This window comes from Flavobacteriales bacterium, assembly GCA_016716605.1.
In the GTDB taxonomy this organism is placed as follows: domain Bacteria; phylum Bacteroidota; class Bacteroidia; order Flavobacteriales_F; family PHOS-HE28; genus PHOS-HE28.
This window is the reverse complement of the sequence record JADJWA010000001.1, coordinates 2,732,385-2,847,727: the sequence shown is the minus strand read 5'-3', so window position 1 is coordinate 2,847,727 and position 115,343 is coordinate 2,732,385. Positions and strand designations below refer to the sequence as shown.

The window sequence follows — 115,343 nt, the reverse complement described above, 5'->3', positions numbered from 1 at the left end:
AGCGCCCTGTGCGGCTCAGCATCGAGCCCAAGGAATTGAAGAACCGCGTGGTGGTGCTGGTGGATGATGTGCTCATGAGCGGCCGCACGCTCATTCACGCGGCAGGCTACCTGGTGCAGGCCGCGCCCAAGCGATTGACCACCGTGGTGCTCGTTGACCGGCGGCACCGGCTCTTCCCGATACGCGCCGATATCGTCGGGCTCACCTTGAGCACCACCTTGCAGGAGCACATCAGCGTGGAATTCGGCAAGCAGGACGGGGTTCACCTGCGCTGATCAGCAAGCGCGGCAACGATGCTCCCGGCCACCTCCTCGGGCGTCCTTCCCGCATCCACGCGCAAATGACCGCGCGCGTAGTCCGGTGCGCGCTCCTGCATCAGGCTGGCGACACGGGCACGAAGGGCATCGCCTTTCAGCCCGAAGAGCAAGGGCCGGTCGCCCCCGGCGCGCTCGATCCGCGGCATCAGCGCTGCCAAGGGCGCATCGAGCCAGACCACCGTACCGGCGCTGAGCATGCGTTGCATGTTCGCTGCAACAGTGGACGTTCCGCCGCCCATGGCGATCACGGCATCCTCACCAAGCAGCAGCCCTTCCAGAACCGATGATTCCAAGTCGCGGAAGGCCTGCTCCCCTTCGCGCTGCACGAATGGCAGCAGCGGGCCGATCCGTGATTCGATCGCGCGATCGAGATCGACGAAAGGCAGGCCGAGCCTCACGGCCAGCAATCGACCAACGGTGCTCTTGCCGCTGCACATCATGCCGATCAGCTGCACATGGCCGTTCATGCTCAAAGGCGCGGCGTGGGAGGTGGACCAGCCGTCGCGGCCACGAAAGAAAGAACTTCGCCGCCCATGAAGCTCATTGAAGCGAACGACCCGAAGACCCTGCGCGACTGGATGCGCCTGCCCTGGCATATCTACAAGCACGACCCGAACTGGATCCCGCACCTGAGGCAGGACATCGAAAAGGTCTTCGACCCGGAGCGCAACAAGGTCTTCCAGCCCGACAAGGACAATGGAGAGCGCGCCACCGCGAAGCGCTGGGTGCTTTATGATGACCAGAGCGGGGCCATCGGCCGCATCGCGGCTTTCATCAATCCGCGCACGGCCTATACCGAGAAGCAGCCCACAGGCGGCATCGGCTTCTTCGAGTGCATCAACGATGAGCCTGCTGCCAGCACGCTGCTCGACGCCTCCAGGGAATGGCTCCAGAGCCTCGGCATGCAGGCCATGGACGGCCCGATCAACCTCGGCGACCGCAACCAGTTCTGGGGCCTGCTCACCGAGAACTTCACCGATCCGCCGATCTACCTCACCAACTATAATCCGCAGTACTACAAGGACCTGTTCGAGGCATACGGCTTCCAGGAGTACTTCAAACAGCTCTTCTTCAAGCGCTCGGTGGAGGTCGGCGCGCAACCGATCTTCCACCGGAAGTACAACCAGCTGATGAATGACCCGGATTTCCGCATCCACGAGTGCACCGGGCGAAGCGTGCAGCAGATCGCCGAGGATTTCTGCACGGTGTACAACGACGCCTGGGTCGATCACGACAACCACAAGGCCATGGAACACGCAACCGCCCTGAAGATCGTGAAGGCCATGAAACCGGTGATGGACCCGAGGCTGCTCATGTTCATCCGGCACAAGGACCGTCCCGTGGCCATGTACATCAGCCTTCCAGAGCTGAACGAGATCTTCCGGCACGTGAACGGCAACCTCAATTGGCTGGGCAAGCTGAAGTTCCTCTGGCACAAATGGCGCGGCACGGTGAAGACCATGACGGGCATCGTATTCGGCGTGGCCAAGCCCTGGCAGGGCAAGGGTCTCGAAGGCGCGCTGATCGTGTTCGCCGAGAAGACCATCGTGGAGAAAAAGCTCTACCGGGACACGGTGCTCACCTGGATCGGCGACTTCAACCCGCGCATGATCAAGGTGTGCCAGAACCTCGATGCGGTGAATTACCGCACGCTGGCCACCTACCGCTACCTCTTCGACCGGAGCGCGCCGTTCGAGCGGCATCCGGTGATCGAGAAGAAGGATAAATGAGCCCGTTTGGAGCAGCGGCCGAGATCTCTACATTTGCCGCCCCTTGGCGCAGGGACCCTTCGGGGGAAGCGCGCCGGAGGACTCGGTAGCTCAGTTGGTAGAGCACAACACTTTTAATGTTGGGGTCCTGGGTTCGAGCCCCAGCCGAGTCACTGGATTTCGGGTGAATGAGCGGAGAGCAACGCTCATGAGCCTCATGTTCTTTCGAGACTGCCCAGGTGGCGAAATTGGTAGACGCACTACTTTGAGGTGGTAGCGCCCGAAAGGGTGTGCTGGTTCGAGTCCAGTCCTGGGCACTTGATGATCAAAGCCTCGCCGCGCAGCGGCGGGGCTTTTTCATGTTCCCACGGATCGCGCATGGCCGCCGCAATGAGCAGGCTGATTCAGGCAGTGCCAAGCGGATCAAGGGCAGTACGATGAAAGGGCTCGTCGTGAGCGGCCCGCGAGAGAGGGCCATGGCACCAAGAAGGTGTCGCCAGACATCACCGGGCAGCCGTGGTCGGAATGCACGTCCCATCTTTGGTCGGCCGAGCCCGTAGCTGCCATCGAGAATTCTGAAGTGCCACCTTGATCCTCAAAGCCCCGAATCGATGGCAGGACAGCTGAAGGACCTTCTGGTGCTCGAGGCGGCCACTGTGCTCGCAGGCCCTTCCGTGGGATTTTTCTTCGCGGAGCTGGGCGCTCGCGTGGTGAAGGTGGAGCCGCCTCACGGTGATGCCACACGCGCTTGGAAACTGCCGGTGGAGCCCGCCGGAAATCCCTTGAGCGCCTATTTCAGCAGCGTGAATTGGGGCAAGGAGCACATGCGCCTTGATCTGAAGGATGCCTCGGACCGCGATCGGTTCGATGCGCTTGTGCGCGTTGCGGATATCCTGATCACCAACCATATGGCCGACGACGCGGTGAAGCTCGGCCTCGATCGCGAGCGCTTGCTCGCCTTGAATCCGCGCCTGATACATGGCCACATCAAGGGCTTTGCAGAACAGCCGGACCGCCCCGCATACGATGTGGTGCTGCAGGCGGAGTGCGGTTACATCAGCATGACCGGCAGCGGACCTGGCCAGTTCGCGAAAATGCCCATCGCGCTCATCGATTTGCTGGCCGCGCATCAGCTCAAGGAGGGGCTCCTGATCGCGCTGCTGCGCCGTGAGCGCAGCGGAAAAGGGGCATTCGTGGATGTCTCCCTCGAAGAGGCCGCCTTGGCCGGGCTCATCAATCAGGCGAGCAATTTCATGATGGCTGGCGCCGTGGCCAGGCCCTTGGGCACCCTGCACCCCAATATCGCTCCGTACGGCGAAGTGCTCCGCTGCGCGGATGAAGGCCGCATCATCCTGGCCGTGGGCAGCGATGCGCAGTTCATGGCGCTCTGCGCCGTGATCGGCGCCCCAGCGCTGGCGACCGATGCGCGATTCAGCTCTAGTTCCTTGCGCGTGCAGAATCGCACGGCTCTCGCCGATCTGCTCGAGCCCGTCTTCGCCTCCCACATGCGTGACGCGCTGCTCGGCCGTTTGCTTTCGGCCGGCGTGCCCTGCGGGGCTGTTCGTTCCATCGACGAGGTGCTGGCCTCACCGGCCGCGCGGCGCATGACGCTGGCCAGTGCGATCGACGGCCAACCCACCCTGCGCCTGAGCGGCAACGCCTTCCGCGTCGAGGGCTGAATCAACCCTGCGGGTCGCGGGACTTCCTCAGCGCTTGCTTCAGCAAGGGCACCAGGCGCTTCGCCTCCTCTTCGGTCAGGCCTTTGCCGAAGGCGACCTTCTTCCCGAGATGCTCGAACCCGAGCCGTTCTCCTCCGATCATCCAGACGCTATCGCTCCACTGCCATTTCCATGAGCGGCGGTCGATGTTGAGCATCCCGACGCCCGTGATGTTCTCCGCGAAATAGGCGTGCGCCCTCCCGAACCCGAAGAGGCTGTCCTTGATGGTGAGCCTGCCATCCTTCACGCGCCAGATCTCATAGCCCTTGAATCGCCAGAGCGTGGCCCGGCCTGTTTGCAGCATGAAGTAGGCCCAGAAGGCGAGCAAGGCGAGCAGGTATTGGCGCAAGGGTTCGCCCACAGGCAACTTGCTCCGCTCATAGAGGATCAGGGCCCCGCAAACGAGCCATGCCGTTGCCCAGGCCAGCAGCATGAATCGCTTGCCAGCGCTGGGCCTGGCGCTGATCACCGCGCTCCATCGGCCATCGGCCTGCTCCACGCTCACGCGATCGCTGATGAACTCCATCACGCGCTCACTTGCGCCAGCACCTGGCCATAGAGGGCTTCATAACGCGGCAGCACTTCCTTCAGGTCGAAGCGCGCTGCACCGCGCAGCGCCCCTCCGCGGTATGCTGCGTGCGTGGCCGGATCGCTGAGGATGGCGGCCGCTGCATCGGCCATGGCGCGCGCATCGCCCACCGGGCAGAGCAAGCCGCTCTCCCCGTGCGAGACCACCTCGGGCAGGCCACCTGAATCGCTGCAGACCACGGGCACGCCGCAAGCCATCGCCTCAAGCGCCGCGAGACCGAAGCTCTCGGTCTCACTGGGCAGCACGAAGAGGTCGCAACTGGCCACCACCTCTTCCGGACGCGTCATCTTGCCGAGGAAGTGAATGCTATCGCAGCTCCCGTCCTGGCGGCATTGCGTCTCGATGCGCTGGCGCTCGGGCCCATCGCCGATCAACAGCAGCCTGGCAGGTACCCTTTGGCGGAGCAGTTTGAACATGGCCACCACATCGTCCACGCGCTTCACCGGCCGGAAGTTGGAGACGTGCACCAGCAGGCGCTCATCCTTGGGCGCATATCGGGCGCGCAGGGCGGCGTCGGGCTCGTGCCGGTACTGATCGAGGCACACGAAGTTGGGGATCACCTGCACCTCGCGCTTGAGCGGGAAGTGCGAGAAGGTATCGCGGCGTAGGCTCTCGCTCACCGCCGTGACCGCATTGCTGCGCTCCATGCTGAAGGTGATCACCGGCTCGAAGCTGGGGTCGCGACCCACGATGGTGATATCGGTGCCGTGCAGGGTGGTTATGAAGGGCACATGCATGCCTTGCGCATCAAGGATGCGCTGAGCCATCCAGGCTGCGCTGGCGTGCGGGATGGCGTAGTGCACATGCATGAGGTCGAGGCCCTCGTACTTGGCCACATCAACTAGCTTGCTGGTGAGCACCAGCTCGTAAGGCTGGTAATCGAAGAGCGGATAATCGCTTACGCGAACCTCGTGGTAGAACACGTTGGGGTGATCGCGCAGCCGCACGGGCCGATCATAGGTGATGAAGTGGATGACGTGGCCTTTCTCCGCCAGGGCCATGCCCAGCTCGGTGGCCACTACGCCGCTTCCGCCGAAAGTGGGATAACAGACAATGCCGATGCGCATGAGAATGCCGGGCGCGAAGATCGCACGCGCGCGTGGCTGGCCGATGCGATCTTCGCGGCCATCTTGGGCGCCGTGAGACGAATCTGGGAAGGGCCTCCCGCCCATGCGGTGCGCTGGCTCACCGCCATCGCGCTGCTGCCACGGCTGATTGCGGCGCTCTTCAGCCCCGGCTATATGGCGCACGACGATCATTTCCTGGTGATCGAGGCCGCGGCGAGCTGGGTGGCCGGCTTCGACTACAACGATTGGCTGCCCTGGAATCAAGGTGCCGATGCCTCACCTAGCGGGCACAGCTTCTTCTATGTGGGCCTGCACTACATCCTATTCAGCGCGCTGGATGCCATCGGCATCGGGGATCCGCGCTCCTGGATGCTCGTGGTGCGGCTGCTTCACGCTGCATGGAGCCTGATCGCGGTCCGGGCCGGCTACCGGATAGCGATGCGGCTGGCGGGTCCGGCCACAGCTTGGCAGGCCGGCCTCTTCCTCGCGCTGTTCTGCTTCATGCCCTTCCTCAGCGTGCGCAATCTGGTGGAAGTGGCGTGCATCCCTTTGCTGATGGTGGGGAGCCTGCGGCTGCTCGATGCCGACGCGGATCGGGCATGGCGACCGGCGCTCATCGCCGGACTATGGATCGGCGTGGCCATGAATGTGCGGTTCCAGACCATCTTCTTCGCGGCGGGCCCGGGCATCGCGTTCATGCTCATGCGCCGGTGGAATTCGATGCTCGCCTATGGGGCCGGCGTGCTGCTGCCGATCCTGCTGATCCAGGGCGCGATCGATTCGATCCTCTGGGGAAGGCCCTGGGCCGAGATCACGGAGTACGTGCGCTACAACCTGAGCAACACCACCACCTACGGCGTGCTGCCGTGGTACAATTACCTCCTGCTGCTCGCCGGCCTGCTGATCCCGCCGCTGAGCCTCGCCGTGATCTTCGGATTCTTCCGCCGAGCGAAGCCCTTGGTGCTCTCGCTGCCCGTGCTGCTCTTCATCGCCATCCACTCCTACTTCCCGAACAAGCAGGAACGCTTCCTGCTGCCGATCGTGCCGCTCTTCTTCGTGCTGGGCCATGCCTCATGGGAGCAATGGCGATCCGCATCGGCCTGGTGGAAACGCCGCGAAAGCCTGTGGCGCGGCGCCCTCGTGTTCGTCTGGGCGCTGAACCTGCTGCTGCTGCCCCTGATCAGCACCACCTACAGCAAACGCAGCCGGATCGAGGCCATGCTGATGCTGCGCGAGCATCGGCCGTTGGGCGGACTGATCGTGCAGGACAGCGACGAGGAGCCCGCCATGCCGCCGCGCTTCTACCTGGGCCAATGGGACATGGGCATCTTCCTCTTCGGCCCGAGCCGCGCGGAGCTCGACCTGCGCGAGCATTTGGCCAAGGACCATGTGGACGGCCGTGATCATCATGTGCTCTTCATCGGCGAGGACAAGCTCGAAGAACGCATCGCGCGTTTCGAGTCGAGCTACGGTCCGGTTGAAGTCCTTGGCCGTGCGGAGCCCGGCCTGATCGACCGCATCGTTCATTGGCTCAACCCGGTCAACCGGAATGAGGTGATCGTGATCGCGCGCATCAGTGACCGCACCGCGCATTAATTCGCGGCCATGCTCGAACTCAGCCACCTCGACCCCGCCGTGCTCCTGACCGGGCATGGCCTCGTCGCCCTGCTCACCCTCACGGCACTGGAGATCGTGCTGGGCATCGACAACATCATCTTCATCTCCATCATCAGCAACAGCCTTTCCGGCAAGCAGGATCAGCGCAAGGCCAGGCAACTGGGCCTGGCCTTGGCCATGGTCACCCGCATCGTGTTGCTGCTCTCCTTGAGCTGGGTGATGGGCCTGGACAAGCCCTTCTTCACGGTGCTGGATCATGCATTCAGCGGAAGGGATATTGTGCTGCTGCTCGGCGGCCTCTTCCTGATCTACAAGGCCACCGCGGAGATCCATGAGAAGGTCACCGGCGCAGGGCACCTAGAAGGCGCCGTGAAGAAGGCGAAGGGCCTCGCCTCCGTGATCGGCCAGATCATCCTCATCGACATGGTCTTCTCCATCGATTCAGTGATCACGGCTGTGGGCATGAGCAACGAGATCATCATCATGGTGCTGGCCGTGATCATCGCTGTGGTGGTGATGATGCTCGCCGCCGGTGCGATCAGTTCCTTCGTGGAGAAGCACGCAACCGTGAAGGTGCTGGCGCTGGCCTTCCTGGTGATGATCGGTGTGGCGCTGCTCATTGAAGGCATGGGCGAGCACATCAACAAGAATTACATCTACTTCGCCATGGCCTTCAGCGTAGCGGTGGAGATGCTGAACCTGCGCATGGCGCGCACGGGACTGATCAAGCGCTGACCACCGGCATCAAGGGAGCTGGGCGGCGCGCAGTGCCGTGGGCACCGTGCCGCCGATGTTCACCAGGATGGCATCGCGGTCGTTGCCCGTACCGGTGTAGCGCACCACGCCATCGAGGTTCACATCTTCCGGGAAATAGCCGTTGGCCGTGGCCGTGGGCACCGTGCCCCCAATACGGATGAGGATCGGATCACGGTCGTTGCCGGTACCTGTGTACTTGAGCACGCCATCGTGCAGCGCATCACCGGCATACATCACGTTGCGGCCTCCGACAGGCTTGGTGGCCTCGGCTCCGCCGAAGAGGCTGATGGAGCCATTGCTCATGTCGATCGTTGCTGCGGCGGAGGTCAAGGCTACGGCCGAAGCGGTCATCACGCCCAGGTGGTTCCGGTGGCGGATCGCCACGAAATAGCTGCCCGACGGCACGTTCAACGCTACCGCCGAGCTCCCATCGGTCGCCGAGACGATATCGCCATCGGCCTGCAGCAATGCGCTGCGCGTAGCCAGCACCTGCGCATTGTTCAGCGCGGAACGGAGTTCCACCACCACCCAATCGACCACGGCATTGTTGCCGGTCACATTCAGCACGGTGCTGGTGGTGGTCTCTCCACCTCCGCCGCCTACATGGCTGTATCCGGCTGAAGTGTAGGGCTCCGTGAGCGGCACCAGGCCATTGGCGCGCAGGGTGGCGTTCATCTGGGAGGTCCCGGTGTCGTACGGGCCTTCGAGGTAGACCCGCGGGCGTACCTGCACGGTCGGCGCCACCGCATAAGCTCCATCCATCACGGTCAGGTTGTTGGCAGGGTTCAGCCAATCACGCATGCGCTCAGCGGGCGAAGGGCCATCCCACATGGGACCGAACTTGGCGCAATCAGTGGGCACGGAGGTGGCGGTGGAGCACACTTGCGCACCATCGTACATGTGGCCAATGAAACGGCGGTTCTGGTCGAAGAGCGGTGAACCGCTGGAGATGGCCTGAACGAGCCCTTGGTCCCAATAGCCGCGCCAGGCCTGCACGCCGATGGCGTCGGTGTAGCTGGTGCTGGGGTCGTTGTTGAAGGCGATCTTCTTCACATCATACATGGGATGCTGGATCACCACGGTGGACTGGGGCGTGGCCCCGCTGCGGTCCCAGCCCGCGTAGTACACATTGTAGCTGGACGGCGGATCCGAGCTGAGCTCCACGAGCATCATATCCCGGTAATAATCAGCCGCGCGCACGGTGCATCCGGTCAAGGTCTGGTCGCTGGGCCCCACGCTGCCCACACAGGCCGGCGATTCGTAATTGAAGTAGAAGACCCAGCTCGGCGTTGTCGGCTGATAGCAGTGGAGGGCCAGCTGGAAGTAGGGCTTGCGCGGCGATTGCGTGTTGTTCATCAGGTTGCCGGAGCAGCCGCCGCCATCGGCGCGCAGGAAGAGCGCCACCGAGCGTTTCTCATCCTGCCAGTTGGCGGCCTCGGGGCAGATCACGTTGATCTGGCACGGCGAGCTCTGGAAGCCAGGATTGATGTCACGATCCTCATCAGCGCCGGACTCTGCGGTGAAACCGAACAGGTCCACCGTGCCGTGGGTGATGCTTGCCACGTGCAATTGCGACGGCCGGTGATGGCGGCTGCGCGCACGGTACTCGATCACCACCTCATCACCGGGCAGCACCGCCGTGGACATGCTTCCATCGGATTGGCGGTTGCTGGCATCAAAGCCGCCGATGAAGCGCGTCCTGGCTGCATCATAGAGGAAGACCAGGTCACCTTCGTTGAGCTCCCATCCCTCGAATTGCACGCTGAGCATGACGGCGCCGGGCGAGCGCAGCGCCAGCCGGCAGACGAGGCCACCGCCAGGGAGCACATCCCAACGGCCCAGGGAATCGAGCACATTGATCCGCTTGAAGCGCTGCACCCCATAGCGGAATTCGCCCTCAACCGGGGCGGCCTCCTCAGGTTCCAACGCACCGAAGTCAACGGTGGCCAGCATTCCGCGGTCAAGGTTCGGGTACAGCCATTCGGCCGGCTGCCCGCCATGGCTCACCTGGGCGTAGGCCGCAACCGCCATGCCCAAGGCGGTCGTCAGCATTGCTGCTCGCATGAAGATCGGAACTTGAGGCGAATCTAGCGCTGATTCAGCGCGCCACGATCACGAACTCGGTGCGGCGGTTGCGCGCGCGGCCTTCAGGGGTATCATTGGTGGCCACCGGCTTGGTAGGCCCGAGTCCCTTGAAGCTCAAGCGCGCCGCTGCGATGCCCTTCTCCTGCAAATAGCCCATCACCGTGAATGCGCGGTCGTTGCTCAAGGCCATGTTGTCGGCGAGCTGGCCCACGTTGTCCGTATGGCCTTCGATGCGGATCCTGATGCTGGGGTTCTCCTTGAGGAAGGTGATCAGCTCATCGAGGATGAACTCGCTGCTCTTGGTGATCTCCGCGCTGTTGGTGGCGAAGTTGATGTCATTCACCCGGTAGCTCCGGTTCACTGCGATCCGCTGCACGCTCATATCAACCTGGGCGACGCCTTTGCGCGCAGTGTCCTCGATGGCGAAGCTGCGCGAATCGAAGACATGCCCTTCCTTCTTCACCGTGACCACCACATCGCTGCCGGCCTTAAGGCGAAGCACCGTGGCGTACCGGCCATCGACGCTGTCGGCTTTGATCACCTCGGTCTTGCGGCTATCCATGTACTTGACCTCCACGGTGGCTCCGCGAACGGCCTGCCCCTTCTCGTCCTTCACCTCGCCTTTCACGATGAGCACTTCGTCCGGGCGCACATCGCTGGGCAGCGGGAAGCTCATGATATCGAGCCCGCCCACGCCTTTGTACCGTGCGCTGGCGAAGAAGGCGGTGCGGCCATCGGCGCTCACGATGAGGCCGTGCTCATCCTGATCGGTATTGACCGGATGACCGATGTTGCGCGGCCTGGTCCATGTGCCATCGTCGTTGAGCTTGCTGAAGAAGATGTCGTAGCCACCGATGCCTTTGTGGCCTTGGCCGTTGGCCGCAGGCTTGGCGGCGAAGTACAACGTGCGGCTGTCGGCGTGCATGAATGGGGCCTTCTCATCGCCTTCGGTATTGATGCCGGGCACGGGCTGCGCAGGCGACCATTTCCCCTTGCCTTCGCGGGTTGAGCAGTAGATGTCGATGCCCATGCTGCCCTCGCGCGCCGTGGCGAAATACAAGGTGCGCCCATCGCCGCTGAGGCTGGGCTGGCTCTCCCAACTGCCAGGGCCGTTCACGGCATCGCCGATCTCGTCCAGCCCTTCCCACTCCCACTCCTGCCCGCCGGCGTCCAGATTGAACTTGCTGTTGAAGTGCGAGCGATGGATGTCGCAATTGCTGTAGCCCCGGCTATCCTTCGGCCCGCACACCGTGACGAACATCTCCTTGTTGTTGAGGCTGATGGTGACACCGCCGTAGCTGTCGCCGCTGTTGAAGGGATCCGGCAGCACGCGGCCGGTGTTGAATTCATCGGTGATCGACTTGCGGCGCGCCTCCATGAGCTCCTCGACCTCACGCGCCATGATATCGCCCTTGGCCTTCACCTGCCGCTTGCGCGTGAAGAAGAGCATCTCATTATCGGGCGAGAGCATGGGCAGGTACTCGTCGTTGGGCGTGCTCACGTTGGGCACGGGCACCGGATCGAGCCTGCCGGCGTTGCGGTAGAAGTCGGCGTAGAACTGCAGCTCAGGCATCAGCGCCTCCACCTCCGCATATTGCTTGTCGAAGTCCTTGCTCACGCGCGATGGATCATCCGTTGGGAACTTGCGGAAGGCCTCCAGGTCTCGCGCGGCACCGGCATGATCGCCTTCGGCGTAGCGCATCATGCCGAGCGTATAGGCCACCTCGCTATGGTAGTTGGGGCATAGGGCCTGCACGGCCTCGAGGTAGGCGATCGCCGGAGCGTATCCCCTTCCGGCCTCACGCGCGATCCGCGAGGCGGAGAGGCCCAGCCGGTACTTGCACTCAACGCACTCCGCATCGATCTCCAAGGTGCTCTTGAGCTTGGCGTGCCGCTCCTTCGGGTCCTTGGCCTTGGCGGCGTCGTCGAGCAGCTTCAGGATCTTCTTGTCGGTGGGCATGGCGCAGGGATCCTCTTCCTGGGCCATGGCGGCACCCATGCAAAAGGCCATCGCCAACGTGCAACCAGCAGCCCTCAACGTCGGCAAGCTCCAACCTTCAATCCTCATTTCACTGTCGTATCCGTGGCCTCCGCCTTCCTCACCAGTTCATCGCCCTGCTTCCGTGCTGCCTCCACGATCGCGTCGGCGCGCTTATCAGCTTCCGCGATGGCGCGCTGCTCAACCTTGTCGGCCTCCTGCTTGGCCTTGTCGGCCACGAGCCTAGCGGCAGCCTTGGCGAGCGGATTGGACACCTTGGCCAGCTCATCGTCGGCGGCTTTGTAGGCCTGTGCCTTGGCTGCCGCTGCTTCGCGCCGCGCATCGGCCTTGAGCTTATCGGCCTCGGCCTGCGCCTTGGCGATGAGCTTGTCACGCTCCTCCTTCGCGCGGGCGATCGCCTCTTCCTTGGCCTTGTTGATCTGGGTGTTGATCTCCTCCTTCACCTCAGTGACCACGGCATCCTTTACGCTGGTGGTTCCACCCGCGAAGACCGGCTTCACGATGGGCTTGGTCACCGTGCCCGTGAACTTGATCGTGGCATCGAGTTCCTTCGGCACCTGCAGGTTCGACCCGATGGCCGCATTGGCCTTGCCGAGCAGCCCGCCCACCGCGGTCGCCGCATTCGACCCGAAGATGTCCGTGGGGACCCTCGCCTTCATGTCGTAGTCGATGTCCTGCTGCGCGAAGCCCGTGCTCCCCTTCACTTCGCTCTGGATGCGATCGATCTTCACCTTGAATGGCTTCACCTCCATGCGGCCGTCCCTGAATTCGTAGCTGAAGCTGACATCCTGGAGCTTCGTGTTCTCGATCTCCTTCACCTTGAGCGCCTTCGCGAGGTCAACCAAGGGCTGGAATCCATCCACCTGCACATTGCGCGTCACCAGGGTGCCGTCGCCGGTGAGCGAATTGAGGTCGGCTTCCATGCGCTCGTTCAATCGGCCCTTCATGTCGAGCCTGGTGCTGAAGCTGCCCTTGCAGGTCTTGGCGATCGGGGCCACTTTCTGAACGAGGTCCACATAGGCCACGGTCTGCTGGATGTCGAGGTCCTTGATATCGTACCGGAAATCGATGCTGGGCTTCTGCACATCGCGCGCCTCATAGCCGCCGGACATGACCACTGACCCATTGAACAGGTTGAAGAATACATCCTTCAGGTCCACGCGCTGGTCGTGCACATGCATGCCGCCGCGGACATTGGTGAGCTTCATCTGGTCGTAGATCACCTCACCGGCCTTGAGCCCCATCCGGAAGTCGATGTTGCCGGGCACTTCGATCACGCTCATCGGCGTGCTGTCGGCCGGTGCGCTTTCGGCTTCGGGCGAATCACTCGGACCCATGAGTTCATTCAGGTCGAATTTGTCCGCCACGAGGTCGAAGCTGCCCATGAGGGTGCTGTCGCGCAGCCACCATTGGATGTAATTGTCCATGCGGCCGTTCGCCTGCAGGTTGCTGCTTCCCAGGCTTCCGGTGAAGCTGGTGAGCGCCAGGAAGCGCGGGCTGAAATCGAACTGCAGCGCCTTGATGCCGACGGCGTACGGCAGTGAGTCCGAGGCGTAGTTCATGCCCGCGAGCGTCACGCGCCCATCGGCCTGGAACTCCTCGTATCGCTGCGCCTCCACATCGCTCATGGCGCCTTTCATGCGCACATCGGCTGCGAGCTTGCCCTGCAGCTCGTCGCCTTCCATGGGCACCACTTTCTTCACGCTGGCGAGATCGAGGTCGGCCTTCAGCTCCGCATCCACATTCGGGTCGCTGATGGGATGCGTGAGGTGCATGCGCGCTTCCACCGGATTGCCGGCCATCTTCATCGCGAACCGCTTCAGGTCCACCACCATGCCGTCGAGGTCCTTTCCGCCGGGGCTGTTCACCTTCAGGTCAATGTAGATGTCCTCCACGGCCGCCGGAAGGTCCGGGTACTTGAAGCGCCCTTGATCAACGTCCATCGCCACGCCAAAGCCCGGCATGCTCTCGTCGCTCATGCTGCCCTTCACATGCCCGCTGAACCCGGCCTTTCCGCTCATCTGCACGCCGCTCAGATCCGTGGCGAACTCTGCGGGAACCAAAGAGAGCAGGGTGCCGAAGTCGGTCTTCTTGGCGTTCCAGGTGATGTCCATGTCGATGGGGTCGCCGGGCATGGCCAGCCAGCCATCGAAGCCCAGCACGAGTTGATTGATGGTGGCCTCGTTCTCGCGGAAGGTGAACTTCATGTTGGGCATGTCCATGTCGAGGTCAGCCGTGATATCCGCCTTCACATGGCGCAGGTACTTCACGCCGTCGAACGAGACGTTAGCCGTATCGGCGTGCAGCACGGTCTTGAGGGTGTACAGGCTTTCGGTCATGTCACCGCTGCCAGTGAGGTCGAGGCCGAAGAGGTCCATCGAGAAAGTGAGGGATGCGTCGTCGTAGATCAATCGACCGTCCGTGATCGAGAATTCCGAGAGCCCAAGGTGGAATGCGCTCGCGGTGTCCGCCGGCTCCACTTCAGCTGCCTGCGCTGTGTCCGGCTTGGCGATGTCCCAGTTCGCGCGGCCGTCCTCGAGCACCTTCACATGGATGTTCGGCTTCACCAGCTGGATGCGCTTCACTTCGATCTTGTCACCGAAGAGGCTCTTGACGTCCACCGTGGCGATAAGGCCAGCGATGCGGGCCAATTCCACGCCTTCGAATGGTGCGGCGTTCAGCACGCTCACATCGGCTATTTCCACCGTGAGGTTCGGGAAGCTCCTGAGGATGGTGATGTCCCATGCGCCCCAATTCACCGTGGCATTGAGGCTCTTGTTCACCTCCGCCTTTACGGCTGCTTCAATCTTATCCTTGAACAGGATGGGGATGAGCACCGCCGCTGCGAGCAGCAGGATGAATATTGTCCCGAGCGTGAGGAGTATGCGCTTGACCCACTTTTTCATGGTTCCTGGATTTAGCCGTCTTAGGAGTGCGCGAAGATCGCGCGCGGCCTACCCGATCCCGTGCCGGGGCCGAAGCCTTGTCAACGCGAACCTGTCGGTCAGGCCGTCGGTGCGCCGAACAGCGGCCCGCGAGAACCCTATTCCCTGCACCGCGCAGCGCTATACCAAAAGCTACACTTGCACCAGCCACCATGACAGCGAAGAAGAGTCCTCCGGTCTTCCAGTTCACGGCCCCGCTGGAGCGCATGACGGGCCGGTTCGCGTGGAGCTACGTGGAGTTCCCGCACGATGTGAAGGAGCTTTTCGGCAAGCGCGGCGAGGTACGTGTAAACTGCCTGGTCAATGGTGTGGCCGCGGACCGCGCCCTGATGCCCACGAAGAGCGGCTACCACATCATTGTGCTCGGCGGAGACCTGCGCCGGCAAGCCGGGATCAAACGGCCTGGCGAACCGGTGAAAATGGAATTGTGGCTGGACCCCGAGCCTGACCGCATCAGCATCCCGGCTGAACTGGCGGAAACACTCGATTTCATCCCGGAGATGAAGGCGGCTTGGGACAAGCTCACGCCCGGCATGAAGCGCAGCATGTGCTACTGGGTGGGCAGCGCCAAGACCGAGCCCACACGTGCCAAGCGGATCGCTGAGCTGCTGCGGCGATTCGAGACCGGCCATTTCCAGGTGGGCAAAGGGCCGGAGCCTTCGAAACCGAAGGGGAGGAAATAAAGAAGCCCCCCGACGGATCGGGAGGCTTCTGATAAATAGCGTGCTTGATTACTCGGCGGCAGGGGCATCGCCTTCTGCAGCGGCCTCGGCGGGCGCGTCAGCAGCCGTTTCGGCGGGAGCTTCCTCGGCAGCAGGAGCGGCAACCTCAGCAGCGGCGGAAGCAGCCAGCTTGGCGCTGAGCTTCGCGGCCATCTCCTCGGCCTTCTTCAGTTCTGCGGCCACGCGGTCCTTGGCGGCCTTGTCGGCGCCATCGGCGAGCTTGGTGCGCTTGCTCTCGATCTTGGCGTTCTTCTCATTCATCCACGCATCGAAACGGCGGTCGGCCTCTTCTTGCGTGAACGCGCCCTTCTTCACCCCGCCATTGAGATGGTTGCGGTAAACGATTCCCGTATAGCTCAGGATCGCACGGCAGGTATCGCTGGGTTGCGCGCCCTTCTCCAGCCAGTCAAGCGCCTTATCGCGATTGATCTCGATGAATGCGGGATTCTGGTTGGGATCATAGGCACCGATCCGTTCGATGTACTTCCCGTCGCGCGGAGCGCGGGAATCGGCCACCACCAAATGGTAGTAGGGCCGGCCTTTCTTGCCTTTTCTCTGAAGGCGGATGCGAGTTGGCATGTCGCGGTTTGTGTTTAGGTCCCCGGAATTGGGGGCGCAAATATGGGCTTTTCCGGGCGAAGAGCACATCAAGGCTCCGGCCTTGTGCCAAGGAGGTCCCCCGAAGCACGCGCCGGCACGACCTTTAGCCCGATGCGCATCACCCCAGCCTTGCTATTCCTATTGGCGTCCAGCGCCTTGGCACAAGCTCCGACCGAGCCGAACCTCATTCCGAAACCCGTGGAATTGCGGATGGAGCCCGGCACGCTGGATTTGGGCTGCCCGTGGCAGGTTGAGGTGAGCGAATCTACCTCCAAGGGATTATTCGATCTGCTTCAAGCGGAACTGGCTCCGCTGCAGCTACCGAAGACCAAGGATTGCGTTCTGCCGCTCCGGATCCAATTCAATCGCATCCAACCGGATACCATTCTGCCGGATGAATGGCACAGCATACACGTCGCACCGGATGGAATCTCGGTCATAGCAACGTCGGAGGAAGGCCTCTTCCGGGCAAGCCGGACGCTGATCCAATTGCTGGAGCAGGGCCGCGGAACCGGCAACCTCCCTTGCCTCATCATCACCGATTGGCCGCGCTTCCCATGGCGGGGCATGCACCTCGATGCCTGCCGCCACTTCTGGAGCGTGGAATTCACCAAGAAGTACATCGACCTGCTGGCACGCTACAAGATGAATCGTTTCCACTGGCACCTCACGGAGGACCAAGGCTGGCGGATCGAGATCAAGAAGTACCCGAAGCTCACCGAAGTGGGCGCTTGGCGCAGCGGATCCCAGGTGGGACCGTACAGTCGGCGCGAATACGACAGCATTCCCTACGGTGGCTTCTACACGCAGGAGCAGATCCGCGATGTGGTGGCCTACGCGGCAGCGCGGCACATCACCGTGGTGCCGGAGATCGAGATGCCGGGGCATGCCTTGGCCGCGCTGGCGAGTTACCCGCAACTGGGCTGCACGGGCGGACCTTACGAAGTGCAGAAGGGCTGGGGCGTCTTCGACGATATGTTCTGCGCGGGCAACGACAGCGTGTTCACCGTGCTGGAAGATGTGCTCACCGAAGTGATGGACCTCTTCCCCAGCGAGCTGATCCATATCGGTGGTGATGAATGCCCGAAAGAGCGTTGGAAGACCTGCGCAAAATGCCAGTCGCGGATGAGAACGCACGGCTTGAAGGACGAGCACGAACTGCAGAGCTACTTCATCCAGCGCATCGAGAAGTTCGTGAACAGCAAGGGCCGGAAGATCATCGGCTGGGATGAGATCCTGGAAGGCGGGCTGGCGCCGAACGCGGCCGTGATGAGTTGGCGCGGAACGGAAGGCGGTGTGGCAGCAGCGAAGCAGAAGCACAATGTGGTCATGAGCCCCGGCAGCCATTGCTATTTCGATCACTACCAAGGCAACCCCGCGAACGAACCGTTGGCCATCGGCGGCTACACCACCTTGCAGAAGGTGTACAGCTACGAGCCCATCCCCACAGAACTGAAGCCCGATGAGCACAAATACATCCTCGGCGCGCAGGGCAACGTGTGGACGGAGTACATCCTCACACCCGAGCATGTGGAGTACATGGCCGTGCCGCGCATTCTCGCATTGGCGGAAGTGCTGTGGACGCCGAAGGCGAAGCGGGATGAGGCGGATTTCATCCAGCGATTGGAGAAGGAGTTCCTGAGGCTCGATGCTTTAGGAGTCCGTTTCTCCAATAGCGTGTATTATGTGTCGGTCAGGGCGAAGAATTCGAGTCGATCCGGGGCAATCCAAATTGAACTAAGCAGTCCACTGGCTGATTCCATTCAGTACATGCTCCTTCCCTACCCCTCCGACGCCCTCTCTGGAATGGTCCATCCGGATGCGTTGCCCCTGAACAAGAAGCTCAGATATTCCCAACCCTTCGAGTTTAGTTCGAGCAGAGTACTTCTCACATCGGTCTTCAGAGGTGGCCAAGCTGTTGGAGACGTCACCAAACGGACATACACGTTCAACCTCGCCACCGCCCGCCCCATCATCTTGAGCGTCCCGCCCAACGAGCGCTACAACGAAGGCGGCGCTTTCACCTTGGTGGATGGCATCACCGCGCAGGAGAAGCGTGTGAGCACCGAATGGCTGGGCTGGCGCGAAGGCGTCACCATAACGGTGGATCTGGGCAGCTTGCAGGACATCAGCCGCATCGCCATCGGAGCGCTCAACGAGACGCATAGCTGGATCCATCTGCCCAAGGCGGGGGAGTTCCTTGTGAGCAGCGATGGGAAGACGTACACCGCATTCGGTTCCGCTGAGGTGAGCGCAGGCATGGGCCGCAACAGCTTGGGCATCGAGAAGAGCGGCAAGGCGCGCTACGTGCGCTTCGTGGTGAAGCACGCTGGCAATATCCCCGAGGGCTTCCCTGGAGCAGGCAACCCGGCATGGATGTTCCTGGATGAGATTGAGGTGCGATAGAACAATCTTTGCGCAACGAGAACGCCATGAGAAACCTCCTCTCCTTCGCACTCCTGCTCTGTGGCCTTTCCGCCTTGGCCCAGAACACCATCTACAGCCTAGCCATCGGCAATTGGCGCAGCGGCAGCCCGGTCTGCATCACTCCGGTGATCGAGACCAGCGAAGCCATGAGCAAAATGAAGCTCGCAGCGCAGTTCCGTGAGCAGTACGCTGAGTTGAAGGACATCGCCGATGACAACCTCGACGTGCTGCTCTTCGGCACCAAGGACGAAGCCGATGAGAAACGGGCCTCGTTGCAACGCTCCTACACCCACCGCAAGCTGGATGTAGTGCTGCTCGATGCTCCCGTTCGGTCAGAATAGCTCAGCGCGCGATCACCACGGGCAAACGAAACTCGCTGCCAAGGCAAGCGATGCGCGCCACGTAGCGCCCAGCAGCCAAATCGCACACGTCCACCTGCCCATCAATGATCTCTTGGGAGCCGAGGACGATTCGCCCGGACGCATCATGCAGTTCCACGCGCATGGTTCCGTGTGGGCCGATAAAGCTGATGCGATCGCTCGCAGGAATGGGATAGGCCCGTATCCGGTCGCCCGATGGTGAAGCGATCCTCGTTGACATGACATCAATGCTCCAGAGCGCCGCCGGGAAGCCGTTCGCCAGTTCGTTGCTCAGGATCCAATCATCGGGCGTGAGCCAAGCGATGCCCTCGGTCTGGTGGTCAAAGAGGTCCACTTCGCGTCGAATGCCGGGCTGTCCGAAGAAATCGTGGCCCTGCACCGCATTGAAGTGGATAATGAAAGGCTGGCCTGGATCATCCTCATGCCCGAGCAGCACAAGACGACCAGCGCCATCCCATGAAGCGGCCGTGATCAGCCCATCGGTGTCGTGATCGCCGTGAACGCTGGCCACATGCGTTCCGGGCGCAGCTGGCAGCGCATAGAGCCGCGTGTTCTCGTCAATCCATCGCTTGGTGAATAGGAATAGGCTGTCATCATCGGCGATGAAGGCCTCGCAATCGAAGTTGGTATTGTTGAAGGCTGGGGTGAAGTCGGTCTGATCGCCAAAGCTGAACCGGATCGTATCCACTTGCGCAGCGGTCACACCTTCATCCTCCAGCGCCGATCGAGGGATGCGATAGATCCTCAGATCCGTGCGCGAGCCCGAGTTATTGCCGAAGTCACCGACATAGACCCAATTGCCATCAGCCGTGATGTCCTCGTAATCGATATTGCTCGCGCCGATGAGCTGCACGGTGCGCGTGACGGTGCCGTTCAAAGGATCAACCTGCAGCACCGCTGGCGGATTGCCGCTATCAAGCACCGTCCACACCGCGCCATCGATCACCACCAAGCCGCTGGTCTCATTCAGCTGCACGGGCAGCACGGAGAGCAGTTCTGGCGTGATGAGCTGCGCCTCCGCGAGGGAAGGCAGCAACAGTGCGAAGAGCAGGCACCTCATTGCGCGAATGTCGGCCATGGATCAGTGTCCAGTTCCAAAGGCCATCAAATACCTGCAAACAACCTGCGGTGACCGGTGCTCGCTCGCCCTTGGTGCCGGACACGCATCCCAGCTATCTTCCGCACCGCATGGGCCATTTGCTCGACTTCGACCCGGAGAATCGCCTGCTTCCTTCGCGCGGCCGGCTTCTCGTGAGCGAGCCATACCTCCCGGACCCCTACTTCCGGCGCACGGTGGTGCTGCTCTGCGACCACAATGAGGAGGGCTCCTTCGGCTTCGTGCTGAACCGTCGCATGGACATCACCATCAACGACCTCATGGAGAATTTCCCGCCCGTGAATGCACACGTGGGCATCGGTGGGCCCGTGCAGAGCGGGGAGCTCTACTACTTGCACACGCTGGGCAAGGCCATTGAGGGCAGCGCCGAAGTGGTGGACGGGGTGCACATGGGCGGCGACTATGAGCAATTGCGCTCCTTGCTGGCCACGGACCCCAAGCTCAGCAAGCATGTACGCTTCTTCGTGGGCTATAGCGGCTGGGGGCCCGATCAGCTCAAGAAAGAGCTCGGCGACCGCTCCTGGCTGATCGCCCCGGCCGATCGCCGTCGCGTGATGGACCGGCGCGTGGAAGCGCTCTGGGGCAACACCCTGCGCGGCATGGGCCGTGCCTTCGCGCCGCTGGCCAATTTCCCGGAGGATCCTTCGCTCAATTAGCCGTGGCTTGCACCAGCAGGTCCGTGAGGGCACCCGCCATCTTGTGCGTGTAGCGCTTGGTTCGGTATCCGCCTACCCAGCGGATGCCCTGGATCGCGTTGGTGAAGAACAGCTCGTCGGCCGCCAGCAGGTTCTGCGGGTTCAGGGAGCACTCATACACCTTGATGCCATTGGCGATGGCGAGGTTGATCACCTGCGCGCGCATCACACCGCCCAAGCAGCCGTCTGTGAGCGATGGCGTGTATAGCACGCCATTGCTCACGATGAAGAGGTTGCCCGCGCTGCTCTCGATGATGTTGCCGCGATCGTTCTGCAGCAGGCAATCATCGAGGCCGCGCGCCCGGCTCCATAGCGCAGCCATGATGTAGTACTGGCAATTGAGCGTCTTGTGCCGCGAGAGCTCGTTCACCGGCTTGCGCATCTCGGGCCAGATGTCAACCAGCAGTCCGTTCGGGTTGAGCACGTGATGCGGCTCTTCGATCGGCTTGAGTTCGATGGTGTAGGCGCCTTGGTCGGTTTGCGGGCGGTAATACCCGCTGCCGCTGCGGTATAGCGTGAAGCGCATGCGCCCGCTTGCGATGCCCGATTTCTGGATGATGGCCTGCACCGCCTCACCGAAGCGCTGCCGGTCGAGGCCTTGCGGCAAGGTGATCCTCAGGAGGTCAGCGCCGGTGCTCATGCGCGCCCAATGCGCATCGAGGAAACAAGGCATGCCCCCCACCACGCGGATGCTCTCGAAGAGGCCATCACCGAAGTGGAATGCGCGATTGTCCAGCCGGAGCACGGGTTCATCGGCCGGGTGCAGGTCGCCGTTATGGTCCACCCATTCGGTCATGCGGGGCGAAGTTCGCGCTTCACGGTCATGCTCAGATCGCCATTGGCAGGCACCAGCACGCCCCGTACGCCTGCAGATCCGGCTGCCTGGACATCGCGCTCGCGGTCTCCGATCATTACCGAACGCGCCGGATCGATGCCAAGGCGGGCCATCGCCCGCTCCAGAAGCAGGCCCCCGGGCTTGCGACAAAGGCACTTGCCCTTCGAGGGGTGGTGCGGGCAGTAAAGGACCAAGTCGATTCGCGCGCTTGAAGCGGCCAATCCGGATTCCAGTCGCTCATGTAGGGCAGTCACATCGGCGTGCCCATACAATCCCAGCCCGATCCCGCTCTGGTTCGTGATTACCACCACGGCATAACCAGCATTTGCAGCGGAGCGCACGGCCTCGGCCACGCCAGGCAGCAGTTCGAAATCGGCCATGCGCCAGGTATGCTCCCCGCGCTCGCGGTTGATCACGCCATCGCGGTCCAGGAAGAGTCCGGGGCGCAAGCTCATTCGCCGAGGATCTGCGTGATGAACTCGGCCACGATGCCCGGGTCGAGAACGATCATGAACACCAGGCCGAACACGGCGCCGTAGAAGTGGGCATCGTGCGCCACGTTGTCCTGGCCGCGCTTGTCCATGTACCAGCTGTAAGCCAAGTAGAGACCACCGAAGACCCAAGCCGGTATGGGCGCCGGAATGAACAGGAAGCGGATGGCGTTGGTGGGCGTCATCAAGATGTACGCGAACAGCACTGCTGAGACAGCACCGCTAGCCCCCACAGCGCGGTAGTTCGGATCATGGATGTGGCGCCTGTATGCGGGAAGCGAAGAGAATAGGATCCCACCAAGGTAGAGCGTGGCGAAGGCGAGCGCCGGCGCGGCCGGGGCGTAGAACCAGAGCGCTTGCTCCACATGCTGCCCGAAGCCAAAGAGCACGAACATGTTCACCAACAGGTGCGGCCAATTCGCGTGGATGAAGGCGTGCGTGATGAAGCGGTGCCATTGCCCGCGAGCCTTGATCACGAAGGGTTCGAAGAGCAGGTCGCTGAAGAGCTTCTGGTTCCCGAAGGCAAGCAAGGACAATACGATACTGGCACCTAACAGCAGTAGGGTGATGGGGGCGCCGGTCTCGTCGAGCATGGGTCAATACGTGTGGTCCCTGATGATCCTCCAGCCCTCCGGCTGCCTCGCCCAGAGCAGCGCGAAGGCCCCTTTCAAGGTATCTGCCTGGCGGTGCAGCGCCCAAGTACCCGAAAGCCAGGCATGGTCCGCGCCAGCGGGCACCACCTCGTGGATTCCGAATTGCAGATCGCCCATGTGCTCCGGCGTGGGGTAAGAGCGCATGTAGTTCTCCATGACCTGCTGCTTGCCGCAGGTATTGCCCCTGGGGCTGTGGAAGCAGATGCTATCGGAATAGGCCGTCATGAAGCCGGGGATGTCACCACGGTCCCAGGCCGCTTCCTGTTCAGCCATCAGTGATCGGATCGAGGCCTCATCGGAGGGCCTGAAGCCAACCCCGCATGAAGAGAGCAACAGCACGTAGAGGAGCGCGCGCATGCCTGCGAAGAAAAGCAAAAGGCCATCCGCCTTTCGGGGATGGCCTTGTAGCGCGGGGGACGCGACGGTTTGCATGGCGATGCAGTGGTCTGCATGGGTACCAACGCCTCGCCAGTGCTGGGGGAATGCAAAGTTGGACGGGCACTTCAGAAGGGTTCGGGAAGAGGGTCTTTGAGCGGATTTTGGAGCAATGTTGGATTTGGGGCCAGCATCGGGCTCATCGGAACGTTGCGGTGAAACTAACACCATATACCATGGGCAAGACATACAAGAAGACCTACGGCCCCGCCTCCATCAGGTTGGTTGGGCGATACGTTCAGGGGCGGATCCACCTCCTGCTAGCATTCAACTATGGCTTTCGTGCAATGGAGGTTGGAAGGTCCCCCCAATACCTCACCCTAAGGGTGACAACGGGACATGCCGTGGATGCAAGCGAGTGGGACATGACGGAGCAGGCATTCAGCGGCTCCTTCATGAAGAAAAAGAAGGACCAACTGGTCCAGATTACGGAAGGTGTTGCTGAACTGAGGGCGGAGGTCTGGAATACATTCAAGGCCCTCAGCAAGGAACTGGGGGGAAAGCCACACCCCGACCAGATACTCGCCCGCCTGAAGGTCGATACTGAGCAGATCACCCCCATCCCACTGGCGGACTACATCCGTGAGATCATCGCTGATCCAAACTTCTGCAACAACATTCGGACGAGACAGAAGTACTCAACCACCGCAGCGCTCTTGGACATGTTGCCAGTCATCCGATCCATGGCCAAGGATAAGACCCACCCGCTGTTCGGCTGGATCAAGGGCGAAGGAGAGGTCATGCTCGGAAATTTCACCCCTTTGGACTGGACCGATTTTAGCAACCTCATAGCCCGATCCACTGAATATCTCCCCTACGCCGACCCCAAGGACATGAAAAGTACCGACGCGTGGAAATGGGCCGTGGACGAACAGCCATCTCGGTACTCGGTCAACACGTTGGAGAAGTACCAGCAGCAGATAAAGACGACTCTGAACCATGCCATCGAAAACAAACGGATCAAGTCCATAGACACAACTTCGTTCGTATCGGCCAGTCGGGAGCACACGGTCAAGCCCTACTTGACCGCTGAAGAGCTTTCCCATCTAGTCCTGACGAAGCTGGACAAGCCACACTTGGAGAACTGCCGCCAGTTGATGGTTCTTCAGGGTTTCACGGGGGTGGACATAACGGACTTGCGGCAGGTGCTCACAAAAGACATTCAATGGTTCAAAGGCAAGACCTTCGATTTTACAGCCATCCGAATGGTCCGCACAAAGCCCCCGATGAACGAGATGGTCATCCCGTTGTTCACCCCAGCGCTGGACGTTCTGAAAGGCGTGCGGCCTGTAATGCCTCCCGACGACCAGACGCACAACCGCCACATCAAGGAGGTTGCTCTGGCCATGGGTTTCAACAGGCTGTACGACCAAATCGAGGTAAAGGTCCGTGGGAAAAAGAGCAAAAAAGAACAAAACTCCCTGCCTCTACACTCGGTTTTATCCAGTCATGATTTCAGGCGCACGACCAAGCAATGGGCTGAGGAGGACATGGGTATTGCCCGCGACCTTGTGTGCCAGATGATGGGTCATAAACTACCCGACAAGTCCGCTGATCGCGCGTATTTGAATCGCCCCTTGGAAAAGAAGGCGGAACTGCTGGTCATCCAAGCGATGGCCATGGCGGATGAAGTGTTTCCTGGCATCGACTTAATCAACGTGCGCTTTCGTGAACCAGAGCGCAGAAGGGCGTGACATGTTGTTCCCGCGCGTACATAGAAAAGCGTGAACGATCGGTACTTAGACCTTGGGTTTTTCTCAACATTTCGACATGTCCTGTGGAATAATCGAGTTGGCACGACCAACTTCATGCACTTAGTTTTGCGTTGAGCGCCGAAGAAGAGGGGAACCTAGTTGGCGCTTCTAGGACAAGGGCACATACAAGTGATCGGGCCTAATGGATGTCAGCATGGGACATAGATGAGCTATCAACTGCTTTAAGCAAGTTACCCCCCACACGAGCAAAGCGCATACATGCCCTTGCTCTTGACATGGCACGCGACGCCATGGAAGTGCAGGAAATATCCGCACTTCGCCAACAAGTCGCAGACCTCCATAAAAAGGTCGAAACACCAACACCGAAGTACGGTAAGCTCCACTCTAGCTGTGAGGCGTGGAGCTACATAGCGGTGAGCGAACGGACATTTCGCGACTACGTTGGTGCCCGCCTCGTCAAGCCTGTAAATCCCGATGCCCTGAAGGGTGAGCATTACCGCTTCAGCAAGGCCGCGTTGGATGAATTCCTGATGCTGCCATCGGGAACTGTGCGTACAGCCGTGGCGATGTACCGCAGAAGGAAAGAACGGGAGCGCGAAAAGTCAAAGAGCGAGAGAACTACGGAATCGCCTCCGAAGCGACCGCCTGAGTGATTCCGATCGTACCAGCGCATGCCGCCCTGCCGCCCTATTGCAAGGGTTGGAATGCCCTCGATTTCCCTGCGAAGTCGCCCACGCATTTGCACTTCCACCCTGTTCGAGATCGCCGTTGTCGTAGTGGGACACTCCCCACAAAGTTGATGAGGCCAAGCCTCCAGAAGTCTTCGTATGTCCAACTAACCCAAAAGCAAGTAGCATGAAACAGATTGACCGCAGTACAGTAAGAGATCTAGGTGGCCTCCTCGTGAACGGAGGCTACATGATAACAGCGAATCCATGTACCGATGAAGGTGCAGAACAGCTATGCCAGGATGTTGTGAAAATGGCAGCCACCATCCCACACGACGGCGTGATCGTAGTAGAAAGAATGCAACAAAGAGGTAGCGCAGTGATAGATCGGGCGCATGTGCATTGGCTCATGGCGAAAGAGAAGAAGGAGGTCGAGCGTATTGCGGACGAACTGCGAGAAAAGGGATTGAATGTCAAGATCACTCCTGTCTGGGGTGCAGAGGGCCTGTGCTTCTACCTCGGCAAGGATGTGAACGCCAGATGCTACCTGATGAAGGAAGAATATCAAACAGGAGGGGGTGCCCCGCCCGTTGCCCATAAGGGGCAGACGGCGGGTGCGCCCCTTCAAAAAGAACCAGAGCATGCTGCTGGTGTCCATCGCTTGTGGTGAGGCTGCGATTCGCCCATATATGGGGGGGCTTCCAATTCCCTCCCGACCCTTTGCATGGACCTACATGACCCCTTCCGACCTCGGCCTTCAAATGTGTCACTAGTCTTCGCATCGAAGCGTGGCGGGCATATCCAAGACCTGCGACGCGGCATTCGCATGCTATTGACGCGCTACTATCCAGCCGAGGTCGCACTCAGGATGTCAGCACTGACCTACAACTACCTCTTTGCTCACAATAGAAGGGACAAGTGCATCCTTGTCACCGCCGAAGGAGCCATGTTCGGCGAGGCGGTCCTGATCGACCTATTCGCGCACCTTTCTCAGCATAATGGTCAGTTGCGCACTCCCTTGGCCACATATGAGGTGGCCATTGAAGGAGTGGTGGATGCTCAACGGTTGCACGCCGTGACCGCGCACTACTTCTGGATCAGCAGTCTTTTCGAGCGCCATCTACGAAGGAATAACGAACGTTTCCTGCTGAACTGACGTTGCATAGCTTTGCCACCCATGCGCTGGTTCTGCATCATCCTTGCCCTCTATGTATTCGCCCTCAGCGTTCAACCTTGCACTGACGCTCAGGTAGCAAACCACGAGACGTGCGCAGTTCAAACCGAGGGGGACCAGCATGAGCACATGGACTTGTGCAGCCCGTTCTGCACATGCACATGTTGCGCAGGCGTCACTTTGGTCGTGATCGATCATTCGCCTCGCGTGCCACCAGTAGGCTCACTGGCCTATAATGACGGCACTGCATTCGTGCTTTCAATGCCGCGCATTCCCGTGTGGCAACCTCCCCAAGCTTGAGTTAAGGGCCTCGGCCCTTTCGCGTGGCCTATTGTGGCCATGCAGACGTGCGTTCCGCGCGTTGTCCTTTTCTCTCAGGTTCTCATTCCCATTCACGCATTCCGCATGCTTGATCGCATCATTCACTTCTCCGTGACCAACAAGCTGATCACGGGGCTTCTCCTGCTCGCGATGGTCGGTTGGGGCGTCTACAGCGCCGCCCACCTACCCATCGACGCATTACCCGACGTGACGAACAACCAAGTGCAGGTGATCACCACCGCACCGAATCTCGCCACGCAGGAGGTGGAGAAGTTCATCACCTATCCACTGGAACTTCAATTCAAGAACCTGCAAGGATTGGTCGAACTCCGAAGCATCAGTCGAAGCGGGCTGTCCGTGATTACGATCGTTTTCGAGGACGACATGCCTGTTCCTCTCACCCGTCAATGGGTTGCCGAACGGCTAAAACTGGCAGAGGAGGACATCCCTCTAGAATACGGCAGGCCGAGTATGCTCCCTCCTACTACGGGTCTTGGCGAGATCTTCCAGTACACGCTTGCCATCGACAGCACTCATCGGGATCAATATGACATCATGGAGTTGCGCACCATCCAAGACTGGATCGTTCGGCGACAATTGCTGGGCGTACAGGGTGTGGTGGACGTGAGCAGCTTCGGTGGCAAACTGAAACAGTACGAGATAGCCGTTGATCCAGTGCGTTTGGCCAGCATGGACCTCACGTTGCTGGATGTGTACGATGCTCTATCAGCGAACAATGCCAATACGGGTGGCAGTTATATCGAGAAAGGCGCAGGCCTTTACTACATCCGATCCGAAGGTCTGTTGACCTCGTTGGACCAGATCGCCGACCTCAGCATACGTAGCAGCCGTGGTGTGCCCGTCCGTATTCGCGACGTGGCAAAGGTCCAGTTCGGTTATGCCCCGCGATTTGGTGTGCTCACACGCAATGGCGAGGGTGAAACCGTTGGCGGCGTCGTGCTCATGACCAAGGGCGAGAACGCCATGGAAGTGATCGGTAGAGTGAAGGAGCGCATAGAGCAGATCCAGCAAAGCCTGCCCGAAGGCGTGCGCGTGGACGTCTTCGTTGATCGATCCAGACTTATCTCACGTACCATCGGGACTGTCGAGGAGAACCTGTTGATCGGAGCCGCGATCGTGATCGGGATCCTAGTCCTGATGCTAGGCCAAATTAGAGCGGGATTGATCGTGGCATCGGTGATCCCGTTGTCCATGCTCTTCGCCATCAGCCTCATGAGCCTATTCGGGGTTAGCGCCAACCTCATGAGCATGGGCGCTTTGGACTTCGGCCTGATCGTGGACGGAGCAGTGATCGTAGTTGAAAGCACGCTCTTCCTTCTGCATGCGAGCTATGCCAACAAGACACTATCGCGCAACGAAATGGACAAGGAGGTGATCGGAACAAGTTCGCGTATCATGCGCAGCGCTGTCTTCGGTCAGGTGATCATTCTCATAGTATACGTGCCCATTTTCGCGCTCACGGGCATTGAAGGGAAGATGTTCAAGCCCATGGCGCTCACGGTGAGCTTCGCGATCATCGGCGCACTCCTGCTCAGTCTCACATACGTACCACTCATGAGTTCGCTCTTCCTCGATAGGAAGGTAAAAGCTCATGAGACATTCAGCGATCGACTGGTCTCTCGGTTGCACCGCATGGTCGAACCTCTGCTGAAGCAAGCCCTGAAGCGCACTGGCGTGGTCATTGCCGCCTCTATCGCTCTGCTCGTTGGTGCGTTCATGGTCTTCAACTCTCTTGGTGGTGAGTTCATCCCCGAACTGGACGAAGGTGACTTCGCCATCAACTATACCATCCGCCAAGGGAGCAGCCTTCAGCACACCATGCGCGTAGGCCAGCAGTTGGAGAGCATCCTCGTCAAGGAATTCCCAGAAGTGGTCGAGGTGGTCAGCAAAGTTGGATCAAGTGAAATTCCGACCGATCCCATGCCTATTGAAAGCGCCGACCTGATAGTGGTATTGAAGGATCATGATGAATGGACTACTGCGCACAACAAAGAGGATCTCGCAGAGAAGATGGAAGAGAAGATGAGCGCGATACCTGGGGTCAACCTCAGCTTCGAGCAACCCATCCAGATGCGTTTCAATGAACTCATCGCTGGCGTGAAGAGCGACCTCGCAATCAAGATCTACGGGGACGACCTCGACCTGCTATTCAAGAAGGGAAATGAAGTAGCGGCGCTTGTGAGTACCGTGGATGGCGCACAGGACGTGAAGGTGGAACAGATCACGGGCATGCCCCAATTGGTGGTACGGCCCGATCGTACACGTCTCGCCCAATACGGTGTGACCGTGGAAGAACTGAACCGCATCCTGAACACCGCGCTAGCGGGTGGCAAAGCGGGCATTGTGTATGAAGGAGAGCGCAGGTTCGACCTCGTTGTGCGCTTGGCCAACTACCGTGACGCGGATGCTGACAAGGTGAAGGACATCCGAATCCCTTTGCCGAACGGATCACAGGTACCGATCAGCGATGTGGCCAAAGTGGAGTTCCTGAGCGCACCCGCACAGGTGAGTCGCGATAACGGCGAACGCAGGATCGTGGTGGAAGCGAACGTTCGCGGGCGTGATATCCAGAGTGTGGCAATGGACATATCCCAAACCCTGAACGACAAGCTGGACTTGCCCAGCGGCTATTACATCGAATACGGCGGCACATTCAAAAACTTGCAGGAAGCGAAGGCCCGTCTTGGGGTGGCCCTGCCTGTGGCACTTCTGTTGATCCTGCTTCTGCTGTTCCTCGCTTTTGGATCCATCAGGGAGGCGCTCATCATCTTCAGTGCTGTACCCTTAGCGGCCGTTGGAGGTGTGCTGGCACTCTGGATCCGCGGTATGTCCTTCAGCATCAGCGCTGGCATTGGCTTCATCGCATTATTCGGTGTGGCGGTGCTCAATGGCATTGTCCTGATCAGCTATTTCAACCGCGAAGAAGAGGAAGGCGATACGGACATCACGCACCGCATACTTCGAGGCGTGAAGGAGCGCTTGCGTCCCGTGCTGGCTACGGCAGCAGTGGCATCCCTCGGGTTCCTGCCCATGGCGTTCAATACGTCTATTGGCAGTGAAGTACAGCGACCATTGGCCACCGTGGTCATCGGCGGGCTCATAACATGCACGCTGCTTACGCTCTTCGTGCTACCCGTGCTCTACAAACGCTACGGCTCAGGGCGGAAGAAGAAGATCCGTCCTCCCCAATTAGGTGCCGTTGTTGCCTTTCTCGCATTGATCTCCGTTGGCGGTGAAGCGAAGGCCCAGACGCCTTCACTCACCTTGGAGCAAGCCGTATCGCTGGCCTTGCAGGAACATCCTCTCGTTAATGCTGCGTATGGCGTGGTGGAACGCGAGCAGGCATTGAAGGGCAATGCCTTCATGCTGGAACCGCTGGATGTGCAATATCAGCGTGGTCAGATCAACACCAGCGTGGACGACTATAACCTGCAAGTGAGCACGGGCATCGCATCGCCCAATGTGATCGCTCAGCGATCGGCCACCCTTCGCCAGCGGATCGCACTTGCCCAAAGTCGCGCCGCGCTTACCGAGGCTCAGGTCCGCAGAGAGGTTTCGTTGGCCTACGTAGGGCTGCAAGCGGCCGAGCAACAAGCGGCCACCTATGCCAAGTTGGACAGCATTTACAGCGACCTCTCACGGTATGCAGAACGCAATGTGCAAGTGGGCGAAAGTCCGCCCGTTGAGGGATTGAGCGCACAAGCTCGCTGGCAACAGGTGAAGCTCGATCGATCACGGGCAGATGCGAACGTATACGCGGCAAAGGCACTGTTGCAAGCATGGATCGGTGCAGCGACGGACCCAAGCGTGGGCGCACTCATTGCACTTCCTGAACCCATTTTGGATACGGCGCTCATCAGTGCAAATCCCGAATTGAGCGCCCTCAACGAAGAGGTCAAGCTCAGCGAAGCTGAACTGAAATTGCAGCGCAACTCATGGGCACCCGCCCTGCGCTTCGGGGCGTTCAATCAAAGTCTCGATCTGGTCACGCCTTTCTGGGGTTGGATGGTCGGTGCCTCGTTCCCGCTCTTCAAAACGGGACGGGGCAACACGACCCGTGCGGTGGAGATCGACACACGTATTGCCGCCGATCAACGCGATGCAGCCGATCGCAGCATCACGGCACAGGTCGCTTCCGAAATGCAGGAATACATGCAACGGAAACGCGAAGCCAGTTACTACCGAGATCAGGGGGCCGCGCTGGCCGATGCGCTCCTGAACAACGCCACCAAACTCTACCAGAGCGGAGCTATCGGCTACTTCGAGTACGTGCAGACCGTTGACCAAGCATATCGCCTCTACGTAGGCCAAAGCGATGCACTGCTCGCCTTGAACTCTTCCATTCTTCAACTCAACTACCTCACGGGGCGCTAAGCCCTTCAAACGAACCATCATGAACAACATGTTCATCCATCGCATCATGTCACGGCTTCCCCTCGTGGCATTGCTCATCCTGTTCCTGTCCGCGTGTGGCGATTCGGGGAACACGCCAGAAGTGGGAGAAGAAGGCCAACATCATGACGAAGAGCATGAAGGAGCCGAGGTCGAATTGACGCCTACACAGATCGAGGCCATCGGGCTGGAAACCGCAGGATTGGAGCGCAAGACATTGAGCGGCACGCTGAAGGTGAACGGTCGCCTCATGCTGCCACCGCAGGACCAAGCCCAAGTGGGTACCCTCATGGGCGGGACCATCACGCGCATCCTCGTCACCGAAGGACAGACAGTGCAGAAAGGACAAGTGCTCGCAGAACTAGCCAGTACGGAATTCCTCCAACTGCAACAGGACTATCTGGAGAGCGCCGCCCAGTTGGTGGTGAAGCGGGCCGACTTCAACCGTCAACGCGATCTACGAACGGATAACATCAACGCCGAGCGCACCTTGCAACAGGCCCAGAGCGACCTGCTCAGTGCAGAGGCACGTCAAATGGCCATGGCCGAGAAACTGAAACTCTTTGGTGTAGATCCAGAGGGCTTCACGGCAGGTGCCATCCGCAGTTCATTCGCGGTACGGGCTCCGATACCTGGCAGTTTGCATACCATCGCCATCACCACTGGCCAGTATGCCGAGCCGAACAAACCGCTCTTCGATATTACCGACAACCGTGCATTACACATCGACCTCACCGTATTCGAGCAAGACTTGGCACAGGTACGCGAAGGCCAGAAGGTGAGCTTCACCATCGCCAACGACGCACATTCATCGCATGAAGCGGAGATATACGGGGTGAACCGATCCTTCGAGGAAGGACAGCAGGCCGTGGTCGCTCATGCACGCATGAAGGACATCGACGATCATTTGTTGCCAGGCATGTTCATTGACGCGCGTATTCAGGTGAAAAGTGACAGTGCGCTGGCTGTGCCGAACGATGCCATCGTGAGCAACGGCGACGACCACTTCATCTTCGTGCAGCATGAGGAAAACGCTTTCAAGCAAGTGCAAGTGCGCATTGGTGTAAGTGATCAGGGATATACCGCTGTAACGCCCTTCGAGCAGCTTGCTACCGATGCCAAAGTGGTGGTCTCAGGGGCCTACTACCTCCTCAGTGAATTGACCAAGGGAAGTGGCGAGCACCACCATTGAACCGCACCTGATATGATGAAGGACAAGAAGTTCCTGTTGCTACTAGCGGCCGTCGCGGTGGTGATCACCCTCGAAGTGCTATCACTCATGGGCATCGACCTGCCGATGCCATGGGCACCCATCCTGTTCGGCGCATTCGTATTGGCCGTAGGCTGGCAGGTGCTCTGGAAAGGACTGAAAGCAATGATCGCGCTGCGGTTCAGCAGCATCAACCTGCTCATGGTGATCGCTGTGATCGGGGCCTTCTACCTCGGCGAGTATCCCGAAGCGGCCGTGGTGATCACGCTCTACGTGCTCGGCGAAAAGCTCGAAGACATCGGCATCGAGCAGAGCAAAAGTGCGCTGGACAAGCTCGTGAGCAGCATGCCAAAGACGGTGCTTGTGAAAGGAACATCCCAGCCCGTTCCCATTGATCAAGTACCTCTGGGCAGCGTGCTCTTGGTGAAGTCGGGCGAGATGATCCCGTTGGATGGCGTCGTGGTGGATGGTCACAGCAGCGTGGACGAATCGACCATAACAGGCGAGCCATTGCCGAAGGACAAACGTGCCGATGACAAGGTGTTCGGTGGCACTTTGAACAAGCAGGGGGTATTGGAGATCCGCACCACGCGCACGAACAGCGATACTACGCTTTCACGTATCGTTCAACTCACTTTCCAAGCCCAGACGAACCGCAGCGTCACCCAACAGTTCATCGAGCGTTTCGCGCGTATCTACACACCATGCGTATTAATCATTGCACTAGGCTTGGTAGTGGTGCCCGTGCTCGTCATGGGGCTGCCTTTCGATGTATGGTTGAAACAGGCCATCACCGTGCTGGTGATCGCCTGCCCATGCGCATTGGTGATCAGCACGCCCGTGGCGATCTACAGTGCCATTGGCAATGCTGGTGGCCGAGGTGTGGTGATCAAGGGCGGCAAATACCTTGAATCGCTGGCTGCATTGAAGGTGGTGGGCCTCGACAAGACGCGCACAATCACCTTCGGCCAACCGATCGCCGAGGATGTGATCACTTTCGGGGACACCACCATGGAGGAGCTTCTCGCATGTGCTGCGGGCGCGGAAGCCTTCAGCGAGCATCCACTGGCACAGGCTATCGTGGACCGAGCCAAAGCGGAAGGATTCGAGCCTCACAGAGTGAGAGATTTTCAAAGCACCATGGGCAAGGGCCTGCAAGCCGAGTGCATGGTGTGCGATCACGACGATATCCTCATCGGCAAGCTGGAATTCATCACCGAGAACCGCAAGGCGCAACCCGAAGCGGTGAAAGCTGTGGAGGAATTGCAAGCGCAAGGCAAGACCGCCGTTGTGGTCAGTTTCACAGATCAGGTAGCGGGTGTGATTGGCATCGCCGACAAGATCAAACCAGACAGCGCAGCGGCGATCGCGTCCATGAAAGCGATTGGCGTGGAGCCTGTCATGCTCACTGGCGACAACCAACAAGCCGCCGAGCACGTCGCAGCACAGGTGGGCATCACCAAGGTTTTCGGTGGACTGCTACCCGAGGACAAGGCTACACGCATTGCAGACCTGCAACGAACGACTGGACCAGCTGCACACGTAGGCGACGGGGTGAACGACGCGCCTGCATTGGCCACCGCGACCGTCGGCATTGCCATGGGTGCATTGGGCAGCGACACCGCCATTGAAACGGCTGGCGTGGCGCTCATGAACGATGACCTTCGACTCATCCCCTACCTCATCCAACTCTCCCGCGCTACCTTGAAGCGCATCCGTTTCAATACGGGGATGGCGATTATCGTAAAGGCCATCTTCCTCGCACTGGCCTTCTTCGGCAAGAGTAATCTTGTTTTGGCCATTGCTGCGGACGTAGGAGTTACGCTGCTCGTCATCATGACCAGTTTGCAGTTGATGCGGTGGACAACTCGCTTAAGGAACTGACAAATAGCGAACATCACAATCAATGCTGCCGTTCGTTCCTTTGAACAATATGCGCCCCCTACTCCTCATCACCACCCTCATCGCCAGCGCATCGGCCAACGCCCAAAGTGGTGCGGAGGGGCTACGCATCCAATTGGAACGCATCCATGACCTCGACCAGAACGACCGCCATAACGTAGGCGGCTTCCTCGGAGCGCAAAAGGACAGCGTGGTCGCTCACATGATCCTTCACGATTCATTGAACCTCATTCGCGTTACCGCTATCATCGACAGCGCGGGCTGGCTGGGCGCGGATGTGATCGGCCAGAAGGCCAACCAAGCACTGTTCTTGGTGATCCAGCATGCGGACGCGAAGCCTGAGATACAAGCGCAGTACCTTCCGCTCATGCGCGATGCAGTGCGGGAAGGCAAAGCAAACTCATGGGAACTGGCGCTGTTGGAAGACCGTGTCAGGGTGAATCACGGCCAACTCCAGATCTACGGCTCACAGATCGGGTGGAAGGACAACAAACCCTACATCCAGCCCATCGAGGATGAGGAGCATGTGAACGAACGCCGCGCCGCCGTGCGGTTGGAACCCTTGGAGAAGTACGCCGAGCGCTTCGACCTGCACTGGTCCCCACCCGTGAAGCAGGAGCGCGTGCTATTGCTCGGGCCGACAAAACACTGAACAACGATGAACCCTCCTGTGCTGGGCCTCCGTGCGAACTGGCGACAGTTCAGCCTGCTTGTCGTCGTGAACGCGTTCGTCGGTGCCATGGTCGGGTTGGAACGCACCGTGCTTCCCATTCTCGCAGAACAGGAGTTCGGCATTGCGTCATATGCAGCGGCACTTTCGTTCATCATGGCCTTCGGCGTTTCCAAGGCAGCCGCGAACTACTTCACGGGACGACTGGCCCGCCGTTTCGGACGTAAGCGCTTACTCGTAACGGGATGGCTGCTCGCGTTGCCTGTGCCCCTCATGCTCATCTATGCGCAAACATGGCATTGGGTCGTTGCGGCGAACATCCTGCTAGGTATCCACCAAGGGTTCGCGTGGAGCAGTACCGTGGTCATGAAGATGGACCTCGTGGGCGAGAAGGACCGTGGCTTGGCCATGGGCTTGAACGAATTCGCGGGCTACCTCGCCGTGGCAGCCATGGCCTTCCTCACAGGGCTGCTGGCCGCGAACTATGGACCACGGCCATTGCCCTTTGAGGTTGGAATTGGCGTAGCGGTGATCGGGCTGCTCCTTTCGGTGATGTGGGTGAAGGACACAACGCAGCATGTGAGCGTCGAATCGGCCAAGAGCGTTGTGCCATTATTGGAACGGCCCTTCATGGACACGAGCTTGCGACATCGTGTGCTGGGCACTGTGACACAAGCGGGCTTGGTGAACAACCTGAACGACGGCATGCTTTGGGGGCTGCTGCCTGTGTTGCTTGACAACAAAGGGTATGATGCCCAAGGCATCGGTGCGATAGCTGCGGTCTATCCTGCCGTTTGGGGTCTGGGCCAGTTGGCCACTGGCAAGCTCGCCGATCACGTCGATCGCAAGTTCATGCTCGTGGTGGGTATGGTGCTGCAAGGAACAGCCATTCTCCTGCTGCCATACATCGGAACGCAGAGCGCGTACATCATGCTGAGCGCTGCGCTGGGGCTTGGCACCGCATTGGTGTACCCCACCTTCCTCGCCACCATTGCCGCGCATACACATCCGACACAACGCGCCGAAAGCCTCGGCATCTTCCGTCTCTGGCGTGATCTGGGCTATGCGATCGGTGCGCTCCTTACGGGCCTCATCGCCGATCGCTTCGGGTTGTCGGCCTCGATACTGTCCATCGGTGGTGTCACGGTGCTCTCTGGCGTAATCGTCTGGTTGCGGATGCCTGCGGAGCGGCGTTGCTTGGAACCGCTCGACCTGAAACGCTGGCTTGGTAGACCTGACGTACGTATCGTGGACGTTCGTTCGCCCGAGGAGTATGCCAATGGCCACCTACCCCAAGCAATGAACATCCCCATTGAGCGCCTTTTGCAACACGCTCATGACTGGTCACGACGCGAACGCATCGTTACTGTATGCGCCAAGGGCGGCGGTCGATCAGCACAAGCCGCGCAAGTTCTACGTGACATGGACTTCGGTAGAACGTGGTGGTTGTGCGGAGGCACGCTGGGTTGGCGCTGACGGAGCATGAAACCGTTGAGGATACACGATGAAGAGCGAGCCGAACATCTTCCGTCATGCAACAAGCGAACTGAGCCAAGATGCGTTCTTGGCGTGGCTTTGCGAATGGGCTGACGAAGCCCATACCTACCACCCAAGTGGAATGCATGCGGTTGGGAGGGCTTTCATCGCGTGGTTGTATGCGAAGAAAGGATGGTCATTACCCAATTACAACAAGGCCGAGGTCAGGCTTCAGTACCTGCACATTGACGTGTTGGTGAAGCTCACCACACCAGATGGTGAAGTGCATCATCTGCTCATTGAAGACAAGACCTACACCAGCGATCATTCGGAGCAGATCAACGGCTACCTCCGTTCATTGAAGGAGAAGGAATACATCGAGGACCCATCGCGCGTCCTGCCTGTTTATTTTAAGTCCTCGTTAGAGCCTAGAAAGAGCGATGGGCACTTGCGGTTGTATCTGACCGACATCGTGGACTTTATTTCATCGCTTGACAAATCAGGCGTTCAAAGCGAAGTATTCCACTCCTGGTGCGAGATGCGCACTGAGGCACATCTGGCGCATGAGCGATTCCGCTCGCTCCCTGTGCGCGAGTGGAAGGATGACCAGTGGTACGGTTGCTTTGATCACATGGCGCGACAACCTGTTCTCGCGACCCTGAGCGCTGGCTACGGATACGTCCACTTGGGCAATTTCATTGGCTTCTGGATCGGCTGGGTGGGGGAACCAGAGGATTGGTGCACATACTTACAAGTCGATGCCTACCGCTCAAGGCCGCCAGCATTGACGTTTCGTATTGCAGCCCCTAAGAATGACTTTGTGGGCCCCGCCTTCATGAAAGGAACCTTCAACTCACTTCAGGCAGCCGCCAGTTCCATGGGTAAGCGCATACTTTATCCGAAGTGGGCTCGAATCGGTGGAAAGTCTTCGCGCTACGCTGTTCTGGATGAACCATTCATGGCACAAGGAGAGGATGGCACATTCGATGAGAGCTTTATGACCAGTCAGCTTTTGGCTTGTCATGAGTTGCTTGTCCGAGCCCCTATAGCGCACATGCTATAACTGATTGGCGATCCGACACGTTCACTTCGTTCGGGCAATTGCCTGAAGGCGTTGAACATCCTCTTCACGCACAATTCCGACCCAAGCATTTGCGATCGCGGCATTGGAGCCGAGGACTACAACAACAAAGGCGTTCAATTCGTGCTCGGATTCGACCAAGCATGCTCTTGCGGTAAGTATGTCCTGTTGCGATGGATGAGGTTGTTCCTGTGGATGAGTATGCCACTCACCAATAAAGTGGAGTCCTTTGCTGAACTGTTTCATGATCACGTCCCGTTGGTGAGCAAGGGATGGACGGAAGGCAAAGCGGGATCTAAAGTCGAAGGGTGAAGGTGTAGTCACATAATCAACGCTAATAAGACCATCTGCGAACCTTGCGAACAACATTCCGCCTGCCTCCTTCGAGTTCGCCTTTGCTTGGCCAAATTTCGAGAGCACTCCTACAACTTCTGGCGTGAAACGGAGGACCGTACGGTTCGGCAGAGCGAAGTCCTGCAATGGCGCGTTCTTGAGGGCTTTCTTACCTAGAAACATAGCCCGCACGTTTCAATCGGAGGCATCGTGCGTTCATGAACACAGCCGAAAGATGCAACGGCCAAGCGTTCCACCCACTCCTCAGTTGGTGACAAGGCATGCAGTTCAAAACGCGATTGAGCACCTGTCCAGGTGCGAAGCGTCGAAGTCCGTTCTCTACCAAGCAACACGTCCACAGCATGTGCCGCTGCCAGTGCGACCGTAGGAAGCATGTCAGTTGCACCGTAGGGCTGATAGAAGCCAGCGCAACTAGCCTCCTTGTGGGGCTCAACGCCGCTCGGATCGACAACCGCTTGGGAAAAATGTCCGCTTGCGGAGAAATAGCAATTCAGGCACCCCCCCTGTGCGGGAGCGACATGGAACGAGTGGCCAGCAACAGCATGGGGTTCGAGCCAAGTAAACAGCAATGGAGGTGCACCACTGGTGTATGTACGCCAGTAGTTCAAGGCATACTCCACTGGCCAATCACCCGTCGCCGAAATAACAATGTCCGCGTCTTTCAGTACCTCAGGTCGATCCCTCAGAACTAACTCCACTTTTTTGGGTATTGCCACCAGCTTCACTTGCGGGTTCTCTACACCAAGTGTTGCCTTCAGAGCCACCGCTTTGTTTTTGCCGATATGGGCGGCGCCAAGAACATGTCGTCCAGTATTCTGCCAGCCAAGTGCATCGTCATCAACAAGCGTCAGTTGTCCCACGCTTGCTCTAGCCAGCATCTGAGCCAAGTATCCTCCAAGCGAGCCGCAGCCAACAAGCACGACCTTCTTATCGGACAAGTCAAAGCCATCGCCCGATCTAGTGATCACTGCTTGTGGGGTTACAGGACGCAGCAAAATCCGTTGGATTTGCGGCGAGCGTTGTTCAATCAGGGTCCAAGGAACTGTTTGCGTTGTTCTGAACCCACCCTTCCTCGGAAGAGAATCAGCCGCGCCCTGTACACCTATCACCGCGTCCTTCATCTCTCCTGCAACAACAACCCGAAGAGGAAGGACGAGGTATTCCTTGCTTCTCCTAACGTTTCGCCTCAGCTTCGTGGATAACGCTGGGTCCTTGTCAAGGAGCAAAGCGTGCAAGCCCTTGAGGTCGCGGGGGAAATCCACGGGCAACATCTCTTTGTCGATGTCGATCCGATAGGTCTGTGTAGCCTCGTCAAAAGTGCGCCCCGTGTTGTTGCACCAACTATCCACACTGTCCTTGTCATCTCCCAGAACGATCTCTCGATTGTTCTTACGGCACCACGGGTCTTCTGGCAGCCCATTGCGGCAAAGCATCACCGCATCGGGAGGCTTAGGATCGGAAGAAGGCCAGTAGCTGTTGAACTCCTCAGCAAAGTCGCGCGGAGAGGCGTTGGCAAGAAGACCACGGGCATCGGAAAGAGCACTTTCTACCAATGGAACGGCATGCTCTACACCGTGAACGGTGTTGGTCGAACTGAGACAGAGCTTGCCGCTATGCTCGACGTGAGGCACCTTCCCCCAGAACTCCTCAGCATTCTTAACGAGAACGACAGGATCTTGAACGGGAAAGTCTTCTGGCAGGCACAGATAAACCGCAACACGAGTAGCACCTACCTCAAGCTCAAGTTCCCACGCACGGGAGTACGAAGGAAGTCTTAGTGCGCGTGCATCAATATGGGCATCGGATATCCAATCAGCAACCCTTGCCGATGCATGTTCATGTTTGGCCCGTGAAGGACTAGTCACTACGCCCACCTCGTAGCCGTAGCTTTCTCAAAGGGCTTATTCGGTGCAGAGGAAGCGATGGAACCTGAATCGTCACCGCTGTCAAAATCGTCGAAGAACGCATCAGACTGGAACACCCAATCCCAAGCCTCTCTCGCAGATTTCTTGTTGCACTGGGGATTGTCAGTGATGGCCAAGTGATCAAGCGCCTCACCAACATGGAGTCTGAGCTGCTGCATGTTGCCATCGTCAAGTCCTTTGGTCAAAGGATCCTGCGGCATCTGTTGTGCTCGATTGAGCACCACCAACGAAGTCGAAAGTCGAACGCGCAGGTTCTTGAGCAAGATGTGGAACGCTTCATCATCTCGCTCGAAGGAATGGTTGAGACACTCTTCGGCCAGCATCATCAGCTTCAAACCACTGGGCATGTCCCACGCATCCCCGCGACTTGTCGCAAAGCGCTTCAACAAGCGAACAAGACGTCGAAGTTGTTTACCAGCGTCCGAGCGCAGCAGGTTCAGTGCTTCAACCCTACCGTTGAACCAGTTGTTGATTTGAGTAGGATCGGACAATCTCCATTTATTTCCTGTCGCCGCCAGTTCAAGCTTCCCAGAGGTCGTTCCATCGTTCGTCCAGCGGAAGCAAGGGACGTCAACATGGTGCCCTTCATTGTAGAACACACGAACGCAATTGTGATGAACCTCTGGCTGCTTCTTGAATCGGGCATCCTGCAAGGCATGGCAAACAATTCGTTGTAGCTCGATCGGCACAAGCTCTCGTTCGCCGCTCCCCTCCTTGACGATAAGTTCAGACGCATGGAACCAGACGCCATCATCAATGTCGTAGTTCATATCAGCGGCTTGAATAGCGGTCCAGATAGTAACCGACCCTTGCGGAATGAAATGGTTCTCCCCGAGGGTATACGTGCCCCCAAGGTTCGCGATCAAGCGATCTCGGTTTGCCTTTCGCTTGTCAAGCAAGTCCCTACGGGCGTTGTCCGAGATGCGGACTTTCTCATTCTGGTATGCCCTAATCTGCTTATCGTAGTCGAACATGGGAGGCAGTGTTATGATTTGCGCACAGTGAGCACCTTGGCATACTCAGCCCAATTGACCGCTGGAACACTGCCTACGATCTGAAGGCGTCCTAGCAGTCTGAAAAGGAAATGCATCAAGGCCGTCTCTTGGTTACTTATCGTGATGGTCCCAGCAGTAAAGGTGTCGAAGGAGCAACCTTTCACCGCCAGACCGCAATTCAAGATGCCGTCACCCGCGAGGGGGAGCAATGCCTTTGCCAACCCCTTCGCCGTTTGCAGGGTAAGTGTCGCCTCTAGGGCAACAATACCAGCGATGATGTCGATCTGGGGTTTGGGCTTCATCGGGACATCTCCATTCATGTACCCAACTGAAGTTCGCTTCATTCTTCGGACGGAAGCGGCCTTTTCAGATGCGTATGCGAGCATTGGGCCATTGAGGTCCTGCTTGACCTCGAAGACCGCATAGACCGCTTCCGCAGGCACATAGGCAAAACTCTTTTGGTCAAGCAACGTCGGCGTAAAATGGCGATCGAAAATCACCACATCGATTGCATCACTGGTTCTCCCCGCACTGTCGATAATGATAGCGGATTCAACGCAATACCTCTGGGGTAGGTAGCGTCGCAGGGTATCAATAACATGCTTCTCGGAAACTTCCCCCTTGCGCGTGGGGTGCGTGATGCTGAATCGTGCGCGTTCTAGCTCAGCGCGTAGCACACTTTGATCATGGATAAACGCATCCCGTAGAAAACGCCGTCCATGACCTGATACTCGCTTTTTTGGGGTGGTTGCCATAAAATCCGTCGATCCTGTGCTGTCAAGTCTATCAGAAAAAGATTGCAGTTCCAACACCAAAGGAATCCTCTAGGAGTTGCACACTCTAAGCCTTGGGACGTTACGTTGTGACGGGCGCTGTGGAAGCTCCCAAATTCAACTAAGTGCTTACACGGCCCGAGCATAGGTCGGGTGGAGGTATACATCGGCAGCCTCCAATTCCTTTAGCACGCTACGCTTCCAACCTCCTCCACGGTCGTATGGGATGCGCACTATGCCATTCAGGTCCGAGGGCCACTCGATGTGAACTCCATCCTCCTGCATTATGATGATCTTCTTTCGACCAACTCTGCTTATGAAATAGCCGAGTTCGAGGATGACATTCTGACGAGCCCTGAGCACCATCTGGTTCGCTCCTCGGATACCTCCTTCATCATCAGCGGTCATTAGAACGATTGCGAAGTCACACTCCTCCGCGCAGTTCAGGAACTTCTCGATAACGGTAGCACCTGAGCTTGTTCGGTCTTCAAGCACTTCATAGTCCATCTTCAGCTTACCGAGCATGGAAGTGATGGCATTGCGCACATCCACATTCCGCCCATGCACCACAAAGATCCTTGGATGGTGGCTGAGCAGCCGATGGATGAAATGGCGAATGCCACGTTGAACCTTGCTATGATGGCGCTCCTCAGCTTCGTCATCGAGAAAGAAAGTGCCGATCTCCTTGACCAATTCGTTCATTCGATCAAGCTCCCTCTGGTACTCAGCTTCATTCGGATACCGCTGCTCGCTGATGTGTTTACCCACGGTGCCTAGGTATTCCTTGAATCGCTTCTTCGCCCCGTCATAATAGGGCAGCATGTATACCTCGTCAGCGATGCGTCTAAGTTGCTTTCTGGAGATCATGGCAGTAGCTCGAAGGTGAAGATATCCGCTACTCAGCGGCTTCCGCCTGTCGCCTCTCCCGTTCGGCACGGTACTGCGCACGATTCTCGGCTTGTAGGCGGACCTTCTCGTCCCAGGCACTTATCACTTCGCGAAGACAGGTCATTAGATTTTCGGCTCCTCCCATTGGTGAGGGTCCACCACCATATGTCCATGGACTAAGCCCGTTCTGAGTTTCAATCAAGTTGAGCACAGCCGTAATGTCATTCAAGGTTCGCTCCACGAACTCAGGCCTTATCTGTGGCGGATTCTTTGTGAACCATTCCTCGGCGTTCCAGTGACCGAGATACTTGTCGCGTGCATGACGCAAAGGGGCTAAACCGCTCTTGTACTTGCTCACTACCGTAGCTAGTTCCTTCTTCTGGTCATCGGTCAGGTTTGACGTGTGGTCTTCCAGCCAAAAGGGGAAGCTCACGCTATCGGGCTTGCGCGTACGATCATTCGGCACGGAATCAGAATAACCGCACACCCCCACGATCACTTCCTTCCACATGCTATTGGCCGCTACAGACCAGAAATGTGGAATGGTTGCATTCACCACACCCAATGCCTCCTGCTTCTGGTCAAGCATTGTGCGTAGCTCACGCCAGACCATGTGCAAGTGATGCAACTGGTGCCAGAAGTGGTGATAGTATGCCCCCTTCTCTTGGCCCAGCACGGCCTTCCATTCTGCCTTTAGGTCATCTTCCGTTCGTTGCGTCATAGTGTGTTCAATCAATTGGACCGACAGCGATTCACTTCACGAAACCATTCGAAGTGCTCAATGCCGATACCCCCAGTATCCGTTGGAACTCATCGGCCATGGCGTTCAACGCGACCAGCCACCTGCTTCGGACAAATTCATCCATGTCCTTCTTTAGTTCTTTCTCTAAATCAGGATCGCCAGCTTCGGGAAGCGCAAAGCATCGGGCCTCGTATTCCTTAGTCGAAGTGAGGAGACCATTGATGGTCGCAGCTTCCTTATCGGTGAAGTAGAGCGTGTTGGCCAGAATTGTGCAATGGAGATTGGTCATCATCCGCTGCAACTTCATGATGAGACGCTCCCGCTCCTCAACTGCGCGAATGCCTCTCAAGCGAGAGGCCACCTCAGGGAAACGCATCATATACTTGGTCATGTCATAGTACACGGCACGAATGGCTTGCGCACGCTGCTCTTGCAGTTGCCTAACTGCCGAGGTGTCGCGTTCCAATACTGCCTTGAACTCTTCCAACTTCCGATCGCGACCATGCTCGATCCAGACCTTAAAGAGAAATCCGATCGCGCCTGTTACTCCCGCGTTGGCCAAGAGATAATGCCACCACTCCATTGCTTTTCTTTTGGTGCTCATGTTTGACTGTTCGAAAGTAGCTTCGACAACAGCACAGGGATGCGCTTACAGCGATTCGCAAATCTGAAAAGGTCAAGGTCATGCGCGACTTCACCCAGATCGAACCGTTAGCACTGTCTCGACTAAGGCCAATTCGCGTCAAAATCAATTTCGTGGCATACTTTCAGCAAGCACGACAGCGCCACCATGCCCCGCGATCACGCACCACGACACATTCAATTCGTGCTGGAGCGATCCGCAGGCAAGGTCTTGGATGCCAATGTCGTCTTCGCTGACCAACACAAGAGAGAAGCGGAGATTTTCCAACTCCGCAAGGATGTAGAGGAGGGCATTCAGCGACACGCACCTCACTACGTCTGCACCGAATGCAAAACGCCCGTCACTGTCCGCGCTCGCGTAAGTCACACTGGTACCCATTGGTACTTCCAGCACCTGCGTGATTCACCGCAGTGCTCAATCAAGACAAAACACCATCTGTCCAAGGAACAGATCTACCGCATACAGTACAATGGCCAGAAGGAGGGCGACAAGCACTTTGAACTGAAGAACTTCATTGGCCATACTCTATCCAAGCAACCAGATGTGCTATCCGTCCATGTGGACAAGGTTTACAAGGACAGGGCGGTTTCAAGGGACTGGCGGAAACCCGATGTGTTGGCCGCATTCCCAGACAGAAAGATCGCCTTCGAGCTACAGATCAGCAAGGACTTCCTAAGCGTCATCGTCGCACGGACCATCTTCTATGCCGAACGCGGCATCCACCTCATCTGGGTCTTCGCTCATTTCGGTAGTGATGAAGAGCAGCACTTGTTCTTCCAGAAGGACGTCTACTACAATCGGAATTTCAACCTTTTTGTTCTTGACAATGAAGCCATGGCCGCATCAAAGCGGCAGGGCGAACTTGTTTTGAAGTGCTTCTATCAGAGGTTCCATCTGGAAGACTTGGAACTATCCCATTCATGGCATTGTGAGACAGCAACGCTGGCGGAATTGACCTATCACACGAACCCTGTCGAGGTATTCTTCCATGATTCAGGCGCCGAAAAGAAGCGGCTTGAAGGCGAACTGGCCGAGCGGATGGAGGCTGCGCTGAAGGCAGATGAGGAGCGACGGGCGCAAGAGGAGCAGGCTCGACAGGAGGCGTTTGAGATAGAAGAACATGAAAGTCGCCAAAGGCAATTCCAGAGTTCCGTGGAACATGCGGTCCAATTCATAAAGGACGGCTATCAGCATGGCTTCTTTCCTCCACCTGGCTATGATCATGATCCTATCCTCAACATGAACTCCGAGATGGTCGCGAGCCTGAATGATAAGCTGGGCTTGTGGGACAGAAATGTTGGCTGGGTATCAAGTCTGTTGACCAAACGCCACAAGCCATTCGTGATTGAGTACCTCTTCAACATCGATCACATCTGGATCAACACCGCCGAGCTTCGTGTGAATGACGAGCCCCTACTCCACTATCTTCTTCGGCTGCCATGGACTGAATTTCACCGCTACAGCACATGCCTGTTCCGAAAGGGCTATGACTCGACAGAGGCGGACGAAAAACTCCTTGAGACCATTAAAACAGAGAACATTGAAAGGTCGAGTGTTGAGCAAAAGGAAGCCCTAAGGAAGTGGGGATATGGCTGGCTCCTTAACCGTTGGCCAGACCCACCGCGCATTGGAGCAGTCAAGTCAAGCGCTGAGCCGCTCCTTGCCCTTCTTTCCTTGAAGATCGGTGCTTGCGTCTACTATGACTTCGGCAATCTGCGAGAGCTAACGCACAACGTTCTGGAGTACCACAAGGACATCGGAGACCTCTATCTCAAGGCTATGATCGTGTATGGCCAGGACAAGATCCAATTCTCCGAGGATAAGAACGGAGGTATCCAACGGAAAATCGACCGCTACTACTTTCTGAAACCCGAGCAAAGCCCAAGGGTGATGCGACTTGCACAGGTTCTCTTTCCCGAACTGTACTGAGAACCTGCGTGACGCGAGATCGGTGGACAATGCATGGATGAGCGATGTTGGTCTGGACCCGTGCTCGTGAGACTCTCGCCGAACGCATCCAGTTGATCAGCAGACGACGACCGAAACCGAGCTACTGTCGTCTCAAATGGAAATACGCGTCAGCGAAGACGGCGATACTGAGCAACGCGAACATTCCTGCGTCATGGAATAAATGCCCTTGGTCCATTCCCATGAGCGTACCTCCGCTCCTCATTCCCCATGAGAGAAGCAGGAACAAGACCGCCAACGCAAGCAACCCTCGCGCAATGAAGATGTGTATCCGTGCTTTCATGTGATCGGTTCTAGACAATAAAGGTAGCTGCGGTAAGGAACTGCATGACCGCGTAAACACGCGTCCATTGCTCGTGAATGGCCATAGCCAACTGGCGATCATAGGCCTGACGAAGGGTCTGGGACGAGCGGGTCAGCTTGATACACCAGTCAACGCTAACTATGAGTAGTAGGACGGATGGTACGGTGGCAGTTCTGCCCGTCATGTAGAGCGTGCCTACCCAAAGGCCCGCGCCCAACCAACAGGAGAGCGCCATAAGACGTGTAGAATGCTCAAGCTTCAACGATTCAACGAAAGTGCGCCTGCCTCCCAGTCTATCACAATCCAGGTCGCGCAGGTCTTTGGAGATTATTTCGCCAACGCCCATGAACGTGACGACCGCACCAAGGAACATCCAGCCCTCGGGTTTCCGCCACAACAGGTTGCCTTCGGGAGAAGTAGGGGCCGCCTCATCTACCAGACAGATCCAGAAAGCGTAGCAAACCACACACATGAATGGCCAGAAGAGCAGGCTTCCTAAACGGCTCGAAGAGAGCTTGAATGGCGGTAGGGAGTAGACAACGGCAAGGATGGTGATGGCCACAGAAAAAAGAAACGTCCATCTGCTGATGAAGGCCGACATGATCAGTGCCATACCGAATGAGAGGGATGCGATCACGATGGCCTCGTTGATGTTCACGAGGCCAGAAACCAATGGTCGGCTCGTCTTTGCAGGATCTGGGCTATGTCTATCGACGGAGAAGTCAGCGATGTCGTTGGTGATGATCGATCCGACGTTCAACAGGATAATGGGAAGCAGCACGAAGAAGAACCTGGCGGGCGGAGGAGCTGATAGCAAAAGAGCGCTGAAGCCCATGACCGTGGAAACCGTGAACCAGAGAACGGTCTTGGGGCGAGCAAATCGAGAAATGGCGGTAAGTAAGCGCACGGTGCAACTTACCACGCCCGTTCCGACATGTTGTACGCCCAGTATGGAACCAAGCTGATGTTTGTGCAGGCTCCTGCTGCCATAAGCCCAGCAATCCAAGAAAACACGCTTGCTGACGGTCGGCAGGGGGGGCACAGCGCGTAACATTGTGTCCGTCATGCGTGCGCTCCGCCTTTTCGCCCTGCCTGTAGCCTTGCTGCTGCTTACGGCCCAGTGCATTCCTGCCCTCTGGCAGATGCACTGCGCCGACACGGGCCGCACTACAGCCCATTGGGGTACCGCGAAGAGTTGCTGCATGCACGAGGAAGCTACGAGCGAGGTACCCACCGTGGGCAATCTCTGCTGCACCTTCAGCAAGGTGCAAGCGGTACTGGATGTGCAGCAACGTACAGCCGCCACGCATGTTCCAGACATTGCCACATGGGTGAGCATCGGTTATGTGGCATACGTTGCCCCGACCCGACCCGTTGAACCCCTTTCTTGGTTCGCTCACAAACCGCCGCTCCGAGGATCCATCCTTGATGGCTTGGTGGAACTCGGCATTCTCCGCCTATAGTCCTCTTTCGTTCGGATAGCTCTGATGCACAGCGCATCGGAGCGCGTGCATTTCAACCGATCGAATTTGAAGGACCAACAATGCCAATAGAACAGGACGGGGCGAATCAACGGCCCAACGTAGAAAGCCGCAATGCATCGCCTTGGGTCATGAGCATGAACAAGGTGCTGAGCAAATTCGATCTGCGCTATCCGCGGATCCGCTTGCACCCGTTGCAGGGGTCTAGTGCGTCAGCATGTCGTGCAACGCTGGTCTTCGGGATCGTGCTTTCCACCTTCTCCACGTTCGCACAGAACGCGCTCCCGATACCCGATACGTTGAGTGGATCGACCATTGACCTCACCATACAGGAGGGAACCTGGGAGTTCCATCCTGGCGAGGTGATACCCACCTACGGCTACAACGGCGACCTGTTGGGGCCAACGCTCATCCTACAACAAGGGCAACCCATGACACTGAACGTTACGAACACCATGCCCGACCTCACCACGACGCATTGGCATGGCTTGCATGTGAGCGCGGCGAACGATGGAGGCCCGCACTCCATGATCATGCCTTCGAGCACGTGGAGCCCAACGTTCACGGTGATGAACCGAGCCAGCACATTCTGGTACCATCCGCACGGCATCGGGCTGACAGACTATCAAGTAAGCAAGGGACTTGCAGGAATGATCATCGTGCGTGACCCGCAGGAAGCTGCACTGGCTTTGCCCCGCACCTATGGCGTGGATGACATCCCCTTGATCCTTCAGACGAAGCCCATAGTCGCGGGGGAGATCATGTTGCATACGGGTTTGGACAGTGTGGTGATCGCCAACGGCGTGCGCAACGCATGGAAGGAACTGCCCGCACAGATCGTGCGCCTCCGCTGCTTGAACGGTAGTTCTGAACGCACCTTCCTACTGGGCTTCGACAACGGGATGAACTTCCACGTGATCGGCACGGACGGCGGCCTACTTGCCTCGCCTGTCTCCTTGACGCGCGCTCGCCTGATGCCTGGCGAACGACTTGAACTACTGATGGACCTCAATGGCATGGAAGGCAATTCCTTTCAATTGATGAGCTACGCGAGCGAGTTACCGAACGGCATCGTGGGCTCTCCGCAGGTTGGCGACGGTTCGGCCTTCCTCGACGGCTATCAAGAGAACGCCCTCAATGGCGCAGACTTCCCACTTGTATCGTTCACCGTTGGATCGCCCACCCCTGATCCCATCACGTCGATCCCCTCTTCGCTCATTCCAATGGATCCGCTGAATGAAGCCGACGCGGATGAAACCCGCTCCTTCGTTCTAGCGCCCGAGGTCATGGGGTCCATGGGCATGATCGAAGGACCGTTTACGATCAACGGTGTCATGATGGACATGGATGTGATCAATGTCACAATCCCATTGGGCAACACCGAGATCTGGGAGTTCACCAACAGCACCATGTCGGGGCATCCCGTGCATATCCACGACGTGCAGTTCAACATCCTCGATCGTAATGGCTTGGCACCTGATCCCTGGGAAACGGGTTGGAAGGATGTGGTGTACGTGCCGCCCATGGGCAGCGCCCGAGTGATCATGCGCTTCGAGGACTTCGCCGATCCCGACATGCCCTACATGTACCACTGTCACATGTTGATGCATGAGGACGAAGGCATGATGGGGCAATTCGTCGTGGTCGATCCCAATGCGGTTGATGAGCATAACATGACTGATGCGCTGATGGTCTGGCCGAACCCGAGCACGGGCGAGTTGAACCTGCTTATGCCAACCATCAAAGGCAACGCCGAGGTTCGCCTGATCGACCCCATGGGCCGTGTGGTCCACTACGAAACGATCACCGCCCAGAATGGCGCCTCCTTCACTCATGTTGGAGGCCTCGCCTCAGGCTCCTACCTACTCTCGATCACTGAAAAGACAGGCCAACGGCTGGTGCGTCCAGTGATCATTACGCATTGAACAGAAACAAACATCCAAACACTCAAACCTCGCCGAACATGAAACACCTGTACCTCTCGATCGCACTGCTTGCCGCAACGGGCATGCGTGCCCAAACGACCGCATTGGATTTCACCGCGAACGACTGCGCGGGAGCCTCGCACACCCTGTTCAGTGACCTCGACGCAGGCTATTGCGTGGTGATCGACCTGGTGATGATGGGCTGCCCTTCGTGCATTCCCGCAACGCATGCCATCGTCGATGATGTGATCCCGAACACATCGAACCCCGCCATGGTGAAGTTCTACTCAATTGGGTTCTCGAACTCCGTCACTTGTGCGCAGATCACCTCGTGGGCAACGACCAACGGCTTCACCCATCCCGTATTCGGGGGCATGAGCGCACAGACCACCTACTACGGTGGCATGGGCATGCCCACCGTGATCGTGCTCGGCGGCGGAGCCACCCACGGCGTGTACTACAATGAGCTGGGCCATAGTGCCAGCGACAACCCGACGATCATATCGGCTATCAACACCGCCTTGCTGGATGCGAACGGTGTTGAAGAGAACAGTGCTCGTTCCATCACCCTTGGCCCGAATCCAGTTGGCAGCGTGCTGAACTTGAATGGAAGTTACACCTCGGCCAAAGTGATCGACATGCATGGCCGTGTCGTGCTGAATAACATCCCGAACGGCACCTCTCTGGACGTGAGCACACTTGCCTCTGGGCAGTACACCTTGGAACTCATCGCAGCGGACAAGTCGCACGCCGTAGGCCGTTTTATGAAACAGTGATGAAGCACAGCCAACTCATTTCCGTGTTAAGGCAGAGTGCCGCAGTGGTCTTTGGCTCTGTGGTATTCGGCCACGCGTCATTGGCCCAAGAACCTGTGCTCTTCTGGGAGCAAGCGATCGATTGCAACGCTTTGGACCACGGCGCACTTCGGCCGCGTATTGCACTGAACGCGAATAATGATCCCGTTGTGCTCTGGGGCGATAATTCGCCGATGGCAAACCATGTTGCCGTAGGTAATGGAGCGGCGTTCAATGCTCCCGTCCAGTTGAGCACGGGATTCATGCCCGCCATTGCCGATTGGATGGGAAGCAGCATCGCCTCCGCGGGGAATAGCGTGTGGGTGGTGATGAAAGCCGCTCCTGAGGAGAGCATGCCCATTTACGTCCGCCGTTCTGATGACGGTGGCTTCACATGGGGGGATACAATGCGCGTGGAGCCTTTGGATGGACTGGTCTCGCGCTTCCCTTCCATCGATGTCTCCGATTCCGATGCGCCAGTGGTCCAATACATGCAGTTCGATGGTGGTTTTGCTGGGGCAAGACAGGTCGTAACGCGCATGATGGGAGGCGCGTTCATGACACCTGTGCAGGTCAGCACTCCGTTCTTACCTGGCAATGTCTGCGATTGCTGTCCGAACCAAATCATAGCCGATCCCGATCATGTTGTGGCGCTCTACCGCAATGCAGGATCCGATGTGCGCGTGATATGTGGCGCGTCTTCCACCGATGACGGAGCGAGCTTTCCCTTTGGATCCGTAGTCGATACCACAGGATGGGTACTGGCCGCCTGTCCTTCCAGTGGACCCGATGGCTATCTCGACGGCGACAGCGTTCGCTTCGTGTGGATGTCAGGAGCCAACAACGGAACCAAGGTCTATCTGGGAAGCGCATTGGCAACAGATCTGACACTGGGCGAGCAGTACAGACTGCACGCGGGCCAGCCGATGAGCTTGCAACAGAACTTTCCTCGTATTGCTGGCAGCGGAGACACGCTCGGGGTGGTGTGGCAGCAGACCATGAGCGGACAGAGCGAGATCCTGTTCAGTTGGAGCACAACAGGAGTTCTAGGTCTTAGCGAGCCAGACACGGTGAACATAGACCTAGCTGGTGCTCAGAAGACACCTGATATCGCGTATTCCAATGGAGCGTTCCACATCGTTTGGAGCGAAGCAGGTCTTGGTCAGGTGCGCTATCGGAAAGCGGTGATCGGCACAAGTGTGGGCTTGCTACCCGTCACCCGTCGTAGTGAGCTAATCCTTCTTTGGCCCAACCCCGCCAGTACCGAGATTAATATCCCCCTTCGCTACATCACCGCTGATGTGACCGATGCTGAAGGAAGCATCGTGATGCGGAACGCTCCATTGTCAGGGGGCGTGGTGGATGTGAATTCGCTTCCTACAGGCCATTACATCATAGCGTTCACGGCCGCGGACAAGTCGCGTGCAGTCGGTCACTTCGTGAAACAATAGACCACAACCCGAGCTACACACCATTTCACCGAGTTGATGCCAACAAGATGAACTCCAGGAATCTGCTTGTGACCGCGTGTCTTTGGGTGATCGCGGAAACGAACGCACAGACAACCGCACTCGACTTCATCGCTGACGATTGCGGCGGCGCCTCGCATCACCTCTTCAGTGAGTTGGACGCTGGGAATGTGGTGGTCCTCGATCTCGTCATGATGCAATGCCCCGATTGCGCACCCGCCACGGTGGAGATAGCGGAGAACGTGATACCGAACACCACCGATCCTGCGCGGGTGAAGTTCTATAGCATCGGGTTCAGCGATGACATCACTTGCATGGAGATCACGGATTGGGCTGTGACGGGCGGTGTCACTCATCCCGTATTCGCGGGCATGAGCGATCAGACTACCTACTATGGTGGCATGGGCATGCCCACGATCGTGGTGCTCGGTGGGGGAAATTCACATGGGGTCTACTATGTGCATCTAGGCTATGCCGTCGGGCTCAACGGCATCATCACCGATGCCATCGATCAGGCGCTGATGGATGCGAACAGCATTACCGAGAACGGAACCCGAAGGATCACTCTAGGCCCGAACCCTGCATCTACCACGCTGAACCTGAAGGGCTCTTACTTCACGGCGAAGGTGACGGACGTCCATGGCCGTCTAGTACTGCTCAATCGGGGAATCAACGGTGCCACGCTGGACGTGAGCGCTCTACCTGCTGGTTTGTACACCTTGGAACTTACCACCGCCGACATGTCACGCGAGGTAGGTTGCTTCGTAAAGCGGTGATCCATGAAGGAACCCGAACACGGGCTGCATATACGGAACATGGTCTGCGACCGATGTCGGACGGCCGTGCGTCGCTTGTTGGACGAAGTGGATATCGGGTACACGCACGTGAACCTTGGTGAGGTGAACTTGACCAACCCCTTGACTGGTGCTCAACGCGAAAGACTTGCCACCCGCCTAGCAGAGATCGGTTTCGAGCTGATAGATGACAGGCGCGTGCAGAAGGTGGAACGCGTCAAACTCCTGCTACAACAACATGTAAAGGAGCATGCCATGCAACGCAGCAAGGAGAAACTCTCCGCATGGCTGGCCCGCGACATGGGCATGGAGTACTCAGGACTTAGCAAGCTCTTCTCGCAAGTGGAAGGAACGAGCATCGAGCGCTACCATAACCTATTGCGGTTGGAGCGGGCGAAGGAACTGCTTGTATACGACGAATTGAACCTGACAGAGATCGCGGATCGGCTGGGCTATAGCAGCGTACAGCACCTGAGCAATCAGTTCGCCCAGTTCGTTGGGCACAGCCCTTCGCATTTCAAGCGCATCGGGGCTGAACGGCGTAAGGCGATCGACAAGGTGAACACGGAGCACTGATGGAAGGTGTAACTCTTATCCATCATCCTATAACAAGTCGCGGTGGTCGTGACTGGAGCTTTGTACCAAACAAAGCGACCATGATCCACACCTATTCCATCCAAGGGCTCACCTGTGGCAATTGCGTAGCCAAAGTGAGAACCGCGCTTCAGAGCATCCCTGGTATCACTAATGCCGACGTGACCCAGAACCCACCGTTGGCGATCGTCACCATGTCAGCACATGTGAACACTTCTGTGCTGGCCAAGACCGTAGCGAACGCGGGTAACTTCAGTCTTAGCGAGAACGGGCACTCGATCCCAAGGGTCATTGCCAGTGATCCACAACAAGTAGAGGCGACCTCATTCAAGCCTATTTACCTGCTATTCGCCTACATCGCAGGAGCGGCCACACTGGTGCAGGTCGCACGAGGTGGCTTTGACCCGATGCACTGGATGGGCGCCTTCATGGCAGCCTTCTTCCTCACGTTCTCGTTCTTCAAAATGCTTGACGTTCGCGGTTTCGCGGAGGGCTATGCCACATACGATGTGATCGCCAAGCGCATACCCGCATACGGCCTCATCTATCCTTTCATCGAACTGGGGCTTGGTATCTCTTACGTGGTGGCTCCCCTCTCTCCGATCACCAATGCCGTTACACTCGTTGTGATGGGTGTCAGCAGTATCGGTGTGGTGCAACAAGTGATGAGGAACTCCCCCTTCCAATGCGCGTGCTTGGGGACCATCTTCAAGTTGCCACTGAGCAAAGTGACGCTGGTGGAAGACCTCCTCATGGTGGCCATGAGCGCCGCGATGACGGTTTTGGGGACACATTCAACCTGAAACGAACGACCCATGGCGACGCGCACGACTTTGCTCATCCTACCCCTCATCGGTTTGCTTGGTTCCTGCTCGACCATCCAGAACGCACAAGAAGCCGAGGTGCTCATCAACGGCAATTGCAGTATGTGCGAGGAAACGATCGAACAGGCCGCCCTTGTGGAAGGGTTGTCCGAAGCAGATTGGGACAAGGAAACTCGGCATGCGACGATCACCTATGACAGCACGCGCACTTCATTGAACGCCGTGCTCATGCGCATCGCGGCTGCGGGATATGACAACCAATCATTCATTGCGCCAGACAGCGCATACAGCGAACTGCCTGAGTGCTGCCAGTACGAGCGAACGGGAAAAGATGTGAAACCGCCCACCCCAAGTGACAAGCGGCACGGGCATTGATCTCCGAACCGACCACAAAGACCATGAACATGAAAGCCCTGAACCTATTGCTTGCCTCTGTGAGCTTCGCCCTTCTTTCAAGTTGCGCGGCCCAGATGAAGAACACACGCACCGTTTCCCTGCGCATCGATGGCGATTGCGGAATGTGCGAAGAACGGATCGAGAAAGCGGGCAATGTGAATGGCGAAGCCCAGGTGAACTGGGACCCTGATACCAAGCAGGCCACGATCGCCTATGACAGCACGCGGACCAACTTGGATGCGATCCTGAAGCGAATTGCCCAAGCTGGGTACGATACGCCCAACTATCTCGCCCCCGATGCGGCCTACGCGCAACTACCTGGCTGCTGCCAATACGAACGCACCATGAAGCACCCTGCCGAGACGGACAAGCACGCAACGGCCACCGCCCCCGTCGAGCATGCGGCGCACGCAGAAGAAAAGGACATGGGGCCCAGTGGACATGATCACTCAGCGACGCAGCACCCCAAGGCTACAGCGGCTTCATTGCAGGCTGTGTTCGATGCCTACTTCAAACTGAAGGATGCGCTTGTGGCCTCCGATGCGGCAGCCGCTAAGGAACATGCGGAGGAACTGGATGGCGCGATGCACTCGGTGGACGACAAGTCGATTCCTGAGAACGTGCGGATGGTTTGGCCGCAGGTGATGTCCGCAGCCATGCCCCACCTGCATCCGCTTTCCGAGACAAGCGATCTGGGCAAGCAGCGTGACCTCTTCGCCAAGCTAACTCCCGCCATGGTGCAACTGGCCAAGGCCGCGCCGAAGGAAGTTGCGATCTACCTCGACCATTGCCCCATGTACAACGGGGGCTCCGATTGGTTGAGCAAGGACAAGGAGATCAAGAACCCCTTCTATGGCAGCATGATGCTGGGCTGCGGGAGCTTGCAAGAGACGATAGAATAAAAACCAATTGGCTAGAGGCCAACGTCGTGGAACACCATCAGTCCCATACGATGCCATCCACAGCGATGGCCGCTTCCCCCGCGCATCAAGCGCATGGCGAGCACGGTGGTGATCACTCCGTCCACGGTCCAGCCATGATCGCCGACTATCGGCGACGGCTCTGGATCTCATTGTTGCTCACCGCCCCCATCGTGGTCCTCTCGCCCATGGTGCAGGAGATCATAGGGGTGCATTGGGGGTTCCAAGGCGACACATGGATCCAACTGGCGCTGTCCACAGCCGTGTTCGTTTACGGTGGCTCGCCTTTCCTGCAAGGTTCGCTCGGTGAACTGCGAAAGGGCGCACCTGGCATGATGACATTGATCGCTGTCGCGATCACTTCAGCATATCTGTATAGTACAGCCGTGGTCTTTGGTCTGGCTGGCATGCTGTTCTATTGGGAATTGGCCACCCTTATCGACATCATGTTACTTGGCCATATCATCGAAATGCGTTCGGTGATGGCCACCTCGAACGCGCTAGATCTGCTGGTGCGGCTCATGCCCGATGAAGCCCATTTGGTGCATGGAGACCATGTGATGGACGTCAAGCTGGTCACATTGAAGGTCAACGATGTGATCCTGATCAAGCCTGGCGAGAAGATACCCGCCGATAGCGTGGTGGTGAGCGGCGAAAGTCATGTGAACGAGAGCATGCTCACGGGTGAATCCTTGCCCGTTCTCAGGAGCGTCAATGATCGGGTCATCGGTGGTTCCGTCAACGGGAATGGTTCTTTGACCGTGCGGGTGGAACACACGGGAGAAGCGAGCTACCTGCATCAGGTGGCCGAGCTTGTCCGCGAGGCGCAGAAAGCGAAGTCCAATACGCAGCACCTCGCCGATCGCGCCGCGCGCTGGCTCACGTATGTGGCTTTGGGTGCGGGTGTGCTCACAATGATCGCATGGTTGCTAATGGACGCTGGCCTGCCCTTCGCCTTGGAGCGCATGGTCACGGTGATGGTGATCTCCTGCCCACACGCATTGGGATTGGCGGTACCGCTGGTGGTGGCTTACTCCACCATGCTAGCCGCACGCAACGGACTACTCATCCGCGATCGCACCGCCTTCGAGAACGCGCGGAAAGTCTCCGCAATGGTGTTCGACAAAACGGGTACGCTGACAACAGGTGAGTTCGGCGTAACGCGTGTCGTGGTGCTGGATGACACCTTCGACCAAGCCTCTTTGCTGCGGTATGCGGGCGCGGTAGAGCAACATTCCGAACATCCCATCGCCAGCGGGATACTGCGGAAGCTGAAGGACGATGGCCTGTCGATCCAGCAGGCCACTGACTTCAAAGCGGATCCTGGCCATGGCGTTCAAGGGACCGTGGAGGGCCACAAGGTGGTGATCGCAAGCCCGAAGCAAACGGGAGCGCTGGGCATGACGATCCCTGATCGCACGTTCACCGATGCCACGGAAACCGTGGTCTTCGTGGTGGTTGACGACCGCTTAGCAGGAGCAATCGCCTTGGCCGACCCGATCAGGGCCACTTCCTTCCAGGCCATCGAACGATTCCGCGCATTGGGCATCAAGACCTACATGGCCACAGGCGACAACGACCGCGTGGCCGCCCACGTGAGCCACGAGCTGGGTCTGGACGGGCACTATTCCCAAGTGCTCCCGCACGAAAAGGTGGAGATCATCAAGCGATTGCAAGACGGGGGCGGCTACGTAGCCATGGCGGGTGACGGTGTGAACGATGCGCCAGCACTTGCCCAAGCCGATGTGGGCATCGCCGTTGGTTCGGGAACGGACGTCGCTGCCGCCACGGCCGATATCATTCTCGTACGCAGCGATCCGAATGACATCCTCCAACTCCTGCTCTTCGGCCGCGCCACCTATCGCAAAATGGTGCAGAATCTTTGGTGGGCCGCTGGCTACAACGTTGTGGCCATTCCCTTGGCAGCAGGAGTGCTTCATGCACAAGGCATCATGATCGGTCCCGCCTTTGGCGCTGCCCTGATGAGCCTGAGCACGGTGATCGTGGCGCTGAACGCACGCTTGCTGAAGCGCAACCTTGCGAACGGATGAAGGGGATCCGCCTGTTCATCCCCTTGTTCTCCATCGTGTTGCATGGAAGCCTGACCGCACAAGACGCCGACAGGGCGCACGTTCCCTTAGGCGCTTCGGTCTTCGCGGCGCCCTTCACGCCCAAGGTCACGCGCTACGAACTGACTATCACCGACACCACCTACAACTTCACGGGCAAGCCGCGCAAGGGATATGCGGTGAACGGCAAGTCACCCATGCCCACATTGGAGTTCACCGAGGGCGATACGGCGCTCATCATCGTCCACAACGCCATGGCCAAAGAGGAAACTTCCCTGCATTGGCACGGTATCATCCTACCGAACCGCTACGATGGCGTGCCCTACCTGACCACCCCACCGATCAAAGCGGGCGACACGCAGGTGTACAAATTCCCGCTCGTGCAAAGCGGTACGTACTGGTACCATTCGCACACGAACCTTCAGGAGCAGAACGGCATGCACGGCGCGCTCATCATCCACAAGCGCGATGAAGAACCCCTACCCGAGCACACCGTGATCCTAAGCGAATGGACGGACATGGATCCAAATGAGGTCCATCGCCGCCTGCACAACGCCAACGACTGGTTTGGCATTCAGAAGAACCGCCTCCGCCCTGGCACCACGCAGAGCTATTGGGACGCGATCAAAGAAGGTTATGTGGGCACCAAGCTCACCAATGAATGGAAGCGCATGCGCGCCATGGATGTGAGCGATGTGTACTACGACACCTTCCTAGCCAACGGCAAGCCCGAGGATGAAGCACCCCAGTTCAAGGCGGGCGATCGCGTGCGCGTTCGGTTGATCAACGGCGGTGCCAGCAGCTATTTCTGGATCACTTACGCGGGTGGCAAGATGGCTGTGGTAGCCAGTGACGGCATGGACGTCGAGCCCGTAGAAGTAGACCGCTTCATTATGGGTGTAGCGGAGACCTACGACATCATCGTCACAATTCCCGCCCACAGCACCTCCTATGAACTGCTGGCCACGTCCGAGGATCGCACGCGCAGCACCTCCCTCTGGCTTGGCAAGGGGATCAAACAGCTTGCATTACCGCTGGGCCCGTTAAAGTACTTCGAGGGCATGAAGATGATGAACGGCATGATGCGCATGAACGGCGACATGGAGGACATGGGCATGAACATGGCCTTGCAACGCATGGACATGAACACGGTGATGTATCCCGAGATCACGGGTAGTGTGCCAGCAAAGAAGCACGAGGATATGCAGGGTATGGAAGGCATTGGGCACGGACATGCCGCCACCACCAGCCCGATAGTCACGCTGAACTACGGGATGATGCGCTCCCCTACCAGCACGACCCTTCCTCCTGGTCCCTTGAAGGAATTGCGCTTCGAGTTGACGGGCAATATGAACCGCTACCTCTGGACAATCGACAATAGGACCGTTACCGAGGCGGACAAGATCATGATCCGCAAGGGCGAGAACGTGCGAGTGGTCCTCTTCAACAACAGCATGATGCGCCACCCCATGCACCTGCACGGCCATTTCTTCCGCGTGCTGAACGGTCAAGGCGATCACGCACCACTGAAGAACGTGCTGGACATCATGCCCATGGAAACCGACACCATCGAGTTCGCGGGCACCGAGGAGGGCGACTGGTTCTTCCACTGCCACATCCTGTACCACATGATGAGCGGAATGGGCCGCGTGTTCAGCTATGAAGCATCCGCCGCCAATGACAGTTCCTATGCGAGCGGGATCTCGTGGAAGCGCTTCGCACGCGATGACAAGCGCTGGCACTTCATGTTCATGAACGACTTCGCCACCAATGGCAGCGACGGCGAGGCTATGCTCCAGAGCAAGCGCTGGAAGTTGCAGGCTGAATGGAGGCTGGGGTACACCGATCATCATGGGCAAGAAGTGGAAACGCACTTCGGTCGCTACCTCGGCCGCATGCAATGGTTGTTCCCTTACATCGGCTTCGATTGGCGTCAACGTATGGCGCACATGAACGACGGAGAAGAGAATCTTTTCGGTCAAGGCAATACGAAAGACAGCCGTAGCGCCATCTGCGCTGGTTTCCAATACACTCTGCCCATGCTGTTCGTGTTGGATACCCGCATCGATACGGATGGTCGCGTGCGGGCCCAGTTAATGCGCGAGGATATTCCACTCTCCGCACGCGCTCGACTAGACGTCATGGCCAACAGCGATGGTGAGTTCATGGCCCGTGCCCGATACATCCTGAACCCTACTTGGGCGCTCTCCACTCACTTTGACAGCGACATGGACTTCGGTGTGGGCGTTGTACTGAGCTACTAATCTCGAAGATGCCCAATCCACTCCCCACTTCGATAGTTGTTGCGCTGCTTGGTCTTTGCTCCCCCGCAATTAGTCAAGCACAATCGGCCAACCCGATTGCCACAGGTGACTACGCAACACCATGTTCAATGGACAGATAGCTTAGCTCATTAGCATTGGCACGAGAAGGGCCCTGAACAAGGCCCTATTCAGGGGGTTTGTTCAGAGGGCTGAATTGGCGTATCGAAAATAAGCCCCTAGATCTAGGGGCCTATTCGAGAAGCCCCTATCCGTCACAAATTTTTTGCCCCAGATTTTCGGATCTGGATCAAACCCACACCTTGGATCGGTAGGAGCCAAGGCTATTTACCATGGAGCGCTCATGTGCGCCACGATGACCATGGGGGAATGAAGTTGATGATGCTAGCAATCGATGTGTGAATGAACGCTGCTGGGTTGGGCCAATGCTGATCATCGGAACGCAAAAAGGGGCGATCGGAGACCTGCGTACAGCGATCAAAGTGATGCTCTCCAAATTCCACAACAAGCCCACCACTCTGGCCATGATGGCGTGCCTTACCACTGTACATGTTTCCGAGGAACGGACGATTCTCGCGTTCGCAATTGGAAGAGAACCTCACGCTACAGTCTTACGCCATATCTACGTACTCGTGCGATTCCACTATGACGGCTTTCTCCGAACGCATTGTGCGGAGTATCGCTTCGGAATTGAAGGGGCCGAAGAGCGTGAGTTCTGCGACGGTCTCGTGGCGCACCATGAATGGATAGCAAATTTGAGCGCTCGTACCAAGATCTCTTGAGACCGCAACCATAAGGGTACGGGCCCTGAGGATGTCAGACGGACGGTGGGTAGCTTCGTATCGATTACAGCAGCTATGGCCACTATCGCAGTCCACCGCCTTCTCTTTGTTTCCCGCGTCAATGCGGCTTATTTCTCGTTTCTGACCGATCGAAATCGCGGACCTGTCTATGTCCAAGTGGATCTGGATGGAGAAGTATCAGCATCAACGATATCTGATCCCAAAATGCCCATCGAACTTCGATGCACTGTAGATGGTCAAGGCAACAGCGAACAACCAATTGACGTGTTGAACATGATCCTGACTTCTCCCGATATCTACCTTGAACACATGGTGCGCGATGCTTTGGACATGGCACAGTCGAAAGGTCACATCATCCATTGGACTTGATCCCGCGTCTTCTAGCCGCCATGATCCGCAGTTCCAGTTCTTCTTCATAGATGACCACCAAACGGAAAGATGGGCACTGGCCAGGTTGGGTTGGGTTGACCCTGATCCTTGGCCCTTTCGTGATCGCCATTGCCTACAACGCGTTTACCTGCGGCGGGGGTGTTGGCTTCCTAAGGTCTCTCAACACGATCGACCTTGGTCTATGGTCGATCACGCTGTCCGCCGCGTGGCTCATCTACAAGAACAATGAACGGCGGGGCGAACGTGAACTGCTCGCAATGCCCAAGGAGGAAGGTCCCACTGCTGCAATGGACGAATCATGGAATGCCCGTTATGCCGCTGCCCATGAAAGGTTCCTCAATGGCAAGGCTGGGCTTCTAGCTGTCCAGCGCACAGTTTCTGTCTTGGCGATCGTCTTCGGAGCGATGCGGGTCATTGTCTACCTGTGCGGAATAAGCCTCTAAGCCTTTCCCCCTCAGCCACAGCAGGAAAGTGCGCAAAAACGGCGATAGGAGCGTCTGGCGGACGTGTCCATGGACTGGTCATGCAACCCCTCGCACTTGAACGCGCTCCGTTCCACCCATGATAATTCCTCCGCAACGCGGTAGTACCCTTCTTGGGCACCCCGACCCGTTACTAGAAAGTGGGGGCTATAGGTGCCCTTAGGGATCGAACTTGGAGCAATTTTGTAAAACGGAAATCCGTTGAACGCAACAAACCCCTCTAGTAGAGGGGCTTGCTTCCGAGGTTGTGTAGCGCGGGGGAGACTTGAACTCCCGACCTCAGGATTATGAATCATGCGCTCTAACCAGCTGAGCTACCGCGCCAGGCCCTTTTGTTCAAGGGGCGGCAAATATAGGATCGGTGAACACGCCTCACTTGCACAGGAAAATGCCCCCTCTATCTTTAGCCGCCACCCTATCAACGCCCTACCCGAATGGCCAAGAAGAAGAAATCCGCTGCACCACGCGACAAGAAGCCAGTGAGCAAGCGATCGGCGCCGGTGAAGAAGAAAGCCGCAGCGCGCTCCGGCAAAGCCGTGAAGGGCAATCCGAAAGCAGCCGCGAATCGCGCAGCAGGGACCATTTCGACGAGATCTTCAAAGCCCCGGCCTACAGGCAAGGCTGCGAACAAGAAGGCGGTAACCAAGAAGCCGATGCCGGTGAAGCCGCTCCAGAAGAAGGCCGTGGTGGCCGCCGATAAGGCGAAAGCACCCAAGCCTGCAGCCAAGAAGCCAACGGCGCCCGTCCGGAAAACCGCCACCGCTCCCAAGCCAGTAGTAAGATCCGCTACAGCCAAACCTGCAGCAGCAGTTGCCGCGAAGACCGCGGCGCCGAAGGCGGCACCAGTTCCAAAGCCTGTGGCTAAGCCCGCGCAACGCCCTGAGGAGATGAAACCCTTGAAGGAGCGCGTGACCATGGAATTCGAGATGCACAGCAACCCGAACGTGCTGTACGAGCTGATCAGCTCACCCAGCGGCTTCAGCGAATGGTACTGCGACGATGTGGATGTGCGCGGCGACCAGTACACCTTCAAGTGGGGCACCGATGAGGAAGCCACGACCATGATCGGCCGCAAGGCCCCGGAAGTGATCAGGTTCCGACGAATCGACGACAACGACGACCCGGCGGCCTATTTCGAATTCCGCATCCGCATCGACGACATGACCAATGAGGTGGCGCTGATCGTCACCGACCACGCCTGGCCCGACGAGGTGGAGAATGTGCGCGGGCTCTGGGCCTCACAGATCGCCAACCTCACGCGCGTACTAGGCGCTTAGGACCCTGATCGCCGCACCTTTGCGACCGCACTCCGGCCGCAAGGCATGAAGAAACTGCACCGCATGATCATCCGGGTCTTCGTAGGCCCGCTGGCCATCACCTTCCTGGTGGTTGTCTTCATCCTGGTGATGCAATTCCTGTGGAAGTATGTGGATGAGCTCATGGGCAAGGGCCTGCCGATGAGCGTTGTGCTGGAGCTGCTGCTCTACGCTGGATCAAGCTTCGTTCCGCTGGCCCTGCCGTTGGCGATCCTGCTGGCTTCATTGATGACCATGGGCGGCCTGGGCGAGAACAGCGAGCTGGTGCCCATGCGCTCGGCCGGACTGGGCCTTGGCCGGATCCTGCTGCCGCTGATCGCCTTCACCGTGGTGCTCGCAGGATCCTCGCTGTTCTTCAGCAACAACGTGCTGCCGCTGGCCAACCTCAAATTCCACAGCCTGCTCTATGACATGCGCGAGAAGAAGCCCGCGCTGAGCATCACCCCGGGCATCTTCTACAACGGCATCGACGGATTCTCCATACGCGTGATGGAGAAGGACGTGGACAGCGGCCGCCTGACCGATGTGCTCATCTACGATCATCGCGGCTCGCGGCGCGGCAACGGCACCGTGATCCGCGCCGCGCGCGGCCTCATGGAGCGCAGCGCCGATGGCAATTTCCTGGTGCTCACCCTCGAGGATGGCCACTTCTACGATGAGGGCGGCGCACCGCCGGACCGCCGGGCGCGATGGCCCATGATGCGCGGCACCTTCGTCAAGGACGTGATCACCATGGACCTCAGCGGCCTTGGCATGCAGCGCACGGATGAGGACCTGTACCGTGACCATTACAAGATGCTCACCATGGGGCAGCTGGCCATCGGCATGGACAGCCTGAGGCTGGCCGTGAACGAGCGCCGCGATGAGCAGGCCGCGCACCTGCGCAACAGCCTCTTCGCCTTGCGCAGCACCCCCGCCTTGCCACGAGCCACGGCACCCGTCAAGACCGGCGGCACCGGGGCCTGGCTCGATTCGATCCCGGTGCAAGCGCGCGGCGAGACCTTCGAGATGGCCATGAACATGGCACGCGCCAATGCCAGCTATGCCGACCGCTGCGCTAAGGAGATGGAGGGCCGCACCAGCCAGCTCGCCCGGTTCAGCGCCGAATGGCACCGCAAGCCCATGCTCGCAGCCGCGTGCCTGGTCTTCTTCCTCATCGGAGCACCGCTGGGGGCCATCATCCGCCGGGGCGGCATGGGCCTGCCCGTGGTGCTGGCCATCCTCTTCTTCCTCGTGTTCCACATCGTGAGCTTCGCCACCGAGAAGCTGGTGATCGCCGGTGAGATGCAGGGCTGGCCGGGCATCTGGATGGGCCTGATCGTGCTGCTCCCCATCGGTTTGTTCATCACCTGGAAGGCCTCTTCGGACAGTCCCCTCCTCGACCGCGATGCGTATCATCGCGGCTGGGAGAAACTCCGTTCGCACTGGCGACGAAGCACGAAGGATGCAGATCCTGCAGCTCTGCAATAAACCGCCTTGGCCGCCGATCGATGGCGGCAGCAAGGCCATGCACAACATCACGCGCGGCCTGCTCGCTGCCGGGCATGCGGTGAAGGTGCTGTGCATCAGCACGGCCAAGCAGCCGCTCGATCCCGGATCCGTGCCGGTCGACCTGATGGCGGCCACCGCCATGGAAGGGGTGTACGTGGATACCGCGATCAACCTCGTGGATGCCTTCACGGACCTGATCACGGCCGACAACTACAACATCAGCCGCTTCTTCTCGCCGGACATGGACATCCGGCTCATCCGGCTGCTCTCGGAGCAGAAGTTCGACATCGTGCAGCTCGAAAGCCTGTTCATGACCCCGTACATCCCCACTATCAGGCGCTACTGCAACGCCCGCATCGTGCTGCGCAGCCACAACCTGGAGCACATGATCCAGTCGCGCATCGCCAGCGGCGAGCGCAACATCATCAAGCGGCCGTATCGGCGCTACCTGGCCAAGCAGCTCGAAGAGTATGAGATGGCCGTGCTCGACCGCGTGGACGGTGTGGCGGCCATCAGCCCCAGCGATGCGGAGCACTTCCGCGCGCATGGCACCCGCACGCCCGTGGTCACCGTGCCTTTCGCCGTGGATCCCGCAGAATACCCCGCCGATCCCATCGACCCTGAGCGCCAACCCGCCTTCTTCCACCTGGGCAGCATGGATTGGCTGCCCAACGAGGAAGGCATCCGCTGGCTGATCGGGAGCGTATGGCCCAAAGTGATCCGCAAGCAGCCCAAGGCGCAACTGCACCTGGCCGGCAACCGGATGCCCGCCGACCTGATGAGCGCCGAACTGGCGGGTGTTACGGTGAAAGGCCGCGTGAAGAACGCAGTGAGCTACATGCGGAAGCATCAGGTGATGGTGGTGCCGCTGTTCAGCGCTGGCGGCATGCGCGTGAAGATCATCGAAGGAATGGCCATGGGCAAGGCCGTGGTGAGCACGCCAATCGGCGCTGAAGGGATCGGCTGCACCGATGGCAAGGAAATCCTGCTCGCCACAAGCGCCCAAGCCTTCGCGGACCATATGATCGCCCTTGCGGCCGATGCCTCACGGGCCGCATCGCTGGGCCGGGCGGCCCGCAAGCTGATCGAGCGTTCCTATGCCGATAGGCCCATCGTGCAGGACCTCACCGCATTCTACAAGCGCCTGCTTAAGGCATGAGGCTGCTGGTGCTCCTCTCGCGCGTGCCCTATCCGTTGGAGAAAGGAGACAAGCTCCGCGCATACCACCTCATCGCGCGCCTAGCCAGGAGGCACGAGCTCCACCTGGTGTGCCTGAGCGATACGCCTGCCGAGCCCGAGCATGTGGCGCACCTGGCCCGTTTCTGCGCCAGCATCGAAGTGGTGCGCATCCCGCGCTGGCGCATCGTGCTCAAGCTCATCACCGCGCTCTTCGCGCGGCTGCCGGTGCAGGTAGTGTACTTCTACCACGCGCACGCGCAACGCCGGATCGATGCGGCCATCGATCGCATCGGCCCGGAGCATGTGATCTGCCAACTGGTGCGCACCACCGAGTACGTGCGGCGCCGGTACGCGCTGCCGAAGACCCTCGATTACATGGATACGCTGAGCAAGGGCATGGAGCGCCGCACGGAGACGGCGCCCTGGTTCCTCAAGCCCATCTTCCGCCTGGAGACCAAGCGCCTGATCCGGTACGAGAATCTCATGTTCGACCAGTTCGACCACCAGGTGATCATCAGCACCCAGGACCGCGACTATATCTATCACCCTTTGCGCGACCGCATGGCTGTTGTGCCCAATGGGGTGGACATGGAGCACTTCGCGCCCCAAGCCGAGGAGCCTCGCTATGACCTGCTGTTCACCGGCAACATGAACTACCCGCCCAACATCGACAGCGTGCTGTACCTGGTGAACAAGGTGCTGCCCTTGGTGCGGCGCTCCCGGCCGAAGGCCACCCTGCTGATCAGCGGCGTTGACCCCAGCGCCAGCGTGCGCGAATTGGCCCGTCGGGACCCGTTGGTCACCGTTACCGGCTGGGTGAAGGACATCCGCAACTCTTACGCCGCCTCACGGATCTTCATCGCGCCCATGCAGATCGGCACCGGTTTGCAGAACAAGCTGCTCGAGGCCATGGCCATGCGCGTGCCGTGCATCACCAGCGCGTTGGCCAACAACGCGGTGGGGGCGCCTCCCGGCGATGCGGTCCTCATCGGCGAATCACCGGAGGATTACGCGGAGCTTGTGCTGCGCCTGCTCGATGATGCGCAGGAGCGCGACCGCATCGCCGCCAATGGCTGCGCCTTCGTGCGCGAGCGATTCGATTGGGACCGCAGCGCCGCCGACCTGGAGCGCCTGATCACAGCACGCGCGTGATCGCGGCCAATTGCGATCTTCGGCGCATGCGCTTCCTCATCACCGTTCTCTGCGCCTTCGTGGCTTGCATGGCTTCGGCGCAGCATGGGCCGCGCATCGGCATCGGCCTCGCCACCCGAGGACCAGGCGTTTTCGGCGGGAGCAAGGCCGACATGCTGCCCGGCCCCTTGTTCGGCTGGTACTTCGAGGCGCCCTTGCACCCGCAGGTAGCCCTGATGCCGGAGTTGCTTTGGATGACCAAGGGTGCCTTGGTCCGTGTACCAGCATCAGGCCTCAGCACCGTTTTCACCCTGCGCTACATCGAGGTGCCGCTGGTGCTGAAGATCTCCACCGACCGCAAGCCCAATGGCCTGTTCATCCTCGCTGGGCCCGGCCTCGGCTGGTTCGTGCGCGGCCGCGAGCAGCGCTTCTTGAACGGCCAGCTCACCTTCGATGAACCAGTCGCACTTGCGGATAACGAGCGCCGATCGCAGTTCAGCATCACCTTGGGATTCGGCATGGAAGGGCAACGCTGGGGATTCGATGCGCGGGGGCAATCGAGCACTGGACTACTGGATCCCGTTGTGCGCCCGCAGAACCAGGTATACATGCTCACGGCGTACTTCCGCTTCAATAATCCGAAGCCACCTCCGGCCAGTGACAAGGAAAAGCTGGAGGATTGAGCATTGATCCGATCCACATGACTTTCACGACGGCCTCCTCCCCTGTCCGCAAAGCTTTCCGCGACCACCCGCTGCTCAAGGCCTTTCTCGTCATCTTCCTGCTCGTGTGGGCCTGGACCTTCATCGGCACCACCGACCGCGCCAACTGGATCACGGAGAACGCGCTCACCATCCTCTTCATCGGCGGAATGGCCCTCACGCACAAGCGCTTCAAGTTCAGTGATGCCAGCTACAGCCTCATGTTCGTGTACATCATCCTGCACATCTACGGCGCCATGTATACCTACGCCGAGAACCCTTTGGGCCATTGGCTCAAGGATGCGCTGCTCTGGGAACGCAACCACTACGACCGCATCGTTCACTTCAGCTTCGGTTTCCTCCTCGCCTACCCCATGCGCGACTATTTCATGAACCACTTCCAATGGCCGAACTGGGTGTGCTTGGTGCTGCCGGTGGAGATCACCATGAGCTTCAGCGCGGCCTACGAGCTGCTCGAATGGGCCGTGGCCGACATCTTCTTCCCTGCGCAGGGCGTGGCTTACCTGGGCACCCAAGGCGATGTCTGGGACGCGCAGAAGGACATGGGACTGGCCTTCAGCGGAGCGGTGCTGGCCATGGTGCTGGCGAGCGTGGTTAAACGCCTTCTGCGGCGCTAGCGCTTCGTGCGCACCTTGCTCCAGGGCTTTACCTGCCAGGTGGCCGTTCCGGTGGCAATATGGTTGCCGCCGATGTCGTGCAATTCAACCGTGCTGGTGTAGTCCACGGACTCGGCCAATCGCAAGGGTGTGATCACCTGTTCCTCAATGGCACCCGACAGGTCCGGTGCCGACGCGACTACGCGTTGCTTGGCCTGGTAACGGTACTGAATGCGCAGCTCGCGCAGGATCATGCGGTACTCCTGGGGGTCAAGGCGCTCAATAACCGCTAGTCCGCTGCACATCTCGGCAGCCGTGGCCAGCGCGCACGCATGCATGCCTTTGATGTGGTTCCGGTTGATGCGCCAGTACGGAAGCTCCACGCTCATGCCGCCATCCTTTAAAGGCACCACGCGGAATCCGTGCGGTCGGTTGAATGGGATCAGCCAAGGCAAGAGGAAGTTGGCCAGCCATCGGTGCGCCCAGGAGGTCCTCGACTTGCCGAGCAGATCGGAGAGTTTCATGCGAGCGAAGCTAGGGCCCATGCCGATCCGGGCCGATCAACGCATACGGCAATGACACCTGACCTGTCAGCCATTTCCGCTGACTAGCCGTAGCCGGAAACACCGGCCTATCTTCCGCGCCATGCGCCGCGTGCTTGCCTGTGCCATCCTAGGCCTGCTCACGAAGGTCGGGGCCAACGCGCAGCAGTACGGACTTCGCACGTACACCGTGGAGGAAGGCCTTCCCAGCAGCGCCGTCTTCGCCATGGCCGAGGATGCCGATGGCTACTTGTGGATCGGCACGGCGCAGGGGGCCGCGCGCACGGATGGTCTTCGCTTCGACGCCATCGGCCGGAAGCAAGGACTGCCTCACGATGCGGTAACCGCCTTGGCGACGGACAGCAGCGGCGTGGTCTGGCTCGGCTTCGGCAACGGTACCGTGGCACGTTGGCGCAGCGGTGCCGTGGAACTGGTCCATGCTTCCACAGGCCCGTCGATCAAGGCCATCGCCTTGCATGGTGGAAGCGCATGGTGCGCTACGGCAGGACGAGGGGTCCTCGTCATCGGCAACGCGGGATCGCGGTACCAAGGCCGATTGAACGGACTCGGCAGCGAGCACGTGCACGCCATCGTGGTCGACCACCAGGAGCGCTTGATCGCTGGCACTGACAGCGGTCTCTATGTGCGGCGAGGCGAACGGTGGGAGACGCACGATAGGTTGCAGTTGCCGCATCCGCGCGTGCAGGCCCTGCATGCCGACGCGCTCGGCCTGCTCGTGGGCACGGCCAATGGATTCGCGGAACTCGACATGGACTTGCAGCGCCTACCGCTCGAACGCCGATTCTTCGGCCTGCAGCCGTTGGCACTCCCCGATCCGGACCTGATCGCAGTGCTCCGCACCGGCGACGGCAATCTCTGGTTCGGCACCAGCAGCGGCCTCGTTCACCTCTCCAGGCAGAGCGGGCATCCGAACCTGCGTTGGATCCGGGAGGGCAATGGACTCGGCCACGATCTGGTGCGATGCCTGCTGCATGACCGGAGCGGCGCCGTTTGGGCGGGCACCGGCTTCGGCGGCATCACGAAGCATACCAGCGATGCCTTCCTGCACTTCACGGACCGTGATGGGCTGGGTTCGCGCACCGTGAGCGCCATGCACCGGACCCCGGAGGGCCAGTTGTGGCTCGGTACCGCAGGCGGAGGAATCTCGCGCTGGTCAGGAACCGGCCTGTCCCATTTCGGCGTGGATGAAGGGCTCACCGATCCCTTTGTGCTGGCCCTGGGCGAGGATGCCAGCGGCTACCTTCTGATCGGCACCGCCTCTCACGGACTATTCCGATTCGATGGCCAGCGCATCGCACCGCTCCACAGCGGCCTCGACGCGCGGCGGATCCAATGCATCAGGCTCGATGAGGAAGCCCGTTGCTGGGTGGGAACTGAACGAGGGCTGTTCGCGGACCTGGGCGATGGCCGTTTCCTTCGTGTCGATGGCTGCGACGAACCTGTGGCCGCAGTCGCCACCAGCGGCGATACCCTATGGGCCGCCACCGCGCGCGGCCTGTACGTATTGCCCACGCGAACGCTGCCTTGGCGCCTACGGCCCAATCGTCTGCTGCCGCAAACCGCCATGACGGCCTTAGCGCGCGATCGCTTCGGGAACCTGTGGATCGGCACCGAGGCGCAGGGGCTGTACCGGCTCTCCGGCCAGCGCACGGACAGCATCGGCGTGGAACACGGCCTCTCGGGCAGCTCGGTAGAGCAGGTGCTCCTCGATGCCGTGCAGAACATCTGGGTGGGAACACGCCAAGGAGTTGACCTGATCGAGCTGGACGAGATGCAGGAGCGCGTGCTCCGAATCGTGCATCATGGAGCGAGCGAAGGCTTCATCGGCATCGAATGCTTCCGCAACGCCTGCCTGCTCGATGCCGATAGCGCACTCTGGTTCGGCACCGTGCGCGGCGCCACGCGCCATGACCCAAGGCTGGCAGCGGCCGAATCGCGCGCACCGGTCGTGCACATCACCGCCGTGCGCCTCTTCTTCGAGCAGGTCGATTGGTCGCCGTGGTGCGACGGCTACGATGCCCGCAGCCTGCCGCGTGATTTGCGCCTCCCGCACACCAAGAACCACTTCACCTTCCATTTCAGCGGCATCTCCCTGGCCTATCCGGAAAAGGTGCGCTATGAGTATGTCCTCGACGGCCTCGATCAGGACTGGTCGCCAGTGACCGCCGCGGACCATGTCACCTACAGCGGTCTCCCGCCCGGCGAATATGCCTTCCGCGTGCGGGCGCGCAGCGCGGGAGCGGCATGGAGCGACCCACCCGTCGAATTCAGCTTCAGCATCACGCCGCCTTTCTGGCAAAGGCTCCCTTTCCGCGCAGGTGCGACTGGTGCGCTGCTGCTCGGCTTCATCGGCTTCACACGGCTGCGCACGCGCAAGCTGCGCCGCGACCGTGAACGGCTCGAGCGCACCGTGCAGGTCCGCACGCAGGAACTAGAGGCGGAGAAGGAACGCAGCGATGAGCTCCTGCGCAACATCCTTCCCGTATCAACCGCCGAGGAACTCAAATCGAAGGGCCGCGCCGAAGCCCGCAGGCACGAGCACTGCACCGTGCTCTTCAGCGATTTCAAAGGGTTCACCAGCTTCAGCAGCCGCATGGACAGCGATACGCTGGTGTCCGAGCTGCAGCACTACTTCGGGCAATTCGATGCGCTCTGCGGCCGCTTCGGCGTGGAGAAGATCAAGACCATCGGTGATGCGTACATGTGCGCCTCAGGATTGCCGGCGCCATCGCCCGTACATGCGCTGCAGGCCGTGCTCATGGCCTTCGCCATGCTCGAAGCCGTGGAGCGCAGCAATGCCGACCGCCGCTCGAGGGGTTTGCAGGAATGGCCCATCCGCATCGGCCTGCACAGCGGACCGGTGGTGGCGGGCGTGGTGGGCACCCGCAAATTCGCTTACGACATCTGGGGCGATGCCGTGAACCTGGCCAGTCGCATGGAGGCCAATAGCGATGCCGGCCGCATCAACATCAGCGGAGCGGTGTATGCGCAGGTGATGCACGCCATCGAGGCCGTGCCGCGCGGGCCAATCAAGGTGAAGGGGAAGGGCGAGGTGCAGATGTACTTCGCGGTGCGACTGAGAGCCGAATTCAGCGCCGATAGTCACGGATGGGTCCCCAATGAGGCGCTGCTCAGCCAGCTCACCAGCGGAGCTTGAAGCCGGTCACATGCGGATGCTCACGGCCACCAGTGCGAAGGCCAGCAGCACCAAATAGATGCCAGCCACCAGCAGCATGGGCGGGGTTCGTTTGATCAAGGATGCCATGGTAAGAGGCGTTTACAGTGGCAAGACGCCACGTGCAATGGCCGGGTTGCCGCGCCATACGGGCATTAACAGCGTTTGGCGGTTCCTGGCCAGCCAACGGTCAACCTCGATTCCGGTGGAGCACCCCGGCGATTCGGGACAGGACGCTAACATCGTGGCATGAAAGCACTGGTCCTCCCGCTCCTCCTGTTGCCGTGCGCCCTCAAGGCCCAGTACTTCCAGCAGCAGGTGGACTACACCATCGGCGTCCGCCTCGACGACGAGCGGCACATCCTCCATGGGCAGGAATCGTTCGTGTACTCCAACAACAGCCCGCAGGCACTCGATACGCTCTGGATCCATCTCTGGCCAAACGCTTATACGACTCGGGGAACGGCTCTCTGCGAGCAGATGAATCGCACGGGCGACCTCTCCCTCCACTTCGCCAAGGATGCCGAGCGCGGAACCATCGACAGCCTCGATTTCATGGTCAATGGCGTGAAGGCACCATGGGGCTATCATGCGCGCCACATCGACATCGCCTGGCTGAAGCTGCCCGCGCCGGTGCAGCCCGGTGGAAGGGTCACCATCAGCACGCCCTTCCGCGTCAAGATCCCCGACGGGAAATTCTCGCGGCTGGGGCATTCGGATCAGGCCTATTACATCACCCAATGGTACCCGAAGCCGGCGGTGTACGACGCCACCGGCTGGCATGCCATGCCCTACCTCACGCAAGGCGAATTCTACAGCGAATTCGGCAGCTTCGATGTGAGCATCACCCTTCCCGAGAACTACGTGGTGGGCGCAACAGGCCTGCTGCAGGATGCTCGAGAGCGCGCTTGGATGGATTCCCTGGCGGCCGCGCCTTATGAGGAAACACAGAAGTTCTTCCTCGATAAGCAGCGGGTGAAGCTGAACACCATTCCGCCTTCCGCAGCAGAGAGCAAGAGCATCCGCTTCACGCAGGACCGCGTGCATGACTTCGCATGGTTCGCCGACAAGCGCTTCATCGTGCGCAAGAGCCGAGTTACGCTTCCGCGCAGCGGTCGCGACGTAACCACATGGGCCTTGTTCACCCCGAAGAACGCGTTGCTCTGGAGCGATGCGGTGAGTTACGTGGATGAGAGCGTTCGGTTCTACAGCGAGCACGTGGGCGATTATCCCTACGATGCCTGCACGGCCATCGATGGCACCATCAGCGCGGGCGGCGGCATGGAGTACCCCATGATCACCGTGATCGGCAACATGCCCGACAAGCAGAGCCTCGACAACGTGATCGCGCACGAAGTGGGGCACAATTGGTTCTACGGCATCCTGGGCAGCAACGAGCGCGACCATGCGTGGATGGACGAGGGCATGAACAGCTTCCTCGAACTGCGCTACATGCGGCAGCGCTATCCAGCCAGCGGATTCAGCATCGGCATACCGGGCTTGAAGAAAGCAGCGGCGCACCTGAGCGATCCGCACCGTTCGCAGAACGAGCTCGCCTATCGATTGAACGCGCGCCGCAATCTGGACCAGCCGCTCTCGCTCAGCAGCGACGACTTCACCAGCATGAACTACGGAACCGGCGTGTACATGAAGACCGCGCTGGTGATGGATCACATGATGGCCTACCTCGGCGAAGAGATGATGGATAAGTGCCTGCGCGCCTACTTCGAGGAGTGGAAGTTCAAGCATCCGGGGCCGAAGGACATGAAGGCCGTGTTCGAGCGGGAGAGCGGACAAGACCTGAACTGGGTGTTCGAGGGCCTGCTCATGACCGATGAGAAGTATCGTGTGAAAGCGGCCTCGCTGGATAAGCGCACATGGGTGGGTGCGACAGAGCGCTGGCACCTTGGACATCGCGCGAAAGGCCCGTCGAAGGTGCCATTCGCCATCACCGGCTATCTCGAGAAAGACAGCCTCGGCACCGTGTGGGCCTGGAATCACGGCTTCGGCCACCAAGGGCGCACCGAATATGCTGGTTTGCCGTGGCCCAACGTGGATCGCGTGCGCATCGATGCAGGCAACCGCACGCTCGACATCGATCGCCGCAACAACACCGTGCGCGGCCATGGGCTCTTCAAGCGCTGTGCGGCGCCGAGCTTCGAGCACCTCTTCGGCTTAGAGCGCAACGATCGCCCGAGCCTCTACTGGAGCCTATTGCCCAACTGGAACCAGCACGATGGCTGGCAGGCGGGGATCTCCTTGCGCAACACCACCTTCCCCAACCAGCGCACCGAATGGGTGATGGCGCCGCTTTACTCCTTCCTGAACGACCGGGTGTCCGGCACCGCGCGCATCGAGCACCACTTCGACCGCATCCGCAGCTCGTGGTTCCGGAACATCCACCTCGGATTCGGCGTGCGCTCATCGGGTCTCTTCCAAGATCACAAGGCGCAAGCTTGGTACGAGAAGTACTCACCGAGCGTGCGAATCGATGTGAAACGCCCCCTCGCAAAGCCATGGGCGCACAGCGTCAACCTGCGTGGCGCGCGCATCTACACCACGAGCGAGCTCATCGGCAGCGATGATGTCGTTTACCGCTATCGCACCTTCGACGATTACCTGGAACTCACGCACACCGCTGCGGACGAGCGCAAACTGCGCCCGTCGAGCATCCGCACGGCGCTCACCGCCGGTGAGGACTGGCTGCGCGGCGCGATCGAAGTGAAGCAAGCCTTCGCTTACGACGCACGCGGCAAGCAGCTCCGGCTGCGGGCCTTCGGTGGAAGTTTCCTCACGGGCGGCGAGAACGTGTTCGGCCTGGAAGCCTTGAACCTGAGCTGGGGCCCGGAGGATCTGCTCTATGATCACGCCTACTTCGATCGCGGCCGCTACCACACCGGCTTCTTCGGCCGGCAATTCAACAAGCAGCAAGGAGCCTTCAAGACGCCCTTCCGGGGCGGCGGGAGCGATAGCTGGATCGCCAGCGTGAATGCCGAGCTCGACATGCCCTTCAAGCTGCCGCTCGCGCTCTTCGGAAGCATCGGCTGGGCGCCCTACACCCAAGTGAACGCCGACGGCACACGCTCGCTGGAGACCGCCACCTATGCGGAAGCGGGCATCGGCCTCACCTTGTTGAAGGACATCCTCGAGGTGTGGATGCCGATCTACGTCTCCGACCGGATCCTCGAGGAAGAGGAATTCGCCGGACGCACCTTCGGCGATCGGATCCGTTTCGTGTTCGCACTGGAAAAGCTCGATCCCACGCGGATCGTGCGGGCGATCAATCCGTGACAGCGACCTTCGCGCCCGTGAGCACAGGCCAGCGGATCTACTTCCTCAGCGACTTCCACCTCGGCGTGCCTGATGCGGCGAGCAGCTTGGCCCGGGAGAAGCGCATCTGCGCCTTCCTCGATGAAGCCGCCAAGGATGCCACGGAGATCCACTTGCTCGGCGACCTGTTCGACTTCTGGTTCGAGTGGAAGCGCGCTGTGCCACGCGGGCATGCACGGCTCCTGGGCAGAATGGCCGAGCTCACCGATCGGGGCATTCCCGTGCACCTCTTCATCGGCAACCACGACATGTGGATCTTCGATTACGTGCCAAGGGAAACGGGTGCGATCGTGCACCGCGAGCCCATCGCGCGCGATATCGGAGGCAAGCGCTTCTACATCGGCCACGGCGATGGCCTGGGTCCGGGTGACCACGGCTACAAGTTCATCAAGCGCGTTTTCCGGAACCCCGCATGCCAATGGCTCTTCGCGCGGCTGCACCCGAATTTCTCGCTCTGGTTGGGCGATTTCTGGAGCGGCCGCAGCCGGAAGAAGAGCTACGCCAACGACCGCAAGTGGCTTGGTGAGGAAAACGAGTGGCTCGTGCAATACTGCCGCGAGCTGCTCACGAAGGACCGATTCGACTACATGGTCTTCGGACATCGCCACCTGCCCATTGACCTGGAGATCGCACCCGGATCGCGCTACATCAACCTGGGCGATTGGATCAGGCACTTCACCTACGCGGCCTTCGATGGCCATGACATGAAACTGTTGAAGCGGGATGGCGACGGTCCGCTGACCGGCGATGCTCGGATCGTGGGCGGTCCGGCCGTGTGAGCGGAAGAGGCTTGCTGGAAGGGCCGGTCCGAGCGCGGAGGCGCGGCACATGATTTTATTTTTCAGTAGTATTTGAAAGTTTCGTACACGCCATATATGTTTGCGCCGTTCAAACCGCAACGTCATGGACCTTCAGGAAGCGCGAGAGAAGTTCATTGAGGCATGGGGCGCCTTCGGAAGCGCTTGGGGCATCAACCGGAGCATGGCGCAGGTGCATGCCCTGCTGCTGATCAGCCACGAACCGCTGAGCACCGAGGAGTTGATGGAGCAGCTCAACATCAGCCGTGGCAATGCCAACATGAACCTCCGGGCGCTCATCGACTGGAGCCTGGTGCGACGTGTACTCAAGAGCGGCGAACGGCGGGAGTTCTTCGAGGCCGAGAAGGACGTGTGGAAAGTGGCCACCCACATCACCCGCGAACGCAAGAAGCGCGAGTTGGAGCCGCTGATCCGATTGCTCGACGAATTGGAGGACGTCCCGGGAGCAACCGCAGAGGCCAAGGCCTTCCGCAAGACCACGCACGACCTGCACGACCTGACCACCCGCCTGGACACGTTGCTCGACCATAGCACGCGCCGCGATGTCCAATGGTTCGTGAAGGCCGCAACCACCCTGCTCAAGTGATCGCCCTTTTTTTACCCGCAATGTTTCAATACTTCCTGTAACTTCAAACCGCAAGGACATGACCGCGCTCCATCGCACCGCGCCACGCTCCGGCATCCGTGCCGTGGACCCCAAGGTGACCGCGCACTTCCATGCCAGCGCTGCCCTTTACCAGCGCTGGAGCGCAGAGGGCCACTTGCACTTCGGGTTCTGGCAACCGCGCATGAGCTTCCTCGATCGCAAGGCCATGCTGGAGGAAATGGTGATTCAGGTGGTGCGCAGGCTGGAACCGCGGGTGGCGGACCGCTTGGCCGACCTGGGATGCGGATACGGCAGCGCGGCGAGGCTGGCGGCCCGCACCTACAGCGTGGATGTGGACGCCTACACCGTGGTGGAGGAACAAGTGCGGATCGGGCAGGCACAGGCCGATGCCGAAGGATTGAGCGTGGCGCTTCATCAGCGCGATTTCCGGGATACCGGACTCGCGGATGACAGCACCGACGGCGTGTATGCCCTGGAGAGCCTGTGCTACGGTGCAGATCTGGACAAGCGTGATGTGATCCATGAGGCGGCGCGCATCCTGAAGCCCGGCGGGCGCATCGCGCTCGTGGATGGCTTCATGCTGAAGCCCGCGACCGGATGGCGGAGACGCATGGTGCGAACGGTGGAGCGCGGCTGGGCCCTCCCCTGCTTCCCGCAGCGGGGAGCATTCATCGCAGCGATGGAGCAAGCGGGCTTCGTGGACATCCGCGTGCGCGACATGGGCTGGAACGTGGCCCTGAGCGCGGTACACGGTCCCATGCTCATGATCCGCTGCTGGCTCGATCGTCTCGCTACCGGCGCTCGACTGGACGAATTGGAACGCGCCCACCTGCGCAGCTGCCTGTTGGGCATCGTGCTAGGCACGCAACGCGACCTGTTCCGTTATCTGATGATCACCGCGCGCAAGGCATGATCCGATGAACCTCAACCTGGCATCCTACGCCCTCTTCTTCCCTGCGATGCTCGCCATCGCAGTGGCAGTGGCACAGCTCTGCCATCGCCATGGGCGAATCTGGATGCTCAGGATCTTCGATAACGATGCGGCCTTCGTGGATGCTACGAACAACATCCTGCTTGTGGGCTGCTACGCGGTGAACCTCGGCTACATCGCGCTGGTCCTAGCGCAATGGGAGCCCATCACTACGGTGCAGGAGATGCTGGGCACGTTGAGCCGGCACATCGCCGTCATCCTCTTCGCGCTCGCCGGACTCCATTACCAGAACATCGCCGTGCTCCTGATCTGGAGCCGGATCAAGCAACGCACAACAACCCCGTAAGGGGGCAAACTGAAGCACCCTGACAAACACCAATTGCCATGACCAGCAAGATCGTCCTCACCTACCTCATCTACCTGCCCATCGTGCTGCTGCTCACGCTCTATGTGGCGCGCACGCTCTTCCGCAACGGCCGTGTGTTCATGCTCGACATCTTCAAGGGCAAAACAGACATTGCCGACGCCACGAACAAGCTGTTCGAGGTCGGCTTCTACCTGCTCAATATCGGCTTCGCGCTGCGCATCATGCAGATTGGCCCGCGCTGGGACAATGACCCCTTCGACACCAACCAGGAAGTGGTGGAGGCGCTGGCAGGGAAAGTGGGCGGCTTCGCAATCTACCTCGGCGTGATGCTTTTCCTGAATCTCTTCCTCTTCTTCCGCGGAAGGCGGAAAGCGCGGCAGAATGGCGGGAGCTTGAATCCCATGCCCCTGGTGACCCAACCCACACATTAACGCGATATCGGGCCGAGCCCGGCATGACCAGCCATGAAGATCATCCTTGCCGGCGGCACCGGAACCATCGGAAAGATCCTGCAACAGCACTTCACGGAGCGCGGTGATGAGGTGGCAGTTCTCACTCGCCGTCCCGGCATCAAGCAGCACCCCAATGCTCGTATGGTGCAATGGGACGGCCGCTCACGAGGCGCTTGGTGGAGCGAGCTGGATGGCGCCGATGCGCTCATCAACCTCGCCGGCCGAAGCGTGGATTGCCGCTACACGCCGGAGAACCGGGCGGCCATCCTTAACAGCCGCTTGGAATCGACGCATGCGCTGGGCGAGGCCATGCTATCGATCGCATCACCACCACCCGTGTGGATCAACCTCAGCAGTGCAACGGTCTATCGCCACGCCGAGGACCGGCCCATGGACGAGATTGATGGTGAATTGGGCAACGACTTCAGCCCGCAGGTGGTGAAAGCGTGGGAGAACGAATTCTTCCGGCACAAGCGCGAAGGTGCTCGCCAAGTGGCGGTGCGCTGCGCGATTGTGTTCAGCAACCGGGGCGGCGCATTCCCGCGCTATGCGCAATTGGCGCGATGGGGCTTGGGCGGACGGCACGGCAACGGCCAGCAGATGATGAGCTGGGTGCATGAAACTGACGTGGCGAGCTTCTTCGTATGGCTCATCGAAGAGCCGAGGGCGCAAGGGATAATCAACCTCTCAGCGCCCAGCCCTTTGCGTCAGACTGAAGTGATGCGGATTCTCCGGGAACGCATCAAGCCATGGATCGCGCTGCCGTCGCCGCGCTGGATGCTTGAGCTTGGCGCGCGCTTCATGGGCACGGAGACCGAGCTGGTGCTCAAGAGCCGATGGGTGCTTCCGACCCGCGCGCAGGAGCTGGGCTACCGGTTCAAGGTTGGAACGATGAAGGAGGCCGTCGCGGCGTTGGTGCCCTAATCCACCGCCACCGACACGCTAACCTCTTCGTCTTTCTTCGCTCCCTTCAGTTCGGTGTCCTTGGTTACGCCGTCGAGCACTTCGAGGTTGATGCCGTCGCTCAGTCCGGATTTGATCCACGTGCGCTTCCATTCCTCCCCGTTCTTCACCTGCACGAAGGCGCTATCGCCCTTCGCGTTGAATTCAACCACGCTCTCGGGCACAGTGAGCACGCTGTCGCGGCGCTCGAGTTCGATGTCGGCATTGGCGCTGTAGCCGCTGCGCAGGGTCTGGCCCTGTGCGAGCTTCACCGCTGCGCGGATCTCGAATTGGATGGCGCCGTTCTCCTCCACGCCTTTCGGCGCGATGTACTCCAGCTCCGCATCCCAGGTGGCGTTCTCGATAGCGCCCACGGTGAGCACCACGGGCATGGCCAGACGCACCTTGCCCACCTCGCTCTCATCCACTTTGCCTTGGAAGATCAGGTCACTCATGTCAGCGATCGCGGCGATGGTGGTGCCTTCATTGAAGTTATTGCGCTCGATCACGCTGTTGCCCTCCTTCACAGGCACGTCGAGCACCATGCCCTCGATGGTGCTGCGCACGATGGTGTTGCCCGCGCTGCTTCGGCTGATGCCGTCGCGCACCACTTGCAGCGCCTCTTTGGCTGCTTCAAGGTCCTGCTTGGCGCTGCGCAGGGCGATATCGAAGCGCTGCATCTCGGCAGCGCTGATCACCCCTTTATCCAGCAGCGGCTTGTTGCGGTCGAAGTCCATCTGGGCGTTCTGCCCATTGATCTCCGCCGTGCGCACGCGGTTCTCAGCGTTGCTCAGGCTGAGCATGTCGGGCACGATCTGGATCTTGGCCAGGGGCTGGTCCTTCTTCACCTGCTGGCCGGCCTCCACGTACAGTTCGCGGATGATGCCGCTGACCACGGGCTTGATCAGGATCTCCTTGCGCGGCACGATCTTGCCGTTGGCCACGGTCTTCTTGATCACATTGGCCTTCTTGGGCTTCTCAATGGCGAACTCATCGGGCTTCTTGGCGCCCTTGCTGTACAAGAAGGCAAAGGACCAGAGCACGACAAGGACGATGGCAGCGATGAGCAGGTAGCGGAGGAAGCGTTTCATGCAGGAGAGCAGGTTGTGTGTTGAGGGTTGATGCCAAAGCGCGTTGAGAATTGGTCACTTATCCGCCCTTAGCGCATCGACCACGCGAATGGCGAGCGCGCGGCGCGCGGGGAAAAGTCCGGCAAGCACACCGCTGATCACGAGCACAGCGAGGGCCACCAGCGCGGTAACGAGGTCGATCTCGGGCTTGGCGAAGAAGGCGCCTTCCAGGCCGGCACTGCTCACGGCTTCGAGCAGGAGCATGCCGAGGAGCAGTCCGCTATAGCCGGCGATGAGGGTGAGGGTGAGGGCCTCAAGGACGATCTGCGCGGTGATGCGCCCCGGCGTGGCGCCGATGCTGCGGCGAACACCGATCTCATTAGTGCGCTCACGGATCACCACCAGCATGATGTTGCTCACGCCCACCACCCCTGCGATGAGCGTGCAGATGCCCACGAACCAGGCAAGCGCTGTGATGGCCGTGAGCAGGTCGTTGGTCATGTCGAACATCTCCTCCACGTTGAAGCTGCCGAAGGCCATGTCATCGTCCGGATGCACGCGGTGCTTCACGGCCAGCAGCTTCTTCACGTCGGCCTGCACTTGGGAGGCCGGTGTGCCGGGCCGGGCTGTGATCGCGAACCAATGCACTTGATTGAGCGCGTTGAACGCCGTTTGGAAAGTGGAGAATGGCACGTAGATCACGGCCGTCTGGTCGTTCCCCATCTCCGCGCTGGCCTTGGGCATGTGGACGCCAACAACCTGGAAGTACACGCCATTGATCCGGATCCACGAGCCGAGCACCTTCTCATCCGGCTCATAGAGCAATTGCACGGCGCGCCTGCCGATCACGCACACTTTGCGCTTCTCCAGCACATCGCGCTCGTGCAGGAAGCGGCCCTCCTCCACGTAGGTGCCCTGAATCCGCATGATCGAGGGCAGATCGCCATTCACAGTCAGCGCTGCGGTCTTGTTGCCGCGCACCACATTGTTGCCTCCGCGCCAGCCACCGAGCTGCAGCCGTGGGGCCAACGCCTCGATGCCCTTCACCCGCTGGTTGATCAGCGCGATGTCGTCGTTGTCGAAATCGAAAGAGCGCCCGCGCGGAAGGCCCTTGTAGGGCAGCGAGGTGGTCTGGGCCCACACATAGCACGCGTTGCTGGCCCAGCCTTCAAAGGCGCCCGCAACACCGTTGCTCAAGCCATTGCCCGCGCCCAGCATGAGGATGAGCATGAAGATGCCCCAGCCCACGCCGAAGGCCGTGAGGAAGCTGCGGAGCTTGTTACGGCTCAGCGTCTGCCAGATCTCACCCCATCGCTCACGGTCGAACATGGTGCACTGCAGGTTGAGGGTTGTGGGGTGACAGGGGGTGAGGGTTGCTCATCATTCATCGCGGAGCGCTTCGATGGGACGGATCCGAGCGGCACGGCGCGCGGGCATGAGGCCTGCAAGCGTACCGGTGATGATGAGCAGGATGAGCGCCTGGATCGCGATGCTGATGTCCACTTCAGGCCGGCGAAACATGGGGCCGCCGGGCAACAGCCGCGCGATCGCCTCCAAGGAACCCAGTCCGAGCAGCAAGCCGCCGTAGCCCGCTGCACTGGTCACGATCAGCGCTTCCATCATCACTTGGCCCATCACGGATCGTGGCGTTGCGCCCAAGGCCTTGCGCACACCGATCTCGCGGGTGCGCTCCTGTACCACGATCAGCATGATGTTGCTCACGCCCATGATGCCCGCGATGATGGTGCCGATGCCCATGACCCACACGAAGGTGCTGATGGCCATGAAGACGCCGCTGAACATGGTGTAGTTCTCCAATGAGTTCTCCACCCATATCGCGCGCTCATCAGAAGGGTCGAAGTTGTGCCGTGCGGCAAGGATGCTCTTCACGCGGCTCACGGCGCGCTTGCTCTCGTCGAGCGTGGCCTTGCCAAGCGTGAAGTGGAACTCATCGATGGTGGTGTAGGCCCCGAAGACGCGCTGCGCGGTGCTCAGGGGGATGAAGACCTTGCTACGCTGGTTCTGCCCCTGTGTCTGCTCGAAGCGGTACACGCCCACCACCTCGAAAGGGATGCCGTTCACCTGGATCCATTGGTGCAGCGGGTCTTCCGCGCCGAAGAGCTTCTCGCGCGCATCGTTGGCGATCACGATCACCTTGCGCCCTTCGATCTGGTCCGGCTCATTGATGTACCGGCCGGCTTCAATGATCTGTGATTCCACATGGAAGTACGCGGGCTCAATCCCCTGGATGGTGTAGTTGCCATAGCGCTCACCGTTGTTCAGCACGCTCTCGCCGCGCCACAGCCAGTACTCCCCGCTGCTGTGCTCCAGTTCGCGGACGCCCAGCCGCAAGGCGGCCATGTCCGAATTCTCCAGGGTCACCCGACGGTTCGGGGGCAGGCCCTTCCACGCCCTCAGGGTCGTGCCGCCGCGAACATGTATGGTATTCACGTTCTGATTCCGGAAGCCGTACTCGAAGCCATTGCGCAGCCCCTTGCCGAGGCCCAGCAGGATGATGAGCATGAAGATGCCCGTGAACACGCTGATGCCCGTGAGCGCCGCCCTCAGCTTGTTCTTGCCGATGCTCTCGAAGACCTCGCCCCATTTCTCCCTATCGAACATCGGTGAAGGAGTTTGGGCCGCAGAGGTGCAGTGGCGCAGTGAAATCGAATCGCGAAAGCAAGAACGACGACACTCCACAGTGCATTCCCCGCGCCGTTTCGCCCCTGCCGTGAATCCTATCGAACATCGGCCAGCAGGCTTGCAGGGTCCATGTGGGCGTTCTCGATCAGGCCATCACGTAGATAGATCACGCGCTGAGTGGCAGCGGCCACCTCGCGCTCGTGCGTCACGATCACCACGGTGAGGCCCAATTCCTTGTTCACGCTGGTGAGCAGTTCCATCACTTCATGGCTGGTGGTGCTGTCCAATGCGCCGGTCGGCTCGTCGGCGAGGATGATCTTGGGGCTGCTGATCAGCGCCCGCGCGATGGCCACCCGCTGCTTCTGCCCGCCGCTCATCTCGTTGGGCATGTGCTTGGCCCAATCCTTCAGGCCCACCTTCTCGAGCATGGATAGCGCCAGATCATTGCGCTTGCGGCGCGCCACGCCCTGGTAGTAAAGCGGCAGCGCCACGTTCTCCATGGCGTTCTTGAAGCCGATCAGGTTGAAGCTCTGGAACACGAAGCCGATGTACTTGCTGCGCAGCAGGGCATTCTCCGTCTCGCTCTGCCCTTTGATGAGCATGCCATCGAGCAGGTACTCGCCTTGGTCGTAGCCGTCGAGGATGCCGATGATGTTGAGCAAGGTGCTCTTGCCGCTGCCGCTGGCGCCCATGATGCTCACCAATTCGCCGCCATCAACCCGCAGGTCGATGCCCTTGAGCACGGGCAGGATGTTGGCGCCCATGCGGTAGGCCTTGCGGATGCCTTTGAGATCGATCATCGCGGGTGGAATGCGGGTCAGCGCCGAAAGTACCGGGCCCACCCGAAGAGCACCGGCGCGATACACGAGCGGCGCATGATCGACGAGAGCGGCGATCGGCCCCACTCCACATCCGCCCGTTCATTTCGTGGGCCTGCATGCGCCCATGCCGCCCTTTCCGCCCGGGTAGCTTCGCCGCATGGTCCGAATCATCTCCTTATTGCCCTGCTGCGCCTTGCTGGGCGCGGCTTCCGCGCAGAACGTCTTCCAGCGTGCGATGCTCAACGACACCATGCCCAATCTGGTGCCCAACCCCGGCTTCGAGGAGGTGATCAAGACCTCGTGCGTGTGGACCACCGATCCCGAGAAGTTCGCCGCCAACATCACGGCTTGGAGCTCACCCACACAGACCACGCCCGACCATTTCAGCACCACCCTCGATCCCGAATGCTGGGCGCACCCCAGGCAGCATAGCGGCGGCAAGCAGAGCACCCACAGCGGCCACGGCATGGTGGGCATCAAGACCTACGGCAAGGGCAACACGCCCACCTACTGGCACGAATACGTCCAGGCCGAACTGAAGGAACCGCTGCAAGCCGGCGTGCGCTACATCGCCGAGGTCTGGGCCTTGCGCGCCGTGAAGAGCAACGATGCCAGCAACAACGTGGGCCTGCTCTTCACCGATGCGCCCATCAGCACGCGCGACCGGCTGCCGCTCCACATCACCCCCACGGTGAATGAAGAGAAGCTCATCAAGGGCGGTTGGCACAAGGTGCGCGGGGTGTTCGATGCCACCGGCACTGAGCGCTTCGTGATTATCGGGAACTTCTATGGCGACGATGCCACCCAGCACGAGCGCCAGCCGCAAGGCGAGCGCGGCGCTTATTACTTCATCGACGATGTGAGCGTGCGCGTGGCACCACCCGGAACAGCCTTGACCCCGAAGCCAAAGGAAAGCCTGCCTCCCCCGCCTCGCCCCGTGGTGCCCGACCATGTGAGCAGCACCACCGTGAACATCCACCAGGTGGAGCCGGCCGTGGGCACGCGCGTGCGCCTGGACAACGTGCAATTCGAGTTCGACAAGGCTGAACTGCTGCCCGGCTACGAGAAGGAATTGGAGAAGCTCGTGGACCTGATGACCGACTTCCCGTACCTGCGCGTGGAGATCGAAGGCCACACCGATGATCAGGGCAGTGACGAGTACAACCTCAAGCTGAGCGATGCCCGCAGCAAGGCTGTTGTGGACTACCTCTTGAAGAAGAAAGTGGAGCAGGAGCGACTTTCCTGGAAGGGCTACGGAGAGAGCAAGCCCTTGGTGCCGAACGATGGCGAATCCAACCGCGCCATCAACCGGCGTGTGGAGTTCCGCGTGATCGAACGATAGCTTGGTCAGCGGACTTATCGCGCTTCCAGCATGGCGGCCTGCCGCTCACGCATTTTCTCCGTGTAGGCCAGGTCCCACTCGAACATGCCCGTCTCGCTGTTGTACCGGCATATGCCGAAGGGCTCTTCAAGAAGGGAATAGTCCACGCCTTCCTGAGGCTGGATCATGGTCATGTCCACGTTCATCCCGAAGCCACCGACCCATTCCTCAGGGGTTGGTCCGAACAGCATGAGCTTGATCCGCTTGCTCACGTAGCCGGGCACTGAAAAGGTCACGAGCCACTCGCCGTTGCGGCCGAGGTCCAACTCATACTTGGAACTATCACTTGTTGCGGCCAACTTCCAGCGGCCCCACTTGAGGTCGATGGCCTCAACGGAGATGCCGGTGGGCCGTTCACCGGTCCTGATGTCCTTCACAAGGCCATAGACCAGCACATCGGGCTGGGCGATCGTGAAGGCCGTGATCATCCCGGAAAGGACCAGCAAGAGGTACCGCATGTCGGCAAGGTAACCGGTGCCGATCTTCGCGGCATGCCCGTCCTCCGCTTCCTCGACAGCGCCCGCATGGAGTTCGCCTACTATCGCACCTTGGGCGAGAGGACCTTCAACCAATTGCCTGACGCTGACCTCTTCCGCGAGCCGGCGCCCGGCAGCAATTCCATCGCCGTGATCGTTCAGCACCTGCACGGCAACATGATGAGCCGATGGACCGATTTCCTCACCTCCGACGGCGAGAAGCCATGGCGCAACCGCGAGGGAGAGTTCGAGCCCGGCATCGCCACGCGCGAGGAATTGCTGCGCCTTTGGAACCAGGGCTGGGACCAGCTCTTCGCCGCCATCGATCCGCTCACCGCCGACCAACTGGATGGCATCGTGCACATCAGAACAGAACCGCATACCGTGGCGCAAGCCATCACGCGTCAGCTGGCCCATGTACCCTACCACGTGGGGCAGATCGTGCTGCTGGGCAAGCTCTTCAAGGGCGAAGGCTTCCAGAGCCTCTCGATTCCGCGCGGCGGCACGGCGGCCTTCAACAAGGATAAAGGGATGTGAAGCATCGGCCGAGCGACCTTCGCCCCATGGACCCACGTGCCGAAGCCTTTCTCCGCCTGTTGAAGATCATGGACGAATTGCGCGAGCAATGCCCATGGGACAAGAAGCAGACGCTGGAGACGCTGCGCCCGCTCACTATCGAAGAGACCTACGAGCTGGGCGATGCCATCCTCGAAGGCGACCTCGACGGCGTGAAGAAGGAACTGGGCGACCTGATCCTGCACATCGCCTTCTATGCGCGCATCGGTAAGGAGAAGGAAGCCTTCGACATCACCGACGTGCTCAACGGAATCTGCGAGAAACTCATTCGCCGGCATCCGCACATCTACGGCGATGTGAAGGTGAAGGACGAGGAGGAGGTGAAGGCGAATTGGGAGCGCATCAAGCTGCAAGAGAAGGCCCACGCCAACACATCCTCCGGCACCGCCCACCCTCCCGGTGGCCAATTGGACGCACAACCCAGCGTGCTCGAAGGCGTGCCCAAAGGCTTGCCCAGCTTGGTGAAGGCCATTCGCATACAGGACAAGGCGCGCGGCGTGGGCTTCGATTGGGAACGCAAGGAGCAGGTGTGGGAGAAGGTTCACGAAGAGCTGCGCGAGCTGAAGGCCGAAGTGGATGCAGGCAGCGCCAGACAAGCGGACGAGATCGGCGACGTGCTCTTCAGCGTGGTGAACTACGCGCGCTTCCTCGGCGTTGACCCCGATGAGGCGCTGGAGCGCACCAACCGCAAGTTCATCAAGCGCTTCCAATACCTGGAGCGTGAAAGCCGCAAGGACGGCAAGCAGATGGGCGAGATGAGCCTCGCGGAGATGGATGCCTATTGGGAGAAAGCGAAGAACCTGAGCGCATGAAGGCCTTGCTGCGCACACTGCTGCTCAGCCTGATGCTCGGTTTGCTGGAGGCGATGAGGCGGCTCGAATCCAGCGACGGCGATCGGTTCGAAGCGCGCTGGGTGATGCGCGTGCCCCTGCCCTCCCCGCTCGACCGACCTGAGCGCTGCTGGTTCTGGGGCGGCAGCGCGCTGGCAAATTGACCGGTGGGGCGTATGGTTAGTCCGACTACCTTGGCGGAGCCATCACCAAACCCCTCTGACATGAAGCATCTTTCCACGCTCCTCTTCTCGGCTCTCCTGTGCGCTCCGCTCTTCGCAGCGCAAGGCGGCCCCGATGCCTACGGCTACATCTGGAAGGACAGCAATGAGCCCGACGGCCCGGTCTTCAGCTGGATCGACATCACCACCACCGGGCAGATGATCATGGGCCTTGGCGACGACAACGTGGTGGGCCCATTCGTGATGGCCACCGACATGCCCTTCTACTGGTACGCCCGCAAGAACATCTGGATCGGCAGCAACGGCTACATCGCTTTCAACGGCGGCAACATCGCGTCGCCCTTCCCCATGATCCCCACCAGCGGCGGGGTGAACGATTACGTGGCGGGCATGGCCAGCGACCTCAACTTCCTGGGCACCGGCAATCCCGGCCGTTGCTACGTGCTGGACACCGGGGACACCACCATCATCTCCTGGATCGATGTGCCGTTCTGGTCGCCCACTGCGCCCACCTACACCGGGAGCAACACCTTCCAGATCATCCTGAACAAGCTCGACAGCAGCATCACGGTGCAATACCTCACGCAAACGGGCCTCACGCAGAACAACGACCTGAAGCTCGGCATTGAGAGCGTGGCCGGCAGCATCGGCCTGCAGCACAGCAGCAATGTGTACCCGGTCACCGGCATCGCCATCCGCTATTACATGCCCCCAATGAGCACCTTGCAGATCCTCGATGCCACCGTGGGCTGGAACGGCCAGCCGGGATCCAACGGCATTTTCCGCTCGCGCAATGGATCGAGCTATTCCATGGTGGCCAACGCCCTCAACGTGGGCAACACCGATACCGGCCCCTTCAACTTCTCCGGAACGCTGCTGAATGCGGGCGGTGCCTCGGTGATCACCGCTGCCCAGGCGATCGGCAACATCATCCCGGGCCTCGACACCACCGTGAACTTCGCACCTGCGTGGACCCCCAACCCGGCTGGAACCTACCGCTTCAACACCACGGTGAGCGGGCTAACCGGCGAATTGGTGACCTTGAACAACGCCCAGACCCAGGAGATCGTGGTGGTGGATACCACGACGGCCACACACGACCTGCGCTACCACGGCACCACTGACAACGGTGTGGGCCTGAGCTGGAACGGCGGCAATGGCGGCGTGGGCATGTACATCAAGCCGCCCTACTACCCGGCCTATGCCACGCACACCACGGTGCGCATCGTGAGCAACATCGGGCTGGCCGGATACACCATGAAGGTGTATGACGACGACGGCGCCGGAGGCCTGCCGGGCACCTTGCTCGATTCCGTGAACATCCCTGCGGCGCAGGCCGTAGCCGGCGATCAGGTGATCCCGCTCTCCGCTCCGATCACCATCACCAGCGGCGGTGTATATGTCCAATGGTACATGCTCGGCGCCGACATCAACATCGCCGTTGACATCACTCCGCCCTTCTCGCTCAACAGCTACGAGGTGATCGATGGCGTGTGGGCGGAATACCGCGACCGCACCATCCAGGACTTCTTCATCGGGCTCCGATTGGCGCAGGTGCCGGTCTTCGATGCCGGCTGCAACGGCTTCTTCAATCTCGCCGACGGGCAGGCCATCGGCTCACCCATCGCCATACGCCCGTGGATCCGCAATTACGGCAACCAGGTGGTAACCGCCCTCGATGTGCACTACCGCTTCGGCAACGGGAATGTGATCACGCAGGCGTACAGTGGCCCAGCCATCAACCCCGGCGCGCAACAACTCTTCACCTTCAGCACCTCTTACTCGCCCACGGCCGACGAGACCGGTGCCCTCTGCGCATGGACCACATTGCCGAGCGATCTCGTGACCGCCAACGACACCTCCTGCGTGCTGGTGAACACGTACGTGGGCATCGGCGAGCATGCATTGGGCGCAGTCACCCTCGGACCGGTGCCGGCTGATCAAGAGCTCCGCGTGCTGGGTCTTCCGGGCGGATCCTTCCGCCTCACGGTCACCGATGCTTCAGGCCGGGTGGTCGATGAGACCATCGCGACCAACGGCAGCAGCGCCGCGATCCAGACCGGTCAACTGCAGGCGGGCGCCTATCAATTGACGGTGAGCGATGGCAACGGGCGACGATCGATCGGCTTCGTGGTGCAGCATTGATGGGCAGATCGCTCCGCGCGCAGATGCGAAGCGATAGCCGCAGCGGCGCATGATCATCACCGAGCGCTTCGTGATGCTGAACTTACCCAAGACCGGGAGCAGCTTCGCGCGGCAGGTGGTGAAGCAGGCTCACTTCCATCATCCCCCTTCGCTGCGCCAACGGATCGGCTGGCGGCTGGGAGCGCCGCCACGCATGCTGAAGGACTTGCTAATGAAGCCCAACCTCTTCAATGCCGAACAGGCGGCGCAGGCGAAGGAAGTGGCCCATGGCGCGTACTGCCAGATCCCCGAAGCGCATCGAAACAAGGCCATCGTGGCCGTGGTGCGGGAGCCGATGGCGCGGATCGTCTCCTTGTACGAGTTCAGGGCCTGGGCCAAGAGCCCGCGCGTTGATGAGCGCCGCTTGCGCCACGCCTTCCCGGGTTTCCCAGACCTGAGCTTCGCGGAATACTTCGACCTGCACATGGGCCTGGGCTATGCGGCCGCTGCTCCGAGCGGCATGCGAACGCGCATAGGGCCCACCACCCTGCAGTTCATCCGCATGTTCGCGCACGACCCCTTGCGCACCGCGCTTGCCCTGCACGATGGCATGGATCTGCGCCGCGAGTGGCGCCAGCACTTCCCTCGGATCACATTCCTGCGCACCGAACGCCTCAATCACGGGCTGCGCCGCTATCTCCTGGGCCACGGCTATACCCGGGCCAGCCTGCGCTTCATGGACGAAAAGGAGCGCGTGAACCCCACCAGACGCTCGCAAGCGCATTACTTCACGCCCGAAATGGCCAACGAAGTGCGCCATCGCGAGCGCTTCTTCTACCAGATCTTCCCCGACTACCTGCGCGCCTTCGACGCCACCTGAACGCAACACACAGCACCCATGGAACGCGACCAAATCATATTCGACCTGATCGACAAGGAGAAGTGGCGCCAGACCGTAGGACTTGAGCTGATCGCCAGCGAGAACTACGTGAGCGACCAAGTGCTCGAGGCCCAGGGCAGCGTGCTCACCAACAAGTACGCCGAGGGCCTGCCCGGAAAACGCTATTACGGCGGCTGCGAAGTGGTCGATGAGATCGAGAACCTCGCGATCGCGCGGGCGAAGCAGCTCTTCGGTGCCGTTTGGGCCAATGTGCAGCCGCACAGCGGTGCGCAGGCCAATGCCGCCGTGATGCTCGCCTGCCTGAAGCCCGGAGATACCATCCTCGGATTCGACCTGAGCCACGGCGGCCACCTCACCCACGGCAGCCCGGTGAACTTCAGCGGCAAGCTCTACCGGCCCACCTTCTATGGCGTGGACAAGGCAACAGGACGCGTGGACATGAGCAGCGTGCGCGAGACAGCGCTGCGCGAACGCCCCAAGCTGATCATCTGCGGGGCGAGCGCGTACAGCCGCGATTGGGACTACGCCGCCTTCAGGGCCATCGCGGATGAAGTGGGCGCGATCCTGCTGGCCGATGTGAGCCACCCCGCCGGATTGATCGCCGCCAAGCTCCTGAACGACCCGCTGCCGCATTGCCATGTGGTGACCACCACGACGCACAAGACCCTGCGCGGCCCGCGCGGCGGCCTGATCATGATGGGCCGCGACTTCGAGAACCCGTGGGGACTCACCACGCCGAAGGGCGAGGCGCGCATGATGAGTGCCGTGCTCGATGGCGCCGTTTTCCCGGGCACGCAGGGCGGTCCTCTGGAGCATGTGATCGCGGCCAAGGCCGTGGCATTCGGCGAGGCGCTCTTCCCGGATTTCACCGTGTACGGCAAGCAGGTGATCGCCAACGCGGCCGCCATGGCCCAGGCATTCACGGAGAAGGGCTACGACATCGTGAGCGGCGGCACGGACAACCACTGCATGCTGATCGACCTGCGCAACAAGGGCCTCACGGGCAAGGAAGCCGAGCGGCTGCTGGGCCTGTCCCACATCACCGTGAACAAGAACATGGTGCCCTTCGATGACAAGAGCCCATTCGTGACCAGCGGCATCCGCATCGGCACCGCCGCCATCACCACGCGCGGCTTGAACGAGCTCGACTGCAAGAAGATCGTGGAGATGATCGACACCACCCTGCGCAGCAATGGTGACGCAGGCGAGTTGGACCGCGTGAAGTTCTATGTGGGCGGCATGATGCGCCTGAAGCCGCTCTACGGCTGGGCCGTGGAGAGCTGAGGCATGATCGGGTGGCTGCGGAAGGCATGGCGCGCACGGCTCGGGCGCGACGCCTCGAAACGCCTCTTCCGGGAAAAGGCCGATCTGCTCGGGCGCAAACCGTTACGTGCGGAAGAGGCGCTGGTGATCACCGGCGATCCGCGTGGGGGCACCACCTGGCTCATGGAAGTGCTCAGCGCCTGGCCGGGCACTGCCATCAACTGGGAGCCATTGCACCACCTGCACGGTGCGGTGCCTGAGGCCATGCACTGGGGCAAGCGGCCATTCATACCAGAGCACGACCGAGACCCGGAGCGCCTGCGCGTGATGCGTGAGCTGCTCACGGCTCAGCGCTCCACGGAATGGACGCTGCGCTATTGCAGCAAGGAGCAGGCGCAGCGCGCAGAACGGATCCTCACCAAATTCGTGCGCGCCAACCTGCTGCTGCCATGGATGACGGCCACCATCGCCTTTGAGCGGAAGCCGATCCTACTGCTGCGCCACCCAGTGCCCACGGTGCTCTCGCATCTGAAGGCCTTTCCTGACCCCTCGCACAGCGCTCCCTCGATCCGGATCCCGGATCAGATCTTCACGGAGCGCTATGTGGAGCACGAACCTTACCTCAACAGCCTGCAAACCGGACTGGAGCGCACGCTCGCCATGTGGTGCGTGAACAACCTGAGCACCCTGCGGCATCCGAGGCATGGACTTGATTGGATCGTGGTGCATTACGAAGACCTCCTTCTTGATCCGGCCTCCAGCCTCGAACGCATCGCCGCAGCATGGCGCGCGCCCGTGGCGCCGTGGATCGAAAACGCGCAGCGCGACCGATCGAGCGCGACGGATTTCGCCCGCGACCGGCTCAGCGAACCATCAGCCCAAGCTGCCAAATGGATGCAGCGGATCGATGCGGCGCAGGCCGCCCGATTGCAAGGGATCCTCGATCGCTTCGGCATCGATGCGTACCGCATGGATTCGCCGCTACCGCAAGGAAGGACGCGGGACCTTGCCGGAGCTTGAGGACCTTGGTCGCGTGGACAAGCGAACCGCTGCTAGCCGCTACCGGATCCCCATTCGCGGTGCGGAATGCGCGCCGGCAACAGGAACGCACCACCGGGTCATGCCGGGCCATTCAGCCTTCGCAGCACGGGTAATCGCGCAAGCTGATCCTCATCGAGCCAGATGGCATAGCATGCGATGAAGGCAAGGCCCATCTCAGGGATGTCCATCCAGATGGCCGTGGCAAGGTGAAACAGGACTCCGAAAGCCATCCACGGCAGGCGCGTGGCGCGGAACCAGACCGCGATCGGGAAGGTGAGCTGGAACAAGAGCACCGCATAGGTGGCTATTGCTGCAATTGTCGGGAACGAAGCGATCCAAGCAGGACCGTATGCCGGATCGGTTGCCGCAATGCCAAGCGCAGTGCCATCGAGCCAATGCGCTCCGGTGAGCTTGTGCAGGCCGGTGGCCGCGTAAGCCAGCAGCAATTGGAGCCTGATCGCCCAGAAGCCGATGGCCTTCAAGCGCTCATCGCGAGCGGCGAGGAAGGCGCACCAGAAGAGCACGTTGGCCATGAGCTGCTGGCCGCCGCTGGAGGAGAGCCAGCCCGTATTCATCACATTCACGTAGAGCAACCAGATCAGCGCCACGCGCCACCACTTCGTGGAACGCCACAGCTCGACGCCGGAGAGAACAACGATCACCCATGGGAGCAACAGGAGAAGGGTTGCTTGCCACGAGTCGGGGAGCTGCGGCAGCACATGCGTGATGTGCTTCAATGGTCCCGGAGGAAGCCATGGCGGTGAAATGGCCAGTACGTTACTTGAATCAAACCCGGTCCAGCTGAAGAGTGCGAAAAGCAGCACCCATGCCATGATAGCGAAGCGGGACTTACGAACATGCGCCTCGGCCACGTTCATGGAACCAAGAGTTCGGTTATCCGCTCTTCGCGAAGCCACGGCCTTTCAACATCCGTGACGCAATGCTCGACCAGCCGGAATTGATGCGTGGGGACCGCGTAGCCAGCGCGCCACTCGTAGCCATGGAGCACCATTGTCCTCATGGCGCGCATCAACTGCGGCGCGAGTGATCCTCGGCCTTCGAACGCTTCAGCCTGCACGTGGCGCGCGATCGACTGCGCCGCGCGTCGCTGGAGGTAATGGTCGGGCCCTCGATCGATGTTGAACCACGAGCCGCCCACGCTGTATTCGATGCGGCAATCACACAGCGGCGGATCCGGTGCGAAGAGCCGCCATTGCTGGTGGAAGAGCGGCCTGGCATAGAGCTGGCCGACGACGCGCAGGCGCTCGGGCACAAGCTGCTCCGGGAAGGTGTAGCAGGCCAGCATGAACGCGTGCAGGCCCACGATGCCCACGACAATGCGCTTCGAGGATCGGTTCATCCGTGGGGTGAAGATGCGATGCGGCGCCGCAACGCACCTTTGCGCCATGTCCAAGAATCCGAACGACCCCGCGCTGCGCTCCTGGATCCCCGTGCCGGCCGGTAGCGACTTCCCCATCCAGAACATCCCCTTCGGCATCGGCGAACGAGCGGGCGGAGGTGATTTGGTCACGCTCTCACGCGTCGGCGACACTTGCATCGACTTGAGCGTGCTGCATGGAGCGGGCTTACTGGCACATGAGGATTTGGATTCCGAGATGCTCCTGTACAAGCCGTTGAATGAATTGCTCTTGCTCGGGCCCGATCTCGCGCACTATCTGCGCGGTCGGCTTTCCGAACTGATGCGGCACGACAACCCCGAGCTGCGGGACGACACGCACGTCCGAGAGGCCGCGCTCATCGGTGCGGACAAGGTCGATATGCAGATGCCCTTCGCCATCGGCGACTACACCGATTTCTACAGCAGTCGTCAGCATGCCTACAATGTGGGCTGCATGTTCCGCGATCCAGCCAATGCCCTGCTCCCGAATTGGCTGCATCTGCCGGTAGGCTACCACGGGCGCGCCAGCAGCATCATCCCCAGCGGCGTCGACATCCACCGTCCTTGCGGCCCGTTCAGGCCATCGCCCGATGCCGCGCCGGTCTTCGGCCCCACCCGCCAACTCGACTTCGAGTTGGAAGTGGGCTTCTTCACCTACGAAGGCAAGGACCTCGGCCAGCGGATCAGCACCGCGGAAGCCGATGACCACATCTTCGGACTGGCGCTCTTCAACGATTGGAGCGCCCGTGATATCCAGGCTTGGGAGTATGTGCCGCTCGGCCCCTTCCTGGGAAAGAACTTCGCATCGAGCATCTCACCGTGGGTGGTCACCTTGGATGCGCTAGAGCCGTTCCGGGTGGCAGGCGTGGCGCAGGATCCGGTGGTGCTGCCCTACTTGCAGTACGATGGCCTGAAGCACTACGACATCAAGCTCGAGGTGGCCATTCGTCCCGAAGGCGGAAGCGAGACCGTGGTCTGCCGCAGCAACTTCAAGCACCTGTACTGGAACATGGCGCAGCAGCTGGCCCACCACACCGTGAACGGCTGCAACGTGCGCGCCGGCGACCTGATGGCTAGCGGGACCATCAGCGGCGATACGCCCGACAGCTTTGGCAGCATGCTGGAACTCGCGTGGAAAGGCACCAAGCCCGTGAAGCTGGCTGACGGCAGCGAGCGGAGATTCATCGAGGACGGTGACACCGTGATCATGCGCGGTTACTGCGAGAAGGACGGACTGCGGATCGGCTTCGGCGAGGTGCGCACGAAAGTGCTTCCGGCACTGCCCTTCGAGGCGCCCTAACTTCGAGGCCATGAGCAGCGCTGAAGCCGCCACGTCAGACGCCTCCAAGCCCGCCATCGACATCGAAGCCGAGCGCGCGGAGATCCTGCGCCGCTACCGCACCCTGCTGCGCGCGATCAAGGGCGAGCGCACGGCTGAGGACACGCGCCTGATCCGCAAGGCCTTCAACATAGCCGTGGAGGCCCACAAGGACCAGCGGCGGAAGAGCGGCGAGCCCTACATCTACCACCCCATCGCCGTGGCGCGCATCTGCGCGGAGGAGATCGGCCTGGGCACCACCAGCGTGGTGGCGGCGCTGCTGCATGACACCGTGGAGGACACCGACCTCACGCTCGATGACGTGAAGGACCTCTTCGGCCCCACGGTGGCCACCATCATCGACGGGCTCACCAAGATCAGCGGCCTGCAGTTCGCCACCGACAGCATACAGGCCGAGAACTTCCGCAAGGTGCTGCTCACCCTGGCGCAGGACGTGCGCGTGATCCTGGTGAAGCTCGCGGACCGGCTGCACAACATGCGCACCCTGGACCACCAGCCGCGCGACAAGCAGCTCAAGATCGCCAGCGAGACCCTCTATCTCTACGCGCCCCTCTCCCATCGCCTCGGCCTCTATTCCATCAAGAGCGAGCTCGAGGACCTCTCGCTCAAATTCAAGGAGCCCGAGGTGTACGCGGACATCAGCACCAGGCTGAAGAAGGGCGAGGCCGTGCGGCGACGATTCATCAACAGCTTCGTGGTGCCCATCAAGCGCGCCCTCGACCGGGAGCAGTTCAGCTATGAGATCAAGGGCCGGCCCAAGAGCGTCCACAGCATCTACAACAAGATGCTGAAGAAGAACGTGAGCTTCGAGGAGGTCTATGATGTCTTCGCCATCCGCATCATCATCGACACCAAGCAGGAATTGGAGAAGGCCGATTGCTGGAAGGTGTACAGCATCGTCACGGACTACTACCAGCCCAACCCGGATCGCCTCCGAGATTGGATCAGCCTGCCCAAGGCCAACGGCTACGAGAGCCTGCACACCACCGTGATGAGCCCAGGCGGCCGCTGGGTGGAAGTGCAGATCCGCAGCCGCCGCATGGACGAGATCGCCGAGATGGGCCTGGCCGCGCATTACCGCTACAAGGACGACCAGGAGCACGCCAGTTCCCTGGACGCCTGGCTCAACCGGATCCGCGAGGTGCTGGACGACCCCACCACGGACGCCATCGATTTCGTGAATGACTTCAAGCTGAACCTCTTCAGCGATGAGATCGTGGTGTTCACGCCGAAGGGCGAGATGCGCAACCTGCCGGCCGGCTCGACCGCGCTCGATTTCGCCTTCGACATCCATACCCAGGTCGGCAGGCAGTGCATCGGCGCCAAGGTGAACCACAAGCTGGTGCCCTTGAGCCACCCGCTCAAAGGCGGCGACCAGATCGAGATCATCACCAGCCGCAAGCAGCAGCCCAAGGAGGATTGGCTCGGCTACGTGAAGACCGCCAAGGCCCGCCACAAGATCAAGCAGAGCCTGCGCGACCTGAAGAAGAAGCTCGCCGTGGTGGGCCGCGAGCAGGTGCAGCGCCTGATCCGCAAGTGGGGCGCCAAGGCCGATGCCGCCAGCATCAACGCCCTGATCGAGCACTTCGGCGCCCGCAGCGCCATGGACCTGTACTATCACGTTGCGCGCGGCAAGCACGCACCGGAGAAGATCGAAGGCGTTGAGGTGCGCGCCGGCAGGCTGCATCTCCCCAAAGTGGAGCGCAAGGCCGATGAGCGCAGCCTCGAAGAGGTGGTCGCCGAGATCCGGGGGGCCGTCCCTGGCGCGCTGCTCATCGGCGACGACCTGCAGAAGATCGACTACAAGCTCAGCAAATGCTGCAACCCCATCGCTGGCGACGATGTCTTCGGCTTCATCACCGTGGGCGAGGGCATCAAGATCCACCGGGTGAACTGCCCGAACGCCGTGCAGCTCATGAGCAACTTCGCCTACCGGATCGTCAAGGCCCGCTGGAAGGGCAAGGAGAACATCGAATTCCTGGCGGGCATCAGGTTCAGCGGCATCGACGATGTGGGCCTGGTGAACAAGATCACCACCATCATCAGCCACGAGCACAACGTGAATATGCGCGCCATCAGCTTCGAGAGCCACGATGGCATCTTCGAGGGCAAGGTGATGGCCTATGTGCACGACACCGACCACCTCAGGGCCCTGATCGAGAAGCTCAAGCGCGTGCGCGGCGTGCGCAGCGTGGAGCGCGTGGAGCAATAGCGGCGCGCCTCCTCCGCGCCTACATTTGCGCGACTCCACAGCAACCGCCGCATGAACCCGGTTGAGCAGCAGGCCAGCGCCCAGCGCATCTTCACCGAGTACCTCGAGCGCAACGGGCATCGCAAGACCCCGGAGCGCTTCGCCATACTCAGCGAAGTGTACGCCCAGGACGGGCACTTCGACATCGAGCGCCTCTACGGCCGCATGAAGATCAAGAAGTACCGGGTGAGCCGCGCCACCCTGTACAACACCATGGACCTGCTGATCGATTGCGAGCTCGTGCGCCGGCATCGCTTCAGCACGGAGCGCAGCAGCTTCGAGAAAGCGCACGCCTACCGCCAGCACGACCATTTGATCTGCGAGGCCTGCGGCAAGGTGTCCGAATTCTGCGACCCCAGGATCCAGCAGATCAAGAACACCGTCGCCGACGCCACCGGCTTCAAGCCGAACCGCCACGCCCTGCACATCCACGGCCTTTGCGCCGCCTGCCAAGCCAAATCCAGCAACAAATGACCGTCACCGACCGCCTGCCCTTCGGCCTTGAGATCACCGAGCAGCAAGGAATCCCCGTCTTCCACATGAAGGGCCGCCTCATGGATCAGCAGCAGGCCGACCGCCTCATGGAGGCCCTGAACGCCGAACTGGACAAGGGGGCATCATCCGTGGTGCTCGACATGGGCGAGCTCCAGTACATGAACAGCACCGGCCTGAACATCCTCATCAGCGTGCTCACTGCCACGCGCAACAAGAGCGGCGACACGTTCATCGCCCGTGTGAGCCACGGCGTGCGCCAGCTCTTCCTGGTCACCAAGCTCGACACCGTCTTCACCATCACCGACCAGGTCGAAGAGGCCATCGCCAAAATCAAGGGCTAGTGGGCGCCGCACGCATGGATGTGCTGCTCGGCGCCCAATGGGGCGATGAGGGCAAAGGCAAGGTCGTTGACGTGATCGCGCCGCGCTATGAGGTGATCGCGCGCTTCCAAGGCGGACCCAACGCCGGGCATACGCTGCTGTTCGAAGGCCACAAGCACGTGCTGCACACGATCCCCAGCGGCGTGTTCCGCGAAGGCACCATGAACCTGGTGGGCAATGGCGTGGTGGTCGATCCGGTGATCTTCCTCAAGGAGGTGCGCGAGCTCGAAGCCGCGGGCGTGGACATCCGCGCATCACTCCTGCTATCGCGGCGCGCCCACCTGATCCTTCCCACGCACCGCGCACTCGATGCCGCCAGCGAGGCCGATAAGGGCAAACTCAAGATCGGCAGCACGCTCAAGGGAATCGGCCCAACGTACATGGACAAGACCGGTCGCAACGGCCTGCGCGTCGGAGACCTGTTCCAGCCCGATCTCGCAGAGCGCGTGGCCGTGCTGCGCCGCAAGCACGAGCGCCTGCTCTCGCTCTATGACCAAAGCGGCGCCAGCCCGGGAGCCGAGGCCGAATGGATGGACGCCGTGCAGCAGCTGCGCGAATTCACCACCGTCGATTGCGAGCACTACCTCGATCAAGCCCTTCGCGCCGGCAAGCGCGTGCTCGCAGAAGGCGCACAGGGCACCCTGCTCGACATCGACTTCGGCACCTATCCGTACGTCACCAGCAGCAGCACCATCTGCGCCGGCGCGTGCACTGGGCTGGGCATCGCACCCAACCGGATCGACCGCATCACCGGCATCTTCAAGGCGTATTGCACACGGGTGGGCAGCGGCCCCTTCCCCACCGAACTGGAAGACGAGACCGGCGAAGCCATCCGCAAAGCCGGCCACGAATTCGGCAGCACCACCGGGCGGCCGCGCCGCTGCGGCTGGCTCGACCTGCCCGCGTTGCGCTACGCCGTGATGATCAACGGCATCACCGAATTGGCCATGATGAAGGCCGATGTGCTCAACGGCATGGACAAGCTGCGCATCTGCACGCATTACCGCGTGGATGGGCAGCTCACTGACCGCATGCCCTACGATGTGAGCACGGGCATCGAACCGGTGTACACCGAGATGGCGGGCTGGGGTGCTTCGGATGCCCAAGGCCGACTGCCCGATGCGCTCGACCGCTACATCGCGACCATCGAAGAGGCCGTTGGCGTGCCCATCTCCATCGTCTCGCTGGGGCCCGATCGCTCAGAGACCATCATGCGGCAGCCTGCAACGGCGCAGTGATCCCATGAACCGGCGGAAGCGAATCGGCCCGCCTTCATCGCATTCGCAGCGGAAACGGCGAACGGGGTCCGGGGCTATTGAGCCTATCCCTGCCGGTTTCGCCGAGCAGCTGCCCCTCAGCCACACCGACGAGCAGGCGGCCCTGCTGCAAGCGCTGCATGCACCCGCGCCGACCAGCATCCGCCTGAATCCGGGCAAGCCATTCAGGATCGCCGCCGATCCGATCCCATGGTGCCCGAACGGCCGCTATCTGGCGCAGCGCCCGGCATTCACCTTCGACCCGTTGCTGCATGCCGGTGCGTACTACGTGCAAGAGGCTTCGAGCATGCTGCTCGAGCAGGCCGTGCGCGCATCGGGCCTCATCGATCGCGATGTGCTCGCCCTTGACCTCTGCGCCGCACCGGGTGGCAAGAGCACCCATCTGCTTTCGTTGCTCACGCCGGGGAGCCTGTTGGTGGCCAACGAGGTCCATCCGGATCGCCGCGCGGTGCTGGCCGAGAACTGTTGGAAGCATGGCGCGCCCAACGTGATGATCGCAGGGGCGAGGGCTGAGGACCTCATGCCGCTGGCAGCCGCATTCGACCTGATCCTGCTCGATGCGCCCTGCTCGGGCGAGGGGCTGTTCCGGAAGGATCACTTCGCGCGCGCTCAATGGAGCCCCGACCTGGTGCAGCATTGCGCCGCCACACAGCAGGTGCTCGTGCAAGCCGCCTGGCACGCCCTGAGCCCCGGCGGCGTGCTCGTGTACAGCACCTGCACCTGGGAGGCCATGGAGAATGAGGTCCAAGCGGCCGCGCTCATCGCCCTCGGAGCAGAGCGCATCGAACTGCCCTTGCAGCCCGCTTGGGGCGTTGAGCGCAGCACCTTGCACGGCGCCCTTGGCTACCGCTGCTATCCGCACCGCGTGCGAGGCGAAGGATTCTTCATCACCGTGCTGCGCAAGCCCGGATCGCTGCCCGATCGTACGCCGACCATACGGACCGCAGAGCCATTGCGTTTGCCTTGGCTGAAGGAGGAGCTGGAGTTCACGGCGATGGACCAGCGAGGAACCATGCATGCGATGCCAGCGCGATGGCATCGGACCGCGGAACGACTCCGCGGCCCATTGCGCATCGTGGCCCCGGGCCTCCCTAGTGCTGAACCCAAGGGCGCGGGCTGGAGGCCGCACCCGGCCATGGCCCTGTCGCAGGCGCTCGATCGCAGCGCGCTCAAAGAAGTGCCGCTCACCGATGACGCAGCCTTGCGTTACCTGCGTGGCGAGGCGTTGCCTGATACGGCTGCCGAAGGCGATGCGCTTGCCACGATCCATGGGCTCGGGCTCGGCTGGTTGCACGGCGCGCGCACGCGGTGGAACAACCGATGGCCGGCGGCGTGGCGGATACGCGCCCATGCAAGCGATGCGGCCGCTGTACCTTGGTCGAAGCAGTGAACGCACCATGCTCACCGCATTCCTCGATTGGTTCGAAGAGCACAAGGCCGGCGTGATCGGCGCGCTCGCCTTGCACACGCTGTTCCTGTTCATCTGCACCTTCATCTACATGCCATCGGTGCCGCGGGAGGACCAGATCAGCGACATGCGCATCGAGATGATCAGCGACCTGGAAGCCGAGGAGATCCAGCAACGCATCCAGGACGAGGACGATGGCGTGCCGGAGAAGGTCACGGCCCTCACCAGCAACATCACCGCCGAGGTGAAGCCTTCCTTCAGCCAGGCGAAACTGGCCGAACGCGTGGAGAACGACCTGCGCGCGCTTGAGCAGGCCGAATTCGAACGCTTGGAGGAAGAGCGCAAGGCGCGCGGCGAAGAGGACGTGGATATCCCGGAGCTGGATCCCAGCAAGTGGGACCACGAACGCTATCTCAGCAAACCTGCGGAGCCCGTGAAAGTGGAAGGGGCCGCGCTGGTGGAGCACGACCTGCGCGACAGGGTCCGCGGCGATGCCAAGCCCGGATACCTCTGCAAGGAGCAAGGCCGCGTGGTAGTGCGCGTGGAAGTGGACCGGAATGGGCGCGTTCGCAAGGCCGAACTCGACAAGGCCGGCACCAACACCACCGATGAGTGCATGCTGGAGCTCGCCTTGCGATCGGCCAAGGAGACCCCATTCAGCCCTAGCTCATCGGCGCCTGATCCGCACCGCGGCATCATCACCTTCCGTTTCGTGCAGCAGTAAGCATCACGCCGCTGCAATTCCGTCACGGCGGGGCGATGCGATCCGGAAATCCTGTCGCACAGCAAGCACCGGCGAGCGCCACTTCGTCGCAATCGCCGCGGCGGCATCCGGGTTGACCGGCGGGGCGCATGATGCACTGCAAACCACAAAAAACCCAACACGCCATGACGATCGCGAAGTACCGTCCGCAGGCTGTGCTCACCAGCCCTTTCAGTGAGCTCGTGAACGAGTTCTTCGGCCGCGACATCGGCCAGACGCTCGGACAGGATGATGCGCGCCGCAATGTGCCCGCCGTGAACATCGTGGAACGCGACAATGAATTCGAGCTTCACCTGATGGCTCCCGGCTACGCCAAGGAGGACCTGAAGCTGAATGTCGAGGACAGCACCCTCACCGTGAGCGCGGAGAAGAAGTCCGAAGACCTGAAGGAGAACGAGCGCTTCACCCGCCGCGAGTTCATGCACAGCTCGTTCGCGCGCAGCTTCCGACTGCCCGAAACGGTGAACGCCGAAGGCATCCGTGCCGAGCATGTGAACGGCATGCTGGTGGTGCGCATCCCGAAGGCCGAAGCCGTGAGGCCCAAGGCCCGCGAGATCACGATCGGCTGATCGGTTCAACCATTCATCGGCGAAGCCCCTCTCCGGGGCTTCGTCCGTTCCAAGCCAGGCCCAAGCAGGCCGCGCCCATCTTCACCTTCGGGTTGAATCCTTGGGAACAGCAGCCGCACGATCAGCGCAACGGACCCACCGAAAAAGCGGAGCGGGGCCCGCCTTTCAGCGATCCCCGCTCCCATGCAACTCGGCCGTGGCCTATTGCATGCCCGATGCCTTTGCCCGATAGGCCTCACCGCCTTTCCGCGGCTCATCCTCTTGCCGTGGATCTCGTTGCACGTCTGGCATGCACTCGTGCTGCACGTTCGCATGACCTCTTACCAGGTGTGGCCGCGCTTGCGCGCTTCCGGCGTCGTGCTGCATTCAATCCGAGCGGTCCCTTCTTGCGTCGGGGGGCGTAAAGAACTTCGGTGAGACGAACGTAGGACAGGGCCCAAGGACGGCCAATTTTCGGAGCCTCGGGTTATGCACATCTTCTGCACAGGCTACCAGTCGCTGTGTAGGAAGCGCAGCACTTGGCCATCGGGATCGCCCGCCAGTCGCAGGAAGTAGATGCCTGCAGGCCGTTGGCCCATGTCGAATCGCTGCACGCCGTGGAGCGGACCAGTCACGCTCCAGCGCATGGCCCCCAGTGCATCGAACACCTCAAGTCCCTTGGCCGTCCTCGCGCCCAGGTCAACCACGTGCTCCGTACCCTGCTGCCCCCTATAGCTCAGGGGCTCGGCAGAGGCCGCTTCGCTGATGCCGGAGCAGGGATCCACCACCACAGCCACGAAGGCTTGCGCATCGGCGCACGGCGCAAGGCCAGCCACGGCGTAGGTGTAAAGCCCGGGCTGGCTCGTGCCCGGGGTAAAGGTCCCGCTCACCGGCGTGCCCACCGGGTTCGTCCAAACACCGCCAGGATCAGGCGTGCCTCCGAGCAAGGTGATCAGAGACACGGGAGGATCATTCAGGCATATGGTCACCGTGGTGCTGCTTCCGGCATCAGGCGCCGCATTCACGGTGAAGAGGAACTCGGCCGTGTCGTTGATGCAGGGCGAAGTGCCGAACACCACGTACAGCACATTGTAGCTGCCTGGCGCGGTGAGCAGCGCGTTGGTGGTGGGCTGGCCATTGTAGAAGAAGATGCCCGTGGCATCACCGCCGTTCACATAGCTCACCAAGGGCGGGTTGCTGCCGCCGGTGCAAAGGGCCGTGCTCACATCAAGCCCAGCATTCGCCGGGTTCAGGAGCGTAACGGTGAGCGTGGCTTGATCCTGTGGACAGCCGCCGGGGCAATTGGTGTTGTAGGTGTACACGCCGCCTGGATCCGTGTAGGTGTCGAGCTGGCCGCTGAATGGCAGCGCATTGGGGCCTGTCCATGCCCCGCAGGCCGACGCACCGGTCATGTAATCGAGCAGGTTGTAGGTGCCTGAATTCTTGCAGAGCGTCACGCTGCCATCGGGGCCGGCGTACGGCGCCGCACTGATCGTGAGGCTCACGCCATTATCGGTGCCTGTCAGTGCAGGCGCGCTGCTCACCACGCGGATGCGGTAGCCGCTGCCGGGCGGCGTGGCGATGGGGATGGTGCAGGCGATGCTGCCCGCGGATGTGCTGGTCACCGATCCAATGTCGGTGGGCGAAGCGAAGCTCCCACTGGCATCGCTGAGCTGCGCGGTGAACACGTTGCCGCCGGTGAAGCTCCCGGTGATCGTGTACGGCACATTCACTTGCGCGCCCTGGCAGAAGCTGCTACCGGCGATGGCGCTGGTGACGATCGAGGGCGGAACATCAATGGCCGAGGTGATCACCACATCGTCAACGGCGAATGCGGGATCCTGCGCAGCGGTGGTGGTGCCATTGAAGAAGCGGAAGCCGAAGCGCAAGGTGGCCTGGTTGCTGAAGTCGGGCAGCGTGATGCTCTGCTGCACCCAGTTCGATTGGTTGCGGTACTGGCTGATCGGGGTGCTGATCAGGTTCCAACTCGCCCCGCTGTTGGTGCTGTAGTAAACCTCGCCGTAGTTATTGCTGCCGCCCGCGCACAGCCACCAGAAGCTGAGGGTGATATCGGCCGCGCCGGTGGCCACATCGGTGGTCATGCGCGCGAAATGGCTGGCAGCGTTGGCGCAAAGGCCATCGGCGGCCAGGAAGCAGCAGCTGAGGATGCCGCTGTTCTGCGCAGCCACGCTGGTGATGTGCAGGTAATTGCCGTTCGCATTGGAAATGCCCGCGGGCTGGCTGGGCGTGTTGCCCACGCTGAACGGCAACGGGAAGCCGAAGCAGATCACGCTGCCGCTGCCCCCGGCGTACACGTTATTGATCAGCCAGGTGTTGTCTGGCGAGGCGGTCGCGCCCCCTTGATCGGCGGTGTTGATGGCAAAGGCGGGGCTTCCATCGAAGTCCTCGCTGAAGAGCACGGTCTGGGCCGGTGCGGTAAGTGCGAATGCAAACAGGCAGGTGAGTACCGGGTGGCGCATGGATTCCTGGTTAGGATGGGCAAGATAGGAGACCCGCACCTATCGCTTCCACCACCCCATTCAACTTCGATCGCACTTCGACGGACGCCCCTCACCGCCGCCGTGCTGCACCACCCCAACCAGGAAGTAACGGACTTGCTGGTCCTTGCCGTGGCGAACGCTCTGGCCCGCCTTCACAGTCTGTGCCGGACCCTGTCGAGAAAAGGAAGTCGAGGCTCCATGGCCGCAGGGGCCGCGCTCGTGGTCGCCCTGCGGAGGCCGAGGGGCCAGGGGCAGGTACCCGACCATCGTCCTACGGGTACGCAGCGTTCATCAAGGTGCCATTGATGTTGCCCGCTCCGCCGTGGCAGCCTTTGCACACCGCACCGCGGTTGATCACCGATTCGCGAACCTGGCCATTGCTGCGGATGTAGCCCCAGACCCAGCCGTTCTCATCGGCGGCCGGGTCGCCGCTGCGCTTCAGCATCACCGCATAGGTGCCAAGGCCCGAAGCCTCGGGCCAAAGCTCCTTCACCACCAGCGAACCCTCAGCGAACATGGTGCCCTCCATCACTTTGCCCATGGTGTCGAGATGCGCAGCGGCGATGTCGTTGAAGCGCGTTCGCAGGAAAGCCTCCGCATGCCCCGACCCGCTCGTGCGCGGCAGCAGTGCATCACTGAACTTGTACCACACATCGGCTTCCATGCCGCTGGCGCGCGCCAGCAATTCGAGGTCGGTGGGCGATGCATCGGCCTCGTGCTTGCACGCGTGCAAGACGGCCAGGGCAGCGGCGATGGCGATCAATGCGGGGAATGTGCGGCGCATCATGACGGCTTGGTGGTGAAAAGTAACGCAGTCTGTCGGGCAAGGTTCAGGAGTGCGGGCTGAAGAGGAATGGCGCGGCCAACGTGCAAATCGCATCCATGCGACCGTATGGGCCCCAACTGATCGCGCTGCCCCTGCGTTAAGCGTGGCCACGGATCCAAGATCCGCGGCAGCGCTACAGATCCGCGTTAGCGGGGCGGACGCCTGTCGAGAAAAGAAGTCGAGCCTCGGCGGCCGCAGGTCAGCCGCAGACCGCAGGCCACTGCGGAGGTGTTCGTGCGGAGCGGTAATCGTGCAAGGACCTTTCGAGGTGGAGATTACCCCGGGAGGCATTGACCCGCCGGGCTCATACCCCTGGCGCATCATTACCCTATTAGTGATCAGCCCTTCTTGTTCATGTCCAGCATCTCCTTGATGCCGCCCACGCTGCTGAGCACGCCGGTGGCCTCGTAGGGCATGTAGATCACCTTGTTGTTCTGGCCGCTGGTCATGCTGGTGAGGGTCTCCAGGTACTTCATGGCGATGAGGTAGTTGGCGGGGTCGGCCTTGGCGCCGCTGATGGCCTGGGTCACGAGCTTGATGGCCTCGGCCTCGCCCTGCGCGCGGCGGATGCGGGCCTGGGCGTCGCCTTCGGCCTCCAGGATCTGGCTCTGCTTCTGGCCCTCGGCTTCGGTGATCTGCGCCTGCTGCACGCCCTCGGCCTGCAGGATCGCGGCGCGCTTGCTGCCCTCGGCGTCGATGATCTGCGCGCGGCGGTCGCGCTCAGCGCGCATCTGCTTCTCCATGGCCTCGCGGATGTCGCGCGGCGGGTTGATGTCCTGCAGCTCCACGCGGTTCACCTTCACGCCCCACTTGTTGCTGGCCTCGTCGAGGATGGCGCGCAGCTTGGCGTTGATCGTGTCGCGGCTGGTGAGGGTCTCGTCGAGGTCGAGCTCGCCGATCACGTTGCGGAGCGTGGTCTGCGTGAGCTTCTCGATGGCCAGGGGCAGGTTCTCGATCTCGTACATGGCCTTCACCGGATCCATGATCTGGAAGTAGAGCAGCGCGTTGATCTCGGTCATCACGTTGTCCTTGGTGATCACGTTCTGGCGCGGGAAGTCATAGACCGTCTCGCGCAGGTCGATCCGCTCCTTGCGCTGGAACTGCACGTACTTGTTGCCATCGGGCAGGTCGCGCGTGAAGCGGTACACGATCTCGCGCGGCTTGTCGAAGACCGGGATGATGATGTTGAAGCCGGCGGTGAGCGTGGTGCGGTACTTCCCGAAGCGCTCGATCACCATGGCTTCGCTCTGCTGGATGATGCGCACGCCCTTGGCGATGATCACGAAGGCGAAGGCCACTAACAGCGCGGGGATGATGTAGTCGGTCATGATGATCGGAGGGTTGAGGGGTTGAGGGGTTGAGGGTTGGGGGTTGGGGGTTGGGGGTTGAGGGGTTGAGGGGTTGAGGGGTTCAGGTCTCAAGCGATCTCAACCTCCAAGCGTCATGGCGCCACGGGCTTCACGATCACGGTGTTGCTGTCCACGCGCACCACCTCCACCACATCGCCCACGCGGAGGGCATGATCGCTCACGCACTCGGCGCGCCAATCGTCGCCGCCCACGGACACGCGGCCCAGGCGGAGGCCGGCCTCGAAATCCTGGGTGACGCGCCCGCGCTGGCCCACGAGCGCATCCACGTTGGTGCGCACGCCATTGTCCTTCCACATGCGCTTCATGAGCAAGGGGCGGAGCGTGAAGAAAGCCGTTAGGGAGACCGCCGCGCAGGCGATGAGCTGCACGGAGATGCCAGCGCCCAGGAAAGCCGCGCCGCTGGCCGCGAAGCAGCCCATGCTCACGCAGAAGAGCCAGAAGCCGGGCACGAAGATCTCGGCGATCAGCAGCACGATGGCGGCTGCGGCCCACCAGTGGTACGGGGAGAGATTCAGGTCTGCCATGTTGTTCGCCGTCGAAGATAGACGGGGCTTGGGTACACGCTGGCCGCGCTTCTGATGAGCGGCGGGCCTGCGGGCCGGGCGGCGTCCGGTATTTTCGCCCGCCATGTCCGGAAACGCACGCACCCCCGGTTTCCGTTTGGGGCGCGATACCCTGCTCACCTTCGGCACCGAGGGGCTTGCCCTGCTGGGCATGGTGCTGTCCTTCCGCTTGGCGGCGGAACAGAGCAAGGTCGATCTCGACCTGTACGTGATCGCGCGTCGCACCGTGGCCTTCCTTTTCCCGGTGGTGCTCATGGGAGCCATGGTGGGCCTCACCCGCTTCGTGGCCATGGATGCCGCGCCCGATGCCGCCCGACGCTACCTGCGCGGCGCATTCTCCGTGGTGGCGCCGCTGGGCGTGCTGGTGAGCGTGCTGAGCATCGTGCTCGCCGAGCCGCTGGCCTGGATGCTCTTCGGCGACAGCGGGAGCGCTGCGCTGGTTCCGCCCATCGGCGCCATGACCTTCGGCATGGCGGCGCATGGCGTAGCCTACGGCTATCTGCGCGGCAGGGGGCGGATCGTGGCGGCCAATGCCCTGCAGCTCATCGTGCTGGCCATCGGCCCCTGCCTCGCCTTGGTGCTCTTCACCGACATGCCCAGCGCGCTCTGGGCCACAGCCGTCAGCTGGCTGCTGCCGCCCTTGGTGGCCATGGCGCCAGACCTGATCCAGGACGATGGCCCCGTGCGCCGCGAGCGAGGCGAGATCCTTCGCTATGGCCTGCCGCGCGTGCCCGGCGATGTGGCCCTGGGCGCGCTGCTCACGGTGCCGGGCTACATCGCGCTGCGCACCCACGGGCTCGATCTCAGCGGCGAAGTGGGATTCGGCGCCACGCTGCTGAACATCGCTGCGGCGGCCTTCTCGCCGGTGGCCCTGCTGCTGCTGCCGGCCGCTGCGGCCAAGCTCGCGCGAGGAGAATATGACGACCTCTCCGCCCGCGTGGCCCGCATGTCGCGGCTGGTGCTGCTCGCCTCCGTGGCGCTCACGGCCGGCTTCGAGCTGCTCGCCTCTCCCCTGCTGCTGATCTACCTCGGCCCCACCGGCGAAGCGTACGTGCCCATGGCGCGGCTGGTCTTCATCGGCGCATTGCCCTTCGCGTACTTCAATGGCATGCGCAGCCTGCTCGATGCCTATTTCCGCACGCCGCGCAACGGCATCAACCTGAGCAAGTCATTCGCGATCCTGCTGCTCGGGGGCCTCGTTCACCTCCTGGTGCCTACGCCGTGGTACACCATGCCGGTAGTGCTGCTGGCGGCGCTCTGCTACCTGGGCCTGGCCACGTGGAGCGATGTCCGCTACGTGCAGGATGAATTGAGGCGCCTTGCCGCACAGGCCGATGGCGTGCTGCGAGTGGTGGTGGTGGTGCCCGAGGCCGAAGGCGGCTCCGTGTACGCCGATGCACGTGGCGAGGCGGACCGCCTGGGCACCATGGGCGCGCGCGTGAGCGTGATGCATCTGGAGAGCCGCACGTCGCTGTGGCGGCTCTGGCTGGCCCGGCAGCGCCTCAAGCGCTTGATCATCACCGAGCGCGCCGATGTGGTGCTCTCGCTCTATGGCTCGGCCGCCGGGCTGTTCACGGTGCTCAGCAGCCTCTCCCCCGTGGTGGTCACCTTCGTGGGCGATGATGTGCACCGCGCAGGGGTGCCGGGCGTGGCGCGGCCCTGGCTCGGCAGGCTCTTCTCGCAGTTCGCCGCCTTCTTCGCCGCAGGGTTGATCTGCCGCAACGGCACGGTGCGCGATGGCCTCTGGTGGCGGGGCAGCGAAGCCTTGGTGGTGGACGCCCCGGATGGGTCGCCGGAAGCCGCGTCGGCCACGCTCGCCCACCTGCGCTCCGTGGCCCTGCACAAGCCCATCGACCCATGAAGCTGCTCCTGGTGGCCGCTGCCAACTCGGTGCATACGCGCCGGTGGGCCGATGCCTTCGCGGAGCGCGGGCATGAGGTTCACGTGATCACGCAGCACGCACCGCGCGAGCCCTACCGGAATGATGTGCGCATGCATTTGCTGCCGCATCGCAAGGGCTTGGGCTACCTGCTGAACCGTTCAGCGGCCCGCGGCATCGCCCTTTCCATCAGGCCCGATGCGATCAACGCCCATTACGCCTCGGGCTATGGGACGCTGGCGCCGCGATTGAAGGGTGTTCCATTGATCCTGAATGTCTGGGGCAGCGATGTGCATGAATTCCCGGATACCAGCCCGCTGCACCGCTGGCTCCTGCGCCGCAACCTGCTGCGCGCCGATGCCGTGGTGAGCACGAGCGAGGTGATGGCCGGGCGCACCCGGCGCATCTGCCCGGAGCTGGCGCGGATCGCGGTGGTTCCGTTCGGCGTGGACCTGGATCGCTTCTCCCCAGCGCCGAAAGGCGGTGGCGCACTCGTCTTCGGCACCGTGAAGACGCTGGCTCCGAAGTATGGCATCGATACGCTGCTGCGCGCCTTCGCGGTGGCCGCCCGCGATCCCGCGCTCGCGCAGGCGCGGCTCCGCATCGTGGGCGATGGTCCCGACCGCAATGGGCTCGAGGCGCTCGCCCGCGCCTTGAGGATCGCGGATCGGACCGAATTCGTCGGGGCGGTGCCGCACGCCCAAGTGCCTGAAGAGCTGCGCCGGCTCGATGCCTGCATCGCCCTGAGCCGCACCGACAGCGAGAGCTTCGGCGTCGCGGTGATCGAGGCCAGCGCCTGCGGATTGCCTGTGGTGGTGAGCCGCGTGGGCGGGTTGCCTGAAGTGGTGGATGAGGGCCGCACCGGATTGATCGTGCCCAAGGAAGACCCGGAGGCCGCCGCCGAGGCCATGCTCCAGCTCGCGCGTGATGCGGGCATGCGCAAGGCCATGGGCGAAGCCGGACGGCTGTTGGTGCAGGCCCGCTATGATTGGAAGGACTGCGTGGCCAAGCAGCTCGCGGTGATCCAGGCAGCCATTGAAGCGAAGCGCACATGACCGGCAGGCGCCAACCGGATGCAGCGGCTCCGCTGCCTGACGCACCGCAGGTGCGTGTGGTGATCCCCTGCCGCAATGAAGCGGGCTACATCGGCCGATGCCTGCGATCATTGATCGCGGCGGATCGCAGCGGCCTGAAGTTCGAGGCCTGGGTATGCGATGGACTGAGCGAGGATGGTACGCGCACGGAGATCGAGGCGCTCGCTGCGGAGCATCCGTGGATCAAGCTCGTGGACAATCCGGCGCGCACCACGCCGCACGCCATGAACCTGGGATTGAAGCCCGCAGGCTACGACGTGGGCCTGCTGCTGGGCGCCCACGCCGAAGCGGAAGCGGATTTCCTGCAAGCGAACATCGCCGCCTTGCGCGCGCATGCCCGGGCCGGTTGCGTCGGCGGCATCATCGCAAACGTGTACACCGATGCCACCAGCAGGCGGATCGGCGCGGCCATGGGGCATCCGTTCGGCGTGGGCGGCGCGCACTTCCGCACGGGCCGCCGGGCCGGCGAGGTGGATACCGTAGCCTTCGGCGCGTACCGGCGCGAGGCGCTCGCAGCCATCGGCTTCGTGGATGAGCGCTTGGCCCGCAACCAGGACGACGAGCTCAATTTCCGGCTCGTCCGCGCCGGCTGGACCATCATCCTCGACCCGGCCATCCGGAGCCGGTACTACGTGCGCGCCGGCATGCGCAAGCTCTTCAGGCAATACTGGCAGTACGGCTATTGGAAGGCGTTCGTGGGCCGCTTGCACGGCACGGTGACCACCTTCCGCCAAGTGGTCCCGGCGGCATTCGTGCTCTTCCTGGTCACGGGCGCGGCCGCGTCGCTGCTCCATCCTTCGCTGGCCTTCGCTTATGCGGGCGGATCGGCGCTGTACCTCGTTGCGGCGCTGATCAGCGCGCTGCGCGCAGCCGATCGCCTGAGCGATGCGCCGGGCGTGCTCCTGGCCTTCATCACGCTGCACGTGGCCTATGGCGCGGGCTATCTGCGCGGCATCGTGGATTTCCTGCTGCTGCGGCGCGAGCCGCCGGGCAGCGCGGCCTCCAGCTCCCGCTGAAACGGCAGGGCCCCGGAATTCTCCGGGGCCCTGATCGTACTTGGGTGCTTCGGTCGCTGGCTTATTCAGCGCCCTTGTCTTCGTCCTTCGAGCGTTCCTTGCTCTCCATCGAGCTCTTCAGGTCGCTCAGCACGCCGAGGTCGCCGAGGGTGCTCTTCTCCACTTTCTCGTTCACGCTCTTCACGCTGGCACTGGTGGCTGCGCTGTCGCCTTCCTTGCGGGTGCGCTTGCCTTTGGCCACGGTCTCCAAGGGCTCTTCGCCCTCTTCGAAGGTGCGGGTATGGCTCAGGCCGATGCGGCGCGCGTCGGCATTGAACTCGAGCACCATGAAGGGCAGTTTCTCCTCCAGCTCGGCCTTCGAGCCATCGGCCTTCTTCAGGTGCTTGGCGGTCACGGTGCCTTCCACGCCATAGGGCAGGCTCACCACGAAGTTCTGACCGGCACGGCCGGTGATGGTGCCTTCATGGACGCTGCCCGGGGTGAACACGGTGGCGAACACCTCCCACGGGTTCTCTTCCACCTGCTTGTGGCCGAGGCTGAGGCGGCGGTTGTCCTTATCCACCTCGAGCACCATCACCTCCACTTCATCGCCCACGTTGCAGAACTCGCTGGGGTGCTTGATGCGCTTGGTCCAGCTCAGGTCGCTGATGTGGATCAGGCCATCGACGCCTTCCTCGAGCTCGGCGAAGATGCCGAAGTGCGTGAAGTTGCGCACCTTGGCGGTGTGCTTGGAGCGCACAGGGTAGCGGAACTCGATATCGGCCCAGGGATCGGTGCTCAGCTGCTTCATGCCGAGGCTCATCTTGCGCTCCTCGCGGTCGATGTTGAGCACCACGCAATCGATCTCCTGCCCTTCCTTGAGGAAATCCTTCGGGCTGCGCAGGTGCTGGCTCCAGCTCATCTCGCTCACGTGCAGCAGGCCCTCCACGCCGGGGCTCACCTCCACGAAGGCGCCGTAATCGGTGATCACCATCACCTTGCCCTTCACCTTGTCGCCGGCGTTCATGTCCGGGCTGAGCGCATCCCAAGGGTGCGGCAGCAGCTGCTTGAGGCCGAGGGCGATGCGGCGCTTCTCGTCGTCGAAGTCGAGGATCACCACGTTGATCTTCTCGTCGAGCTTCACCACTTCCTCGGGGTGGTTCACGCGGCCGTACGCCAGATCGGTGATGTGGATCAGGCCGTCCACGCCGCCCAGGTCCACGAACACGCCGTAGGTGGTGATGTTCTTCACCGTGCCCTCGAGCACCTGGCCCTTCTCCAGGCCGCCGATGATCTGCTTCTTCTGCGCCTCGAGCTCGGCCTCGATCAGCGCCTTGTGGGAGACCACCACGTTCTTGAACTCCTGGTTGATCTTCACCACCTTGAACTCCATGTTCTTGCCCACGAACTGATCGTAGTCGCGGATCGGCTTCACATCGATCTGCGAGCCTGGCAAGAAGGCCTCGATGCCGAAGACATCGACGATGAGGCCGCCCTTGGTGCGGCACTTCACGAAGCCGGTGATCACCTCGCTGGTCTCCATCGCGTGGTTCACCTTGCCCCAGGCGTTGTGCACGCGCGCGGTCTTGTGGCTCACCACCATCTGGCCGCCCTTGTCCTCCTGCTTCTCGATGTACACCTCCACCTGGTCGCCGATGGCGAGGTCGGGCTTGTAGCGGAATTCGCTGATGGGGACCACGCCCTCGGACTTGTAGCCGATGTTGATCACCACCTCCTTCTTGTTCATGCCCACCACGGTGCCCATGAGCACTTCCTTCTCGGAGATGCTGCTCAGGGTCTTCTCGTAGGCGTTCTCCATGGCCTGGTGCGCCTCGGCGCCCATGGCCTTCTTGTCATCCTCCACGCCGGCCCAATCGAAATCGGCGGGCGGCTCAGCGAAGGTGACCTTGTTGTTCTCGACAGTTGACATGCGTTCTGCTTCAACTTGTATCCCGGGCCGTGGGGGGGCTGCCCGAGAGGGTTCCTGATGCGGCGCCCGGTGCTCCCCTTGCCGGACGTTCCCCGGGCCCGCCACGGAGGGCGGGGGAAACGGGGCCGCGAATGTAAGCTGAAGGATTGGACCAGGAATGCCTCGCGGGCGCAGATGCTGCGGCCCGCCGCACTTGCGGGCTCACGGCTTCCGAAGCGCGTAGTAGAGGGTCTTCATGCACTCATTGTTCACCATGATCAGGCCCGCCTCGCTCTCCCACCATTTATCCGGGTCGTAATCGCGGCCAGGGGCGGCGCGCATGATCACCTCCACGCCCGGCTCCAAGGCCTTGCGGAAGACCCGGCCCGCCCGGCGGGTGTGGAATTCCGTGGTGACCACGATCACCCGGCTCAGGCTGTTCTCCGCGCAGAAGCGGCGCACCGCCTGGGCTTCTTCCGCGGTGCTGGTGCCCTCCTCGATCAAGGTCACCCGGTTGAGCCCCGTGCTGTCGAGCCTGGCGGCATCGCGACCCAGGGCCGCATCGGTGCGCTCGATGCCGTACACGCGCAGCCGTTCGTCGGGGATTTCCCCAGTAAAGACCAGGCGCGGGGCCCATCCTTCGCGCAGCAAGCGCGCGCCAAGCGGTGCGCGCTCCACCGGTGCGCCGCCGAGCACCACGATCGCATCGGCGGGGGCCAGCGGGTCCTCCTCGATCAGCCAGTGGCCGAGCGCGAGCATCACAGGCACCCGTGCGAACCAGAGCACCGCTGCCGCGACGGCCAGCACCAGCAAGCGCCTCATCCACCGCACGGCGCGCGATCGTGGCCCGGGATGCGGCGCTTCCATGTCAATACGCTCCGCTTCGGCGGCGCAGCGCCCATTCGCTGGCCAGCAGCGCCAGCACCGCGAAGAAGATCCAGCGCAGCTCGATCAGGTCGCTGAAGCGCGGCTGCGCGTAGGAGCGGGCGGCGTAACGCTGCTCGGTGCCCAGCGCCGCAACGATCGCATCCAGCTGGGAAGGACCCACCTGCTGCCCTCCGGTGCGCGCGGCGATGTCGGCCAGCAGCCCATGATCCGCCACGGTGCTCACCTGCTCCAGGGTCACCGCGCTCACATGCACTTCGCCTTGCGCCCGCATGCGCTCCCCTTGGTGCTCCGCTTCGGCCTGCCAGGTATAGCGGCCGGCGGGCAGCAGACCGGCATTCGCCCGGTAACCGTTCGCGCCGGCATTGAACGCCACCGGATACTCGCGCCCCTCTTCATCCTTGAGGACGATGGTGACCTCGGCATCGGGCACCGCCTCGAACGCCGCATTGTACACCTCGGCATTCAAGAGCACCTGCTCATTGGCCGGCACCACCGGTGCGTGATCCACGCGGAAGCGCTTCTTATCGGCCTTGAGGGCGAGGAATTGGGCCAGCTTGCGGATCAGGCGGTCGAAGCGCTCGTGGGAGCCGTTGAGCTGGTAATCGGCCATGCGCCAGCGCCACAGGCCCTCGCCGCAGATGGCGGCGCTGCGGGTGCCCTCCTGCTGCTCCACCGCGATCAGCGGCGCTTCGGTGCGCACAGCGCCCACGCGCTGCCAGGCCAGGGCCGATGCGGAACGGCTCAAGGCATACTGGGCGAAGGGCACCTGCAAGGGCGGGAAGCGCTCCAGCGCCTGCACCAGGTCGGCCTCAAGGATGAAGAGGCCGAAGTCGCGGGCCACGGCGGCTTGCGCGTCGGTGATCGAAGGTCGCGGATCGCTCACGCGCACGCCGCCGCGCAGGGCATTGAGCGCGTCCATCCGCGTGCC

103 protein-coding genes and 3 tRNA genes (2 of these 106 cut by a window edge) are annotated in these 115,343 nt (G+C 60.8%); 70 read left to right on the top strand and 36 right to left on the bottom strand.

Annotation, left to right across the window (positions count from 1 at the left end; translation table 11 throughout):
- Positions 1-275, top strand: partial view of a phosphoribosyltransferase gene (locus IPM12_11525; protein MBK9148428.1) — the 3' portion only. 226 nt of this gene lie to the left of the window's left edge; 275 of the gene's 501 nt are visible here — the last part of the coding sequence; its start codon lies off the left edge, out of view; its stop codon occupies positions 273-275.
- On the opposite strand, the gene IPM12_11520 is transcribed toward IPM12_11525, so the two are convergent.
- Positions 263-784, bottom strand: a complete 522-nt coding sequence (locus tag IPM12_11520; protein MBK9148427.1) for a shikimate kinase — start codon at positions 782-784, stop codon at positions 263-265. The two genes, IPM12_11525 and IPM12_11520, sit on opposite strands and share 13 nt — an antisense overlap.
- Positions 785-850: 66 nt before the next feature.
- On the opposite strand from IPM12_11520, the gene IPM12_11515 reads away from it, so the two are divergent.
- From IPM12_11515 to IPM12_11500, 4 genes are all read left to right on the top strand, one after another.
- Entirely contained in the window at positions 851-2,047 is a 1,197-nt protein-coding gene (locus IPM12_11515) for a hypothetical protein (GenBank protein ID MBK9148426.1), read from the top strand.
- A 79-nt stretch (positions 2,048-2,126) separates the two neighbouring features.
- Positions 2,127-2,199 (top strand) — tRNA-Lys (locus tag IPM12_11510).
- A gap of 60 nt (positions 2,200-2,259) precedes the next feature.
- A tRNA-Leu gene (locus IPM12_11505) sits at positions 2,260-2,343 on the top strand.
- 294 nt (positions 2,344-2,637) lie between these two features.
- Positions 2,638-3,705: a CoA transferase gene (locus IPM12_11500; protein MBK9148425.1), complete on the top strand. Its 1,068-nt coding sequence runs from the start codon at positions 2,638-2,640 to the stop codon at positions 3,703-3,705.
- 1 nt (position 3,706) lies between these two features.
- Here IPM12_11500 and IPM12_11495 read toward each other — a convergent pair whose 3' ends face one another.
- Together IPM12_11495 and bshA are read right to left on the bottom strand one after the other, a co-directional pair.
- On the bottom strand, positions 3,707-4,270 hold the full coding sequence (locus IPM12_11495) for a hypothetical protein (protein MBK9148424.1): 564 nt from the start codon (positions 4,268-4,270) through the stop codon (positions 3,707-3,709).
- Positions 4,270-5,400 carry an N-acetyl-alpha-D-glucosaminyl L-malate synthase BshA gene (bshA, locus tag IPM12_11490; GenBank protein MBK9148423.1) on the bottom strand — a complete coding sequence of 377 codons (1,131 nt, stop codon included), beginning with the start codon at positions 5,398-5,400 and terminating at the stop codon, positions 4,270-4,272. Before bshA ends, IPM12_11495 begins: the two co-directional genes overlap by 1 nt.
- A gap of 72 nt (positions 5,401-5,472) precedes the next feature.
- Between bshA and IPM12_11485 the strand changes: the two genes are divergently transcribed.
- Positions 5,473-6,996, top strand: a complete 1,524-nt coding sequence (locus tag IPM12_11485; GenBank protein ID MBK9148422.1) for a glycosyltransferase family 39 protein — start codon at positions 5,473-5,475, stop codon at positions 6,994-6,996.
- A 9-nt stretch (positions 6,997-7,005) separates the two neighbouring features.
- Positions 7,006-7,752 (top strand): TerC family protein, encoded by a 747-nt coding sequence (locus IPM12_11480; protein MBK9148421.1) that lies wholly within the window; start codon positions 7,006-7,008, stop codon positions 7,750-7,752.
- Positions 7,753-7,761: 9 nt separating this feature from the next.
- On the opposite strand, the gene IPM12_11475 is transcribed toward IPM12_11480, so the two are convergent.
- The 3 genes from IPM12_11475 to IPM12_11465 are packed head-to-tail and all read right to left on the bottom strand — an operon-like array spanning position 7,762 to position 14,763.
- Positions 7,762-9,825, bottom strand: coding sequence for a hypothetical protein (locus IPM12_11475; protein ID MBK9148420.1), 2,064 nt, complete (start codon positions 9,823-9,825; stop codon positions 7,762-7,764).
- Between the two features lie 46 nt (positions 9,826-9,871).
- Complete coding sequence (locus IPM12_11470) at positions 9,872-11,869, bottom strand: OmpA family protein (protein MBK9148419.1); 1,998 nt, start codon at positions 11,867-11,869, stop codon at positions 9,872-9,874.
- 53 nt (positions 11,870-11,922) lie between these two features.
- A complete protein-coding gene (locus IPM12_11465) occupies positions 11,923-14,763 on the bottom strand; it encodes an AsmA family protein (protein MBK9148418.1) in 2,841 nt (946 codons plus the stop codon).
- Between the two features lie 191 nt (positions 14,764-14,954).
- Between IPM12_11465 and IPM12_11460 the strand changes: the two genes are divergently transcribed.
- Positions 14,955-15,485, top strand: coding sequence for a DUF1905 domain-containing protein (locus IPM12_11460; GenBank protein ID MBK9148417.1), 531 nt, complete (start codon positions 14,955-14,957; stop codon positions 15,483-15,485).
- 48 nt (positions 15,486-15,533) lie between these two features.
- On the opposite strand, the gene IPM12_11455 is transcribed toward IPM12_11460, so the two are convergent.
- A complete protein-coding gene (locus IPM12_11455) occupies positions 15,534-16,103 on the bottom strand; it encodes a 30S ribosomal protein S16 (protein MBK9148416.1) in 570 nt (189 codons plus the stop codon).
- Between the two features lie 132 nt (positions 16,104-16,235).
- Between IPM12_11455 and IPM12_11450 the strand changes: the two genes are divergently transcribed.
- Together IPM12_11450 and IPM12_11445 are read left to right on the top strand one after the other, a co-directional pair.
- Positions 16,236-18,530 carry a family 20 glycosylhydrolase gene (locus IPM12_11450; protein ID MBK9148415.1) on the top strand — a complete coding sequence of 765 codons (2,295 nt, stop codon included), beginning with the start codon at positions 16,236-16,238 and terminating at the stop codon, positions 18,528-18,530.
- A gap of 26 nt (positions 18,531-18,556) precedes the next feature.
- On the top strand, positions 18,557-18,892 hold the full coding sequence (locus IPM12_11445) for a hypothetical protein (GenBank protein MBK9148414.1): 336 nt from the start codon (positions 18,557-18,559) through the stop codon (positions 18,890-18,892).
- A gap of 1 nt (position 18,893) precedes the next feature.
- Here the strand turns inward: IPM12_11445 and IPM12_11440 are convergent, their stop codons facing one another.
- Positions 18,894-19,991 (bottom strand): T9SS type A sorting domain-containing protein, encoded by a 1,098-nt coding sequence (locus tag IPM12_11440; protein MBK9148413.1) that lies wholly within the window; start codon positions 19,989-19,991, stop codon positions 18,894-18,896.
- 128 nt (positions 19,992-20,119) lie between these two features.
- Here IPM12_11440 and IPM12_11435 point away from each other — a divergent pair, with 128 nt between their 5' ends.
- Positions 20,120-20,704 (top strand): YqgE/AlgH family protein, encoded by a 585-nt coding sequence (locus IPM12_11435; GenBank protein ID MBK9148412.1) that lies wholly within the window; start codon positions 20,120-20,122, stop codon positions 20,702-20,704.
- On the opposite strand, the gene IPM12_11430 is transcribed toward IPM12_11435, so the two are convergent.
- Genes IPM12_11430 through IPM12_11415 form a run of 4 tightly spaced genes read right to left on the bottom strand, consistent with a single transcriptional unit; the run spans position 20,697 to position 23,079 of the window.
- Positions 20,697-21,539 carry an aminotransferase class IV gene (locus IPM12_11430; protein MBK9148411.1) on the bottom strand — a complete coding sequence of 281 codons (843 nt, stop codon included), beginning with the start codon at positions 21,537-21,539 and terminating at the stop codon, positions 20,697-20,699. The genes IPM12_11435 and IPM12_11430 overlap by 8 nt on opposite strands.
- On the bottom strand, positions 21,536-22,033 hold the full coding sequence (locus tag IPM12_11425; protein MBK9148410.1) for an HAD family hydrolase: 498 nt from the start codon (positions 22,031-22,033) through the stop codon (positions 21,536-21,538). Before IPM12_11425 ends, IPM12_11430 begins: the two co-directional genes overlap by 4 nt.
- Positions 22,030-22,662, bottom strand: coding sequence for a rhomboid family intramembrane serine protease (locus IPM12_11420; GenBank protein MBK9148409.1), 633 nt, complete (start codon positions 22,660-22,662; stop codon positions 22,030-22,032). Before IPM12_11420 ends, IPM12_11425 begins: the two co-directional genes overlap by 4 nt.
- 3 nt (positions 22,663-22,665) lie before the next feature.
- On the bottom strand, positions 22,666-23,079 hold the full coding sequence (locus IPM12_11415) for a nuclear transport factor 2 family protein (GenBank protein MBK9148408.1): 414 nt from the start codon (positions 23,077-23,079) through the stop codon (positions 22,666-22,668).
- 254 nt (positions 23,080-23,333) lie between these two features.
- Here IPM12_11415 and IPM12_11410 point away from each other — a divergent pair, with 254 nt between their 5' ends.
- The 10 genes from IPM12_11410 (at position 23,334) to IPM12_11365 (ending at position 37,769) form a co-directional block, all read left to right on the top strand.
- Positions 23,334-24,851 carry a hypothetical protein gene (locus tag IPM12_11410; GenBank protein MBK9148407.1) on the top strand — a complete coding sequence of 506 codons (1,518 nt, stop codon included), beginning with the start codon at positions 23,334-23,336 and terminating at the stop codon, positions 24,849-24,851.
- Positions 24,852-25,147: 296 nt separating this feature from the next.
- Positions 25,148-25,525: a hypothetical protein gene (locus tag IPM12_11405; protein MBK9148406.1), complete on the top strand. Its 378-nt coding sequence runs from the start codon at positions 25,148-25,150 to the stop codon at positions 25,523-25,525.
- Between the two features lie 202 nt (positions 25,526-25,727).
- A complete protein-coding gene (locus IPM12_11400) occupies positions 25,728-26,210 on the top strand; it encodes a hypothetical protein (protein MBK9148405.1) in 483 nt (160 codons plus the stop codon).
- Between the two features lie 198 nt (positions 26,211-26,408).
- Positions 26,409-26,696, top strand: a complete 288-nt coding sequence (locus IPM12_11395) for a hypothetical protein (GenBank protein ID MBK9148404.1) — start codon at positions 26,409-26,411, stop codon at positions 26,694-26,696.
- Positions 26,697-27,119: 423 nt separating this feature from the next.
- Entirely contained in the window at positions 27,120-31,430 is a 4,311-nt protein-coding gene (locus tag IPM12_11390; GenBank protein ID MBK9148403.1) for a CusA/CzcA family heavy metal efflux RND transporter, read from the top strand.
- A gap of 46 nt (positions 31,431-31,476) precedes the next feature.
- Complete coding sequence (locus IPM12_11385) at positions 31,477-32,640, top strand: efflux RND transporter periplasmic adaptor subunit (protein MBK9148402.1); 1,164 nt, start codon at positions 31,477-31,479, stop codon at positions 32,638-32,640.
- A gap of 12 nt (positions 32,641-32,652) precedes the next feature.
- The gene (locus IPM12_11380; GenBank protein MBK9148401.1) at positions 32,653-34,542 is read left to right on the top strand and encodes a cation-translocating P-type ATPase; all 1,890 of its coding nucleotides are present in this window, start codon (positions 32,653-32,655) and stop codon (positions 34,540-34,542) included.
- Positions 34,543-34,591: 49 nt separating this feature from the next.
- Positions 34,592-35,212: a hypothetical protein gene (locus IPM12_11375; protein ID MBK9148400.1), complete on the top strand. Its 621-nt coding sequence runs from the start codon at positions 34,592-34,594 to the stop codon at positions 35,210-35,212.
- 6 nt (positions 35,213-35,218) lie between these two features.
- Positions 35,219-36,706 carry an MFS transporter gene (locus IPM12_11370; GenBank protein MBK9148399.1) on the top strand — a complete coding sequence of 496 codons (1,488 nt, stop codon included), beginning with the start codon at positions 35,219-35,221 and terminating at the stop codon, positions 36,704-36,706.
- Between the two features lie 28 nt (positions 36,707-36,734).
- Positions 36,735-37,769: a PD-(D/E)XK nuclease family protein gene (locus IPM12_11365; GenBank protein ID MBK9148398.1), complete on the top strand. Its 1,035-nt coding sequence runs from the start codon at positions 36,735-36,737 to the stop codon at positions 37,767-37,769.
- Positions 37,770-37,790: 21 nt separating this feature from the next.
- Here the strand turns inward: IPM12_11365 and IPM12_11360 are convergent, their stop codons facing one another.
- The 7 genes from IPM12_11360 to IPM12_11330 all read right to left on the bottom strand — a co-directional run bounded on the left by IPM12_11360 (position 37,791) and on the right by IPM12_11330 (position 44,068).
- The gene (locus IPM12_11360; protein MBK9148397.1) at positions 37,791-38,303 is read right to left on the bottom strand and encodes a Mov34/MPN/PAD-1 family protein; all 513 of its coding nucleotides are present in this window, start codon (positions 38,301-38,303) and stop codon (positions 37,791-37,793) included.
- Positions 38,294-40,006 carry a ThiF family adenylyltransferase gene (locus IPM12_11355; protein MBK9148396.1) on the bottom strand — a complete coding sequence of 571 codons (1,713 nt, stop codon included), beginning with the start codon at positions 40,004-40,006 and terminating at the stop codon, positions 38,294-38,296. The genes IPM12_11360 and IPM12_11355 overlap by 10 nt, the downstream gene beginning before the upstream one ends.
- Positions 40,006-41,040, bottom strand: a complete 1,035-nt coding sequence (locus IPM12_11350) for a hypothetical protein (protein ID MBK9148395.1) — start codon at positions 41,038-41,040, stop codon at positions 40,006-40,008. The genes IPM12_11355 and IPM12_11350 overlap by 1 nt, the downstream gene beginning before the upstream one ends.
- Before the next feature lie 11 nt (positions 41,041-41,051).
- Positions 41,052-41,870, bottom strand: coding sequence for a hypothetical protein (locus IPM12_11345; protein ID MBK9148394.1), 819 nt, complete (start codon positions 41,868-41,870; stop codon positions 41,052-41,054).
- A 93-nt stretch (positions 41,871-41,963) separates the two neighbouring features.
- Positions 41,964-42,701, bottom strand: a complete 738-nt coding sequence (locus tag IPM12_11340; GenBank protein MBK9148393.1) for a nucleotide-binding protein — start codon at positions 42,699-42,701, stop codon at positions 41,964-41,966.
- A gap of 28 nt (positions 42,702-42,729) precedes the next feature.
- On the bottom strand, positions 42,730-43,335 hold the full coding sequence (locus IPM12_11335) for a hypothetical protein (GenBank protein ID MBK9148392.1): 606 nt from the start codon (positions 43,333-43,335) through the stop codon (positions 42,730-42,732).
- Positions 43,336-43,474: 139 nt separating this feature from the next.
- On the bottom strand, positions 43,475-44,068 hold the full coding sequence (locus IPM12_11330) for a hypothetical protein (protein ID MBK9148391.1): 594 nt from the start codon (positions 44,066-44,068) through the stop codon (positions 43,475-43,477).
- A gap of 222 nt (positions 44,069-44,290) precedes the next feature.
- Here IPM12_11330 and IPM12_11325 point away from each other — a divergent pair, with 222 nt between their 5' ends.
- Positions 44,291-46,036 (top strand): hypothetical protein, encoded by a 1,746-nt coding sequence (locus tag IPM12_11325; GenBank protein ID MBK9148390.1) that lies wholly within the window; start codon positions 44,291-44,293, stop codon positions 46,034-46,036.
- A 332-nt stretch (positions 46,037-46,368) separates the two neighbouring features.
- On the opposite strand, the gene IPM12_11320 is transcribed toward IPM12_11325, so the two are convergent.
- A complete protein-coding gene (locus IPM12_11320; GenBank protein MBK9148389.1) occupies positions 46,369-47,286 on the bottom strand; it encodes a UbiA family prenyltransferase in 918 nt (305 codons plus the stop codon).
- A gap of 157 nt (positions 47,287-47,443) precedes the next feature.
- On the opposite strand from IPM12_11320, the gene IPM12_11315 reads away from it, so the two are divergent.
- The 14 genes from IPM12_11315 (at position 47,444) to IPM12_11250 (ending at position 61,563) form a co-directional block, all read left to right on the top strand.
- On the top strand, positions 47,444-47,842 hold the full coding sequence (locus IPM12_11315) for a hypothetical protein (GenBank protein MBK9148388.1): 399 nt from the start codon (positions 47,444-47,446) through the stop codon (positions 47,840-47,842).
- Positions 47,843-47,991: 149 nt separating this feature from the next.
- On the top strand, positions 47,992-49,785 hold the full coding sequence (locus IPM12_11310; GenBank protein MBK9148387.1) for a multicopper oxidase domain-containing protein: 1,794 nt from the start codon (positions 47,992-47,994) through the stop codon (positions 49,783-49,785).
- 38 nt (positions 49,786-49,823) lie between these two features.
- Entirely contained in the window at positions 49,824-50,561 is a 738-nt protein-coding gene (locus IPM12_11305; GenBank protein MBK9148386.1) for a T9SS type A sorting domain-containing protein, read from the top strand.
- Positions 50,561-52,030, top strand: a complete 1,470-nt coding sequence (locus IPM12_11300) for a T9SS type A sorting domain-containing protein (protein MBK9148385.1) — start codon at positions 50,561-50,563, stop codon at positions 52,028-52,030. The genes IPM12_11305 and IPM12_11300 overlap by 1 nt, the downstream gene beginning before the upstream one ends.
- Before the next feature lie 47 nt (positions 52,031-52,077).
- Complete coding sequence (locus tag IPM12_11295; protein ID MBK9148384.1) at positions 52,078-52,824, top strand: T9SS type A sorting domain-containing protein; 747 nt, start codon at positions 52,078-52,080, stop codon at positions 52,822-52,824.
- A gap of 66 nt (positions 52,825-52,890) precedes the next feature.
- Positions 52,891-53,418 carry a helix-turn-helix transcriptional regulator gene (locus tag IPM12_11290; GenBank protein ID MBK9148383.1) on the top strand — a complete coding sequence of 176 codons (528 nt, stop codon included), beginning with the start codon at positions 52,891-52,893 and terminating at the stop codon, positions 53,416-53,418.
- Between the two features lie 80 nt (positions 53,419-53,498).
- Positions 53,499-54,239 carry a cation transporter gene (locus IPM12_11285; protein ID MBK9148382.1) on the top strand — a complete coding sequence of 247 codons (741 nt, stop codon included), beginning with the start codon at positions 53,499-53,501 and terminating at the stop codon, positions 54,237-54,239.
- Positions 54,240-54,251: 12 nt separating this feature from the next.
- A complete protein-coding gene (locus tag IPM12_11280) occupies positions 54,252-54,635 on the top strand; it encodes a copper chaperone (protein MBK9148381.1) in 384 nt (127 codons plus the stop codon).
- 29 nt (positions 54,636-54,664) lie between these two features.
- A complete protein-coding gene (locus tag IPM12_11275; GenBank protein MBK9148380.1) occupies positions 54,665-55,558 on the top strand; it encodes a DUF3347 domain-containing protein in 894 nt (297 codons plus the stop codon).
- Between the two features lie 50 nt (positions 55,559-55,608).
- Positions 55,609-57,627 carry a cadmium-translocating P-type ATPase gene (cadA, locus tag IPM12_11270; protein ID MBK9148379.1) on the top strand — a complete coding sequence of 673 codons (2,019 nt, stop codon included), beginning with the start codon at positions 55,609-55,611 and terminating at the stop codon, positions 57,625-57,627.
- On the top strand, positions 57,624-59,909 hold the full coding sequence (locus IPM12_11265; GenBank protein ID MBK9148378.1) for a multicopper oxidase domain-containing protein: 2,286 nt from the start codon (positions 57,624-57,626) through the stop codon (positions 59,907-59,909). The genes cadA and IPM12_11265 overlap by 4 nt, the downstream gene beginning before the upstream one ends.
- A 443-nt stretch (positions 59,910-60,352) precedes the next feature.
- Positions 60,353-60,709 carry a hypothetical protein gene (locus IPM12_11260; protein ID MBK9148377.1) on the top strand — a complete coding sequence of 119 codons (357 nt, stop codon included), beginning with the start codon at positions 60,353-60,355 and terminating at the stop codon, positions 60,707-60,709.
- 75 nt (positions 60,710-60,784) lie between these two features.
- The gene (locus tag IPM12_11255; protein MBK9148376.1) at positions 60,785-61,099 is read left to right on the top strand and encodes a hypothetical protein; all 315 of its coding nucleotides are present in this window, start codon (positions 60,785-60,787) and stop codon (positions 61,097-61,099) included.
- 50 nt (positions 61,100-61,149) lie between these two features.
- Entirely contained in the window at positions 61,150-61,563 is a 414-nt protein-coding gene (locus IPM12_11250) for a hypothetical protein (protein ID MBK9148375.1), read from the top strand.
- A 289-nt stretch (positions 61,564-61,852) separates the two neighbouring features.
- On the opposite strand, the gene IPM12_11245 is transcribed toward IPM12_11250, so the two are convergent.
- Positions 61,853-61,926: transfer RNA gene (locus tag IPM12_11245), tRNA-Met, on the bottom strand.
- Between the two features lie 37 nt (positions 61,927-61,963).
- On the opposite strand from IPM12_11245, the gene IPM12_11240 reads away from it, so the two are divergent.
- The 7 genes from IPM12_11240 to IPM12_11210 all read left to right on the top strand — a co-directional run bounded on the left by IPM12_11240 (position 61,964) and on the right by IPM12_11210 (position 68,058).
- Complete coding sequence (locus IPM12_11240; GenBank protein MBK9148374.1) at positions 61,964-62,302, top strand: hypothetical protein; 339 nt, start codon at positions 61,964-61,966, stop codon at positions 62,300-62,302.
- A 187-nt stretch (positions 62,303-62,489) separates the two neighbouring features.
- Positions 62,490-62,879 (top strand): SRPBCC domain-containing protein, encoded by a 390-nt coding sequence (locus IPM12_11235; protein ID MBK9148373.1) that lies wholly within the window; start codon positions 62,490-62,492, stop codon positions 62,877-62,879.
- A gap of 45 nt (positions 62,880-62,924) precedes the next feature.
- Positions 62,925-64,388, top strand: coding sequence for an LptF/LptG family permease (locus IPM12_11230; protein MBK9148372.1), 1,464 nt, complete (start codon positions 62,925-62,927; stop codon positions 64,386-64,388).
- Positions 64,363-65,568: a glycosyltransferase gene (locus tag IPM12_11225; protein MBK9148371.1), complete on the top strand. Its 1,206-nt coding sequence runs from the start codon at positions 64,363-64,365 to the stop codon at positions 65,566-65,568. The genes IPM12_11230 and IPM12_11225 overlap by 26 nt, the downstream gene beginning before the upstream one ends.
- Positions 65,565-66,740 (top strand): glycosyltransferase, encoded by a 1,176-nt coding sequence (locus IPM12_11220; GenBank protein MBK9148370.1) that lies wholly within the window; start codon positions 65,565-65,567, stop codon positions 66,738-66,740. The genes IPM12_11225 and IPM12_11220 overlap by 4 nt, the downstream gene beginning before the upstream one ends.
- Before the next feature lie 26 nt (positions 66,741-66,766).
- The gene (locus tag IPM12_11215) at positions 66,767-67,402 is read left to right on the top strand and encodes a PorT family protein (GenBank protein ID MBK9148369.1); all 636 of its coding nucleotides are present in this window, start codon (positions 66,767-66,769) and stop codon (positions 67,400-67,402) included.
- Positions 67,403-67,419: 17 nt separating this feature from the next.
- Positions 67,420-68,058 (top strand): DUF2238 domain-containing protein, encoded by a 639-nt coding sequence (locus IPM12_11210; GenBank protein MBK9148368.1) that lies wholly within the window; start codon positions 67,420-67,422, stop codon positions 68,056-68,058.
- Here the strand turns inward: IPM12_11210 and IPM12_11205 are convergent.
- A complete protein-coding gene (locus IPM12_11205) occupies positions 68,055-68,561 on the bottom strand; it encodes a DUF4442 domain-containing protein (protein MBK9148367.1) in 507 nt (168 codons plus the stop codon). The two genes, IPM12_11210 and IPM12_11205, sit on opposite strands and share 4 nt — an antisense overlap.
- Positions 68,562-68,682: 121 nt before the next feature.
- Here IPM12_11205 and IPM12_11200 point away from each other — a divergent pair, with 121 nt between their 5' ends.
- The 8 genes from IPM12_11200 (at position 68,683) to IPM12_11165 (ending at position 79,204) form a co-directional block, all read left to right on the top strand.
- Entirely contained in the window at positions 68,683-71,757 is a 3,075-nt protein-coding gene (locus tag IPM12_11200) for a hypothetical protein (protein ID MBK9148366.1), read from the top strand.
- Positions 71,758-72,024: 267 nt separating this feature from the next.
- Positions 72,025-75,066, top strand: a complete 3,042-nt coding sequence (locus tag IPM12_11195) for a M1 family metallopeptidase (GenBank protein MBK9148365.1) — start codon at positions 72,025-72,027, stop codon at positions 75,064-75,066.
- Positions 75,063-75,884 carry a UDP-2,3-diacylglucosamine diphosphatase gene (locus IPM12_11190; GenBank protein ID MBK9148364.1) on the top strand — a complete coding sequence of 274 codons (822 nt, stop codon included), beginning with the start codon at positions 75,063-75,065 and terminating at the stop codon, positions 75,882-75,884. The genes IPM12_11195 and IPM12_11190 overlap by 4 nt, the downstream gene beginning before the upstream one ends.
- 124 nt (positions 75,885-76,008) lie before the next feature.
- Positions 76,009-76,509: a transcriptional regulator gene (locus tag IPM12_11185; GenBank protein ID MBK9148363.1), complete on the top strand. Its 501-nt coding sequence runs from the start codon at positions 76,009-76,011 to the stop codon at positions 76,507-76,509.
- Between the two features lie 58 nt (positions 76,510-76,567).
- Positions 76,568-77,443 (top strand): methyltransferase domain-containing protein, encoded by an 876-nt coding sequence (locus IPM12_11180; protein ID MBK9148362.1) that lies wholly within the window; start codon positions 76,568-76,570, stop codon positions 77,441-77,443.
- Positions 77,444-77,447: 4 nt separating this feature from the next.
- Positions 77,448-77,807, top strand: a complete 360-nt coding sequence (locus tag IPM12_11175; GenBank protein MBK9148361.1) for a hypothetical protein — start codon at positions 77,448-77,450, stop codon at positions 77,805-77,807.
- Positions 77,808-77,845: 38 nt separating this feature from the next.
- On the top strand, positions 77,846-78,259 hold the full coding sequence (locus tag IPM12_11170; GenBank protein MBK9148360.1) for a hypothetical protein: 414 nt from the start codon (positions 77,846-77,848) through the stop codon (positions 78,257-78,259).
- Between the two features lie 33 nt (positions 78,260-78,292).
- Positions 78,293-79,204: a TIGR01777 family protein gene (locus tag IPM12_11165; protein ID MBK9148359.1), complete on the top strand. Its 912-nt coding sequence runs from the start codon at positions 78,293-78,295 to the stop codon at positions 79,202-79,204.
- On the opposite strand, the gene IPM12_11160 is transcribed toward IPM12_11165, so the two are convergent.
- From IPM12_11160 to IPM12_11145, 4 genes are all read right to left on the bottom strand, one after another.
- On the bottom strand, positions 79,201-80,313 hold the full coding sequence (locus IPM12_11160; protein ID MBK9148358.1) for an efflux RND transporter periplasmic adaptor subunit: 1,113 nt from the start codon (positions 80,311-80,313) through the stop codon (positions 79,201-79,203). The two genes, IPM12_11165 and IPM12_11160, sit on opposite strands and share 4 nt — an antisense overlap.
- Before the next feature lie 54 nt (positions 80,314-80,367).
- A complete protein-coding gene (locus IPM12_11155) occupies positions 80,368-81,621 on the bottom strand; it encodes an ABC transporter permease (GenBank protein ID MBK9148357.1) in 1,254 nt (417 codons plus the stop codon).
- Between the two features lie 51 nt (positions 81,622-81,672).
- A complete protein-coding gene (locus IPM12_11150; protein MBK9148356.1) occupies positions 81,673-82,914 on the bottom strand; it encodes an ABC transporter permease in 1,242 nt (413 codons plus the stop codon).
- Positions 82,915-83,030: 116 nt separating this feature from the next.
- Entirely contained in the window at positions 83,031-83,735 is a 705-nt protein-coding gene (locus tag IPM12_11145; protein MBK9148355.1) for an ABC transporter ATP-binding protein, read from the bottom strand.
- A gap of 178 nt (positions 83,736-83,913) precedes the next feature.
- Here IPM12_11145 and IPM12_11140 point away from each other — a divergent pair, with 178 nt between their 5' ends.
- Positions 83,914-85,098: an OmpA family protein gene (locus IPM12_11140; GenBank protein ID MBK9148354.1), complete on the top strand. Its 1,185-nt coding sequence runs from the start codon at positions 83,914-83,916 to the stop codon at positions 85,096-85,098.
- A 14-nt stretch (positions 85,099-85,112) separates the two neighbouring features.
- Here the strand turns inward: IPM12_11140 and IPM12_11135 are convergent, their stop codons facing one another.
- Positions 85,113-85,595: a hypothetical protein gene (locus IPM12_11135; GenBank protein ID MBK9148353.1), complete on the bottom strand. Its 483-nt coding sequence runs from the start codon at positions 85,593-85,595 to the stop codon at positions 85,113-85,115.
- Positions 85,596-85,628: 33 nt separating this feature from the next.
- Here IPM12_11135 and IPM12_11130 point away from each other — a divergent pair, with 33 nt between their 5' ends.
- Genes IPM12_11130 through IPM12_11100 form a run of 7 tightly spaced genes read left to right on the top strand, consistent with a single transcriptional unit; the run spans position 85,629 to position 92,509 of the window.
- Complete coding sequence (locus tag IPM12_11130) at positions 85,629-86,150, top strand: DUF1572 family protein (GenBank protein ID MBK9148352.1); 522 nt, start codon at positions 85,629-85,631, stop codon at positions 86,148-86,150.
- Between the two features lie 26 nt (positions 86,151-86,176).
- On the top strand, positions 86,177-87,001 hold the full coding sequence (gene mazG, locus IPM12_11125) for a nucleoside triphosphate pyrophosphohydrolase (protein ID MBK9148351.1): 825 nt from the start codon (positions 86,177-86,179) through the stop codon (positions 86,999-87,001).
- Entirely contained in the window at positions 86,998-87,183 is a 186-nt protein-coding gene (locus IPM12_11120) for a hypothetical protein (protein MBK9148350.1), read from the top strand. The genes mazG and IPM12_11120 overlap by 4 nt, the downstream gene beginning before the upstream one ends.
- A 60-nt stretch (positions 87,184-87,243) precedes the next feature.
- Positions 87,244-89,346 (top strand): T9SS type A sorting domain-containing protein, encoded by a 2,103-nt coding sequence (locus tag IPM12_11115; GenBank protein ID MBK9148349.1) that lies wholly within the window; start codon positions 87,244-87,246, stop codon positions 89,344-89,346.
- A gap of 49 nt (positions 89,347-89,395) precedes the next feature.
- Complete coding sequence (locus IPM12_11110) at positions 89,396-90,205, top strand: hypothetical protein (protein ID MBK9148348.1); 810 nt, start codon at positions 89,396-89,398, stop codon at positions 90,203-90,205.
- Between the two features lie 18 nt (positions 90,206-90,223).
- Positions 90,224-91,510: a serine hydroxymethyltransferase gene (locus IPM12_11105; protein MBK9148347.1), complete on the top strand. Its 1,287-nt coding sequence runs from the start codon at positions 90,224-90,226 to the stop codon at positions 91,508-91,510.
- 3 nt (positions 91,511-91,513) lie between these two features.
- Complete coding sequence (locus tag IPM12_11100) at positions 91,514-92,509, top strand: sulfotransferase (protein MBK9148346.1); 996 nt, start codon at positions 91,514-91,516, stop codon at positions 92,507-92,509.
- 98 nt (positions 92,510-92,607) lie between these two features.
- Here the strand turns inward: IPM12_11100 and IPM12_11095 are convergent, their stop codons facing one another.
- Together IPM12_11095 and IPM12_11090 are read right to left on the bottom strand one after the other, a co-directional pair.
- Entirely contained in the window at positions 92,608-93,363 is a 756-nt protein-coding gene (locus IPM12_11095; GenBank protein ID MBK9148345.1) for a hypothetical protein, read from the bottom strand.
- Between the two features lie 41 nt (positions 93,364-93,404).
- Positions 93,405-93,890: a hypothetical protein gene (locus tag IPM12_11090; protein MBK9148344.1), complete on the bottom strand. Its 486-nt coding sequence runs from the start codon at positions 93,888-93,890 to the stop codon at positions 93,405-93,407.
- Between the two features lie 46 nt (positions 93,891-93,936).
- Between IPM12_11090 and fahA the strand changes: the two genes are divergently transcribed.
- From fahA to IPM12_11050, 8 genes are all read left to right on the top strand, one after another.
- A complete protein-coding gene (gene fahA / locus IPM12_11085; protein MBK9148343.1) occupies positions 93,937-95,229 on the top strand; it encodes a fumarylacetoacetase in 1,293 nt (430 codons plus the stop codon).
- Between the two features lie 10 nt (positions 95,230-95,239).
- Positions 95,240-97,480 carry a bifunctional (p)ppGpp synthetase/guanosine-3',5'-bis(diphosphate) 3'-pyrophosphohydrolase gene (locus IPM12_11080; protein ID MBK9148342.1) on the top strand — a complete coding sequence of 747 codons (2,241 nt, stop codon included), beginning with the start codon at positions 95,240-95,242 and terminating at the stop codon, positions 97,478-97,480.
- A 51-nt stretch (positions 97,481-97,531) separates the two neighbouring features.
- Positions 97,532-97,993 (top strand): transcriptional repressor, encoded by a 462-nt coding sequence (locus IPM12_11075; protein ID MBK9148341.1) that lies wholly within the window; start codon positions 97,532-97,534, stop codon positions 97,991-97,993.
- Complete coding sequence (locus tag IPM12_11070; GenBank protein MBK9148340.1) at positions 97,990-98,355, top strand: STAS domain-containing protein; 366 nt, start codon at positions 97,990-97,992, stop codon at positions 98,353-98,355. Before IPM12_11075 ends, IPM12_11070 begins: the two co-directional genes overlap by 4 nt.
- 14 nt (positions 98,356-98,369) lie before the next feature.
- Complete coding sequence (locus IPM12_11065) at positions 98,370-99,632, top strand: adenylosuccinate synthase (protein ID MBK9148339.1); 1,263 nt, start codon at positions 98,370-98,372, stop codon at positions 99,630-99,632.
- A 4-nt stretch (positions 99,633-99,636) separates the two neighbouring features.
- A complete protein-coding gene (locus IPM12_11060; GenBank protein ID MBK9148338.1) occupies positions 99,637-101,061 on the top strand; it encodes an rRNA methyltransferase in 1,425 nt (474 codons plus the stop codon).
- A 7-nt stretch (positions 101,062-101,068) separates the two neighbouring features.
- A complete protein-coding gene (locus IPM12_11055; GenBank protein MBK9148337.1) occupies positions 101,069-101,803 on the top strand; it encodes a hypothetical protein in 735 nt (244 codons plus the stop codon).
- A gap of 164 nt (positions 101,804-101,967) precedes the next feature.
- Positions 101,968-102,411 (top strand): Hsp20/alpha crystallin family protein, encoded by a 444-nt coding sequence (locus tag IPM12_11050; GenBank protein ID MBK9148336.1) that lies wholly within the window; start codon positions 101,968-101,970, stop codon positions 102,409-102,411.
- Between the two features lie 488 nt (positions 102,412-102,899).
- Here IPM12_11050 and IPM12_11045 read toward each other — a convergent pair whose 3' ends face one another.
- The 4 genes from IPM12_11045 to IPM12_11030 all read right to left on the bottom strand — a co-directional run bounded on the left by IPM12_11045 (position 102,900) and on the right by IPM12_11030 (position 107,611).
- A complete protein-coding gene (locus tag IPM12_11045) occupies positions 102,900-104,870 on the bottom strand; it encodes a hypothetical protein (protein MBK9148335.1) in 1,971 nt (656 codons plus the stop codon).
- 292 nt (positions 104,871-105,162) lie between these two features.
- A complete protein-coding gene (locus tag IPM12_11040; GenBank protein ID MBK9148334.1) occupies positions 105,163-105,678 on the bottom strand; it encodes a hypothetical protein in 516 nt (171 codons plus the stop codon).
- Positions 105,679-106,055: 377 nt separating this feature from the next.
- Positions 106,056-107,045, bottom strand: coding sequence for an SPFH/Band 7/PHB domain protein (locus IPM12_11035; protein ID MBK9148333.1), 990 nt, complete (start codon positions 107,043-107,045; stop codon positions 106,056-106,058).
- 113 nt (positions 107,046-107,158) lie between these two features.
- Positions 107,159-107,611, bottom strand: coding sequence for an NfeD family protein (locus IPM12_11030; GenBank protein MBK9148332.1), 453 nt, complete (start codon positions 107,609-107,611; stop codon positions 107,159-107,161).
- Positions 107,612-107,714: 103 nt separating this feature from the next.
- Here IPM12_11030 and IPM12_11025 point away from each other — a divergent pair, with 103 nt between their 5' ends.
- Genes IPM12_11025 through IPM12_11015 form a run of 3 tightly spaced genes read left to right on the top strand, consistent with a single transcriptional unit; the run spans position 107,715 to position 111,639 of the window.
- A complete protein-coding gene (locus tag IPM12_11025; GenBank protein MBK9148331.1) occupies positions 107,715-109,511 on the top strand; it encodes a hypothetical protein in 1,797 nt (598 codons plus the stop codon).
- On the top strand, positions 109,508-110,584 hold the full coding sequence (locus tag IPM12_11020) for a glycosyltransferase (GenBank protein MBK9148330.1): 1,077 nt from the start codon (positions 109,508-109,510) through the stop codon (positions 110,582-110,584). The genes IPM12_11025 and IPM12_11020 overlap by 4 nt, the downstream gene beginning before the upstream one ends.
- Positions 110,581-111,639: a glycosyltransferase family 2 protein gene (locus IPM12_11015; protein MBK9148329.1), complete on the top strand. Its 1,059-nt coding sequence runs from the start codon at positions 110,581-110,583 to the stop codon at positions 111,637-111,639. The genes IPM12_11020 and IPM12_11015 overlap by 4 nt, the downstream gene beginning before the upstream one ends.
- 61 nt (positions 111,640-111,700) lie before the next feature.
- On the opposite strand, the gene rpsA is transcribed toward IPM12_11015, so the two are convergent.
- From rpsA to IPM12_11000, 3 genes are all read right to left on the bottom strand, one after another.
- Complete coding sequence (rpsA, locus tag IPM12_11010) at positions 111,701-113,548, bottom strand: 30S ribosomal protein S1 (GenBank protein MBK9148328.1); 1,848 nt, start codon at positions 113,546-113,548, stop codon at positions 111,701-111,703.
- 201 nt (positions 113,549-113,749) lie between these two features.
- Positions 113,750-114,349, bottom strand: coding sequence for a YdcF family protein (locus IPM12_11005; protein MBK9148327.1), 600 nt, complete (start codon positions 114,347-114,349; stop codon positions 113,750-113,752).
- A gap of 46 nt (positions 114,350-114,395) precedes the next feature.
- Positions 114,396-115,343, bottom strand: the 3' portion of a protein-coding gene (locus IPM12_11000) for a hypothetical protein (protein MBK9148326.1). Its footprint extends 1,137 nt past the window's final position; only the last 948 of its 2,085 coding nucleotides appear in the window; its start codon lies beyond the right edge, outside the window; its stop codon occupies positions 114,396-114,398.

Coding starts and splice junctions, on each gene's coding strand:
- IPM12_11520 (MBK9148427.1), bottom strand. CDS start 784: ATGAACGGCCATGTGCAGCTGATCGGCATGATGTGCAGCGGCAAGAGC.
- IPM12_11515 (MBK9148426.1), top strand. CDS start 851: ATGAAGCTCATTGAAGCGAACGACCCGAAGACCCTGCGCGACTGGATG.
- IPM12_11500 (MBK9148425.1), top strand. CDS start 2,638: ATGGCAGGACAGCTGAAGGACCTTCTGGTGCTCGAGGCGGCCACTGTG.
- IPM12_11495 (MBK9148424.1), bottom strand. CDS start 4,270: ATGGAGTTCATCAGCGATCGCGTGAGCGTGGAGCAGGCCGATGGCCGA.
- bshA (MBK9148423.1), bottom strand. CDS start 5,400: ATGCGCATCGGCATTGTCTGTTATCCCACTTTCGGCGGAAGCGGCGTA.
- IPM12_11480 (MBK9148421.1), top strand. CDS start 7,006: ATGCTCGAACTCAGCCACCTCGACCCCGCCGTGCTCCTGACCGGGCAT.
- IPM12_11475 (MBK9148420.1), bottom strand. CDS start 9,825: ATGCTGACGACCGCCTTGGGCATGGCGGTTGCGGCCTACGCCCAGGTG.
- IPM12_11470 (MBK9148419.1), bottom strand. CDS start 11,869: ATGGCCTTTTGCATGGGTGCCGCCATGGCCCAGGAAGAGGATCCCTGC.
- IPM12_11465 (MBK9148418.1), bottom strand. CDS start 14,763: ATGAAAAAGTGGGTCAAGCGCATACTCCTCACGCTCGGGACAATATTC.
- IPM12_11460 (MBK9148417.1), top strand. CDS start 14,955: ATGACAGCGAAGAAGAGTCCTCCGGTCTTCCAGTTCACGGCCCCGCTG.
- IPM12_11455 (MBK9148416.1), bottom strand. CDS start 16,103: ATGCCAACTCGCATCCGCCTTCAGAGAAAAGGCAAGAAAGGCCGGCCC.
- IPM12_11450 (MBK9148415.1), top strand. CDS start 16,236: ATGCGCATCACCCCAGCCTTGCTATTCCTATTGGCGTCCAGCGCCTTG.
- IPM12_11445 (MBK9148414.1), top strand. CDS start 18,557: ATGAGAAACCTCCTCTCCTTCGCACTCCTGCTCTGTGGCCTTTCCGCC.
- IPM12_11440 (MBK9148413.1), bottom strand. CDS start 19,991: ATGAGGTGCCTGCTCTTCGCACTGTTGCTGCCTTCCCTCGCGGAGGCG.
- IPM12_11435 (MBK9148412.1), top strand. CDS start 20,120: ATGGGCCATTTGCTCGACTTCGACCCGGAGAATCGCCTGCTTCCTTCG.
- IPM12_11430 (MBK9148411.1), bottom strand. CDS start 21,539: ATGACCGAATGGGTGGACCATAACGGCGACCTGCACCCGGCCGATGAA.
- IPM12_11425 (MBK9148410.1), bottom strand. CDS start 22,033: ATGAGCTTGCGCCCCGGACTCTTCCTGGACCGCGATGGCGTGATCAAC.
- IPM12_11420 (MBK9148409.1), bottom strand. CDS start 22,662: ATGCTCGACGAGACCGGCGCCCCCATCACCCTACTGCTGTTAGGTGCC.
- IPM12_11415 (MBK9148408.1), bottom strand. CDS start 23,079: ATGCGCGCGCTCCTCTACGTGCTGTTGCTCTCTTCATGCGGGGTTGGC.
- IPM12_11410 (MBK9148407.1), top strand. CDS start 23,334: ATGGGCAAGACATACAAGAAGACCTACGGCCCCGCCTCCATCAGGTTG.
- IPM12_11405 (MBK9148406.1), top strand. CDS start 25,148: ATGGCACGCGACGCCATGGAAGTGCAGGAAATATCCGCACTTCGCCAA.
- IPM12_11400 (MBK9148405.1), top strand. CDS start 25,728: ATGAAACAGATTGACCGCAGTACAGTAAGAGATCTAGGTGGCCTCCTC.
- IPM12_11395 (MBK9148404.1), top strand. CDS start 26,409: ATGTCAGCACTGACCTACAACTACCTCTTTGCTCACAATAGAAGGGAC.
- IPM12_11390 (MBK9148403.1), top strand. CDS start 27,120: ATGCTTGATCGCATCATTCACTTCTCCGTGACCAACAAGCTGATCACG.
- IPM12_11385 (MBK9148402.1), top strand. CDS start 31,477: ATGTCACGGCTTCCCCTCGTGGCATTGCTCATCCTGTTCCTGTCCGCG.
- IPM12_11380 (MBK9148401.1), top strand. CDS start 32,653: ATGATGAAGGACAAGAAGTTCCTGTTGCTACTAGCGGCCGTCGCGGTG.
- IPM12_11375 (MBK9148400.1), top strand. CDS start 34,592: ATGCGCCCCCTACTCCTCATCACCACCCTCATCGCCAGCGCATCGGCC.
- IPM12_11370 (MBK9148399.1), top strand. CDS start 35,219: ATGAACCCTCCTGTGCTGGGCCTCCGTGCGAACTGGCGACAGTTCAGC.
- IPM12_11365 (MBK9148398.1), top strand. CDS start 36,735: ATGAAGAGCGAGCCGAACATCTTCCGTCATGCAACAAGCGAACTGAGC.
- IPM12_11360 (MBK9148397.1), bottom strand. CDS start 38,303: ATGTTTCTAGGTAAGAAAGCCCTCAAGAACGCGCCATTGCAGGACTTC.
- IPM12_11350 (MBK9148395.1), bottom strand. CDS start 41,040: ATGTTCGACTACGATAAGCAGATTAGGGCATACCAGAATGAGAAAGTC.
- IPM12_11340 (MBK9148393.1), bottom strand. CDS start 42,701: ATGATCTCCAGAAAGCAACTTAGACGCATCGCTGACGAGGTATACATG.
- IPM12_11335 (MBK9148392.1), bottom strand. CDS start 43,335: ATGGTCTGGCGTGAGCTACGCACAATGCTTGACCAGAAGCAGGAGGCA.
- IPM12_11330 (MBK9148391.1), bottom strand. CDS start 44,068: ATGAGCACCAAAAGAAAAGCAATGGAGTGGTGGCATTATCTCTTGGCC.
- IPM12_11315 (MBK9148388.1), top strand. CDS start 47,444: ATGCGTGCGCTCCGCCTTTTCGCCCTGCCTGTAGCCTTGCTGCTGCTT.
- IPM12_11310 (MBK9148387.1), top strand. CDS start 47,992: ATGAGCATGAACAAGGTGCTGAGCAAATTCGATCTGCGCTATCCGCGG.
- IPM12_11305 (MBK9148386.1), top strand. CDS start 49,824: ATGAAACACCTGTACCTCTCGATCGCACTGCTTGCCGCAACGGGCATG.
- IPM12_11300 (MBK9148385.1), top strand. CDS start 50,561: ATGAAGCACAGCCAACTCATTTCCGTGTTAAGGCAGAGTGCCGCAGTG.
- IPM12_11295 (MBK9148384.1), top strand. CDS start 52,078: ATGAACTCCAGGAATCTGCTTGTGACCGCGTGTCTTTGGGTGATCGCG.
- IPM12_11285 (MBK9148382.1), top strand. CDS start 53,499: ATGATCCACACCTATTCCATCCAAGGGCTCACCTGTGGCAATTGCGTA.
- IPM12_11280 (MBK9148381.1), top strand. CDS start 54,252: ATGGCGACGCGCACGACTTTGCTCATCCTACCCCTCATCGGTTTGCTT.
- IPM12_11275 (MBK9148380.1), top strand. CDS start 54,665: ATGAAAGCCCTGAACCTATTGCTTGCCTCTGTGAGCTTCGCCCTTCTT.
- cadA (MBK9148379.1), top strand. CDS start 55,609: ATGCCATCCACAGCGATGGCCGCTTCCCCCGCGCATCAAGCGCATGGC.
- IPM12_11265 (MBK9148378.1), top strand. CDS start 57,624: ATGAAGGGGATCCGCCTGTTCATCCCCTTGTTCTCCATCGTGTTGCAT.
- IPM12_11260 (MBK9148377.1), top strand. CDS start 60,353: ATGCTGATCATCGGAACGCAAAAAGGGGCGATCGGAGACCTGCGTACA.
- IPM12_11255 (MBK9148376.1), top strand. CDS start 60,785: ATGGCCACTATCGCAGTCCACCGCCTTCTCTTTGTTTCCCGCGTCAAT.
- IPM12_11250 (MBK9148375.1), top strand. CDS start 61,150: ATGACCACCAAACGGAAAGATGGGCACTGGCCAGGTTGGGTTGGGTTG.
- IPM12_11235 (MBK9148373.1), top strand. CDS start 62,490: ATGAAACCCTTGAAGGAGCGCGTGACCATGGAATTCGAGATGCACAGC.
- IPM12_11230 (MBK9148372.1), top strand. CDS start 62,925: ATGAAGAAACTGCACCGCATGATCATCCGGGTCTTCGTAGGCCCGCTG.
- IPM12_11225 (MBK9148371.1), top strand. CDS start 64,363: ATGCAGATCCTGCAGCTCTGCAATAAACCGCCTTGGCCGCCGATCGAT.
- IPM12_11220 (MBK9148370.1), top strand. CDS start 65,565: ATGAGGCTGCTGGTGCTCCTCTCGCGCGTGCCCTATCCGTTGGAGAAA.
- IPM12_11215 (MBK9148369.1), top strand. CDS start 66,767: ATGCGCTTCCTCATCACCGTTCTCTGCGCCTTCGTGGCTTGCATGGCT.
- IPM12_11210 (MBK9148368.1), top strand. CDS start 67,420: ATGACTTTCACGACGGCCTCCTCCCCTGTCCGCAAAGCTTTCCGCGAC.
- IPM12_11205 (MBK9148367.1), bottom strand. CDS start 68,561: ATGAAACTCTCCGATCTGCTCGGCAAGTCGAGGACCTCCTGGGCGCAC.
- IPM12_11200 (MBK9148366.1), top strand. CDS start 68,683: ATGCGCCGCGTGCTTGCCTGTGCCATCCTAGGCCTGCTCACGAAGGTC.
- IPM12_11195 (MBK9148365.1), top strand. CDS start 72,025: ATGAAAGCACTGGTCCTCCCGCTCCTCCTGTTGCCGTGCGCCCTCAAG.
- IPM12_11185 (MBK9148363.1), top strand. CDS start 76,009: ATGGACCTTCAGGAAGCGCGAGAGAAGTTCATTGAGGCATGGGGCGCC.
- IPM12_11180 (MBK9148362.1), top strand. CDS start 76,568: ATGACCGCGCTCCATCGCACCGCGCCACGCTCCGGCATCCGTGCCGTG.
- IPM12_11175 (MBK9148361.1), top strand. CDS start 77,448: ATGAACCTCAACCTGGCATCCTACGCCCTCTTCTTCCCTGCGATGCTC.
- IPM12_11170 (MBK9148360.1), top strand. CDS start 77,846: ATGACCAGCAAGATCGTCCTCACCTACCTCATCTACCTGCCCATCGTG.
- IPM12_11165 (MBK9148359.1), top strand. CDS start 78,293: ATGAAGATCATCCTTGCCGGCGGCACCGGAACCATCGGAAAGATCCTG.
- IPM12_11160 (MBK9148358.1), bottom strand. CDS start 80,313: ATGAAACGCTTCCTCCGCTACCTGCTCATCGCTGCCATCGTCCTTGTC.
- IPM12_11155 (MBK9148357.1), bottom strand. CDS start 81,621: ATGTTCGACCGTGAGCGATGGGGTGAGATCTGGCAGACGCTGAGCCGT.
- IPM12_11150 (MBK9148356.1), bottom strand. CDS start 82,914: ATGTTCGATAGGGAGAAATGGGGCGAGGTCTTCGAGAGCATCGGCAAG.
- IPM12_11145 (MBK9148355.1), bottom strand. CDS start 83,735: ATGATCGATCTCAAAGGCATCCGCAAGGCCTACCGCATGGGCGCCAAC.
- IPM12_11140 (MBK9148354.1), top strand. CDS start 83,914: ATGGTCCGAATCATCTCCTTATTGCCCTGCTGCGCCTTGCTGGGCGCG.
- IPM12_11135 (MBK9148353.1), bottom strand. CDS start 85,595: ATGCGGTACCTCTTGCTGGTCCTTTCCGGGATGATCACGGCCTTCACG.
- IPM12_11130 (MBK9148352.1), top strand. CDS start 85,629: ATGCCCGTCCTCCGCTTCCTCGACAGCGCCCGCATGGAGTTCGCCTAC.
- mazG (MBK9148351.1), top strand. CDS start 86,177: ATGGACCCACGTGCCGAAGCCTTTCTCCGCCTGTTGAAGATCATGGAC.
- IPM12_11120 (MBK9148350.1), top strand. CDS start 86,998: ATGAAGGCCTTGCTGCGCACACTGCTGCTCAGCCTGATGCTCGGTTTG.
- IPM12_11115 (MBK9148349.1), top strand. CDS start 87,244: ATGAAGCATCTTTCCACGCTCCTCTTCTCGGCTCTCCTGTGCGCTCCG.
- IPM12_11110 (MBK9148348.1), top strand. CDS start 89,396: ATGATCATCACCGAGCGCTTCGTGATGCTGAACTTACCCAAGACCGGG.
- IPM12_11105 (MBK9148347.1), top strand. CDS start 90,224: ATGGAACGCGACCAAATCATATTCGACCTGATCGACAAGGAGAAGTGG.
- IPM12_11100 (MBK9148346.1), top strand. CDS start 91,514: ATGATCGGGTGGCTGCGGAAGGCATGGCGCGCACGGCTCGGGCGCGAC.
- IPM12_11095 (MBK9148345.1), bottom strand. CDS start 93,363: ATGGCATGGGTGCTGCTTTTCGCACTCTTCAGCTGGACCGGGTTTGAT.
- IPM12_11090 (MBK9148344.1), bottom strand. CDS start 93,890: ATGAACCGATCCTCGAAGCGCATTGTCGTGGGCATCGTGGGCCTGCAC.
- fahA (MBK9148343.1), top strand. CDS start 93,937: ATGTCCAAGAATCCGAACGACCCCGCGCTGCGCTCCTGGATCCCCGTG.
- IPM12_11080 (MBK9148342.1), top strand. CDS start 95,240: ATGAGCAGCGCTGAAGCCGCCACGTCAGACGCCTCCAAGCCCGCCATC.
- IPM12_11075 (MBK9148341.1), top strand. CDS start 97,532: ATGAACCCGGTTGAGCAGCAGGCCAGCGCCCAGCGCATCTTCACCGAG.
- IPM12_11070 (MBK9148340.1), top strand. CDS start 97,990: ATGACCGTCACCGACCGCCTGCCCTTCGGCCTTGAGATCACCGAGCAG.
- IPM12_11065 (MBK9148339.1), top strand. CDS start 98,370: ATGGATGTGCTGCTCGGCGCCCAATGGGGCGATGAGGGCAAAGGCAAG.
- IPM12_11060 (MBK9148338.1), top strand. CDS start 99,637: ATGAACCGGCGGAAGCGAATCGGCCCGCCTTCATCGCATTCGCAGCGG.
- IPM12_11055 (MBK9148337.1), top strand. CDS start 101,069: ATGCTCACCGCATTCCTCGATTGGTTCGAAGAGCACAAGGCCGGCGTG.
- IPM12_11050 (MBK9148336.1), top strand. CDS start 101,968: ATGACGATCGCGAAGTACCGTCCGCAGGCTGTGCTCACCAGCCCTTTC.
- IPM12_11045 (MBK9148335.1), bottom strand. CDS start 104,870: ATGCGCCACCCGGTACTCACCTGCCTGTTTGCATTCGCACTTACCGCA.
- IPM12_11040 (MBK9148334.1), bottom strand. CDS start 105,678: ATGATGCGCCGCACATTCCCCGCATTGATCGCCATCGCCGCTGCCCTG.
- IPM12_11035 (MBK9148333.1), bottom strand. CDS start 107,045: ATGACCGACTACATCATCCCCGCGCTGTTAGTGGCCTTCGCCTTCGTG.
- IPM12_11030 (MBK9148332.1), bottom strand. CDS start 107,611: ATGGCAGACCTGAATCTCTCCCCGTACCACTGGTGGGCCGCAGCCGCC.
- IPM12_11025 (MBK9148331.1), top strand. CDS start 107,715: ATGTCCGGAAACGCACGCACCCCCGGTTTCCGTTTGGGGCGCGATACC.
- IPM12_11020 (MBK9148330.1), top strand. CDS start 109,508: ATGAAGCTGCTCCTGGTGGCCGCTGCCAACTCGGTGCATACGCGCCGG.
- IPM12_11015 (MBK9148329.1), top strand. CDS start 110,581: ATGACCGGCAGGCGCCAACCGGATGCAGCGGCTCCGCTGCCTGACGCA.
- rpsA (MBK9148328.1), bottom strand. CDS start 113,548: ATGTCAACTGTCGAGAACAACAAGGTCACCTTCGCTGAGCCGCCCGCC.
- IPM12_11005 (MBK9148327.1), bottom strand. CDS start 114,349: ATGAGGCGCTTGCTGGTGCTGGCCGTCGCGGCAGCGGTGCTCTGGTTC.